Here is a 115,343-nt window from a genome sequence, read left to right as displayed (position 1 = left end):
CCGCCAGGCCACTCTCGCACCTCGATCGCGTAAAGCACATCCCCAAGCTTTACCCCAGACCCCAGATCGTCATCTATGTTTGTCATCGTCCACTCAGCAGCAGAAAAGTGCTCGGTCGGCATCCATGCAACGCCGACGCGGATCGGCATTTGTGCGGGCCAATGCTCAGCATGCCGGCCCACGATGGTGATATTATCAGTGGACTGTTATTTTTCATACGAAACCCGGCTCACTAACACGCCAACGCGTTGATTTTTCTAGCGAATCCCCTGGAGTGGGCCGCCCTCCCTGATTCGCCATCAAAATCCGAAGCCCCTGGTAATCAACCGATTACCAGGGGCTTTCTCTTTGCTACTCAGCCAGCCGCTTGGCGCAGCATTTCCCGCGCACAAGGCACCACCACATCTGCCGGCATCGCCCGAAGCATCCATTGCCTCCGTCACAGTTTTCGAGTCGCCCGAAACAAGCGAGCAGCCTGCGTTCGCCACGAACCCGAAACCTCCGCCAAGCCGAAATCCCGGTCCCCGAACCGAACCCTCGGCTTGCGATGCCAGCCCCATCTTCGACCTCGACCGCAGACTGCCGCAATCGATTCAACGGCCTACAACGATACAGCCGCATCACGCACGATCGAAGTCGAAAGAACTCGCGAGCCGCCAACCAATCTCGCCCAACGAGGACACGTCGTCGGCGCGCCCATCCACGCGTCAGTTGACCTGCAGCAGCCCGCCGCGCCCGAGCCCGCCTTTCACATCCTGCGCCTTGTAATTACGCACCGCGACGACCAGCTTGTTCCACGCATCGATGAACGCAACCACGGTCGCCTTGCCTTCGGGCGTCGTCGAAAAACCGCCCAAGCCGCCACCGACGTTTCCGCCGAAGCCGGCAAGCATCGCGCCATAATTGGTGGCCGTCGAGCTCCCCTCCGCCGCAGCGATCTGCACCGCCGAGCGCACGTCGAACAGCGTCAGCGTCACGACCGACGCCTTCGTCTTCACGCTGCCCGCCAACATCGCCACCGCGCTGTTGCCGATCAGGCCGCCGATCATGCTGCCGACGCCGCCGATCGGCGAATCGTTGATCACGATCTGCGGCTCCATGTAGTAGTCGGCCGCCACGCGCTGCCCCTTGTGCTGCTTCGAACCGGCGCGGTATTCACCCGAATTGCGCTGCATGTCGGTGATCCGCATCAGGCGCGCATCGCTCTTCTGATTGCCGATCGACGTAATGACGAAACAGTTCGACTGCTGCACCGCGAGGCGCAGCAAAGGATCGATACTCGTCACCTTGGTCGCGCTGCCGAATGGACCCCACCAGTCCGCATTGCGGCCGTCGTCCACCGCGATCGTACCGAGCGGCGCGCTGCAGCGCTGCAGTGCCGGGTCTGCGCCGGCGCTCACCGCACCACCCGCTGCGCCGGCGCTCACCGCACCACCCGCCGCGCCGGTCACGCCCGCGTTCTGTCCGCCGGGCGAAACGATACCGCCGCACGCGGCAAGGGAAGCGGCCAGACCCGCAACGCTCGCGGCCTTGAGAATGAGTGGGTTGGAAAAGTTGGTCTTCATGTCGTTATCGATATAGTTGGTCTATGTTCGGCTTATGCGTCGCTGCGAATCCCGATAAGCCCCCCGGCAAGACGTGCGATGAGTTGGTCTCCTGCGATCGCCCCGTTGCGCCGGCACCCGGTCAATACCAGTACCAGTCCGACTGACGCCAGACCCCGAGGTACGGATAGCCCGAATACCAGTAGCCGTAATAGACGTCACGCCGTTGCGCGCGCCACTTGTAGTCGTCTTCGTCTGCTTGCTTCGCCGCACGCGCCTGCTCGAGCAGCTTTTGCGATTCCTTGTCGCCGCGGCTCGCGGCAATCGACAGCCACCTGTCGGCCTCACGCGGGTCCGAGCCCATCTCTTCGAGGCCGAACAGATAAAAGACGCCGAGCGCCTTCTGCGCCTGCAGATTGCCGTGCTCCGCGGCCTTGCGCATCCATGCGAGCGCCTGATAGCTGTCCTGCCGGACGCCGTCGCCGCGGAAATAGCGCAGGCCCAGGTCGTAGGCCGCCTTCGGCTCCGTCTTCGCGCGCTCCTTCAGCGCCGCGAGCCGCGGGTCTTCCTGGTCCGCACCATCGCTCTTCAATTCATAGGAAACCTGATTTTTCGGTCGATCGGAACAGCCGTGGTCGTCGCATATCCGTACCATGTCGCTCGTGGACGGATTCTGTGCACACGCGGTCAGCAACAGCAGCGACGATGCGAGCAAACTGCAATGCATTTGGTGTGACCCCGAGTTTTATTTGGACTACAAATTAGAATCGGTCGAACCCGCACCAAGCCATAAGCCCGACGCGGCGGGAGCAACACCACCGTCGTCGGACGCCGCTGCCTACGGCCTCTCTCAGGTTCCTCTTGTCGAATCGTTCGGCCCGATGCATTCCTTTTTTTTTCTCTCGCGTCGAAGACCTGCATCGCCGGACCTCATCCGCCGCCAAACATGACGCACCAAACAATAGTGACGCGAAATGTCATATTAATGCAGAAAATTGGCATGTCAAGCCAATTGCGACGAAACAAGTTTGCGTGTCGCGTCATATTTGTTATTCTTCCACCCAAAAATCCAACTGAGGAGCGCATCGAGATGACCCACCCCGATCCGGCCAACGCCGACTTGATCACCGCGACCAAAGTTCGAGATCTCCTCACTCGGACAGGCATTCCGCCACGTAGTCACAACACGACGATCGCCAACATCCTCGGCCTGAGTTTTTCCGTCGTCACGCGCAAGATGAAAGGACAAATTCCGTGGAATTTGTCGCAGCTTCAGGACATCGCCTCCTACTTCGGCGTGCCGCCCGCGATCCTGCTCGATGACAAAGGCGCCCAATCGAGCACGATCGTCGAAATGCACGACGCGACGCTCGTCATCGAGACGAGACGCTTCCGCTGCCGCGCGGCGATTTCGACGAAGGCCAGCAGCCAGGTCGAGTCGGATTTCGTCGCGCTCCAGTGGCAGGACAATTGGATCGTGTATGAGAAGAAACAGGCGCCCGCCGGCCGTACCTATCCGGTCGAGGTCATCGAGCTTCGGTCGAGCGAAAGCAGCGCGTACGAAGTGCGGATCGCGGTTGTCGACGACTCGCCCGACGTCGCCGAAACGATATGCGAGTACTTCGCGGAAAAAGGCATCACCGCGATCGCGTATTACGACAGCGCATCCTTGCGCAAAGCGCTGGAAGTCGAAGACTTCGACGGATACATTCTGGACTGGATGCTCGGCGCGGAAACCGCCGCCGGCCTCGTGCGCGGCATCCGCGCGAGCGACAATCCCGATGCGCCGATCTTCCTCTTGACCGGGAAGATCTCGACCGGCGAGGCAAGCGAAGACGAAATCGCGGACATCGTTTCGAACTTCAACGCCCGCTGCGAAGAGAAGCCGGTCAGGCTGCCGATCTTGTTTGCCGAAGTGGCGCGCGCGCTGAAGATTGCGTACCCGCTCAATGCGCATGCGAGTTGAACCATCACTTTGCAAGGATAAGAAATGCGAGTTTCCATGGACTGGATGAAAAGCCTGGTGCTGTCGCTGCTGCTTGGCGTCGCGATTTCGTCTCACGCGGCCCCCTTCAAGTTCACCGTCGACGGGAACATCGAGCGCACCAACCAGACAGCACGGCACGCGTACGTCTTTTCCGAGCAGGATCTGATGGCCTTGCCGCAGCATTCGATCACCACGTCGACCAGCTGGACGCCGAAGGCCACGTTCACCGGCCCGCGCCTGAGCGACATACTCAGGGCAGTCGGCGCGACCGGCGCGCAAATCGAATTCCATTGCATCGACGAATACACGTTCACGATCCCGGCTTCCGATGCCGACAAATACGGCGTCATCCTCGCGCGCACGATGAACGGCAAGGTGCTGGACAACAACAATTACGGGCCGCTGTGGATCATGTACCCGCGCGACCAATTTCCGGACGAGCTGAAGACCCCGATCAGCGAAGCGAAGTTTGCATGGCAGATCATCGGACTCACGGTGAAATGAGCCAGGTCAGATGGAGAAATGAAAAAATCATCGTCGTCCTGGGGTCCTTGTGGATCCTGGGCTTCGCCGCGTGGGCATTCCTGTTGTTCGATCTGCTCGGGACGTCGGTCAAGGAAGGCATTCTGGAAGGCCCGCGCGAAGGCGTATTCTGGACTGCTGCGCAATACCGAAACTCGTTCAGCCGATTCGATCGGCAACTGATTCTCTATGCGACCCGTCAGGATCGCGACTTCGACACCCTGCTGCTTCAGCTCGACAGCCTCGAAGCGTCGTTCGGCTTCCTGCAGCGGCCGTCCGAGGTCTCCGCATACTGGTTGAGCATCCCCAAGGCGCACGACGACATCGGGGACCTCGCCCATTTCATGAAGAGCTTGCATCGCGACGTCCCGGCGCTGCGCGACCGTCCGGACGACGCGAAGCGCACGTTGCGCGACGTCGCCGAATACTGGCCCAAGGTGAACGCGCTCGCGAATTACTTTCGCGCGATCGAAATGGAGCAACGCGATTTCACGTTCCATCAGTTGAAGGAGAAGCGGCGGGCCATCGTCATGTTGGGCGGCGTGCTGGGCGTCATCCTCGGGGCGCTGTTCCTGCTGCTGTTCTACACGATACGCACGCGCGGCAGTCTGCTTGAACGGCAGCAGGCGGCACTCGACGCGGAAAGAAAGGCATCGGATCGCGCATTCGAGATGATTGCGGCAAAAAACGCTTTCCTCGGCATGGTCAGCCACGAATTGCGCACGCCTTTGCAGGCGATCTGCGGGTCCATCGAGGTCCTGCTCGCACGGCCGCAATCCGAAGCCAATACGAAGACGATCAAGCGCTTGCAGAACTCGGCCGCGTCGCTCGAAGCGCAAGTGAAGGAACTCACAGACTACATCAAGCTTCGGTCCACGAATCGATCCGTTCAATCCGAGACCGTGGAGATCGCTCCGCTGCTGGCGGAAGCCCTCGATCCGCTGCGCGGCAGGATCGGCGACAAGCATCTGAAAGCGTCGCTTCGCGTCGAGCCGGTCGGCCTGGTCGTCAAATCGGACCGCAAGCTGATCCAGCAGATCGTGTCGAATCTGATCGAAAACTCAATCAAATACACGCACAGCGGCACGATCGCGATTTCCGCGGAGCTGACAGGCACGCCGGCCAATCGGGCGATGCGCATCGCCGTTCGCGACACCGGTGTCGGCATCGCAAAGAATCTTCTATCGAAGATCTTCGAGCCTTTCTTTCGTGCGAACGACCCGGGCATCCGACATGTCGACGGCATCGGCATGGGGCTCGCCGTCGTGCAGGAGCTCGTCACCGCACTGCGCGGAAAAATCGACGTTCGGAGCGTCGTCGGCGAAGGAAGCGAGTTTGTCGTCACGCTCCCGGCCGAGCTGCCCGGCCGCGCCGACGCACTCGGCGACGCGACGGAGCCGTCATCGCAGACGCCGCACCACGATTTGCATGCGCTCGTCGTCGACGACAACGAGAACGCGCGCGAAACGTTGGGCTCGATGCTGACAGCCCTGGGCATTCAGGTGGATCTGTGCGACACCGGCGAGAACGGCGTGACGCGCTTCCGAGAACGGCAGCACGACATCGTCGTGCTGGATCTGGAATTGCCCGATTTGAGCGGCTTCGAAGTGGCCGAGCGGATTCGCTCGGCCACTTCGCCCGACGCCGGCAGGAAGACGGCGATACTCGGCGTGAGCGCGTACGAATCGGCCATTCTCAAAGGGGATCGGACGATCTTCGACGAATTCATCCCCAAGCCGATTCATCTGAACACGCTCAGCAGCGTCGTCGGCCGGCTCCTCAAATGATCGCGGCGTTTCACGCGCACGCGACCGTTGCACGGCGGCCGTTGCGTCGGCATGCACTCGATGCATTCGATGCATGCGAACGCGCTCGACGCAACCGCTACGCCGCGACCTGCCCGCGGCTCGCCTTCCGCTCGCGCGCCGCCACGCCGACGCGCCAGTCTTCGCCGCCTTCGAGCGCGGGCGTCGAGTCGAACAACTCCGCGATCCAGTCGGCGAACACGCGAACCTTCGCGGACAGATGCCGGTTGTCCGGATAGACGATCGAAATCGGCTTGGGCTTCGGATTGAAGCCCGGCAGCACTTCCAGCAGCGATCCGTCGAGCAGGTGCGGCAGCACCATGAACAGCGTCGGCTGGATCATGCCGAAGCCTTCGACGCCGCAGGTCACGTAGGCATCCGAATCGTTGACGGTCACGACGCCGTTCAGCCTGACCTCGACCGGCTTGCCGTCGATCACGAACACCCACGGCACCGGCCGCGAACCATGGCTCGCGCGAAAATTCACAGCGTGGTGCGCAGCCAGTTCCGCGATCTCCTGCGGCTCGCCGAAGCGCTTCAGGTAGTCGGGCGACGCACAGGTGACGCGCTTGAGCATCCCGATCCGGCGCGCGACCATCGACGAATCTTCGAGCGGCCCGATGCGAATCATGCAGTCGATCCCCTCTTCGACCGGATCCACCGGACGATCGGACAGCCCCAGATCGAGCACGATGTCCGGGTAGCGCTGATGGAAGACCCGCAGCGCGGGAATCACGAGCCGCCGTCCGAGCGAGCTCGGCATGTGCACGCGCAGCGCGCCGCTCGGCTTGCGGTTGCCGACCTGAAAGCTCGCGTCCGTCTCCGCGATCTCGGTGATGATCTTGATGCAGTGTTCGTAGTACGCGGCGCCTTCCGGCGTCAGCGACAGCCGACGCGTCGTCCGATGCATCAGGCGCACGCCGAGCAGCGCCTCGAGATTCTGGATGATCGTCGTCACCGACGCACGCGGCATCCCGAGCGTGTCGGCAGCCCGCGTGAAGCTGTTCGCATCGACCACGCGGGTGAAGACTTCCATTGCCTGGATGCGGTCCATGCTATCCCCCTTCGAATCGTCAACAGGGCAGAATAGAGCACGCGACAGCGCCGATTCAAGCCGCTTCGCGACTATTCGCATTCGCCGAATAGTCGGGCATTTCGCGCGGCAAGGTTCGCATCCGGATGCGGTCGATTCGGCGGCGGCCTCGACCGGCAACGTCGACGATCGAGGTCGATCCAGGTCGATCGTTCGGGCGCCGAACTAAGGCGCAAAGCGCAACGTATGCTCGGTCGGCCCCGGCAGGAACGGCATCGGCTCGCCCTTCACCCACGCCTCATGGCCCGCCAGAAAGAACGGGCTGAGCGGATGCCCGCTCTGCCCGCCCGGCATGTTGAAGAGGCCGTCCTCCTCGTGCCCCGGCGACACGACGATCCGCTCCGACTGCCCGAACTTCGGTCCGGCGACGCGCGGCATGTTCGCGTCGCCCGGCACCTGGTCGGCGGGCGCGGACAGCCAGCGTCCCACGAGCGGCACGCTGCGCGCGAACGGATGCGCGATCCGCAGCGTGTTGCGCTCGCCCCAGGTCGCGTCGGCGAGCGGCGCGCCCTTTCCGGTCAGTGCGGCAATCGTCTGATCGATCGCCGTCAGTTGCACGTCGCGCCAGCTCGACGTGTCGGGCGGCAGCCACGCGGCCGGCTGCTCGTCGAGCAGCCGCGCGATCACGACCGGCCAGCGCGGATTCGCCAATGCGTAGTCGGCGTCGGGCTGCTGATGCTTCAGCCGCGCGTCGAGACCGCCGAAAATCACGTCGTAGAGCCGATGCAAATAGCCGCGCGCGAGCGTGTATCCGGCCGAATCGACGCTCGCCCGTCCCGTCCAGCCGTTCACGAGCAGCCGCCGGAATTCCGCGCGCGCCGGATGGCCGGCGAGCGCCGCATCGTCGAGCACGCGCAGCGCCCGGTCGCGCCACAGCGTCATGAAGCGCGCGCGATCGTCGAGATCGAGCTGGTACGCGGACCGCTCGTCGGTGCGGCCGAGCGCCGTCAGGCCGTCGCGCAGCTGGCTCGCGCGCGCGCCGAGATCCGCGCCGCCGTCGCCGATCAACCGGTACGCATCGCTCGCCAATTGCCGGTTGTTCGCCGTCCACAACTGACCGCCGGCAGGATCGACGATGCGCGGATACGCGTCGGGCGGCAGCGCCGCCTGCCACGACGAAGCGCCGTTGTCCGGCCGGCTCCTGCGGTCGGGCAACGCGCCCGCGATCGTCCAGCCGATGCGTCCCGTGCTGTCGCCGATCACGATGTTCTGCGCGGGAAGGCCCGCCGCGTTGGCGATCCGGATCGCGTCCTCGATGCTGGCCGCATTGGTCATCCGCCCGAATGCCGCATTCGCCGCGCCACTCGCCTGCGCGATCCAGTGCACCGCGTACAACTTGCCGCCAATGTCGCGCACGGGGCCGGCCGTCGTCTCGAGCACGGTCAGATCGACGGGCGCGCCGCCGTGGACACGAATCGTCTCGGTGCTTTCGCGCGCGGTCTGCCATCCGTCGCCGAGCCTGAAGCGGCGCGGATCGCGCGCGTCGCGCTCGAGCGGCACGAGATCGAGGCAGTCCGCGTAGCCGTTCGTGAAGCCCCATGCGATGCGCCCGTTGCTGCCGACGACGACGGCCGACAAGCCGGGCAGCGTCACGCCGACGACGCGCGTCGCGGGCCCCACGCCGCCCGACAACGTGAACGCCGCGCGATACCAGATGTTCGGCAAGCCGAGCGAAAGATGCATGTCGTCGCCGACGATCGCGGCGCCGCGCACGCTGCGGCTGCCCGCGAGCACCCAGTTGTTGCTGCCGACCGACGCTCGTTCGTCGAGCGACACGCTGTCGATCGGCGCGGTGGGTCTCGCTTCGCGCAGCCACGCGGGCGCGGCCGCGCTGACCCGCGCGACCGGCGCGGCGACACCCGGCGCATCGAGCGGCGCGTCGAATCGGCTCGACGACGGCAGCAGAAACGCGAGTTGCTCGGTCGTCGAGTGCGCTTGCAGCCAGTGCCGCGCGAACTCGCGCGACGCGAGCCGGCCTTGCAGATCGAAGTACATCGCCCAGATCACGAGCATCGAATCTTCGAGTCGCCACGGCTGCGGCTGCATGCGCAGCAGCGCGTATTCGAACGGGCGCGCGCGCAGCGCCGCCAGGCCGTCGTTGACGCCTTGCGTGTAGCGCTGCAGCAAGCGCAGGTCGTCGGGCGGCAAATGCGCGACGACGGCCGCAGCGAGCGCGCGGAATCGGAACAGGCGATGATCGCGATCGACGTTGAGCGCGATCGGCCCGAACAGCTCCGACAGCTCTCCGGCGCCGCTCCTGCGCAGCATGTCCATCTGGAAGAAGCGGTCCTGCGCATGCAGATAGCCGATTCCGTAAGCGGCGTCGAACCGGTCGCGCGCGGAAATCGTCGGCACGCCGAACGCATCGCGCTCGGCCGTCATCGGCGCGCCGAGCGTCGGGGCGCGGACGTCGCCGTCGAGCTGCGGGAGACTCGAACGCAGATACGCCGCCGCGCCCGCGATCGCGAGCAGCAAGCAGAGCAGGATCAGGCCCGACAGGATCTTCAGGTGGCGACGCATGCGGTTCCGGGTCGAAGCCATGGTTGCGCGAGTCCGTGAGTTGCGCCGGCGCGGCGCTTGCCCGATTCCGGGCGGAGGGCGGCCGCGCTTGCGGGTTGGGCGGTGAATCGGCGCCGCCTTCGCCTTCGGTGCTTTTTTCACGCGCCGAAGGCGGCCTGGCGCCGCGCGTCGACATCGATCGTCGCATCCGCGCCGACAGCTTGATCGCGCGTCATGTCATCCGCGCGACCTGCCTCGAATCTTCGGCAGCAGCGCGCGTTCCGTCAAGGCGTCGCGTGCGCCGAAGAAGCGGTGGCTTTTGCGCCCGCGCGCTCGCCGATACGCTCGATCCGTTCTTGCGCCTCCGGCATTCGCCAATACGGCGAATCGCGCTGCAACCGTTTGCACGTGCCGACGCAAACCAAACGATAATCGCCGCCCGTCGTCAGGTGTTTCAATTCGATGACCGGATCGAGCGGCGCCAAATCGAACGAGACAACGAATGGTTGCGATAATTTACCGTTGCACCGAAAATCGCCGAACATGAACACGGGCCGGACAGCATCATCTCGACGATTGTCATGCCGACTGCTTCCGACATTGAAAATACCTTTCATGTCATGCAGTCGCATGATCGCCTCGAATGTTCATCGTTGGCCCAGTCAATCCTGGTTTAATGATGCTGCTGCAAGCATCAATCGTCCGTTAGCATTCGATCATTGCGCTGACGTCGATTCGAACGAAAAAGCGGCAATAATGTGGCCACTCGATGCCTATCCGGAAAATGACGGCAGCGACTTCTCGTTCGCTGCTTCGAGATTCGCCATGGCGCGCGTGCGTCGCATTCGGACCTGCCGCGCGGCCGATGACCCCGAAGGCAACGCCGCCATCCGGCACTTAATGAATGACGCAAAATCATGCCGACCTCGCCTGAATTCCGGGAACCCCGCCGCCATCCGCCGGAAGCGGCACTCCGTCGGCCCCGGCGCGCCCGCGCAGCACGCGTGACAGCGCCCCGCATGCGATCACGCGAATCGGCTCGAACCCGGATCGGCTCTTTCCAATGAACGACCTCCTCCCCTACTACGAACGCGAAATCGCGCTGCTGCGCAACGCGGTGCGCGAATTCGCGATGCGCCATCCGAAGATCGCGACGCGCTTCGGCATCGCCGACGGCCACACCGACGACATGCACGTCGAGCGCATGCTCCAGTCGTTCGCGCTGCTCGGCGCGCAGATCGGCGAGACGCTCGACGACGACTACCCGGCATTCACCGAAGCGCTGCTCGAGACCGCGTGCCCCGACTATCTGCGTCCGTTTCCCGCGTGTGCGATCGCGCAATTCGACGCGGCATCGATGTTCAGCCAGCTGACGGAAGGCGTGACGATCCAGCGCGGCACCACGCTCGAAAGCCGGGTCGGCGCAAACCGGTTCCGCACCGCGTACGACGTCGCGCTCACGCCCGTGACGATCGTCGACGCACGCTATCGCCCGGCGTCGGCCGCGCCGTCCGCCGCGCGGATGCCGCCGTCGTCGGCCGGCATCGTGTCGATCACGTTCGATTCACTGACCGCCCGGCCTGTGCTCGCAGCGCCGCGCGCGCGCAGCCTGCGCGTGCATCTGCACGGCGACGCGCCGCTCGTCGCCGCGCTCCTCGACACACTCGCGATGCGCGTGCCGACCGCGTTCGTCGAACTCGATGGCGACGGGCGCTGGAAACCGCTGTCGAAGGTGCCGCTCGCGCCGGTGGGATTCGCCGACGAAGGCGCGCTGCTCGATCCCGCGCACAGTGCGTCGCCGTTCCGGCTATTGATGGAATATTTCGCATTCCCGGCCAAATTCGATTTCGTCGACCTCGACGTCGCGCGTATCGCGCGCGCCGCCGGCACGGGCAGGCGCATCTCGTTGCACCTGCCCGTCGTCGACCTCGCATTGGATTCGTCGCACGCGCGCGTGCTCGACACGCTTTGCGCTTCGAACCTGCGTCTCTTCTGCACGCCGATCGTCAATCTGTTCTGTCAGGACGCGATGCCGATCTCGCTGCGAGACGCTGCAAGCGCGTATCCCGTCACGCCGCAGGCGCTGAAGTCGAACGGCATCGAAGTGCGATCGATCGACGCGGTGCGCATCGCGCGCGAAGGCGAGCACGGCGAGAACCTCGACGTGACGCCGTATCGCTCGCTGCTGCACGGGCGGCATGGTCGCAACGAGCAGGTCTACTGGATCGCCGAGCGCGATCCGTATGCGGACGGCGCGCAATCGACCGCGCCCGCGGCGCTCAAGCTCGTCGACGCGGACGGCGCGCCCGTCAAGCCTCGCGCCGATCAGTTGAACGTCGAGCTGACCTGCACGAACGGCGACTATCCGCAGACGCTGCCGATCGGCGATCCCGACGGCGACTTGCTCAACGAGAAGGACAATCTGCCGGGCCGGATCACGATCCTGCGCCGGCCGACGCAGCCCCGCCGGTTCCCGCGCGACCACGGCGCGCTCTGGCGTTTGATCGCGGCAATGACGCCGCACGCGTTGCTGCTGCAGCCGTCGGGACTCGGCGCGCTGAAGTCGCTGCTCGTTCAGTACGCGGCGCGCGCGTCGAGCGCGATTGCGCAGATCGACGGCATCGTGAATCTCGATCACAAGGCCGCCGTGCGCTGGATGGCCGTGAAGCCGATGCCGACGTTCGTGCGCGGCATCGAGGTCACGCTGACGTTGAACGAAGCGGCGTTCGTCATGAGCAGCCTGAAGGTGTTCATCGACGTGATGGACAGCTTCCTCGCGCTGCACGCGCCGCCCAACGGCTTCATCCAGCTCGTCGTGCATTCGCGGGACACGGGCCGCGAACTGTATCGATGCGCGCCGCGCGGCGGGATCGTGCAGCTTGTGTAGCTTCGCTCGCCCATCCGAACAGCGAGCGAAGCTACCCGATTTTGCCAAGGCGCACCGCCGAATGCCGCCGCTCGCCGCGCGCGTTCAGTGCGCGGATGCGATGGGCGGTGCGTTGCGCGATCGCCTGAATCGTCAGCGAAGGTCAGCGTAGGTGTAAGTCGCGCGCCTCAATCCGTACGACCAGTTCGCGTCGCACCATTTCCGGGCATCGCCGCCACGCGCCGCAAGCCGCGCGAAAGCGGAAACGTTTCCATACGCACTGTGGTTTTTCGGTGTCAACCCATGGGGTGGCTTGCACGAATCGGTACTAAACTAAGCAAAATGGGCTCGGCAAGTGCCGGTGCCCGCCGGGAGACGCCGCCATGAATCGGCCGCTGATTCGGATTCCCCTTCGCCCGACCGGAACCCTGTCGTTCTGGAAAGCGCTCAAGTGGTCGCTGATCGTGATCGTCGCGGTCGTGCTCGCGATCGTCGCGCGCCTCATCCAGATCGAGATCGAAACCTCCCGGCTGCAAGCGCGCTTCTTGTCTGAACTGACGCGCGATGTCGGCTACAGCGTCGACGAAGGCGCGAGCGACCGCATCCGCTTCCCTGAAAACGGTCCGTACGACCTGCGTCTCGGCTATGCGCTGCTGCCGTCGTTCCAGCAGCGGCTGCTGTCGCACGGCTTCGTCGTCGCGTCGCAGGCGCGCGCGTCCGACCGGATGCTGTCGCTCGCCGACGACGGTCTCTTCCTGCCGTACGACGAAAAAGACCAGGCCGGCCTGTCGATCGTCGACTCGACGGGCTCGCCGCTGTTCGGCATCGCCTATCCGCACCGCGTCTACGGCGACTTCGAGACGATCCCGCCGCTCGTCGTGCAATCGCTCCTCTTCATCGAGGATCGTTATTTGCTCGATCCGAACCAGCCGAACCGCAATCCGGCGCTCGACTGGGGCCGCTTCAGCCGCGCACTCGCCGACCAGGGGCTGCGCTTCGTGAACCACCATCAGGCAACGCCCGGCGGCAGCACGCTCGCGACGCAACTCGAGAAATTCCGCCACTCGCCCGACGGCCGCACCGCGACGCCGCCGGAGAAGCTCCGGCAGATCGCGTCGGCATCGGTGCGCGCGTATCTGAACGGACCGCAGACGATGGCCGCGCGCCACGCGATCGTCGTCCATTACCTGAACTCGGTGCCGCTCGCCGCGCGCCCGCGCGTCGGCGAAATCACGGGCATCGGCGACGGCCTTACCGCGTGGTACGGCCGCGACTTCGATGAAGCGAACCGGCTGCTCGCCGCGCCGACGACGCCCGACAATGTCGACGCACAAGGGACTGCGTTCCGGCAGGTGCTGTCGCTGATGATCGCGCAGCGCGCGCCGTCGTACTTCCTGAATCGCGGCTACCCGACGCTGCAGCGGCTCACCGACAGCTACCTGCGCCTGCTCGCGACAGGCGGCGTGATCACGCCCGCGCTGCGCGACGCCGCGCTCGCCGCGCACATCGAGCGCAGCGCGGCGCCCGCCGCGACCGAGGCGCAGTCGTTCGTCACGCGCAAGGCAGTAACGTCCGCGCGTTCGCACCTGCTCGGCGCGCTCGGCATCGACAACGTCTACCAGCTCGACCGCCTCGACCTGCGCGCGACCGACACGCTGAACAACAAGGTGCAGCAGGCGGTCGCCGCGGGCCTCGCGCGCGCGGCGACGCGCGACGGCGCGCGCGAGGCCGGCCTCTACGGCTTCGAGATGCTGCGCCCGGGCGACGATCCGTCGAAGATCCTGTACAGCTTCACGCTCTATGAGCGCCGCAACGGCGCGAACCTGCTGCGCGTACAGACCGACAGCGTCGACCAGCCGTTCGACATCAACCAGGGCGCGCGCCTGAACCTCGGCTCGACCGCCAAGCTGCGCACGATCGTCACGTATCTGCAGATCATCTCCGAGCTGCACACGCGCTACGCGGACATGAGCACGGCCGAGCTCGCGAAGGTGAAGCCCGATCCGACCGATGCGCTCACGCGCTGGGCGCTCGACTATCTCGCGCACACGCAGGACCGTTCGCTGCCGGCGATGCTCGCGGCGGCCGTCGAGCGCAAGTATTCGGCGAGTCCGGGCGAGACGTTCTACACGGGCGGCGGCGCGCAGAGCTTCACGAATTTCGAGAAATCCGACAACGGCAGGATCTTGACCGTGCACGTCGCGTTCCAGAACTCGGTGAACCTCGTGTTCGTGCGGCTGATGCGCGACATCGTCCATTACGAGATGATCCGCACGAGCGGGCCGTCCGCATCGTGGCTCGACGATCCCGCGCAGCGCCAGCACTATCTGCTGCGCTTCGTCGACGCGGAGAGCCGCGTGTACGTGAAGCGCTTCTACACGAAATACGCGGGCAAGTCCGGCGACGATGCGCTCGCCGCGATGCTCGACAATGTGCGCAAGTCGCCGCCGCGCGTCGCGACGGTGTTGCGCAGCGTCGCGCCCGAGCAGCCGCGCGCGTGGTTCGACGCGAAGATGCGCACCGCACTGCACGGCACGCCGGCCGCGGCGAAGCTGTCGGACGACACGCTCGAGACGCTCTATGCGAAGTATGCGATCGACCGATTCAACCTCAACGATCGCGGCTATATCGCCGGCGTGCATCCGCTCGCGCTGTGGACCCTCGCGTATCTGCGCCGGCATCCGGGCGCGCCGCTCGACGACGTGCAGAAGGCGAGCCGCGACGCACGGATGACGTCGTACTCGTGGCTCTTCAAGACGCGCTATCACGCGACGCAGGATCGCCGCATCAAGCGCATGGTCGAGCTGCGCGCGTACGACGCGATCGGCGAATCGTGGCGCGCGCTCGGCTATCCGTTCGATCATCTGACGCCGTCGTACGCGGCGGCGATCGGCGCGTCGGGCGATCAGCCGGCCGCGCTCGCGAAGCTCGTCGGCCTGATCGCGAACAACGGCGCGAAGGTGCCGAACGAGCGGATCTCGTCGCTCGAGTTCGCGCACGGCACGCCGTACGAGACACGCTTCATTCGCGCGGCCGCGCAGCCGCAACCGCTGCTGTCGCCTGAGATCGCGAACCAGGTGCATGCGCTGCTCGGCGACGTCGTGCAGAAAGGCACGGGCCGCCGTCTCGCCCAGGGATTGACGTTCCCCGACGGCCTGACGCTGCCCGTATACGGCAAGACCGGCACGGGCGACCAGCGCTTCAACGTGTACGCGCGCGGCGCGCGCTTGATCGAATCGCGCAAGGTCAATCGCAGTGCGACGTTCGCGTTCTCGCTCGACGATCGATTCTTCGGCGTACTGACCGCCTACGTCCACGAGCCGTACGCGGCGCGTTACGATTTCACGAGCGCGATGGCGGTGCAGTTGCTCAAATCGCTCGCGCCGGCGCTGCAGCCTCTGACGACCGCGCCCGCCGCGCCGAGCGCGAACGAAGCGCCCCCGAAGGCCGCCGCCGCGGGTTGATCGGACATCGTGCGGCCGGCCGCCTTCAGTTGGGGCCGGCACCGGCCGTCGAAGCATCCTCTCCGCCCGGCCGCTCCCACTCGCGCGCGCGGCCGAGCAGCGCCCGCACTTCGTCGTCGCTCGTCTGATCGAAGTCCCGATAGAACTGGCCGATGCCCATCAGCCAGTCCGGCCGCATCACGCAGACGATCGCGTCCGCCGCCACCTTCACCTTCTCCGCGCTGCTCGGCGATGCGACCGGCACCGCCGCGACGAGCTTCGCCGGCTTGCGCTCACGCACCGCTTCGATTGCGGCGAGCATCGTCGAGCCCGTCGCGATCCCGTCGTCGACGACGATCACGGTCCGGCCTTCGATGTCGGGCGGCGCGCGATCGCCGCGATACGCGGCCTCGCGCCGCGCAAGTTCGTCGCGCTCGCGCTCGATCGTGTCGGCGAGTTCGCGTTCGGACACGCACATCGCGCGCAGCACCGATTGCTCGAGCAGCACGACGCCGCCCGTCGCGATCGCGCCCATCGCCAGCTCCGGATTGCCGGGCGCGCCGAGCTTCCTGACGATCAGCACGTCGAGCTTCACGCGCAGCGCCTTCGCGACTTCGTACGCGACCGGCACGCCGCCGCGCGGCAGCGCGAGCACGATGACGTCGCTGCGGTTCGCATAATCGGCGAGATGCGCGGCGAGCTGCCTGCCTGCATCGACGCGATCGCGAAAATAATCGTTCATCACGCCTCCTTCGCCGCGTCGCGATGGACGTCCTCGCGATGCCGCGGCTCGTTCGATTGCATGCGCTTGCATGCAAGAATGTGCGTCGACGCGCGACGCACGGAACGTCGCACTATGCGTGCGCATCGCCCGCCGTCTGCGCGTCGATCCGTTGCGCGAGCGCGGTGAGCGCGTCGGTCACGGCGACCGGATAATCGGCCGCGTGCGCGAGATCGCGCAGCGCCGCGGGCAGCGCGTCGAGCTGGCCACGCGCGTGCGCGCGAACGTCGGCCAGGCTCGGCAACGATGCAACGCGCTCGCCGTCGATCACGAACGGCTCGAGCAACGCAACGCCCGGATGCGCTTCGTCGTGCAGCGCGAGACTGTCGCCATCGAAAGCGCCGTCGTCGCGACAGCGGCGGTACACCTGCTTGCGTCCCGGCCACGTCGCCTTGCCCTCCGAGCGCTTGCGGCGCGCCACGCCCGCGTACTCGGTCAGCTTGTACGCGCAATCCGCATACGGCGCGTCCGCCGACGTGTTCATCCGCGTCCCGATGCCGAAGCCGTCGATCGGCGCGCCCTGTCCGATCAGCGCTTCCAGCTTGTATTCGTCGAGATTGCCGCTCGCGAAAATCGTCACCTGCCGCAGCCCTGCACGATCGAGGATCGCGCGCACTCGCATCGCGTGCTGCGCGAGATCGCCGCTGTCGAGCCGCACGCCTTTCACCTCGACGCCGTCGCGCGCGAGCTTCTTCGCGACGTCGATCACCTTGTACGCGGCCGCTTCGGTGTCGTATGTGTCGATCAGCAGCATCGCGTTGCGCGGGAACGAACGGGCGAAATGCTCGAACGCGAGCGATTCGCTGTCGTGCGCCTGCACGTACGAATGCGCCATCGTGCCGTACACGGGAATGCCGTAGCGCAGGCCGGCGAGCAGCGTCGCGGTGCCGGTGAAGCCCGCGATGTAGCTCGCGCGGGCCGACAGCAGCGCCGCTTCCGCGCCGTGCGCGCGACGCAGCCCGAAATCGACGAGCGTCTTGCCCGGCGCCGCGAGCACCGCGCGCGCGGCCTTGCTCGCGACGATCGACTCGTAATGCAGCAGGTTCATCACGCGGCTCTCGATCAGTTGCGCTTCGCGCAGCGGCGCGGTGATCTGCAGGATCGGCTCGTCGATGAAGAACACCGTGCCTTCGCGCATCGCGTGGACCGAACCGGTGAAGCGCAGCGATTCGAGCGACGCGAGAAACCTGTCATTGAAAAGCCCCGTGCTCGCGAGCCCCTCGATTTCGTCGGCGTCGAGCTTCAGGCACGCGAGATAGTCGAGCACCTGTTCGAGGCCCGCCGCCATCAGGAAGTTGCGATGCTCGGGCAGCGTGCGAACGAAGAACTCGAATGTCGCCGTATCGCTCATCCCGCAATCGAAATAAGACTGCAGCATCGTGAATTCGTACAGGTCGGTCAGCAACACGCCGTCGCGAACGAGGTTCGTCATCTTCGGCTCCGCTTGTGCGCCTCCCGATCGCCGCCGAGATGCGCGACGAACCAGTCGGCCGCGAGGCGTGCGACTTCGTCGAGCGTGCCCGGCTCCTCGAACAGATGCGTCGCGCCCGGCACGATGACGAGCTTCGACTCGCCGATGAGCCAGCCGGCCGCGAGGCGGTTCAGCCGGATCACTTCCTCGTCGCGCTCGCCGACGATGAGGAGCGTCGGCACACGCACGCGCGGCAGTGCGTCGCCCGCGAGATCGGGGCGGCCGCCGCGCGAGACGACCGCTCGCACGGCGCGAGCGCGCGAGTTGGCCGCGATCAGCGCCGCCGCCGCGCCCGTGCTCGCGCCGAACAGGCCGACGGGCAGCTCGCCGACGTGCGGCCACTCGTGCAGCCAGTCGAGCGCGCTGACGAGCCGGCGCGCGAGGAACGCGATCGCGAACCGGTACTCGGCCGTCACCGCGTCGCGCCGCTGCTCTTCCACCGTCAGCAGATCGAACAGCAGCGTCGCGAGGCCCGCGCGCTGCAACACCGCCGCAACTTCCTGGTTGCGCGGACTCAACCGGCTGCTGCCGCTGCCGTGCGCGAACACGACGATTCCCGGCGCATGCTCGGGCGTCGCGAGGATGCCGTTCAATTCGACTTTTCCGATAGGTATCCGTACTTCTTGCGTCTGCATTGCATTCTCCATGCCTGCGTCGCCGTCACGACGCCGGCACCGGCTTCTCGCGCGGATGCCGCACATCGGGCGGCGCGAGCGGTTCGAGCGGGCTCGTCTCGTCGAGATGGAACAGCGCGTCGAACTGCCCGGTGATCGACGACATGAAGTAATGACTGTCGCGCTCCGTCTCCGGCAGCTAGATCACGCCGATCGCGCATGTGCGAATCGCGCGGATTCCACGTGTTCGCGCGCGGCCCGAACATCGCGCGGTAGCGGGTCTCCGCGTTGACGACGACTTGCGCGTTGCGCTGCGCGAAAAACCGCGCATCGAGCGCGTCGATGCCGTCTTGCGCGAGACAAGTCGCTTCGCTCGAGCGACGCTGAAGCAATTGCGTGACCGCATCGGCGGTCGCGGCGGGTCGTGCCCCCGTTGCAATCGCATAGCCGTATGCGCTCGGCTCGCGCGCGTGATCGAGCGCCGCGTAGCGCCGCCGCGCGAGTTCGGCCTGGTCGGGATCGACGTCGTCGAGAGAGCGGATCACCGCGCCCGCCGACCGGTACAGGCCATACAGATCGAGCGCGTAGACACCGACCCGCGATTCGCGCGGCAGCGTCGCATTGTGATCGCGCAACCAGCCGACGAATTCGCGCATCGGACGATTGCGCCACATCCATGCGGGAAAACGCGTAAAGTCCGCGCGCGCCGCGTCGGCTTCGCCGATCGCGGCGTCGCCCTGCACGTAGCGAATCACGCGCCACGCATCGGGCCAGTCGCCCTCGGTCGCAATGGTGTCGAAACCGCATTCGTCGACGAGACGCGCGGTGATCTGCGCACGCATCCGATAGCGCTCGGTCGTGCCGTGCGTCGCCTCGCCGAGCAGCATCACGTCGGCATCGGTCGTCATGTCGATCGATTCGTAGAAATCGGCCGAATTGCCGAGCAACGGGCGAGCGACGTCCCGCACGGCAAGAAAGGGCGTCTTCGCAGGATGCATGAATCGTCTCCGGACGACCGCCGTCCGAGCGTGCGCGCCGCTCGCGACGCGCCGTCGCGCGACGCCGCGCAAGGCGGCTGGTCCGATCATTCTCGACCGCGGTTTCGCCGGAACATTGCGTTGAGTCAACGATCGCGGCCGCGGTCGCGCCGTCACTCACGCAACGGCGCATCTCTTTCAATTTACGCGCTTCGCGCGGAAGTTGCAGTGCGAATAACCCCATTCGCACGCATGCGTTCGCTGTCGCGGCGCATCGGCCGCGTCGCCTGGATTTCACTGTGCGCGGCGGGCATCGTCTATGCGGGCATCGGGCTCTTCCGGTTCGCGGCGCCCGTGCTGGCGTGGGCCGATGTCGCCGCCGTCGCGCGCAACGGCGCGCTGACGCTCGCGCGCGTGCTCGTGCTGATCGGCGTCGCGTCGGCCGTCTGGGTGCCGGTCGGCGTGCTGATCGGCCTGCGGCCGCGCGCGACCGCGTTCGTGCAGCCGATCGCGCAGTTCCTCGCCGCGTTTCCCGCGAACCTGCTGTTCCCGCTCGCCGTGTTCGTGATCGCGCACTTCAAGCTCACGCCCGCGATCTGGCTCAGTCCGCTGATGATCCTCGGCACGCAGTGGTACATCCTCTTCAACGTGATCGCCGGCGCGACCGCGTTCCCCGACGATCTGAAGGAAGCGGCGGCGAGCCTGCGCGTACGCACGCCGACGTGGTGGCGCGAGGTCGTGCTGCCCGGCATCCTGCCGTACTACGTGACGGGCGCGATCACCGCGTCGGGCGGCGCATGGAACGCGAGCATCGTGTCGGAGCTCGTCGGTTGGGGACACACGACGCTCGACGCATCCGGACTCGACGCATCCGGACTCGGCGCGTACGTCGCGCGGACGACCGCGGCGGGCGACTATCCGCGAATCGCGCTCGGCGTCGCCGCGATGTCGCTGCTCGTGATCGCGATGAATCGTCTGATGTGGCGGCCGCTCTATGCGTTTGCGGAACGCCGCTGCCGTCTCGACTAGGTGCCGCCATGTCCACGCCGACACGCCCCGCCCCCGCTTCGCCGCCCGCCTCCGCCGACGATGCGCACACGCCCGTGGTCGCGCTGCGCGGCGTCAGCATGTCGTTCGCCAAGCCGTCGGGCGAACCGCTGCCCGTGCTCGCCTTCATCGACCTGACGGTCCATGAAGGCGAGATCCTCGGCCTGCTCGGCCGCTCGGGCTCCGGCAAGTCGACGCTGCTGCGCATCGCGGCCGGGCTCGTCAAGCCGAGCGCCGGGCGCGTCGAATATCGCAGCGAGCCGCTCGACGGCCCCGCCGCCGGCATTGGCGTCGTGTTCCAGACCTTCGCGCTCTATCCGTGGCTCACCGTCGCCGAAAACGTCGAGCTCGGGCTCGACGCAATCCGCGTGCCGCCGGACGAAGCTCGCAAGCGCGTGAAGTCGGCGATCGAGCTGATCGGCCTCGATGGCTTCGAATCCGCGTATCCGCGCGAGCTGTCGGGCGGCATGCGGCAGCGCGTCGGCTTCGCGCGCGCTCGCCGGCGATCCGGCGCTGCTGTTGATGGACGAGCCGTTCTCCGCGCTCGACGTGCTGACCGCCGACACGCTGCGCACCGATTTTCTCGACCTGTGGCACGCGCGCCAACTGTCGATCGACGCGGTGCTGATGGTCACGCACAACATCGAAGAAGCGGTGCTGATGTGCGACCGGATTCTCGTGCTCGGCGCGCATCCGGGCCGCATCCTCGCCGAGGTGCCGATTCCGCTCGGCTATCCGCGCAATCGGCTCGATCCGAAGCTGCAGCGCATCGTCGACGATATCTATGCGGCGCTCACGACACGCATCGCCGATGCGGTCGCCGCGCGAAACGGCAAACCGGGCGTTCCCGCGCAACGACTGCCGAACGTGTCGAGTCATCGGCTCGACGGCTTCGTCGATGCGTTCGTCCTGCATGCGCGCGACGGCTGCGCGGAATTGCCGCGGCTCGCATCGGCGCTCGCGATGCCGGTGAACGACTTGCTGCCGCTCGCGGTCGCGCTGCACGTGCTCGAGTTCGCCGAGCTGCACGACGGCGCGCTGCGGCTGACGGCCGCGGGCCACGCCTATGCGCAGGGCAGCGCGAGCGAACGCAAGCAGCTTTTTCGTGAGCATCTCGAACATTTCGTTCCGCTTGCGGCGCACATTCGCCAGGTGCTGGACGAGCGCGCCGGCCACCAGGCGCCCCGCGAGCGCTTCGAGCTCGAGCTGCTCGACCGGCTGAATCCGTTCGATGCGGCGAATACGCTGCGTGTCGCGATCGACTGGGGACGCTTCGCCGGTCTCTATGACTACTACGACGATGCACGCGTGTTCCGCCGGGGCGAAGACGACGCACACGCGTAGCGTCTTCCCGAATTGATCTGCACTCCGAGCGTTTCCGCTTCGGTTGAATTCGATCGAGAGGCAGAGCGATGTTGCCCGTACAGTGATCGCAGTACCTCGTCATGCGCGTTGCGCGGACCGAGCCCATGTTCCCGCGCCGTTGTACGCACGGCCCGCACGATGCCGATGCGAGCGGGTTGATCGCGCGCGTACGGTCCGCGGACGCATCGAAGCACTCTTGCGCGGCGCGAAGCATGCGCGGCGGCGTCACGCGACGCGTGCGGCATCGCTGGACGGCGGCGATACGATCGAGCACTGAAGGGCGCCGCCTACAGCCGGCAAGGGCTGGCGTGCGTGCGCGACGCGATCGGGCGGATGCGCATCGATGCATCGCTCAGGCGAGTGCTCGAAACATGCATTGAAAGCCGTCAGTCAGGATTGCCGATCGCTCGAGCGCGCATGCGGGGTCGGCAGCCGCTGGAGAAAAGACTAGCGAAACGCAGCGCACGACAGCGCCAGCACGTGCGGCGCACCGCGTGCAAGCGGTTTGCGCGCTACGTACGCATCAAGCCCGCTTGCCGCACGCGCTCGCGCCCGCCGCGTCGAGATACGCGAGCAACGCCCTCGCCTGTTCGACGACGTCGCTCGCGATCGGCCTGAACGGAAAATGCTCGGCCTGCGGCAAGCGAGCGAAATGCGCGCGGCTGCTGCGCGTATAGGCGGGATCGTAGTGGACATCGACGAGTTCTTCGAACAGCTCGCCGCGCCGCCCTTCGTCGAGCATCTGGTGCCACTTCCGAATTCGCGCGTGGCCGTGCATCGGCACGAGCTTCTCGAGCTGGATCTTGAAGAACGCGGCCTGATCGAACAAATGCCCGTAGTCCTGCAACAGCAGCTCGACGCGCTCGTCGCGTTCGGTCTCGACGTTCACGCAATCCGCCGCATGCATGCCCGCCAGCAGCGCGAGCGGCAGCGTGATCGCGCCGATGCGCCGGCTCTCCGCTTCGATGAACACGGATTGCTCGCGGTCGAAGCCGCGCAGCGCGCCGACGAGCGCCGTATCGAACGCTTTCTGCGACGGCTGCTCGCCGCTCGGCAGCGCGCCCAGCAGCGAGCCGCGATGCGCGGCGAGCGCTTCGAGATCGAGCGTCTGCGCGCCCGCCTGCGCGAGCGCATGCAGCAGGCGCGTCTTGCCGCTTCCCGTATTGCCCGTCAGGACGACGTAACGAAATTCGGGCGGCAACTGGCCGAGCGCGTCGACGACCGAGCGGCGATACGACTTGTAGCCGCCGTCGAGCTGCCGCGCGCGCCAGCCGATCATGTTGAACCAGACGGTCATCGACCCGGAGCGCTTGCCGCCGCGCCAGCAGTAGACGAGCGGCCGCCAGTTGCGCGGACGGTTGGCGAACGTCGTGTCGAGATGCGCGGCGATGTTGCGCGCGACCATCGCCGCGCCGACGCGCGTCGCCTCGAACGGCGACACCTGCTTGTACATCGTGCCGACGATCACCCGCTCTTCGTTGCTGAGGACAGGCGCGTTCAGCGCGCCCGGAATGTGATCCTCCGCGTATTCGAGCGGCGTGCGGACGTCGACGATCTCGTCGAAATCGTCGATCTGGTCGAGGGAAACGGGCTGGAGGTTCAACGTATCGGGCGCGGCGGGGCCGCATCATCGCTGGCGGTGGGACGCCGATTATCTCACGCGCGGCGGCCGCCTCACCGGGCGGCGGGCCTGTCGCCCGCCGGCTCGGGCGCACCCAGACGTCCGGCGAGAAAATCGATCAGCGCGCGAGCGCGCGCCGATTGATTCTGCCGGCTCGGGTAATAGACGAACAGATCGGCCGACGGCAACGCGTATTCGGGCAGCACGAGCCTCAGGCGCCCGCTGCCCAGATACTTCGCGAGATTCCATTCGGACCGGATCAGGATGCCATGGCCGTCGAGCGCCCAGCCGAGCACGATGTCGCCGTCGTTGCTCGACAGCGCGCCGCGCACCTTCACGACCTCGACCTCGCCGTCGCGCACGAAGCGCCACACGCCGTGCGCGTTGTCGTTCTGCCGGTGGACCATGCAGCGATGCGCGGCGAGATCGGCGAGGCTCGCGGGCGACGAGCACGAAGAACGTCAGGTCGTCGATCTGATGAGCTTTCACCAACAGTCAATAAACAAGTGAAGATCGACAGCACGAGGACGAGGCTCGCACCGCATCGCGCCCGCAGCGCCGCGCGGCGAACGAAAGCCTCGCCGGGAGACAACCATGTGGATTCCGAAGTTCGGCAACGCGCTGTCGAAGCCGCTTTCGACGCTCCATATGCAAGTCTTGATCGGCATCGCCGCCGGCGTGCCCGTTGGGCATTCGCCCCCAACGTTGGCGAGCAGTTCAAGCCGCTCGGCGATCTGTTCGTCCGCCTGATCCGGATGCTGTTCACGTCGAAGGGCTCGGCGGGCGTCGCGGTCGCGGGCTTCGTCGCGCTCGCGTCACTGCACAAGATTCCCGTATCCGGGCTCGTGCTGCTGCTCGGCATCGACCGCGTCCTGAACGAAGCGCGCGCCGTCACGAACCAGATCGGCAACGGCGTCGCGACGATCGCGGTTGCCCGCTGGGAACGCGCGCTCGACGCCGAACGCGCGGCCGCACGTCATACGTGTCGCTTCGCGTCGCCGCGACACAGCGGCCACGCGATTCCGCCGCCCGCCGCCTTTCGTTCCTCCCGGCCTCGAAAATCAATTTGCTTGACGCAATTTCATCGCCGCTTATTATTCAATTAGTTTTTATTATTCAACAACACATTTTTTATAAACAATAACAAGTCTCGAATATAAGCACGCAGTAAAAAGAGGGAAACGCATTTCAACAAAAAAGAATGCTTCATTCCTTCGTTGCCGATTCAATAATATTTCGAGAGCAAACATGAAAAAGACCATCGGAGGCAATTCTCCCAGCCGCCGCCGCCGCGCGTTTCTCGGTGAGATCGCGCGCCTCGCCGGTGCAGGCGTCGTCGCCGGATGGACGCCCATCTATCAGATTCCCGCGCATGCGCAACCTTCCGGCTCCACGCCGCCGCATTTTCCGGCGAGCATTCCGCTCTACAAGCAGGCGTTCCAGAACTGGAGCGGCGAGATCGTCGTGGCGGACCTGTGGACCGCCGCGCCCGCGACGCCCGCCGAAGTCGTCACAATCGTCAACTGGGCGGCGGCGAACGGCTATCGCGTGAGGCCGCGCGGTTACATGCACAACTGGTCGCCGCTCACGGTGGCCGCCCAGGATGCGAACGTCCGCGCGATTCTCGTCGACACGACGAAGCATCTGACGTCGGTGTCGATCGACGTGTCGACGAAACCCGCGCGCGTCATCGCACAAGCGGGCGTGTCGATGGAAACGCTGCTCGCGACGCTCGAGCAGCAAGGGCTCGGGATGACCGCCGTTCCCGCGCCCGGCGACATCACGCTCGGCGGCGCGCTCGCGATCGGCGCGCACGGCACCGCGCTGCCGGCCTCGGGCGAGACGCGGCCGGCGGGACACACGTACGGTTCGCTCAGCAACTCGGTCGTGTCGCTGACCGCGGCCGTCCTTGACGCTTCGTCGGGCCGCTACGCGCTGCGCACGTTCGCGCGAACCGATCCCGACATCGGCCCGTTCCTCACGCACCTCGGCCGGGCGTTCATCGTCGAGGCAACACTGCAGGTCGGCGCGAATCAACGGCTGCAATGCGAGAGCTTCGTCGACATCGCTTCGGCGGAGCTGTTCGCGCCGGCCGGCTCGCCGGGCCGGACCGTCGAGTCGTTCCTGCAGCGCTCGGGCCGGATCGAGGCGATCTGGTTTCCGTTCACCGACAAGCCCTGGCTGAAGGTATGGACCGTTCAGCCGAATCTGCCGTCCGGCGCGCTCGTCGTCGATCAGCCCTATAACTATCCGTTTTCCGATTCGATATCGAAAGACTTGTCCGATCTGGTGACCCGCATTTTATTGAACGGCGAAATCCAATTGGCGCCGCTATTCGGAAATGCGCAATACGCGATCACCTATCTCGGCTTGACGAATATCTTCAAGCCGCTGAAGAATCTCTGGGGCTGGTCTCGCTCGGTGCTGCAATATATCCGGCCGACGACGCTGCGCGTGACCGCGAACGGCTATGCGGTGCTGGCGAACCGCGCGAACGTGCAGCGTGCGATCAACGAGTTCGTCGAGTTCTATCAGCAGCGGGTCGCTGCCTACCGCCAGGCCGACAGCTATCCGATGAACGGCCCCATCGAGATCCGCGTGACGGGCGTCGATTCGCCGGACGATATCGGCCCGGGCGCGACGGCGCCGTCGCTGTCCGCGATCCGGCCACGGCCCGACCATCCTGACTGGAACGCCGCGATCTGGTTCGACATCCTGACGTTGCCGGGCACGCCCGACGCGAACCGCTTCTATCGCGAAATCGAGCGCTGGATGCTGTCGAACTACAGCGGCAACTATGCGACCGTGCGGCCGGAATGGTCGAAGGGCTGGGGCTACACCGACGCCGCCGCGTGGAGCGACGACACGATGATCGGAACGACGATTCCGGATCTGTTCCGGCAGGGGCTGTCGCCCGCCGACAACTGGGATGCGGCGCTGCGCACGCTCGACCGCTACGATCCGCAGCGCGTGTTTTCGTCGCCGCTGCTCGACCGGCTGGCGCGCTAGCAGGCGCGGCCCACGTGCCGGCCGATTCCTTTATCACTAAATAAAATAAAAACCGGAATTTTTATTATTTTTGATGCTGTCAGCGATCTGTCATATTTCCGTCACACAAGAACAACGCGAGGAAACATGGCAACCACTACCGTCATCGCCACCATCGGGCCGGCCTCGGCCGCGCCGGACACCCTGCGGGCGCTTCATCGCGCCGGCATGGGCGTCGCGCGGCTAAACGGCTCGCATGGCGATCTCGGCTGGCATCGCACGACGATCGCGCTCCTGCGCGACACGCTGCCCGACCTGCCGATCCTGCTCGACATCCCGGGCCGCAAGATCCGCACGACGCAGCTGCGGATCGAGCCGTCGTTCGCCGCGGGCGACGTCGTCACCCTGACGACCGACCCGTCGCACGACGGCTCGGAGAAAGTGCCCGTCAACTACGCACGCTTCCACGAGAAGCTGCGCGCCGGCGTGCGCATCTATGCGGACGACGGCACGCTGTCGTTCGTCGTCGACGCGGTGCGCGGCCAGGACGTGCGCGTGATCGCCGAAACGGCCGGCACGCTGAAGAGCCGCAAGGGCATCAACGTGCCCGAGATCGACCTCGGCCACGATCTCGTTACGCCGCGCGACCGGGAGATGATCGCGTTCGCGAAGGAGACGGGCGTCGATTTCGTCGGCATCAGCTTCGTCGAATCGGCGGCGCACATCGGCGCGATCCGCGCGCTGATCGGCGGCGCGACGCCGCTGATCGTCGCAAAGGTCGAGAACCGCGGCGGCCTCGAGCACCTCGACGAGATCACGGCCGCCGCCGACGCACTGATGATCGATCGCGGCGACCTGTCGGTCGAGACGGGCCTCGATCATGTGTCGCTCCATCAGCGGACGATCGTCGCGAGCGCACGCCGGCACGCGAAGCCCGTGATCGTCGCCACCGAGCTGCTGCACAGCATGATCGACAACCCACTGCCGACGAAGGCCGAGATCGGCGACATCACGCATTCGGTGATCGACGGCGCGTCGGCCGTGATGCTGTCGGGCGAGACGGCGGTCGGCAAGTTTCCGGTCGAGGCGGTCGCGCGGCTGCACGGCATCGCCGCGCTCGCGGACGCGCATCGCGCGACGCTCGCGGCGTCGGCACGGCCCGTCGCCGACGCGGATTACGACGATCTGCGCGCGGCGACCCAGGCGCTCGCGCGCACGCTGCCCGTGTCGAAGGTCGTCGTGCTGTCGCGCACGGGCCATGCGGCGCGACTCGTGTCGATGGCGCAGATCCGGCAACCGATCGTCGCGGTCGGCAGCGACCGCGCGCGCGTACGCGCATGGAACCTGCTGCCCGGCACGACGGGCGTGCATCTGCCGCAGCTCGACGTGGGATCCCCGGACGCGGTGCCCGCGGCGCTCGAAGCGCTCTGGCTCGACGGCCGCGTCGACGAACACGACGTCGTGCTGACGGTGCTCGCCGCGAGCGACGCAAACGACGCCTCGCTGAACGCGCTGCAGACGGTGCGCATCGGCGCGCTCGCGAAAGAACGCGGCTGGCCGGCCGACCGCACGCTCGAGGCGGCCTGACATGCACGATCTCACGCTGCTCGCGGCGCTCGTGACCGCGCTCGCCCTGATTCAATCGATCTTCGGGATGGGCATTCTCGTGTTCGGCACGCCGACGCTGCTGCTGTTCGGCGTCGAGTTCGCCTCGGTGCTCGGCCTGCTGCTGCCTGCATCGATGACGCTCTCCGCGATCCAGGTGTGGTCGAGCCGCGGCCTGCCATTGCCCGCGCGCGAGCGCGGCAACATGGCGGTCTGCGCGCTCGTCGTCGTCGCGTCGCTCGCGACGCTCGTGCTGACGAAGCTCAATGCACGCGTCGATCTGTTCGTCGGCGTCGCGATGCTGGCCGCCGCCGTCGTGCGCGTCGCGCCCGCGTTGCGCGAACGCCTGCGCGCGCGCATCGCGCGGCACGATCGACGCTACGTCGTCCTGATGGGCGCCGTGCACGGCTTCACGAACATGGGCGGCGCGCTGCTCGCCGTCTATGCGGCAAGCGGCCGGCGCGACAAGGACGAGATCCGCGCGGCCGTCGCCCGCTACTACCTGCTGTTCGGCTCGATCCAGCTCGGCACGCTCGCGCTGCTGCGTCCGTCGGCGCTCGGTTGGACGGGCGCCGCCGTCGCGCCGATCGCCGCGCTCGTCTATCTCGCGCTCGGCAACGCGATGTTCCGACGCGCAGGCGCGTCGCTGTACGAGCACGCGATGACGGGATTCATCGGCGCATACGGCGCCGTCGTGCTCGCGAAGACCGCGCTATGACGGAGCACTCGATGGCGAACGTCATGGCGGCGCTCGTGCCGATCTTCGCGCTGATCCTGATGGGCTTCGTGATGCGTCGCCGGCGGCTGCTCGCCGATGCGTTCTGGCTGCCGTGCGAGACGCTCAATTACTACTACCTGTTTCCCGCGCTGATGTTCAGCCAGGTCGCGAAGGCGAACCTGTCGCAATTCGCGATCCGCCCGATCGCGACGGCGATCCTCGGCGCGGTCGGCTGCGGCGCGCTCGTGTTGTACGCATGGCGCGCATGGAGCCGGCAGCCGGGCGCCGTGTTCTCGTCGGTGATCCAGGGCGCGCTGCGGCCGAACACGTACGTCGGCGTCGCGGCGGCGGCCGCGATGTACGGCAGCGTCGGCCTCACGCTGACGTCGATCAGCATCGCGATCGCGATCCCGCTGCTGAACGTCGCGTCGATCGTGATCCTGATGCACTACGGCAGCGGCGGCACGCCAACCTTCAGGCAGGTCGGCAACGCGCTCGTCAAGAATCCCGTGATCGTCGCGGTGCTGCTCGGCGCCCTCTTCAACCTGAGCGGCCTCGCGCTACCGGGCACGCTCGCGAGCCTCCTGTCGATCCTCGGCTCGGCATCGCTGCCGCTCGGCCTGCTCGCGGTCGGCGCGGGACTCGACATGAAAGCCGCGAAAGCGGCGAGCGGCCCCGTGCTGCAATCGTCGTTCATCAAGCTGCTGCTCGTGCCGCTGCTGACGCTCTGGATCGGCGTGAGCCTCGGCATCAAGGGACCGGCGCTCACGATCATCGTGCTGTTCAACTCGCTGCCGTGCACACCGTCCGCGTACATCATGGCGAAGCTGCTCGGCGGCGACCATCGCCTCGCGGCCGGCATCATCACCGTGCAGACCGCGCTCGCCGCGATCACGATGCCGCTCGTGCTGCTGCTGTCGCGCGGCTGACGGGCGCGCTCCGCGCGTTCCGTCGCCCCGCCTCCAATAGTCTGGAATCCGATCGTTCATTGCGCCGTCCCGTGACGAATCGATGAACGATGGGCAACCTTTGACGCGCGTCATGGATTCCACCGACTCAACTCTCCCGCGATCGTCCGTAAACCCGTCTATGTCGCAGGACTGCGTATCGGCCGCGAATGCGACATTCGCCTTTCATGACCTTGCGGAGAGCCTTCCATGCGCGCCAATCTTCCGGTGACTCAACGGGAATACGACTTCCCCTGCGACGCGACGCTGATGTCGACCACCGATCCACAAAGCTACGTCACGTACGCAAACGCGGCGTTCATCGAAGTAAGCGGATTCGAACCGAGCGAGATCATCGGCGAGCCTCACAATTTCGTTCGGCATCCCGACATGCCGGCCGAGGCGTTCGCCGACATGTGGACGACGCTGAAGGCAGGCCGGTCGTGGACCGCGCTCATCAAGAACCGCCGCAAGAACGGCGACCACTACTGGGTGCGCGCGAACGCGACGCCCGTGATCCGGAGCGGGCAGCTGGTCGGCTATATGTCGGTGCGCACGAAGCCGTCGCGCGACGAGATCGCGCAGGCGGAATTGCTCTATCGCGATCTTCGCGAGGGCCGTGCGCGCGGCAGGAAATTCCATCAGGGCCTGGTCGTGCGCACCGGACTGCTCGGATGGGCGTCGCTGCTGCAGACGATGAGCGTGCGCTGGCGCGTCCGCGCCGCGCTGCTCGCCCTTCTCGCATGTTCGGCATGGGGCGCGTTCCTGTTCGGCCTGCGCGGGCTGATGCTCGACGGCTTCGCCGGTGCGCAAGCCGTGCTCCTGCTGCTCGCGGAGCTCTGGCTCGCCGCGCAGATCACCGCGCCGCTGCAACGCGTGCTGAAGCAATCGCTCGCGGTCGCGGCGGGTCAGGCGGGCGAGAACATGCATCTGAACCGCGTCGACGAGATCGGCATGATCCTGCGCGCGGTCAACCAGGCGGGGCTCAATCTGCGCTCGCTCGTCGACGACGTGAGCGAGCAGCTTTCCGGCCTGCAAAGCGCGAGCGGCAACATCATCGCGGGCAACGACGATCTGAGCCGGCGCAGCGAGCAGGCGGCCGCGAGCCTCGAGGAAACCGCCGCGTCGATGGAACAGATGACGGCGACCGTGCGCAACAACGCGGAAACCGCGATGCAGGCGAGCCAGCTCGCCGGCTCGACGAGCGACGCCGCCACAAAAGGCGACGCGGTAGTCGGCAAGGTCGTCGAGACGATGGGCGAGATCAGCGCGTCGAGCCGCAAGATCAGCGAAATCATCGGCGTGATCGACGGCATCGCGTTCCAGACCAACATCCTCGCGTTGAACGCGGCCGTCGAGGCGGCGCGCGCGGGCGAGCAAGGCCGGGGCTTCGCGGTCGTCGCAGGCGAAGTGCGCACGCTCGCGCAGCGCAGCGCGAACGCGGCAAAGGAAATCGCCGGCCTGATTCACGACAGCGTCCAGAAAACCACGGCGGGCAGCGCGCTCGTCAATCAGGCCGGCGAAGCGATGAACGACATCCGCTCGCAAGTCGCGCGCGTCGCGGACTTGATCAGCGAGATCAGCTCGGCGACGCGCGAGCAGTCGGACGGAATCGGCCAGGTCAACGTCGCGGTCACGCAGTTCGATCAGATGACGCAACAAAACGCCACGCTGGTGCAGGAATCGGCCACAACCGCCGACGATCTGAAGAACCGGTCGCAACGGCTCGTCGATGCGGTCGCCGTGTTCCGGTCGAATGCGAGCGCGACGACGCGGCCGCGCGATGCGCGCCCGGCCCGCGCGGCAAACGCGTCGGCGGCGGTTCGCGCGCCCGCCACGCCGGGCCGGCGCGCAACGCGTGCGATGGCGGCTCCATCGTTCGCGAACGCGAGCGCGAGCGCCTTGCCGGGGCCGGCCCCGGCATCCGTCGCGACGCTCGCCGAGACGGATTGGCAGACGTTCTGAACGGAACGGCGCGGGAGAATCCGCACGCGCGCGATACGAAACAGGCGGCGCTCGCGCGCCGCCTGTCCGTTTGCCGCGCGATGCGCCGCATACGCAGCGTGCATCGAGGGGATGCGTCCCTACGCGCTTTCGCTATCGCAAGCGTGACGACGTTGCGCGAACGATCGCCGTCACTGCGATGCGTCGCCCGGCAGGTGCTTGCGGCCCGCGAGCTCCCGAGCCTGCTGATAATGCTCCTGGATCACCGGCAGGCCCTTGCGCGCAGCATTCTTCAGCTGCTCGTTGCGGCCCGACGCGATCTCGGCCTGAAACACCGACAGCGACTTGCGATTGCCGTCGAGCGCGACCTGCTCGATGTACGCCTTGTCGAACGCGTCGCCGCGCAGATTCTTGATGCTGTCGAGCACCGCGGGATCGGGATCGTTGTGCGGCACGTCGACGCCGCGCGGGCTCGCGGCGCGCAGCGTCTGCGACAGCTTTTCGTTGTCGCTCGCGACGCGCGCCGCGAATGCCTTCACGGCGCGGTCGCTCGAGCGCGACGTCGCGATGCGTGCGGCATCGCGCTGCGTCGATACGGCTTTCGTCGCGTCGGTGACGAAGGCTTGATCGGCTTCATGCAGTCTCGTACCGGTTTCAGCGGCTGCCTCGGGGCGCGGCTGCGTCGGCGGCGCCGTGGGCGCGGTTTGTGCGGATGCGGCGGTCGCGAAGACGAACAGACCGGCGGCACATGCACCGACGAGCGATAAAGTAGAGCGGCGAGTCATACGTTCTCCTTAAAGTGAAATTCATCAACGGATCGACGAACCGGGCTGCGGTGCTGCGGGCCGGGGGCGGAGAAGCGTTCGATGCCTTCGCCGCGAGCACACCGGCCGTGGACTCGGATGCGGCGCAACCCGTCCAATGCATTCTAGGAGGCACGTCGCGATCGAGGTGAAACGATGGTGTCGCTTGTGTAACGGGAGGTAAGACAATAGGCCGCGCGAGCGTGTGCAACGTGCGCGCAAGCATCGTGTGCGTGCTCTTTGCGTTCGTCGCCGCCCCGATGCGCGCGCGCCCATCGGGCAAAATTTTCTCGCGATGGAAAGCGGCGGCGCCGATACGCGCATCTTTTACGCGGCGCTGTAAGCCCGATCGAATTCAATCATTGCTATTGGCACGCCGACGCTTCGGTTCGCTCGTCGCGCGAGCGGCGGCGCACGCGAACCGCGCTTTCCGCATTCGCATCGACATCGCGCGATCGTCGATACACGCATCGGAAACATTCGCGACGATTCTTTCGATGCACGCGCACCGAACGCGCATGTCGCCGCGGCACCGCATGCGCTATCTAGGTAGATACGCTAACGCCCCGCTTTTTCGCTCAAGAACGAATGGCCGAGCGCCGATATCGCAAGGAATCCAATATGAAAAAATGAAGCGGAGGCTTCGTGAACACCGGGTCCGAGGAATCGACAACGTCCGCCGCGCCGGATGCGTCGCACGCATCCGGCGGCACGTCCTGCAACGCGCCGGCCGCGCCCGCGATCCTGATCGTCGACGACGAGCCGAGCATCCTGTCGGCGCTCAAGCGTCTGCTGCGCACGGCGCGCTATCAGGTCGTCACGGCCGAGAGCGGCGCGGCCGCGCTCGACGTGCTCGCAGCCGGCGAAATCGATCTCATCATCTCCGACATGCGGATGCCGGGCATGACGGGCGCCGAATTTCTCGCACGCGCGCAGACGCTCCATCCGGATGCGATGCGCATCCTGCTGACGGGCTACTCGGAAATCGACGCGGTCGTGAGCGCGATCAACGAAGGCGGCGTGTACCGTTATCTGAACAAGCCGTGGGACGACCACGACCTGCTGCTCACGGTCAAGCAGGCGCTCGAGCAGCGGTGGCTGCGCCAGGAAACCGCGCGCCTCTTCGCGCTCACGCAGAAGCAGAACGAGGAGCTCGTCGCACTCAGCACCGCGCTCGAAGCGCAGGTGCACGCGCGCACCGAGGAAATCCGGCAGACCGTGCTGTTCCTCGAAGACGCGCAGCGCGACCTGAAGCGCAATTTCATGACGATGATTCAGGTCGGCGCGAACATGATCGAGCTGCGCTGCGGCGTGATGGGCGGCGAATCGCGGCGTATCGGCGAGCTCGCGAAGCAGCTCGCGCTCGCGCTCGACATGAGCGCGCTGCAGGCGCAGGATCTCCATTTCGCCGGCCTGTTGCACGGGATCGGCAAGCTGTCGCTGCCGGACGAGCTGCTGCGCAAATCGATCGACCGGATGAACGCGGAAGAAAGCCGGCAGTTCCATCAGCATCCGCTGCGCGCGCAGATGGTGCTCACGCCCGTCGCGCAGCTCAATCAGGTCGCGCACATCATTCGCCACCAGTACGAGCGCTTCAACGGCCGCGGCACGCCGGACGGCCTCGCGGGCGACGACATTCCGCTCGGCGCGCGCATCCTCGCGGTCGCGCGCGACTACGAAGGGCTGCAGCGCGGCGGCGTCGTCAACCAACGCATGCAGTCCGAACAGGCGATTGCGCTCATCAAGTCGCAGGCCGGCATGCGCTACGACCCGCAGGTCGTCGATCGTTTCGTTGCGCTCGCGAAAGATCCGGCGACGCTCGGCTGCAACACGCCGTATGCGCAGATCACAGGCGGTCAGCTGCTGGAAGGCATGCGGCTCGCCGACGATCTGCGCACGAGCCGCGGCGTGCTGCTGATGACGAAGGGCAGCGTCGTGTCCGCGCATCAGGTCGCGCTCGTGCGGCGCTACGAGGCGCAGGAAGCCACGCCGTTCACGATCCTGATCCAGACGCCGCCGCCGAAGATCGCAGCCCCGGCGGCCTCCGGGCGCGGGCGCTGACGCGCGTCGCCCTCACCGTCGCGCACACCACGACGAGCCGACGCCCATGCACGGCACCTTCGACTTCCCGCTCGTCCTGCTGTCGCTCGCGATCGCGACGCTCGCGTCATACACGGCGCTCGATCTGAGCGCGCTCATCTCGCTCCTCGACAAGCCGCGGATGCGGCTCGCATGGCTCGCCGGCGGCGCGGCCGCGATGGGCACGGGCATCTGGGCGATGCACTTCGTCGGCATGCTCGCGTTCTCGCTGCCGATTCCGCTCGGCTACGAATTCCGACTCACGTTCCTGTCGCTCGCGATCGCAATGGTCGTCTCGTACTTCGCGCTGAACGCGGTGACGCGCGGCGCGCTCACGCGCGAGCGCCTCGCGGTGGGCGGCGTGCTGATGGGACTCGGCATCGCCGCGATGCACTATACCGGCATGAACGCGCTGCAGATGCGTCCGGCGATCGAATACGACCGAACGCTCTTCGTCGCGTCGATCGCGATCGCGATCGGCGCATCGACGACCGCGCTCTGGATCGCGCACCGCCTGTGCAACGAAAACCAGCCGTACGTGATCGCGAAGCGGATCGCCGCGGCGGGCGTGATGGGCATCGCGATCACCGGCATGCATTACACCGGGATGGCGGCCGCGCATTTTCACGCGAATGCGGTCTGCATGGCGAGGAACGGCATCAGCGGTGCGTGGCTCGGTGCGACGATCGCGCTCTTCACGGTCACGATCCTGAGCGCGACGCTCGTCGTGTCGCGCTTCGACGCGCGCACCGCGTTCCTGCGCGGGATGACCGACGCGCTCGAAGAGCTCGTCAGGAAGCGCACGAGCGAGCTCGAAGGCGCGCTGCGGCAATACGAAGTCACGACGCACGTGCTGCAGCGCACGCGCAGGAAGATGGAGCAGGAGATCGACGAACGCAAGGTCGCGCAGGCGCGCCTCGAACACGAGAAGGACGAACAGCGCCGGCTGATTCACCAGCTCGAGGAAACGCACGTGCAGTTGTTGCAGTCGGAAAAGCTCGCGTCGATCGGCCAGCTCGCCGCGGGCGTCGCGCACGAGATCAACAATCCGATCGGCTTCGTCAACGCGAATCTCAATACGCTGAAGGGCTGGGTCCGGGGCCTGCTCGACGTGATCGCGATGCAGGAAGCGCTGACGAGCACGCTCGCCGCCGACGCGCGCGCGCCGCTCGCCGAAGTGTCGCGCGACGTCGACCTCGATTACGTGCGCGGCGACATCATGGCGCTCATCGACGAATCGATCGACGGCGCGATGCGCGTGCGGCGCATCGTCTGCGACCTGCGCGACTTCTCGCGGCCGAGCGGAGACGAATGGACGTTCGCCGATCTGCACGCGGGGCTCGAGCGCACGCTGAACGTCGTCCACAACGAGCTCAAGTACAAGGCGGAGGTCGTACGCGAATACGGCGGCCTGCCGCTCGTGGAATGCAACGCCGCGCAACTGAACCAGGTGTTCATGAACCTGCTCGTCAACGCCGCGCAGTCGATCGAGGCGCGCGGCACGATCACGATTCGCACGACGCACGATGCCGACTCCGTGTCGATCTCGATCGCCGACACGGGCGTCGGCATTCCCGACGGCGTGCTCGGCAGGATCTTCGATCCGTTCTTCACGACGAAGCCGGTCGGCCGGGGCACGGGGCTCGGGCTGTCGATCTCGCACGGCATCGTCGAGCACCACGGCGGGCGCATCGACGTCGAGAGCCGCGTCGGCCGCGGCACGACGTTTACGATCACGCTGCCGGTCCGGCGCAAGGCCGACTCGATCGAGCGCGCCGGCGCGCTCGATCACGACGCCGGCGCCGGATGCAAGACGGCGCGCGCCGCCGCGCCCGCCGCCGCCCCGCCCGCTTCGCCGCTTACGCGCGGCGCGCCTTGCTGAGCACGATCGTCTCGAACAGCGCGTACTCGGCGGTCGGCGTCTGATCGGCGCCCGGCGCGTGATAGTAGTTCACGGTGATCGACGTATGGCCGCCGTGCCCGCCCGGATCGTAGTCGAACACCGCGATCCCGTAGCCCGTGCCCGTATCGCGCCGCGCGGACCAGATCGCATCCTCGAGCGCATCCGCGCCGTGCCGCACGAACGTGTTCGGCGCCGTGCCCGGCACCGGCCGGTTCGGCTTCGTGAACACGCGCGCCTGCGGCAGGCCCGTCGCCGGATTTTCGCCGTACACGTCGAGCGGCGCGCTCGTGCCGCCGCCGCCGAGAATCATGTGGATCGTGCCGTGCGACGTGTCGAACGTGCCGTCGGTCGGCTCCGACGTGACGACGGGACGCGGCTGCATCGTATCGACCACCTCGCCCGTCGCCGAGTCGACGCCCGTGCGATGGTTGCAGCCGCGCACCGGGAAGCTCCGCTCGTAGTCGTGGTCGTGGCCGCACAGCACGAGGTCGACGCCGTAGCGGTCGAAGAGCGGCAGCCACGCTTCGCGGATGCCCTTGTCCGAGCCGTTACCCGTCTTCGACGAACTGAGCGCGTCCTGGTGCATCTGCACGACGATCCAGTCGATGTCGCGATCGTGCGACGCGCGGCGCAGCGTCTGTTCGAGCCAGCGCGTCTGCTCGCCGCGGCTGTAGCCGCGCACGTAGAGCGACGTGCCGGGCGGAATCGGCTCGTTGCCGGTGCTCGCCGCCGGCACGAGCGGATTCGGGCCCGCGACGAACGCGGCCGCGTCCTGATAGACGACGTCGTCCGCGTCGAGCGACACGAACAGCACCGCGCCGACCCGGAAGCTGTACCACCGGCCCGGGAAGCGCGTGCCGTTCTCCGGCAGCGTGTAGCGCGCGAGATACGAGTCGAGCCCTTGCGGGCCGTTGTGGAATTCGATCTCGTGATTGCCGGGGCACGGCATCCACGGCCGATTCGCGGCGGACGTCTGGTTGTTGTTGCCGAAGTCGCGCCACACGTCGGGCTGGTGCGCGGGATTCAGGTTCGCGTAGCAGAGATCGCCGTTCAGCAGATGAAAGAGCGGCTGGAAGCGCTCGACCGCCTGCACCGCGAAGCGGCTCTGCGGCGACGACAGCACCCAGCCCGTATTCGGCGTCGCGAGGTCGCCGTAGCTCGTCCAGCGAAACGGCGCGCGGCCGCGCGGCGCCGTGTCGAAGCGGGCGGCGAACGGCTTCGCCGCGTTGCTGTCGTTGTCGGCCGTGACTTCGTAGCGATAGACGGAGCCCGGCTTGAGTCCGCGCAGCCGCGCGTGATATGTGAACACGACTTCGCCGTTCAGGCCGTCGGTGTACGTGCGCTGCACGCCGTGCGCGGTCCGCCACGCTTCGCTCGGGCCCGCGAAGCGCACGCGCGGGTTCGCCGCGGCCGCGAGCGTCGCCCACGACACGACGACCTCGTTCGCGTCCGCATCGCCCCACGTCAGATGAATCTGCTCGGGCGTGCCGTCCGGCACGGCGGCCGCTGCCCGCGCGGCGGCGAGGCCGCTCGCGGCGGTCGCGAGTCCGGACACGCCGGCGAACTTGAGAAAGCCGCGGCGAGAGACGGCGCAAGGCTGCTCGGTCGGCGGCACGTCGGGGGCTGGCTTGTTCGACATGATTTCGTTCGATCGTGGGAAAGTCGTGGGAAGGGAATGAACGCGACCGGCATTCGCCGCGCGCAGCGGCGCGGCAGCCGGCATCGATGCCCAGCCGCGCACGCCGGCGCCGACACCTTATGCCGGGATGCGTGACGCGCCGATGTCAGCGCGTTGCGCCGGGCGGACACCGGCTTCGCTGGGCGGGCGGGGGGAGGCGCGCGGCCCGAGCGTCAGCGCGTCGGTTTCGGCCACGCTTCGCTTCGGCCGCAGCCCGTCGCGGGCCCGCAGCGCTACGCCGCCGCGGTGCAACCGCCGTGACGACCGCGACCTCGATCGCAACCGCCGCCTCAGTCACGCGCCGACGCGACAGCCCGCGCATCGCAATACAGCGCGTCCGGACACGATGAACCCGGTCGGCGCGCCGCAGTCCAATCGCGGTTTCATCGACGAGGATTCCCATGTTCCGCAAGACCCGTCCCTCGCTCGCCCTCGCGGCCATCGCGCTCGCCGTTGCGGCCGGCCTCGCCGGCTGCGAGACGAACGCCGCGGCGGACGCGCCGGCCACGCGGCCGGCTGCGCCGCAAGCCGCGACGAAGACCGTCTATGTCGCCGCGCAGACGGCGCGCTGCGTCGGCGTCGCGCCGATGGACTGCCTGCAGGTGCGCACGAGCCCGAACGCGCCATGGCAGCTCCGGTACAGCGGCATCGAGGGATTCGACTACCGCCCAGGCTACGAATACCAGCTCGAGATCGCCGAGTACAAGGTGCCGAATCCGCCCGCCGACGGTTCGTCGATTCGCTGGGTATTGAAGCGCATCGTCCGGCAGCAGTCGCGCTGAGCCGGACGGGGCCGGGACACGGGCGCGAAGCGCGCGCCGTGCAGACCTCGCGCGCTTCGCGATCCCGGCGATCCCGAATCAGGCACGCGCGCTCAGCGCGCGCGTCCGTCGAAATGCCGGACCGGCACCGCGTCGAGATCGATACCGTCCAGGCAGCGGATGTTGACGGCCGCCATCGCGTTGCCCTTCGTATCCGTGCCCTCCGCGAACGGATGGATCCCGCAGGTCGGACAGAACCGATGCCGGATCGTGTGCTTGTTGAACAGATAGGTCGCGATGTCGGCGTCGGGCGTTTTCAAGCGGAACGCGTCGCGCCGCACGAACCACAGCAGCGAGCCCTTGCGCATGCACATCGAACAGTTGCACGCACAGGCGCCCTCGATCTCCCCTTCCACCTCGAACTTGACTCTGCCGCAATGGCAGCTGCCGGTGTAGAGCATCGTCGCCTCCTTCAATCGTGTCCGGCTCGGCGACGCGGCGACGCCGCGTTCGCACGCCCGGCCGGTGGCGTACGGTAACGCTCGTCCAGGCGGACCGCAACCGCCGGGCAGCGGCCTTCGAACGTCGAGCGAGCGAAGCAAGAAATCGCTTTCGACCCGACTCGCCCGCCGACCCGTGCCGTACGCGCGGCTCGATCCAGCCATGCGTCCGCCGCCGCGTACGGCGGGAACCCCGCCGCGGCGCTCACTATGTGCGCAACGGCGCGATCGATACTACTTTCGCGCTGCGCCGCTGTACGATTCATGCATGATTCACGCAGACGACAGGAGACACTCGCAATGAAAATCACCCGCCTCGAAACCTTCGTCGTTCCGCCTCGATGGCTGTTCCTGAAGATCGAGACCGACGCGGGCATCGTCGGCTGGGGCGAGCCGATCGTCGAGGGCCGCGCGCACACGGTCGAAGCGGCCGTGCACGAACTCGCCGACTACCTCGTCGGCCAGGACCCGCTTCGCATCGAAGACCACTGGCAAGTGATGTACCGCGCGGGCTTCTATCGCGGCGGGCCGATCACGATGAGCGCGATCGCGGGCATCGACCAGGCGCTCTGGGACATCAAGGGCAAGCACCACGGCGCGCCTGTCCACGCGCTCCTCGGCGGCCCGGTGCGCGACCGGATCAAGGTCTATTCGTGGATCGGCGGCGACCGTCCGAGCGACGTCGCGAACAACGCGCGCGCGGTCGTCGAGCGCGGCTTCCAGGCGGTGAAGATGAACGGCTCGGAGGAGTTGCAGATCATCGATACGTTCGACAAGGTCGAAAAGGTGATAGCGAACGTCGCGGCGGTGCGCGAAGCGGTCGGGCCGCACGTCGGGATCGGCGTCGACTTCCACGGCCGCGTGCACAAGCCGATGGCGAAGGTGCTCGCGAAGGAGCTCGATCCGTACAGGCTGATGTTCATCGAAGAGCCGGTGCTGTCCGAGAACGCCGAGGCGCTGCGCGACATCGCGAACCAGACGAGCACGCCGATCGCGCTCGGCGAGCGGCTCTACTCGCGCTGGGACTTCAAGCGCGTGCTCGAAGGCGGCTACGTCGACATCGTGCAGCCGGACGCGTCGCACGCGGGCGGGATCACCGAATGCCGGAAGATCGCGACGCTCGCGGAGAGCTACGACGTGGCGCTCGCGCTGCACTGCCCGCTCGGGCCGATCGCGCTCGCCGCGTGCCTGCAGCTCGACGCGGTCAGCTACAACGCGGTCATCCAGGAGCAGAGCCTCGGGATCCACTACAACCAGGGCAGCGACCTGCTCGACTATCTGCGCAATCCGGAGGTGTTCCGCTACGCGGACGGCTTCGTCTCGATCCCGCAGGGGCCGGGGCTCGGCATCGACGTCGACGAGGAGAAGGTGCGCGAGATGGCGAAGATCGGGCACCGCTGGCGCAATCCGGTGTGGCGGCACGCGGACGGCAGCGTCGCCGAGTGGTGAGTCGTGCGGTCGGCAGGCCGCGCGCCCGCCGACCGATATCGGGAACGCGCCGGCGCGGCATGCGAAACGAGCAACCGGCCCGGAAGAAAACTGTAGAAAAGCGCGTGCGATTCGCAACGCGCGCCGCCTGCAGGCGGCGCGCCCGGAGCACCGCGCGTCGGCGCGCGCGAGCACGCGCCGACAATCCCCGGCTGAGCGGCTGTCGCGCAGCCGGCGCGCCGCCGTTCGTCGCTACGCTCGGTCGGCCTCGGCATGACGGCATCACGGCATGACGGCATCACGGCGTCACGCCCGCCGCGCGCCCTGCCGCCCCGAACGATCAGCGGTCTCCCGCGCGACGGCCCGCCCGATCCATACCCGGGCCCACCCGCCGCCGCGCACACCCTCGCGCGTCAGCCCGCCGCGATCGGCGCGGTAAACGAAAGCACCGCCGCCGCGACGAACACGCCGATCATCGCGAGCGCTTCGAGATGCAGCACGTTGCGGAACGTATGCGCGTCCTCGGTCGACGCGGTGCGGCGCAGCCGCGGCAGCGCCGAGAAGCGGTTGAGCGCCGCGAGCACCAGCGCGAGCGTGACGAGCGCGAGCTTCAGCAACAATATGCGTCCCCACGTGCTGCCGTCGAGCGCCGCGAAATTGCCGCCCGTGCCGCGGATCGTGTTGAGCACGCCCGTGACGACCACGAACGCGAGCGCGGCGATCGACGCGCTCGACAGCCGGTGCGCGATGCGGATCATCGCGCCGCGCGCGATCGACGAGCCGAGCGCCGGCAGCACGGCCATCCCGCCCGCGATCACGAGCCCGCCCCACGCGGCCGTCGCGGCGACGTGCACCGTCTGCACGCCGACCGCGGCCGAGAACGCGCCCCAATCGGCCGCATGGCCGAGCGACGCCTTGCCCGCCGCGACGACGAGCGTCGCGAGCGCGAGAAGCGCGCCCGCGACCGGGCCGCTCGGCCGTGCGAGCGCAACCGCGAGCAGCAGCAGCGCGCCGCCGCACGCGACGCTCCACGCATGCCCGACGTGCGTCTGCACGAGCACGGCCGGCATCGCGCCGAATGCGCCGCGCAGGCCCGCGCCGCTCATCGACGCGGCCGCATAGACGAGCCAGCCGACGTCGGCGAGGACGAGCACGGCCGCCGCGACGGCAAGCGAGCGCAGCGATTGCCGCCAGGCGGGATGCGACGGCGCGATGACGCTCTTCGCGCCGTCGTTCGCGAGCCACGCGCCGATCAGCGCGGAGCCGACGGCGACCGCGAACGCGACATCGCCGAGCGCGGCGAGCGCCGCCTGGCCGAACCAGAGGCTATCGATCTTCATCGCGCACCGCCTGCGCCGCGCGCGCCGGGGAAACGAAAGGACCGACTGTTGTTTTCAGGCAAACAGGAAAAAGAGGACTTCATCGACTCGCATGGAAGTAAGGAAATCGGGGCGGCGCGGCGGACCGCCCTGACGCCGCGCCCCCCGAAGTGTACGGGCTTCGCCGTCGGCTGCGCAGCTTGTCCGACGTTTGAACTGTCATCCGCGCGTCAAATTGTCGCAACCCGACCACGGCTTGGAACCGTGCCCTCCGCGTCAAATAGCCGCCATTACCCATCGATGATAGAATGCCGCGTCGCAGCAGCCCGGCTGTCTGCCCTCGTTAGTTCTTGCCGTCACGCCGAGCCGATCGGAGCCCGGTCAGGTCCCCGACGAATAACAATGGAGTCCCGTGTGTCTTCTCGACGCCTTTTCCGTCCGCTGCTCGCCGTTGTGTTAATGGGCGCAGCGAGCCTTCTGAGCACTGCGCACGCGCAGACCAAGCCCACCGAGCCGGCCGCCGCGAAGGCGCCCCTGAAGGCGCCCGACACGATGGCCGAGCGCGTGCGCGGTTGCACGGCCTGTCACGGCACGCACGGGCAGGGCACCGACAACGACTATTTTCCGCGTCTGGCAGGCAAGCCGGCCGAATACCTGTACAACCAGCTCGTGAACTTCCGCGACGGTCGCCGCAAGTACCCGCCGATGAACTATCTGCTCACGTACCTGAACGACGACTACCTGCACGAGATCGCGCAGCACTTCTCGGAGCAGCGTCCGCCGTACCCGGCGCCGACGAAGCCGACCGTGCCCGCCGCCGTCGTCGAGCGCGGCAAGCAGCTCGCGCTGCACGGCGATCCGGCGCGCAAGCTGCCCGCGTGCGTCGCGTGCCACGGCACCACGCTGACCGGCATGCAGCCCGCGATCCCGGGTCTCGTCGGCCTGCATAGCGATTACCTGAGCGCGCAGATCGGCGCGTGGCGTTCGGGCACGCGTCATGCGAAGTCGCCCGACTGCATGCACGAAGTCGCGAGCAAACTGTCCGACGAAGACGTGACCGCCGTGACCGCGTGGCTCGCCGCGCAGCCGGCGCCCGCCAACCCCGTGCCGGCCCCGGCCCGCTCGATGAAGACTCCGCTCGCCTGCGGCAGCGAACCGCAATAAGGCAAGGGAGACAGACTAAATGAAACGCAAGTCCCTGTTTGCACTCTCGGCTGTCGCGATCGTCGCGGCAGCGGCCCTCGTGCCCGTTCTGTGGCCGGGCAACGATACGCTGCACGGCAACGCCGCCGTCGCCGCGACGCCCGCCGACCAGGCCGCGCTCATCAAGAAGGGCGAATACCTCTCGCGCGTCGGCGACTGTATCGCGTGCCACACGGTGCGCGGCGGCAAGTCGTTCGCGGGCGGCCTGCCGATGGCGACGCCGTTCGGCACGATGTACACGCCGAACATCACGCCGGACGATCAATACGGGATCGGCAAGTGGACGTCGGACGATTTCTACCGCGCGATGCACACCGGCCGCTCGAAGGACGGCAGCCTGCTCTACCCAGGCTTCCCGTTCACGAGCTACACGAAGGTCACGCGCGCGGATTCGGACGCGATCTACGCGTACCTGCGCTCGGTCGCGCCGGTCAACACGGCGAGCCGTCCGCACGAGCTGCGCTTCCCGTTCAACAACCGCAACCTGCTGATCGGCTGGCGCACGCTGTTCTTCAAGGAAGGCGAGTACAAGCCGGATCCGACGAAGTCGGTCGAATGGAACCGCGGCGCGTATCTCGTCGAAGGCCTCGGCCACTGCAGCATGTGCCACACGTCGATCAACATGATGGGCGGTCCGGTGAGTTCGGCGGCCTTCGCGGGCGGCCTGATTCCGCTGCAGAACTGGTACGCGCCGTCGCTCACGAACGACAAGGAACTCGGCCTCGGCGAGTGGCACGTCCAGGAATTGTCCGATCTGCTGCAAGCGGGCGTCTCGAAGAAGGGCGCGGTGTTCGGCCCGATGGCGGACGTCGTCCACAACAGTCTGCAGTACATGACCGATGAGGACACCCGCGCGATGTCGACTTACCTGAAGTCGATCCCGCAGAAGGCCGAAGCGCCGAAGAACATGCAGTACGAGCCGTCGCAGCAGTTCGGCAGCGCGCTGCTCGAGCAGGGCAAGAAGATCTACGCGGACAACTGCGCGACCTGCCACGGCGCGCACGGCGAAGGCAAGCCGACCGCGTACCCGCCGCTCGCGCAGAACCGCTCGATCATGATGGAATCGGCCGTAAACCCGATCCGCATGGTGCTGAACGGCGGCTATCCGCCGAGCACGTCCAAGAATCCGCGTCCGTATGGGATGCCGCCGTTCGCACAGTCGCTGTCGAACCAGGAAGTCGCGGCAGTCGTTACGTACATCCGGATGTCGTGGGGCAACAACGGATCGCCCGTCTCGCCGCAACAGGTGAGCGACCTGCGTTCCGCGCCGCTCGATTAATCGGCACTTGACGCGAACGGGGCGCGGCTGCGGGAAACCGCGGCCGCGCCCTTTTGCTTTTTCGGTGACGTCCATTTCCAGCGCGGGCCGCGCGAGGACGCCGCCTTACCAATAAATCAAGAGTATCTATGTCTTTCGCATCTCTCGGCCTCGCCGAACCACTCGTGCGGGCCGTCAACGAGCTGGGCTACACGCAGCCCACGCCGATCCAGGCCCAAGCCATCCCCGCCGTGCTGGGCGGCGGCGATCTTCTCGCCGGCGCGCAGACGGGCACCGGCAAGACGGCCGGCTTCACGCTGCCGATCCTGCAACGCCTGCACACGTTCTATGCGGAAAACCGCGGCGCGCGGCGCGCGGTGCGCGCCCTGATTCTTACGCCGACGCGCGAGCTCGCCGCGCAGGTCGAGGAAAGCGTGCGCGCGTACAGCAAGTACGTGAAGCTGCGCTCGACCGTGATGTTCGGCGGCGTCAGCATCAATCCGCAGATCGATGCGCTGAAGCGCGGCGTCGACATCGTCGTCGCGACGCCGGGGCGCCTGCTCGATCACATGCAGCAAAAGACGATCGACGTGTCGAGCCTCGATATCCTCGTGCTCGACGAAGCCGACCGGATGCTCGACATGGGCTTCATCCACGACATCAAGCGCGTGCTCGCGAAGCTGCCGAAGAAACGCCAGAACCTCCTGTTCTCGGCGACCTTCTCCGACGAGATCAAGTCGCTCGCGGACAGCCTGCTCGACTCGCCCGCGCTGATCGAAGTCGCACGCCGCAACACGACGGCCGAGACGGTCGCGCAGAAGATCCACCCGGTCGACCGCGACCGCAAGCGCGAGCTGCTCACGCATCTGATCCGCGAGCACAACTGGTTCCAGGTGCTCGTGTTCACGCGCACGAAGCACGGCGCGAACCGGCTCGCCGAGCAGTTGACGAAGGACGGCATCAGCGCGATGGCGATCCACGGCAACAAGAGCCAGTCGGCGCGCACGCGCGCCCTCGCCGAGTTCAAGAGCAGCACGCTGCAGGTGCTCGTCGCGACCGACATCGCCGCGCGCGGGATCGACATCGATCAATTGCCGCACGTCGTCAACTTCGATCTGCCGAACGTGCCCGAAGACTACGTGCACCGAATCGGCCGCACCGGCCGCGCGGGCGCGAACGGCGAGGCGGTGTCGCTCGTGTGCGTCGACGAGAAGCAATTGCTGCGCGACATCGAGCGGCTCATCAAGCGCGAGATCTCGCAGGAAGTGATTTCGGGCTTCGAGCCGGACCCGAACGCGAAGCCGGAGCCGATCCAACGGCGCGGGCAGCGCGGCGGGAATGGCGGCGGAAACGGCGGCGGCGCGAGCAGCGGCGGCCGCAGCGAAGGCGGCAATCGCGCGCCGCGGGCCGCGAATCAAGGGCAAGCGCCGGGCCAGCCCGCCGCGCGTCGCGACGGCGGCGCAAAGACGAAGGCTGCGCCATCGAAGGCCGTCCAGCCCAAAACCGCGAAGCCGCAGCAGGCGCGCGGCGGCGGACGACCGACGGGCAGCGGCAATGCGAACGGCGGCGGCGCGCATGCGAACCGCAATCGTTCGTCACGCAGCGGTCAGCGCGGCCGCTGAGCGTCACACGCCGCTGCGCCGCTCATCAAAGCGGCCCGGCGGCGCGCTGCGCCCCCTTCTCTCTGCGCGAGCGCGCCCTCGCGCGTCCTTCAGCACTTGAGCTGCGCGATCTGCCGTGCCCAGCGCGCGAGCACGGCGCGCGCATCGGCGTCGGCGAGCTCGAACGCAATGCCCGCCGTCAGACGCGCATAGCCGACTCGCTGCGCTTCGCCGCCAACGAGCGTGGCGATGAAGCGCACGAGCCCGTCGCCGGTCGAATCGGATGAATCGATGCGCAAGCGCGCCTGATGGAACGCGTCGTCGGCGACGAACGTGAGCGTCGCGTCGGGATGCGCGGCGAGCGCGCGCGCCGTGCGCGACTGCGGCCATAGCCAGAAGCGCAGCGACTGCGCATCGGGCGCGTAGAGTTCGCCCGCGCTCAGCAGCGTCGTGCGCGGCTGCGGCGGATCGACGTCGCGCTCGACGACGACGAGCGCGGCGGTAAAGCCCGCCTTGCGCGCGAGATCGTCGCCGTCGAACAGCGCGAGCGCGGCGCTCGGCCACACGTCATACGTCGTGCGTTCGAGGGTGCGTCGGTCCGGATCGGTCACGGTGTTCTCCTGCTGCGCGTCGTGTCGAACGAAACCCGCAGCATACCGCGCGACGCGGCGCCGACGCTTACCGGAAGAACACGTGCTGCGTGAGCTTCGTCAGCGGATAGTGGACGCCCGGCTGGATCTTCGCGGGCAAGTCGAGCGGCTTGAGCAGCATCTTCACGCACATGTCCGCGGACAGATTGCGCCGCACGAGCGCGTTCACGCGCGCGGTGCGCTCGCGGCAATACGCGGAATCGCCCGCCCGGTCCGGATAGCGGATCGCGAACACGTGTCGCAGCGCGATCTCGGAGTCCTCGTTCTTGATCTCGAGCACGCGCCGCGTCAGCGCGCCGAGCACCGCGAGCCGGCTGTTGCCCTCGACCTCGTTGTACTTCTTGAAATAGCGGAAGAAGTGCTTGTAATGGCGGACTTCGTCGGTGCGGATGTTGTCGGTGATCTCCTTGAGCACGGGCTCGTCCGAGCATTCGTTGATCGCGCGATAAAGCGTCGCCGTGCCCGTCTCGACGACGCAGCGCGCGACCATCTCAAGCGCCCGCGTCTTCTCGAACGCTTCGAGCGAGCAGGTCTTCGAATACTCGTCGAAGAAATTCGCGAATGCGAGATCCCAGTCGAATTCGGGCCACACGTGCGCGATATACGCCTTCAGCGCGCGGCCATGCTGCAACTCCTCGTGTTCCCATTCGGTGTTGAGCCACGCCGACACTTCGCGATCGTCGTCGAAGAATTGGCTCAGGTTGCTCGTGTAAAGATCGGAGCCGCTCTCGATGAACGACGCTGCGCACAGCAGCAGCAACAGATCTTCGTTCGCTGCGGCGCGTTGACGGTCGATTCGCGTCAGGTCGATGTCTTCGATGCGCCAGGGCATCTCGTGAGAGGTATCAGCCAGCATGTTTCGCGCTCCCAAACGCCGCTTCGCGTCCGAACGGGCCGCGCCGCGCGCGGCTCGCGATCCCGCCGGTTGCGGCGCGTTGAAATCGGTTATTCGACACGTCCGGCCATCTTAGCCGGACTTTTTTGATCGTGCTTCGAAGCACTGACCTTAACCGGCAATCGCAGTTCCACAGCGATTATCACGCAATATTAGACCCGTAATTCGAAAGGCGTGCGATATCGAAAGCGAAAGCTTTTTTGAAATGCCTTTCGATATCGTTTCGCCTGTAACGAACGCCGCGTGCAAGACGCATGCGCGGCGCGCGCATCCCGTGCGCGTCAGAAGCCCGCCGCGAGACCGTCGCGCCGGCTGTCGCTCGCCGCGACGTAGCCGCGGTCGGGTTCGTTGCGGTCGAGCCGCCAGATGAACTGGCCGGACCCGAAATCCATGTAAGGATCGTCGATCGCCTGGATCGTATGGCCGCGCGCGGCGAGCGAAGCGACGACGGACGCATCGAGCGGCGCCTCGACATCGAGCGTGAACGACCGGCTCACCCTCCAGCGCGGCGCGTCGCATGCGGCCTGCGGCTGCTGGCCGTAGCCGAGCATCCGCACGATCGTCTGCAGATGGCCCTGCGGCTGCATGTCGCCGCCCATCACGCCAAAGCTCATCACGGCTTGTTGCCGCCCGTCCGCCTGCTGCGTGACGAACGCCGGGATGATCGTATGGAACGGCCGCTTGCCGCCCGCGACGACGTTCGGCGACGCCGGGTCCATCGAGAACCCGCAGCCGCGGTTCTGCAGCGCGATCCCCGTACCCGGCACGACGAGCCCCGAGCCGAAGCCCATGTAGTTGGACTGGATGAAACTCACCATCATCCCGCGCTCGTCGGCCGCCGACAGATAGATCGTGCCGCCCGCGCGCGGCATCCCGAACGTGAAGTGCGTCGCGCGCTCGACGTCGATCAGCTTCGCGCGCGCGTCGAGATACGCGTCGTCGAGCATCTGAGCGGGCGTGACTGCCATCGCGCGCGGATCGGCGACGTAGCGGTGGACGTCGGCGAACGCGAGCTTCATCGCCTCGATCTGCACGTGCTGCGAATCCGCCGAATCGAGCGGCAGGTCCGCGAGATCGAAGCGCTCCATGATGCCGAGTGCGATCAGCGCGGCGATCCCCTGCCCGTTCGGCGGGATCTCGTGCACCGTGTAGCCGCGGTAGTCCTTGCCGATCGGCTCGACCCACTCGGGCCGGTACGCGCGCAGATCGTCCGCGCTCAGCGCGCCGCCGCCTTCGCGGAAGAACGCGGCGATCGTCTCGGCGATGCTGCCTTCGTAGAACGCGCGCGCGCCTTCGGCCGCCAGCGTGCGCAGCGTCTTCGCATGGCCCGGCAGCCGCAACAGCTCGCTCACCTCGGGCGCGCGGCCGTGCGGCATGAAGGTTTCCGCGAAGCCCGGCTGGTCCTTCAGCTCGGGCACGGCGGCCGCCCATTTGTGTGCGACGATCGCAGCGACCGCATGCCCGCGCTCCGCGAGCTCGATCGCCGGCTTGAGGAGGTCGGCGAACGGCAGCGAGCCGAATTTCGCATGCAGCGCTTCCCAGCCGGCGATCACGCCGGGCACCGTCACCGTGTCCCAGCCGCGCGTCGGCTGCCGCGCGAGGCCGTTGCCCGCTTCGCCATGCCGGCGGCGGAAGTAGTCGACGCTCCACGCGGCGGGCGCGACGCCCGATGCATTCAGGCCGTGCAGCTTCGCGCCGTCCCAGACGAGCGCGAATGCGTCGCCGCCGAGGCCGCACGACACCGGCTCGACGACGGTGATCGCGGCCGCCGCGGCAATCGCCGCATCGACCGCGTTGCCGCCCTTCCACAGCATCCTGAGCCCCGCCTGCGCGGCGAGCGGATGCGACGTCGACACGACATTGCGCGCGAATACCGGCACGCGCGTCGTCGGATACGGGTTGCGCCACGAGAAGGTCGCACCGGGCATGTTCGAGTGAAGATTCATCGCAGGTCAACTGTAAACAGATTCGAAACAGACATTCCAACGCGAATGGGCCGCCCCGGCAAATTCATTTGTCACATGAATTGATGCACCGGCAACATGAATCGAGTCTAAACCGAGTACGGCGTCCGTGCGCGGGCGTGGACGCCGCGCGCCGGACGAATCGGCCCGAACAGCCCTTACAATGCGGATTGCCGTCCCCAGTTCCCCGCCCCATCGAGCCGAATCGAAACCCGCGAACATGACACGAGACCCCCGCCTCACCCTGAACGCACGTCAGCAGGAATTGCTCGAATGGGTGCAGCGCGACGGCTTTGTCACAGTCGACGATCTCGCCGCCCATTTCGACGTGACGCCGCAGACGATCCGCCGCGACGTCAACTGGCTCGCCGACCTGAACCTGCTGCGCCGCTACCACGGCGGCGCGAGCCTGCCGACGAGCTCGGAGAACGTGTCGTACACCGCGCGCCAGCGGATGTTCCACGACGAGAAGCGCAAGATCGCGGCGCTCGCCGCGTCGCACATCCCGGATCAGGCTTCGCTCTTCATCAACCTCGGCACGACGACCGAGGAAGTCGCGCGCGCGCTGAACCGGCATCGCGGCCTGCACGTGATCACGAACAACCTGAACGTCGCGAGCATGATGAGCGGCTATCCGGAGTGCGAGGTACTGATCACGGGCGGCATCGTGCGACCGTGGGACAAGGGCATCGTCGGCGAGCTCGCGATCGACTTCATCCGTCAGTTCAAGGTCGATTACGCGATCATCGGCACGTCGTCGATCGAAAGCGACGGCACGCTGCGCGACTTCGACACGCGCGAGGTGCGCGTCGCCGAGGCGATCATCCAGCACGCGCGCACCGTCTATCTCGTCACCGACCATTCGAAGTTCGGCCGACCGGCGCTCGTGCGGCAGGGGCATCTGAGCCAGATCCACGCGCTCTTCACCGACAAGCCGCTGCCCGACGAGATGGCCGAGACGATCGCGCAGGCAGGCACGCAGGTCTACGTCGCCGACTGACCGGACGGCCGCCCGAGCGACGAGCCGCGCTGCTGCACCGCACCCAAGACTTCAAGTGAAATCAAGGAATTGCCGCACCGGCAAAACCGCCCGACGAATTTCTTGATGTCAATCAGAAAATTATCAGGGTGCGATTTGTAGATGCCGGCTCGCTTGACTACACTGCAAATCCCCGGCGCGGTTGCGCGCGCTTTGCGCAACCGGGGCGGCGCCAATAACGCCAGGGCCGGGACAGCGGCTTTTCCCCCCACGCCTTCCCTTGCTGGGTCACTCGACCGGACACTTGCACCCGGGACAGTACGGTTGTCATGGAGAGAACGATGCTAAGTCCGCATGAATTCGCCACGCTGTTGCTTGTGAAGGATGCTCCCGACCAAGCCGACATGGACCGCGACGAACTCGACGCGTTGCTCGAGCGACAGCTCGTGAAGCTGGAGGCGCTCGGCTCCGGCAAGAAATACTGCGTCACCGAAATCGGCGACGCGGCATTGCGATCGATCAAGCTCCGATATTCGTGATGTACCGGCCGGAGGGGCGCAGCCAGTGCCAGGCCGCGCCCCTCCGGCCCCGTCCCTTTCCCGCCTCTCAACCGCCGCGCAGCGACGGATCGGCGGCTGCCCGCCAGCTGATCGCCTGCGCGCGCGCGTCGTTGAGATAGCTCGCCCAGCGGCCCCGCCCGGCCGGGTCGGCGCTCGTCCCCAGCGCGGCGTGGCGCTGCGCAAGTTCGTTTTCGAACGCACAAAAACGCGCATCCGTCAGCTTGCCGTGGCGCTTCGCGACCCACGCATCGAACATCGCCGAATAGACGGACTGCGCGTCGCCGCCGTAATCGCGCACCTCGCCACAGGTCCGCTGCAGCTCGGCAAACGATGGTCCGCCCCAGCCGCCGAATTCGGACGGCACGCCCGCACAGCCGGCCAGCAGCGCGAACGCGCCGGCCGCGATCATCGTACGCATGTGTATCACCTCGCTCGTTGGTCCTCCGCCAGTATCGTCCGGGATCGTGCGCTGCGCCACCCGCCCCCAAAAGCGAACTTTACTTTTTCGATTATGTTCGTTAAATTTCGAATGCGAACATTTTTGGTTCGCTCATTTTCTGTTATATGGACGATAGGATCAGCGGGTGACTCAACAGAATCGTTACGATCTGCTCGTCGTCGGCGGCGGGATCAATGGCGCGGGCATCGCGCGCGACGCGGCCGGCCGCGGCCTGTCGGTGCTCCTGTGCGAACAGGACGACCTCGCGTCGCACACCTCCTCCTCGAGCACGAAGCTGATTCACGGCGGTCTGCGCTACCTCGAGTACAAGGAGTTCGGGCTCGTGCGCAAGGCGCTGCAGGAACGCGAGACGCTCTTGCGCGCGGCGCCGCACATCATTTGGCCGCTGCGCTTCGTGATGCCGCACATGCCGAACCTGCGCCCCGTGTGGCTCATCCGCATCGGCCTCTTCCTGTACGACCATCTCGCGAAGCGCGAACTGCTGCCGGGCTCGCGCGGCATCGACATGCGCCGCCACCCGGCGGGCGCGCCGCTCATCGATTCGATCAAGCGCGGCTTCGTCTATTCGGACGGCTGGGTCGACGACGCGCGGCTCGTCGTGCTGAACGCGCTCGACGCGCAGGAACGCGGCGCGCGCATCCTCACCCGCACGAAGCTCGTGTCGGCCGAGCGCCGCGACGGCGAATGGCGCGCGCAGCTTCGGCGCGCCGACGGCTCGACGCTCGACGTGCGCGCCCGCGCGATCGCGAACGCGGCGGGCCCGTGGGTCGGCGAAGTGCTGCACGGCGCGCTCGGCCGCGGCGCGCAGCACAGCGTGCGCCTCGTAAAGGGCAGCCACATCGTCACGCGGCGCCTGTTCGATCACGACCACGCGTACATCTTCCAGAATCCGGACAAGCGGATCATCTTCGCGATTCCGTACGAGCGCGACTTCACGCTGATCGGCACGACCGACGTCGAATATCACGACGATCCGTCGCGCGTCGCCATTGACCGCGACGAAACGCGCTATCTGTGCGAGTCGATCAATCACTATTTCAAGCGTAAGATCTCGCCCGCCGACGTGTGCTGGACCTATTCCGGCGTGCGCCCGCTCCTCGAAGACGAGAACGCGGACAACCCGTCCGCCGTCACGCGCGACTATCGCCTCGAGATGGACGACGGCGCGACCGCGCCGCTCCTGTCGGTGTTCGGCGGCAAGATCACGACGTTCCGCAAGCTCGCCGAAGAGGCGACCGACATGCTGGGCAGCACCCTCGGCACGTCGCGCGGCGCATGGACGGCGGGCGTGCCGCTACCGGGCGGCGACATCGCCGACGCGCGCTTCGCGCCGTTCGCCGAAGCCTTCGCGAAACGCCATCCGTGGCTGCCCGCCGCGCTCGCGCGCCGCTATGCGCGCGCGTACGGCACGCGCGCCGAGCGCGTGATCGGCCGCGCGAAGTCGCTCGCCGAGCTCGGCGCCGAACTCGCGCCCGGCCTTCATGAAGCGGAATTGCGTTATCTGCGCGACGCCGAATGGGCGACCTGCGCGGACGACGTGCTGTGGCGGCGTTCGAAGCTCGGCCTGCATGTCGCGCCGGGCACGCTCGACACCGTGACGGCCGCGCTCGACGCCTGGTTCGGCGCCGCGCGCGAAACGGCGAGCGCCGCGCGTTGATCGACGCGCATCGACGCCGGCAGCAACGAACGACGACAGGAAACACCGGGAACGCGCCGCGCCCGCGGCGCCAATCACAACTACGTACGCTACGTACGGATGGAGATGAGACAAATGCAGGATCAGTACATCCTCGCGCTCGACCAGGGCACGACCAGCTCCCGCGCCATGCTGTTCGATCGACAAGGCAATATCGTGTCGATCGCGCAAAAGGAATTCGAGCAGATTTATCCGCAGCCGGGCTGGGTCGAGCACGACCCTCAGGAGATCTGGTCGACGCAAGCGGGCGTCGCGGCGGAAGCCGTCACGCGCGTGGGCCTGAACGGCACGGCGATCGCCGCGATCGGCATCACGAACCAGCGCGAGACGACGATCGTCTGGGATCGCGAAACGGGCCACCCGATCTACAACGCGATCGTCTGGCAGGATCGCCGCACCGCCGATTTCTGCGACCAGCTGAAAGCGCAGGGCCTGAGCGAAAAAGTCCGCGCGAAGACCGGCCTGCCAATCGACTCGTACTTCTCGGCCACCAAGATCCGCTGGATTCTCGACAACGTCGAGGGCGCGCGCGAGAAGGCGCGCCAGGGCAAGCTCGCGTTCGGCACGGTCGACAGCTGGCTCGTCTGGAACTTCACGAAGCACGAACTGCACGTGACCGACGTGACGAACGCGTCGCGCACGATGCTCTTCAACATCCATACGCTCGACTGGGACGACGAGCTCCTTGACGCGCTCGAAATCCCGCGCAGCATGCTGCCGGAAGTGCGCGCGTCATCCGAGATCTACGGGCCGACGAAAACCACGGTGTTCGCGTCGAAGATCCCGCTTGCCGGCATCGCGGGCGACCAGCAGGCCGCCCTCTTCGGCCAGATGTGCACGACGTCCGGCATGGTGAAGAACACCTACGGCACCGGCTGCTTCCTGATGATGAACACCGGCGAGAAGCCGATCGAATCGCAGAACAACCTCGTCACGACGATTGCGTGGCAGGTCGACGGCAAGGTCAACTACGCGCTCGAAGGCAGCATCTTCATCGCGGGCGCGGTCGTGCAATGGCTGCGCGACGGGCTCGGGATCATCAAGAGCGCATCGGAGATCGAAACGCTCGCAGGCGGCGTGCCGCACACGGACGGCGTCTATCTCGTGCCCGCGTTCGCCGGCCTGGGCGCGCCGCACTGGAACGCGCGCGCCCGCGGGTCGCTCTTCGGCGTCACGCGCGGCACGACGTCCGCGCACCTCGCGCGCGCGGCGCTCGACTCGATCGCGTATCAATCGCTCGACGTGCTGAAGGCGATGGAAGCCGACTCGGGCATCCGGATCGGCGAGCTGCGCGTCGACGGCGGCGCGAGCGCGAACAACCTGCTGATGCAGTTCCAGGCCGATCTGCTCGGCGTGGACACAGTGCGTCCGCGCGTCACCGAGACGACCGCGCTCGGCGCCGCGTATCTCGCGGGCCTCGCGATCGGCTATTGGGAGAACGTCGACGAGTTGCACAGCCAATGGCAGCTCGAGCGCCGCTTCGCGCCGTCGATGCAGAGCGAGCAGGTCACCGCGTGCCTCGCCGGCTGGCAGCGCGCGGTGCGCGCGGCGAAGTCGTGGGCGGACGACACGCACTGAGCCGGTTCGTTCGGCATCCGCAGCAAACTCCAATCAATACATACATTCACAACAATCAGGCGGGCCGCGCGACGCAAGCCGCGAGCCCGCCATACCGGTAGAGAGACGACATCATGTCACCATATATCGCGGAGTTCATCGGCACGGCTCTCCTCGTGCTGCTCGGCAACGGCGCTGTTGCGAACGTGCTGCTCGCGAAAACCAAGGGTAAGGGCGCCGACCTCATCGTCATCGTGATGGGCTGGGCGATGGCGGTATTCGTCGCGGTCTACGTGACCGCGTCGTTCTCCGGCGCGCACCTGAATCCGATCGTCACGATCAGCCTCGCGCTCGCGGGCAAGTTCGCGTGGGCGAAGGTGGGCGGCTACATCGCGTCGCAGATGCTGGGCGGCATGGCGGGCGCGTTCCTCGTGTGGCTCGCGTATCGCCAGCACTTCGCCAAGGAAGCCGATCCCGATCTGAAGCTCGCCGCGTTCTGCACGGCGCCCGCGATCCGCAGCGTCACGCACAACGTGCTGACGGAAGCGATCTGCACGTTCGTGCTGATCCTCGGCGTGCTGTACCTCGCGTCGCCGCAAGTCGGCCTCGGCGCGCTCGACGCGCTGCCCGTCGGCCTTCTCGTGCTCGGCATCGGCATCTCGCTCGGCGGCCCGACGGGCTACGCGATGAGCCCCGCACGCGACCTGTCGCCGCGCATCATGCACGCGCTCCTGCCGATTCCGGGCAAGCGCGACAGCGACTGGCGCTATGCATGGGTGCCGGTGCTCGGGCCGCTCGTCGGCGGCGTGCTCGCGGCAAACCTGTATCTGTATCTGCATACGACGCACTGACCGCGACGCGGCGACGCGCCGAGTTCGCATCCAGGCCGCGCGTCGACTGCGGTCGCAAGCCCCCTCGCGCCTCGCCGAGCGAGGGGGTTTTTCGTTTTGCGCCTCACCTCCTGTCGCTCGCGAGCGACACGCCCGTGTAGCCGCGGACATCCTCGCGGCTTCGCCATCACGCCGCCACCCTTGTGCACCCGCGTCGGCGCGAGCGAACGAGCGCCGCCCGCCAGCGCGCCGCGCCGCATCGTGCGCCGGCGCCGACAAAGCGCGCCCGCCGGCGGCAAAGCACGTATCATGGCGCTTCGTCGCCTCATCCCATTTTTCGTTGTTTCTATGCTCGACCACCTCATTTGCGACTGCGACGGCGTGCTCGTCGACAGCGAAGTGATCGCCGATCGCGTGCTGTTCGACACGCTGTCGGCGGCGTTCCCCACGATCGATTTCACGGCCGACGCGAAAGCCGCGTTCGGCCAGCAAACGTCGCGCTTTCTCGCCGGCCTCGAAACGCGTCACGGCATCGCGATGCCGGCGGATTTCCTCGAGACGATCGACCACAACATCGAGATCGGCCTCGCGCAATGGCTCGCGCCGATCGCGGGCGTGCGCGACGCGCTGACGAAGATCGCGCTGCCCGCGGCCGTCGTGTCGAACAGCCGGCTCGAGCGCGTGCGCAGCTCGCTCAAGCGCGCGGCGCTCACCGACGTGTTCGGCGAGCGCGTGTTCAGCGCCGAGCAGGTTGCGCGGCCAAAGCCCTATCCGGACGTGTACCTGCACGCGGCAAAGACGCTCGGCGTCGAGCCGGCGCGCTGCATCGTCGTCGAGGACAGCGTGTCAGGGCTGAACGCGGCGCGCGCGGCCGGCATGAAGACGATCGCGTTCGTCGGCGCGAGCCACATCCCCGGCGGCTATGAAGACGCGCTGCGCAACATGGGCATCACGCGGATCATGCGCTTGATGGACGCGCTGCCCGCGCTCGTCGAGGCGGGCAGGCGCGGCGAATTCGGCGACGTGCAGTCGTAGCCGCGCGATATCGCTTCGCATCCGGCGCGGCTTGCGCGCCGGATGCGACCCTCCCGACAGAATCGGACGGAATCGATCAGGCGGCGTCCTCGCAGCACGCGTCGCGTTCGCGCTCGCGCTCGCGCGCCGCCGCGAGCCGTTCGCGGAACGCGACGAGCTCGGCGATCGTCAGCATCGGCAGCCCGTGCTGCGCGGCGAAGCGCTCGACGTCCGCGCCGCGCGTCATCGTGCCGTCCGGATTCATCAGTTCGCACAGCACGCCGGCCGGCTTCAGCCCGGCGAGGATCGCGAGATCGACGGTGCCTTCGGTATGGCCGCGCCGCGCGAGCACGCCGCCCGGCGCCGCGCGCAGCGGGAACACATGGCCGGGGCGCACGATGTCGTGCGGCCTCGCGTCGTCGGCGATCGCCGCGCGAATCGTCGTCACGCGATCGGCGGCCGACACGCCCGTCGACACGCCGACGCGCGCCTCGATCGACACCGTGAACGCGGTGCCGTTCTTGCTCTCGTTCAATTGGGCCATCGGCGGCAGCTCGAGCGCGCGCACCCTCTCGTCCGTCAGGCACAGGCACACGATGCCGCTGCACTCGCGGATCAAGAGCGCCATCGTCTCGTCGGTGAGCCGCTCGGCGGCGACGATCAGATCGGCTTCGTTCTCGCGGTCGTGGTCGTCCTGCAGCACGACCGCGCGCCCTTCGCGCAGCGCGGCGAGCGCAGCGGCGATGCGCGGCGGCACCGGTTCGGCAGCGAGCAACGGGAGATCGGAGAAAGCGTCGGCGGGCGCCGACTTCGAAGGCAACGGAAACGACATGATATGAAACGCTCCTCGCGGAAAGAATTGGGCGAAAAACGTTTCAGGGCTTAGCAAACAGACAGCGCGACACCGCTTCCGCGCCGCGCGGACGACACCGCGCGCGCAGCGGACAAGACCTGCGCACATGACCATCTGCACATCTTCTTTCATCCGGACTATGACCGTCGGCTCTGGCATCGGACCAGATCTGCTGACCCCGCGCATCGCGCGGGCGCTCGCGGGCTTGCCGGCAACATGCCGACCTACCGCCGGTGGGGATTTCCGCCCCGCCCTGAAGACGCACTGATTGCCGGACGAACCGGCGGGTGAAGCATACAACACCTGCGGGCCCGCCGCAGCGAGAACCCGCCAAGACCCTACCGACGAAGCCGTCTAAACCGCGCGACGCGCAAAGGCGCGCCGCAGCCGGCGTCACGCCGGCACGTGCCAGCGCGGCGGCACTTCGGCGTTCACCGTCACGCGGAACGCGCGCGCCTCGGTGTCGCCGGGATTGCGCAGCGTGTACGGCTGGTCGGCGTCGAACACGATCGCGTCGCCCGTGGCGAGCAGTTGCCGGCGATCGTGGATGCTGACTTCGAGCGTGCCTTCGCTGACGACAAGATTCACGCTCGTGCCGGGCGCGCGCGGCGAGCCGGGCTCGGTGTGCAGCGGCGCGATCCGCAGCTCGTGGAATTCGGCGACGGCCGGCTCGCCTTCCGGATAGAGCGCGCGCGCGGAGAAGCGCCCGTTCGAACTGACGACGCGCACGGCGCGCTCGGCGCACAGATGCTCGAAGCCGTTGACCGCATGCCGACGCAGGAACGCGGCGACCGACACCTTCAGCGCGGCCGCGACCTTGCAGAGCACCTTGATCGACGGCACGCTGCGCGCCGATTCGATTTGCGCGAGCATCGCGCGCGACACGCCGGAAAGCCGCGCGAGCGCGTCGAGCGACAACTGACGTTCCGCGCGCAAGCGCGCGAGGTTCACGCCGACGAGCCGCTCGAGCCCATCGAACGACTCGTGCGACGCGTCGGCGTCGGCCGCGGAAGCGGCATCCAGTGAAGACACATCGCGCACGAGCGCCAACGGAGAATGCATGACGTTGCCTCCAGGGCTGCAGCGAGCCCAGCGGTTTCAGATGAGGCAAGACTAACATCCGCTCGGGGCCCGTCAAACAAAGTTATCTTCACACTGTTATCAGGATCGCAGAGGACAGCGTTTTGCGATGCGTCATTGCGCCGTTGCAGCCGCACCCGATGAGACGCGCGTATCAAGCCGCGCGGCGAGCATCGTGACCGCGAGCGCCGCGAGCGTGACGACGGCCGCGAGCCACGGCAGCGCGTCGAGCGGCATCCCGTGCGACAGCGCGACGCCGCCGAGCCACGCGCCGCCCGCGTTACCGAGATTGAACGCGCCGATATTGAGCGTCGACGCGAGATTCGGCGCATGCGCGGCCTTCTCGACGACGCGCGCCTGCAGCGGCGGCACCGTCGCAAACGCGGCGATCCCCCAGACAAACACCGTGACGGCGGCCGCGACGGGCAGATGGCTCGTCTTCGCGAACACCGCCATCACGACGATCAGCGCGACGAGGATCGCGATCAGCGACGGCATCAGCGCGCGGTCCGCGAGCTTGCCGCCGATCGCGTTGCCGACCGTGAGTCCGGCGCCGAACAGCACGAGGACGAGCGACACGGAATGCGGCGAGAAGCCCGTCACGTCCTCGAGGATCGGCGCGATGTAGGTGAATACGACGAACACGCCGCCGAAGCCGAGCACCGTCATCGCGAGCGCGAGCCAAACCTGCGGCTCGTTCAGCACGTGCAGCTCGCGGCCGAGCGCGGCGCCCGCCGCGTCGCGCTGCTTCGGCACGAGCGCCGCGATGCCGGCGAACGACGCGACGCCGAGCGCCGCGACGATCCAGAACGTCGCGCGCCAGCCGAACATCTGGCCGACGAACGTGCCGAACGGCACGCCGAGCACGTTCGCGAGCGTGAGCCCGGTGAACATCAGCGCGATCGCGCTCGCGCGTTTGTCGACGGGGACGAGCGACGCGGCGACGACCGCGCCGATGCCGAAGAACGAGCCGTGCGCGAACGACGTGACGACGCGCGCGATCATCAGCATCCCGTAGCCTTGCGCGACCGCGCACAGCACGTTGCCGGCGATGAAGATCGACATCAGCAGTTGCAGCGCCGCCTTGCGCGGCATCTTGCTCGTGAGCACGGCGAGGAGCGGCGCGCCCGCCGCGACGCCGAGCGCATAGCCGCTCACGAGGAGGCCCGCGCACGGCAGCGTGACCGCGAGGTCGCGCGCGACCTCGGGCAACAGGCCCATGATGACGAATTCGGTGGTGCCGATGGCGAACGCGCTGATCGCGAGCGCGAGTAACGGTAGGGGCATGAGACGCTCCGGGTGTGGGACGCGGCGCGGCTCATGCCGCACCGCATCAAAAGACCTGATGAGCGCGCATTGTCCCGAATCACGAGATTTTTGATAATTGGCGTAGCATTTGAACCATTTTCAAAAATTTTGTGAAAATCGCATGGATCGATTGGGCGATATCCGCCTGTTCGTCGAGGCGGCGGAGCTCGGCAGCCTGTCGGCCGCCGGGCGCAAGCTGAACCTGACGCCCGCCGCCGCGAGCGCGCGGCTCGCGAAGCTGGAGGCGAAGGTGTCGACGCGCCTCTTCGAGCGCTCGACGCGGCGGCTGCGGCTCACCGACGAGGGCCGCCTGTACCTGAACTGCTGCCGGCAGGCGCTGCAGGCGCTCGACGATGCCGACGCGATGCTGCACGAAGGCCGCAACGTCGTGAGCGGCAAGGTGCGGCTGTCGTCGACGTCGGATTTCGGGCGCAACCAGTTGCTCGACTGGCTCGACGAATTCAATGTGCGCTACCCGGACGTGACGTTCGCGGTGACGGCGTCGGATTCGTCGTCGAACCTGTGGCAGGACGAGATCGATCTCGCGATCCGCTTCGCCGCGCCGCCCGACGGCGCGCTGATCGCGCGGCGGCTCGCGGCGAACCGACGCGTGCTGTGCGCATCGCCCGCGTTCGTCGGCAAGCACGGCACGCCGAAGGACCCGCTCGATCTGGCCCGCTTTCCGTGCAACGTGATTACGGTCGCATCCGGGCCGATCAACGTCTGGCGCTTCACGCGTGGCGACGACACGCAAACCTACACGGTGCCGCTCGCGAATGCGCACGAAACGAACGACGGCGGCCTGACGCGCGAATGGACGATCCGCGGCTACGGAATCGCGCTGAAATCGATCTGGGACATCGCCGCCGACGTCCGCGCGGGCCGGCTGAAAGTGCTGCTGCCCGAGTGGCGGCATCACGACGCGCCGCTGCACGCGATCTATCACGGCAAGCGCTACATGGCGCCGCGCGTGCGGGTGCTGCTCGATTTCCTCGTCGAGCGCTTCGCGAAGGAGGAGGTGGCGCTCGAGGATCTGCTGAACGCGTGCCGGTGACGCGGGGGCGTTCGGCTTCGCGCCTCTTCGATCATGGATTCGCTTTCCTGCTTCCGTGCTTCCGTGCTTCCAGCACGAGAACCGCGCGCCGCCGTGAACATCCCCTCGGTCGCGCAAACACGCCGCCGACCGGTCGCCGCCCTCGGCGCGACCCAGCGAGCGCCGTCCTCGCCGCGCGACGCGCCGCCGCCCGCCCCGCGGAGCCCGAAAAGCTATAATAAAAAGCTTTCCCGGCGGCATCTTTCCGTACGCGGCCCGCGCTTTCGCACGGCTGGCGGCGCGCCGATCCGTCCCCCGATCCACTTTGAACGACGCCCCCAGGTCAACCACTGCGAACGGCGAATCCTCATGACCAAGAAAGTTTACGTAAAGACCTTCGGCTGCCAGATGAACGAGTACGACTCCGACAAGATGGTCGACGTGCTCAATGCGTCCGAAGGCCTCGAAAAGACCGACTCCCCCGAAGACGCGGACATCATCCTGTTCAACACCTGCTCGGTGCGCGAGAAAGCGCAGGAGAAGGTGTTCTCCGATCTCGGCCGCGTGCGCGAGCTGAAGGAGGCGAAGCCGGATCTGCTGATCGGCGTCGGCGGCTGCGTCGCGAGCCAGGAAGGCGCGTCGATCGTCGCGCGCGCGCCGTACGTCGACCTCGTGTTCGGCCCGCAGACGCTGCACCGCCTGCCGCAGATGATCGACGCGCGCCGCGCGAGCGGGCGCGCGCAGGTCGACATCACGTTCCCCGAAATCGAGAAGTTCGATCACCTGCCGCCCGCGCGCGTCGAAGGCCCAAGCGCGTTCGTGTCGATCATGGAAGGCTGCAGCAAGTACTGCAGCTATTGCGTCGTGCCGTACACGCGCGGCGACGAAGTCTCGCGTCCGCTCGACGACGTGCTGACCGAAATCGCCGGCCTCGCCGACCAGGGCGTGCGCGAAGTGACGCTGCTCGGCCAGAACGTGAACGCATACCGCGGCGCGCTGACGGCCGGCTCGCCCCCCAAGGGGGCTTCCTTCGGGGCGCACGACATCGCCGATTTCGCGACGCTGATCGAATACGTCGCCGACATTCCCGGCATCGAGCGGATTCGCTATACGACGTCGCATCCGAAGGAATTCACGCAGCGCCTGCTCGATGCCTACGCGAAAGTGCCGAAGCTCGTCGACCACCTGCACCTGCCCGTCCAGCACGGCTCCGACCGCATCCTGATGGCGATGAAGCGCGGCTACACGGTGCTCGAGTACAAGTCGGTGATCCGCAAGCTGCGCGCGATCCGCCCGAACCTGTCGCTGTCGACGGACATCATCGTCGGCTTCCCCGGCGAGACCGAGGCCGACTTCGACAAGACGATGGCGCTCGTCCGCGAGATGAGCTACGACACGAGCTTCTCGTTCATCTACAGCCCGCGTCCCGGCACGCCGGCCGCGAACCTCGCCGACGACACGCCGCGCGAGCTCAAGCTCAAACGCCTGCAACATCTGCAGGCGACGATCGAGGAGAACGTCGTACGCATCAGCCAGTCGATGGTCGGCCGGGTCGAGCGCATTCTGGTCGAAGGGCCGTCGCGCAAGGACCCGAACGAACTCGCGGGCCGCACCGAGAACAATCGGGTCGTGAACTTCCCGGCACCGCTCGCGTCGCACCCGCGCCTGATCGGCCAGATGATCGACGTGAAGATCAATCACGCGTATCCGCACTCGCTGCGCGGCGAGCTCGTGCTCGCGCGCGACGACGCGAGCGCCGCCACGCACTGAACGCCCAACAGGAACCCGACGCCACTTTGAAGACCGCTCAAGCACTGGAATTCACCGCGCCGCGCGACGACAACGCACGCCTCGCGAACCTCTGCGGCCCGCTCGACGAAAATCTGCGGCAGATCGAACAGGCGCTCGACGTGACGCTGTCACGGCGCGGCCACCGGATCGCGATCCGCGGCCGCGCCGCGAAAACCGCGCTCGCTGCGCTCGAAGATTTCTACAACCGCGCACGCGATCCGCTGTCGGTCGACGACATCCAGCTCGCGCTCGTCGAGGCGCGCCACCCGGGCAACCCGCGCCGCAACGGCAATGGCGAAGGCGAGCCCGAAGTCGACGTGCGCTTTCGCGGCGATCCGGATCATCCGTTCGACGAGCCCGTCGTGCGCATCGACGAAGAACCGTACGTCGACGAGACAGCGCCGAAGCTCTACACGCGCCGCGCGGACCTGCGCGGCCGCACGCCCGCGCAGCGCGAATACCTGAAGCAGATCCTGTCGCACGACGTCACGCTCGGCGTCGGGCCGGCGGGCACCGGCAAGACCTATCTCGCGGTGGCGTGCGCGGTCGACGCGCTCGAGCGCGACCAGGTCAAGCGCATCGTGTTGACGCGTCCGGCCGTCGAGGCGGGCGAACGGCTCGGCTTTTTGCCGGGCGACCTCGCGCAGAAGGTCGATCCGTACCTGCGGCCGCTCTACGACGCGCTCTACGATCTGCTCGGCTTCGACAAGACCGCGAAGATGTTCGAGCGGCAGATGATCGAGATCGCGCCGCTCGCGTACATGCGCGGCCGCACGCTGAACCACGCATTCATCATCCTCGACGAGGCGCAGAACACGACGCCCGAGCAGATGAAGATGTTCCTCACGCGGATCGGCTTCGGCTCGAAGGCGGTCGTCACGGGCGACACGAGCCAGGTCGACCTGCCGCGCGGGCACAAGAGCGGGCTCGTCGAAGCGCAGCAGGTGCTCTCCGGCGTGCGCGGCATCGCGCTCACGCGCTTCACGAGCGCGGACGTCGTCCGGCATCCGCTCGTCGCGCGAATCGTCGAGGCCTACGACGAGTTCCACGCGCAGCACCAGGACGAGTAAGCGGGGGCGAACGGGCTCGGTGGAATCGGTTCGATCGGCGGCCGCTTGCGCGATCGCCCGCGTCGGGTGACGAGCGGCACACGCAGTCTGTCCAGGCAGCGTTCGCTTTGCGTCGCTCGCTCGTTCGCTCGTTCGCTCGTTCGCTCGTTCGCTCGTTCGCTCGTTCGCTCGTTCGCTCGTTCGCTCGTTCGCTCGTTCGCTCGTTCGCTCGGCAGCATAGACCGCAGCGGCGCTCGGCCGCGCGCATGTCGATCGAAATCCCAACCTCGCGACACCTGCCGGCCGATCCGGCGACGATCGAGCGCCGTTCGCGTACCGGCTGGTGCGGCACCCGTGCGACGATCGCCCGATTCCGCGCGCACCTTGCATCGGCGAAACGCCGACCGAACAGCCGACCGTTTTCAGGCCCTCACCCGTCGCCGAACGCCGGCCGCACGCCGCCCTTCGAGTCGCCCGACCGCCGCGCGCCGGCGCATTCCCCACTTCCGGCGATCCTGCCTAACGGCGCTCCGGACGCCCGTCCGTTTGGTGTATCCTCAACCGCGTTCAAACCGACGCAAGCGTCATGAAATCGTCCCGTTCCTCAAAATCCGTACGCGCCGACGCGGCGCAACCCGCGTTCCCTCGCCTGTCGCTGCTCGACGCGAATGGCAAAGTCAAGACAGTCGATGCGCAGGCGCTGCGCGTCGACTTCGCCGACGGCCGCAGCCTGATGTTCGACCTGTCCGGCAGTTCGGGCGACGCGGCGGTCGCGATCGTCGCGCAGCACACGGATCCGTCGCTGCGCGCGACGATCGCGCTGCGCCCCGAGCACTACGACAGCGTGACCGTCGAGGTCAACGCCGACGAGAACCCGGACTTCGCGCACGACGAAGCCGACGGCGAAGCACAGGCGCGCGAGCCCGAACTCGACCTCGCGGTCCAGTACGGCGACGAGGTCGGCGACGCGCAGCGCAAGTCGCTGCCGAAGCGCAAGGTGATCGCCGAATGGCTCGAGCCCGCGATCTTTTCCGATGCGCAGTTCACCGTGCGCTTCGTCGGCGCGGACGAAGGGCGCGCGCTCAACGACAGCTATCGGCACAAGGACTACGCGACCAACGTGCTGACCTTCGCGTACGGCGAGGAGCCGGACGGCGTCACGGTCGCGGACCTCGTGCTGTGCTGCCCGATCGTCGAAAAGGAAGCGCGCGAGCAGGGCAAGACGCTCGTCGCGCATTACGCGCACCTGCTCGTGCACGGCGCGCTGCATGCGCAGGGCTACGACCACGAGCGCGGCGAGGAAGACGCGGCCGAGATGGAAGCGCTCGAAATCGACATCCTCGCGAAGCTCGGCTTTCCGAATCCGTACCGCTGATTCGCGCCGCCCCGCCCGCCGTGAGCCGCCTCGCACCCGCTCCCACCCGCCGCCCCTACCCTCCATCGCTCGGCGAAGCGCGCTACCTGAGCGACGACGAACTCGCGGCGTCGCTCGGCGCGACGCTCGCCGGCTGGGATCGCACGAGCGATCTGTGGCTGTTCGGCTATGGCTCGCTGATCTGGAACCCAGGCATGCCGGCCGTCGAGGCGTTGCGCGGAAAGGTTCACGGCTACCACCGCGGGCTCTACTTGTGGTCGCGCGTGAACCGCGGCACGCCCGAGCAGCCGGGGCTCGTGCTCGCGCTCGACCGCGGCGGCTCGTGCACGGGGCTCGCGTTCCGGCTCGCCGGCCGCACCGCGATGCCGCACCTCGAAGCGCTGTGGCGGCGCGAGATGGCGATGGGCTCGTACCGTCCCGCGTGGCTGCCGTGCGCGCTCGCGGGCGGCGAGCGGGTCAGCGCGCTCGCGTTCGTGATGCGGCGGGACGTCCCGACCTACACCGGCAAGCTGACCGACGACGTCGTGAAGGCCGTGTTCGACTGTGCGAGCGGCCGCTACGGCACGACGCTCGACTACGTGAGCCGCACCGTCGATGCGCTGCGCGATAGCGGAATGCCCGACCGGGCGCTCGAGGCGCTGCTCGCGCGCTGCCGGTAGTTCTCTGCCGGTAGTTCGCTGCCGGTAAATCGCTGCCGGCATCTCGCCGGATCGGCGCGCGAAACGGGCCGGCATCGCGCGCCGTTACGAATCGGGCTCCCGGCCGTATGCCCCGGCGATGCCGGTCGCACGCGCGGTCTCCCCGCCACGTCTCGCCGCAAAACATCTCCCCGCAACGTTCCGGCGACCGGCTCCACGAACCCGCATCGCCCGCCTGCCTCGCGAAATTCACGTCCCGCCCGGCTTCCCGCGCGATCGGCCATGCAATTCGTCTCGCCGCGCCGCGTCCCTTCGGGCCGACCTGGCAGCCTGCCTCGCCGCACGGCTTCCTGCCGCGGCGGGCCACGCCCCTTCCTGCCGTGCAGCACTGTTGCCCACCCTGCGCCCGTCCCGTCGACCATGGGCATCGCCGCGCCGACGCACATCCCGTCGCGCCGGCGACGCGCTCCGCGGCACGCCGCGGCATCTCGTCCCATCCGCCGCTTTTTTTCCGCCGCTGCCCGCGCGCCTGTTTCTGCGCTACGATGAGGGCACGCCCAAGGCCGCGCCGTCTGGCCGGAATCGCGCGAAAAGCCGCTTCGGCTCGCGCGGACGCCCGTCGACACGGCCGCGCCATGACCTTGGTGTATCCTTCCCAATTCCGTGACAGCGCGCCTCCGATTCGCGGGGCGCACCACCATGAACGATTCGTATCCCAGTCGAAAATCCTCCGACAAACCGCATGAAAAACGCTCGCTGCTCGAGCGTCTGACCGACTTCATCTCGCCCGAGCCCGATTCGCGGGCCGAGCTCCTCGAAATCCTCCAGGACGCGCACGAACGCAACCTGATCGACGCCGATTCGCTGTCGATGATCGAAGGCGTGTTCCAGGTGTCCGACCTGTGCGCGCGCGACATCATGGTGCCCCGCGCCCAGATGGACGCGCTCAACATCGCCGACAAGCCCGAGGATTTCATCCCGTTCGTGCTCGAGAAGGCGCACTCGCGCTACCCGGTGTACGAAGACAATCGCGACAACGTGATCGGCGTCCTGCTGGCCAAGGACCTGCTGCGCTTCTACGCGGAAGATGAATTCGACGTGCGCGGGATGCTGCGCCCCGCCGTCTTCATCCCCGAATCGAAACGGCTGAACGTGCTGCTGCACGACTTCCGCGTGAACCGCAACCACCTCGCGATCGTCGTCGACGAATACGGCGGCGTCGCGGGCCTCATCACGATCGAGGACGTGCTCGAGCAGATCGTCGGCGACATCGAGGACGAATACGATTTCGACGAGGAAGCCGGCAACATCATCGCCGCGCCGGACGGCCGCTACCGCGTGCGCGCGCTGACCGAGATCGAGCAGTTCAACGAAACGTTCGGCACCGATTTCTCCGACGAGGAAGTCGACACGATCGGCGGCCTCATCACGCACCATTTCGGCCGCGTCCCGCATCGCGGCGAGAAGGTGCGTCTGGGCGACCTGCTGTTCGAGATCCAGCGCGGCGACGCTCGCCAGATCCACGTGCTGCTCGTGCGCCGCGCGCCGCTCGCGGGCCGGCGCAGCAGCTCGGCCGGCGAAGACTGACGCGCCGCCCGCCCGTTTCCCCAACCCGCTCTCCCGACGCAACGCATGGCCGAACCGATCTCGACCCGCTCGCAACCGAGCGTCTCCTCTTCGGCGCGCGGCCGCGCGCTGCCCGTCTGGCACTATCCGGCCGCGCTCCTCGCGGGCGCGGCCAACACGCTGACGTTCGCGCCGACGCCGCACGGCGGCTGGCTGCAGCTCGTCGTATTCGCGTGGCTCTTCGCGCAGCTCACGCGCACGACGAGCTGGAAGCACGCGGCGGCCACGGGCGGCGCGTTCGGCTTCGGCAACTTCATCACCGGCATCTGGTGGCTTTACATCAGCATGCACGTGTACGGCGAGATGGCCGCGCCGCTCGCGGGCGGCGCGCTCGTGCTGTTCTGCCTGTACCTGTCGATCTATCCGGCGTTCTCGGCGGGCCTCTGGTCGTTCTGCGCAGGACACGCGCAAAACGGCCGCGCGGCCGACCCGCGCCCGTTCTCGCCGACCTGGCACGGCGCATTCGCATTCGCGAGCGCGTGGGCCGTCGGCGAATACCTGCGCGGCACCGTGCTCACCGGCTTCCCGTGGCTCGCGAGCGGCTATGCGCAGGTCGACGGGCCGCTTGCCGGGTATGCGTCGATCGTCGGCGTCTACGGGATCGGCTGGGTGCTCGCGCTCGTCGCGGCGCTCGTCGTGCAGGCGATCGCCCGTGCGCGCGGCGACGGCAACCGCGGCGAAAACAGCGATGCCGACGCAAAAGCGGCCGCCGCGCCGCGGTCGTCCCGCGCGCCGCACGTCGCGGCGCCGGCGCTCGCGGCCGTCGCGTTCATCGCGATCGGCCCGCTGCTCGCGCTCGTGCCGTGGACCGTGCCCGCGAACGCGCCGCTCACCGTGCGCCTGCTGCAAGGCAACGTGAAGCAGGACATCAAGTTCGAGGAAGCGGGCATCAAGGCCGCGATCGAGATGTATCAGAAGATGATCACCGACAAGCCCGCTGATCTGATCGTCACGCCGGAGACGGCGATCGCGGTGCTGATCCAGGAGTTGCCCGAGCCGTTCGCACGCGCGGTGCGCAATTTCAGCGACACGACCGACACGGCGGTGCTGTTCGGCGCGGTCGGCGGCACGGTGACGGCCGACGGCCGGATCGTCGACTACACGAACAGCCTGTACGGCGTGACGCCGCATTCGCGCGACATCTACCGCTACGACAAGCATCATCTGGTGCCGTTCGGCGAGTTCATCCCGTGGGGCTTTCGCTGGTTCGTCGACCTGATGAAGATGCCGCTCGGCGATTTCGCGCGCGGCGCGCCGGTCCAGCAGCCGTTCATCGTGCGCAACCAGCCGGTGATGGCGGACATCTGCTACGAAGACATTTTCGGCGAACAGATCGCGGCGACGATCCGCGACAATCCGGTGTCGCCCGGCGTGCTCGTCAACGTGACGAACCTCGCGTGGTTCGGCGACACGATCGCGCTCGACCAGCACCTGCAGATCGCGCGGATGCGCTCGCTCGAGACGGGCCGGCCGATGCTGCGCGCGACGAACACCGGGATGACGGCCGCGATCGACGCGCAGGGGCGCGTGCTCGGCCAGCTGAAGCCGTACACGATCGGCTCGCTGGACGTGCGGATCGAAGGCACCGCCGGCCGCACGCCGTACGTGACGAGCGGCAATGCGACGGTGCTCGCGCTGTCGCTGCTGCTGCTCGCATTCGGCTTCGCGTTCGGGCCGGGGCTTCGCCGGCGCGGCTGACGCCGTCGGCGCGGGCGCGCGGCCATCGTCGGCCCGCCCGCGCAGATGGCCGGCCGGCTTTCCCGCCTCAGCGCGCGCGCTGCGCCCATTCGCGCAGATCGCGCGCCGCCTCCTCCATCACCGGCTCCCAGCGCGCGAACGCGCGCTGACGATACAGCGTCGCGCTCGGATACCACGGACTGTCGCGCCGCTCGAGCTGCCACACCCAGTGCGGATTGACGTCGAGCAGCACCCACGTCGGCCGCCCGAGCGCGCCGCTCAGATGCGCAACCGATGTGCAGACGCTCACGACCAGATCGAGCGCGCCGACGTAGGCCGCCGTATCGTCGAACGTGCGCAGCTCGGCGGTCTCGTCGACGATCGGAAAGCCCGCCGCGCGCGCCGCCTCGACATCCGCCGACGCGCCCGGCTGCAGCGAATGAAACGTCACGCCGCCGACCCCGCCGAACGCGGCGGCATACCGGTCGAGGCCGACGCGCCGGAACGGATTGCGCTGATGCGTGAGGCTGCCCGTCCACGCGAGCCCCACGCGCAGCGGCGCTGCGCCCACCGGCGCCGACGCGGCGAAGCGCTCGCGCCACCCGCCGAGCGCCGCGTCGTCCGCGCGCAGATACGGCACGGTGTCGCCGAGCAGCGCGTCGCCGAGCCCGAGCATCCACGGCACGCTCATCAGCGGAATCTCATAGTCGAACGGCTGCAGCTCGGCGACGCCGCCGCCCGCACGATAACCGTCGACGTGCGCGCCCAGGCTGCGCACGAGCAGATCGCCCATCTGCGGAAACGAATTCCACTCGAGCCGCCCGCCTTCGCGATGCACGCGCTCGGCGAGCGCCGGCACGAAGCGGGCGAACTGCAGCAAGTCGCCCATTCCCTGCTCGCCCCACACGAGCAGCGTCTTGCCCGCGAGCGGCTCGCCGCGCCAGCGCGGGCCGGGCAGCGCGGGCAGCTTGCCGCGCAGCTCGGGCGCGCCGCTCCAGCGCACCTCGTGCGCCGGCCAGCCGGCCGCATAGTCGCCGCGCGCGAGATGAATCAGCGCGAGGTTGAAGCGATGCGACGCATTATCGGGATCGCGCTCGCTGGCGCGCGCCGCGACGCGTGCGGCGTCGTCCCAGCGCTGCGCCTCCTTGTACGCCATCGCCGCGTTGTTGAGCGCGAGCGGGCTGTCGGGCGCGAGCGCGAGCGCCTTCGCCGACGCGTCGAGCGCGCCCGGCAGGTCGCAGCCGCGCAGCCGCGCGATGACGAGATTGATCCATGCATCGGGCGCCGACGGCGCGTCGGCCGCCGCCCCTTCGAGCAGCGCAAGCTCCTCCGCCGCATCGCCGCCCGTCATTCGGACGGCAACCGCGAGGTTGTTCTTCAGCGACGGCCACGCGGGCGCGACAGCCAATACCCGCCGGTAGGGCGAAATCGCATCCGCATGCCGCCCCGCATACTGCAGCGCGTAGCCGTGATTGAACGCGGCGGCGGGCGACGTCGGCGCGAGTGCGTCGTAGAGGCCCGCAAGTTCGACTGCGTCGTCCGTGCGCCCTGCGCCGAGGAGCGCCATCGTCAGTTGCGGGATGGCGCAGTCGTCCACGGGATGCAGCAGGCGGGCGGCCTCGAGCCAGATCGCGCGGGCGTCGCCGCCGGCGTCGAGCGACCGGCGCAGCATCGCGATGAGCGGCGGCACGAGCGGAACATTCGGACTGGATGCGGCTGAAGACATGATCGATCGTCACGGTGACAGCGTGGCGCACCTCGCGGCGCCGGAAGCGCTCCATCTTACCGGCTCGACATCGCCCGGCATCTCGAAAATGCGACGAGGGCTTCGCCGCGTCGCCCGGCCGGCATGCGCGCCCGAGCGAATGCCCGACACACGATCCGTCGCGGAGGCCTGCCGCCGTGCGCCGTGCGCCGTGCGCACCGCCCCGCGCTACCGCACGTTTTCCCGCGATTTTCGCGCCCGCGAACGCGTATGGAGGGCTGCCCCACCCCGTTCCGGCCGCACCTGCCCGCCGATCCGGTAAAATTGCACGTTTTAGCACAGACCCAAGCCGCGCGCCGCGCGAGCGGCCGGCGCGAACCTCGCTCGCGCCAGCCGCCCGAAGCAGAGCGCCCAGCGCCACGAAGGCCTCTCATGCTTACGTTTCAGCAAATCATCCTGACGCTCCAGTCCTATTGGGACAGGCAGGGTTGCGCCCTGCTCCAGCCGATCGACATGGAAGTCGGCGCCGGCACGTCGCACGTGCACACGTTCCTGCGCGCGATCGGCCCCGAGCCGTGGCGCGCCGCGTACGTGCAGCCGTCGCGCCGCCCAAAGGACGGCCGCTACGGCGAGAACCCGAACCGCCTGCAGCACTATTACCAGTACCAGGTCGTGCTGAAGCCGGCGCCGGAGAACATCCTCGACCTGTACCTCGGCTCGCTGGAAGCGCTCGGCTTCGATCTGAAGCAGAACGACGTGCGCTTCGTCGAGGACGATTGGGAGAACCCGACGCTCGGCGCGTGGGGCCTCGGCTGGGAAGTCTGGCTGAACGGCATGGAAGTCACGCAGTTCACGTACTTCCAGCAAGTGGGCGGCCTCGACTGCAAGCCGGTGCTCGGCGAAATCACGTACGGCCTCGAGCGCCTCGCGATGTACCTGCAGAAGGTCGAGAACGTCTACGACCTGATCTGGACCGAGTGGGAAGAGCAAGGCCCGAACGGCCCCGAGCTTCGCCGCCTGACCTACGGCGACGTCTATCACCAGAACGAAGTCGAGCAATCGACTTACAACTTCGAGCAGGCGAACGTCGACCTGCTCTTCACGTTCTTCAACAGCTACGAAGCCGAAGCGAAGCGGATGATCGAAGCGCAGCTCGCGCTGCCCGCGTACGAACTCGTGCTGAAGGCGGGCCACACGTTCAACCTGCTCGACGCGCGCGGCGCGATCTCCGTGACCGAGCGCGCAGCGTACATCGGCCGCATCCGCGCGCTGTCGCGGCTCGTCGCGCAGGCGTACTACGATTCGCGCGAAAAGCTCGGCTTCCCGATGATCGGCAACCCGGTGCCGGGCGTGCCGGGCTTGACCACCGACGCGCAGGAGGCCGCGCAGCCCGCATGGGCGCCGCCGCTGAAGGCCGAACGCAAGATCGATCAGGACTGACGAGATTCTTCACACCATGACGCAAAACCATCCCGCTCCGCTGCTCGTCGAACTGCTGACCGAAGAGCTGCCGCCGAAGGCGCTCGCGCGCCTGGGCGACGCGTTCGCCGAAGGCATCGCGCAACGTCTCGCCGCGCGCGACCTGATCGAGGGCGAGCTCGCCTTCGAACGCTACGCGACGCCGCGACGCTTGGCCGTCGTCGTGCAGAACGTGCGCGCCGTCGCGCCGGAAAAGCAGGTCCGCGAAAAAGTGCTGCCGGTGTCGGTGGCGCTCGACGCGGCAGGCAAGCCGGCCGCGCCGCTCGCGAAGAAGCTCGCGGCGCTCGGCCACCCGAACCTGTCGATCGCCGATCTCGAGCGCGCGCACGACGGCAAGGCCGAAGCATTCTTCGTCAACTACGCGGCGCCCGGCGCGTCGCTCGCCGACGGCCTGCAGGCCGCGCTTGACGAAACGCTCGCGAAGCTGCCGATTCCGAAGGTGATGACCTATCAGCGCCCGGACGGCACCGACGTCCAGTTCGTGCGCCCCGTGCACCGCCTGACCGTGCTGCACGACGAACGCATCGTGCCCGTCTGCGCATTCGGCATCGACGCGGGCGACACGACGCTCGGCCACCGCTTCCTGTCGGACGGCCTCGTCGCGATCCAGCACGCAAGCGCGTACGCGGACACGCTGCGCGAGAAGGGCCGCGTGATCGCGCACTTCGCGGGCCGCAAGGACGCGATCCGCACGCAGCTCGATGCGCATGCGCAAGGCGACGAGGTCGTGATGCCGGAAGCGCTGCTCGACGAAGTGACGTCGCTCGTCGAATGGCCCGTCGTCTATCCGTGCCGCTTCGAGGACGAATTCCTGCAGGTCCCGCAGGAGTGCCTGATCCTCACGATGCAGACGAACCAGAAGTACTTCGCGCTCACCGACGCGGCGGGCAAGCTGCGCTCGCGCTTTTTGATCGTGTCGAACATCGAGACGAAGACGCCGAGCGAGATCATCGAAGGCAACGAGCGCGTCGTGCGCCCGCGCCTCGCCGACGCGAAGTTCTTCTTCGAGCAGGACAAGAAGAAGCCGCTCGCCGACCGCGTGCCGCTCCTCGCGAACGTCGTCTATCACAACAAGCTCGGCTCGCAGCTCGCGCGCATCGAGCGCCTCGAGACGCTCGCGGGCGAGATCGCGCCCGCGATCGGCGCCGACGCGACGATCGCGATCCGCGCGGCCCGTCTCGCGAAGGCCGACCTGCTGACCGACATGGTCGGCGAGTTTCCCGAGCTGCAGGGTACGATGGGCACGTACTACGCGCGCCACGACGGCGAGCCGGAAGACGTCGCGATCGCGTGCACCGAGCACTACCAGCCGCGCTTTTCCGGCGACGCGCTGCCGACGACGCCCGTCAGCACGGCGGTCGCGCTCGCCGACAAGCTCGAGACGATCGTCGGCATCTGGGGCATCGGCCTCGCGCCGACGGGCGAGAAGGACCCGTTCGCGCTGCGCCGCCACGCGCTCGGCGTGCTGCGCCTGTTGCTCGAGAAGCAGCTTCCGCTCGATCTCGTCTGGCTGCTGCGCACCGCGTACGAACGCTTCGCGGCGGTGCCGGGCGTGGCCGAATCGACCGACGCGATCTACGCGTTCTTCATCGACCGCCTGCGCGGCCTGCTGCGCGAGCGCGGCTATTCGGCGGGCGAAGTCGACGCGGTGCTGAGCCTGAACCCGACGCGCCTCGACGACATCGTTGCGCGCCTCGACGCGGTGCGCGAGTTCGCGCGCCTCGACGAAAGCGAAGCGCTCGCGGCCGCGAACAAGCGGATCTCGAACATCCTGAAGAAGTCGGAGAGCGGCGCGAACGGCGCGGTGCAGCCGACCCTCTTCGTCGAACCGGCCGAGAAGGCGCTGCACGCGCAACTCGCCGAAGTGACGCCGCGCGTGCAGTCGCAGCTCGAGGCGCGCGCGTACACGGGCGCCCTGTCCGCGCTCGCCGCGCTGCGCGCGCCCGTCGACACGTTCTTCAACGACGTGATGGTCAACGCCGAGGACCCCGCGCTGCGCGCGAACCGGCTCGCGCTGCTGTCCGCGCTGCATCAGCAGATGAACTGCGTCGCCGACATCTCGAAGCTCGCCGCATAAGCCAGAGGAACCACGCGATGCCGACCAGTCTCAGCAAGAAGCTCGTCATCCTCGACCGGGACGGCGTCATCAACATCGATTCGGACGCGTTCGTCAAGTCTCCCGACGAATGGGTCGCGCTGCCCGGCAGCCTCGAGGCGATCGCGCGGCTCAATCACGCGGGCTACCGCGTCGTCGTCGCGACGAACCAGTCGGGCATCGGCCGCGGCCTCTTCGACATGGCGACGCTGAACGCGATGCATCTGAAGATGCATCGCGCGGCGGCCGCGGTCGGCGGGCGGATCGACGCGGTGTTCTTCTGCCCGCACACGGCCGACGACCACTGCGACTGCCGCAAGCCGCAGCCGGGCATGATGAAGCTGATCGCCGAGCGTTTCGAGATCGATCCGGAGGACACGCCCGTCGTCGGCGATTCGCTGCGAGACCTGCTGGCGGGTGCGGCGCTCGGCTTTCGGCCGCACCTCGTGCTGACGGGCAAGGGCAAGAAGACGCTCGCCGCGGGCGGGCTGCCGGACGGCACGCGCGTGCACGACGACCTGCGCACGTTCGCGCTCGATTTCCTTTCCGAAGAACACGAGTGATGCCGACCCGCGCGCATCCTCCCTCACCGTAACGTCACGCCGATGCGCTTCGTCCGCTCCCTGCTGCTTTTCGTCTATTTCATCGTCTACACGGCGCTGTACGCGACCGCGTGCTTCATCGCATTCCCGTTCCTGCGCCCGAACGCGCGCTACTGGATGGCGGCCGGCTGGTGCAAGTCGACGCTCTTCGTCGCACGCTGGCTGAACGGCATCCGGTATCGCATCGAAGGGTTCGAGAATCTGCCCGACGGCCCCGCGGTGCTGCTGCCGAAGCATCAGTCCGCGTGGGAGACGGTCGCGCTGCCCGCGCTGATGCCGAAGCCGCTTTGCTACGTGTTCAAGCGCGAGCTGCTGTACGTGCCGTTCTTCGGCTGGGCGCTCGGGATGCTGCACATGGTCCACATCAACCGCAAGGACGGCAAGAACGCGTTCGACTCGGTGATCCGCCAGGGCCGCGCGCGGATGGCGGACGGCGCGTGGGTCATCATGTTTCCGGAAGGCACGCGCACGCCGGTCGGCAGCCAGGGCAAGTACAAGACGGGCGGCGCGCGCTTCGCGATCGGCGCGGGCGCGCCCGTCGTGCCGATCGCGCACAACGCGGGACGCGTGTGGCCGCGCAATTCGTTTATGAAATATCCCGGCACCGTCACGGTGTCGATCGGCAAGCCGATCGACACGCATGGCCTCACCCCCGATCAATTGAACGAACGCGTCGAAAACTGGATCGAAGCGGAAATGCGCCGCATCGACCCGGACGCCTACCGGCACGAGCGCGACGGCGCACGCGGCGCCGACCGTGCGTCCGACGCCGCGCGTACCTGAAGTCAAGCGAGTTTCACCCATTGCGCACCGCCAAACGAAGCGAACTGATGCCGAAGCGTCCCAGGCCACGGCCGGCCGTCGTGGCGCTCGATCACCGCCAGCTCGACCTGCCGCTCTTCGACGGGCCGGCCGCCTCGCCGTCCCCCGCTTCCCCGCCAGCCGCTCCGCCCGCTTCGCCCGCTTCGCCCGCTTCGCCCACTTCGCCCGCTCCGCCGCCTGAGGCCGACCGCTCCCGGCGCCGCACGCTCGCGCTCGACGGCCGCGTGCTCGAATACAAACTGAAGCGCTCGGCGCGCCGCACGATCGGCTTCGCGATCGACGGCAGCGGCCTCACGATCACCGCGCCGCGCTGGGTGACGCTCGCCGACATCGAAGCGGCGATCGCCGAGAAGCGCCGCTGGATCTTCAACAAGCTCGCCGAATGGCAGACGCGCACCGAGCAGCGCGCGCTGCCGCAGATCGACTGGAAGGAAGGCGCGCAGATTCCGTATCTCGGCAAGCCCGTCAGCATCGCGCTCGCGTCGGCGAAGGGCGCGCTCTGCTTCGACCCGGCCGCCGCGACGCTCGAGCTCGGCCTGCCCGCGCACGCGAGCGAGCAGCAGATCAAGGATCGCGTGCAGGGCTGGCTGCAGCACGAAGCCAAGCGGATCTTCGGCGAGCGGCTCGCGGTATATGCGCAGAGGCTCGGCGTCACGTATGCGGCGTACGCGCTGTCGTCGGCCGCGACGCGCTGGGGCAGTTGCTCGAGTGACGGCAAGATCCGCCTGAACTGGCGGCTCGTCCACTTTCCGATGTCGATTGTCGACTATGTCGTCGCGCACGAGTTGTCGCATCTGCGCGAGATGAACCATAGCCCAGCGTTCTGGCAGACGGTCGAATCGATCTTCCCGGAATTCCGCGAAGCGCGGCATACGCTGAAGCACCATCCGCCGGAACTGCTGCCGGCGCTCTGAGCGCCGCGCGTCGACAGTGCTGCGACTGCCCGCTCGCTGGCGATTCGGCTTGTCAACCTCAAGTCAGAAACGCTTGCAGCGGCCGAGCGCCGCCGCGGCCGATACGGGCCGGCTTCATCGTCACGACTGCCGGCCGACTGACGCCGGTCCGGATCGATTCAGCCGGTTCGGTCTTCTTTTCCTTGCACTGCGGTCGTCCCGCATCGCACATCCGATGCATCCGCGCGACGACAAGCAGCGAATGACCCGCAGCGGCGCTCGAATCCACGCGGCACCCGCCCGCTGACGCAACCGCGCCGCTGCGTGGCGCAGCCGAAGCAAAGCAAGATCACGGGAAAGAACAACGACGCGGTACGCATGCTCGATCGCATCGCGCACCGCGGGCCGGCGCGGAACGCCGCAGCGCCCCGCGCGGTGAAACTGCGCTCAGTGAATCTTGCGCTGAATGAACTCGATCTTGTAGCCGTCCGGATCTTCGACGAACGCGATCACCGTCGAGCCGTGCTTCATCGGCCCGGCTTCGCGCGTGACCTTGCCGCCTTGCGCCTTGATCTGCTCGCACGCCTTGTACGCGTCGTCGACCTCGAGCGCAAGATGGCCGAAGCCCGTGCCGAGCTCGTACGACTTCGTGTCCCAGTTGTGGGTGAGCTCGATGACCGTGTGGTCCCGCTCGTCGCCGTAGCCGACGAACGCGAGCGTGAATTTCCCGTCCGGATAGTCTTCGCGGCGCAGCAATTTCATGCCGAGCAGCTCGGTGTAGAACTTGATCGAGCGGTCGAGATCGCCGACTCGCAGCATCGTGTGAAGCAAACGCATGATGGGTACTCCGTGGGGACTTGCTTGAACGTGCGAATGTACCAGACCCGCGCGATTCTCGCCGACGCGCGCCTCGTCCATCCGGACAGCAGGGGCGATGCGCGGCGCGCGGCGCGATCGGTTAAGATCGCCGCGGCGGGCACGCGATGCGTGCGCGCAACGCTGCCTGCCGCGCTACGCGACGACGTCCGCCCGGTCGGCGTCCCGTAACGAATCGAAGATCCGAACAACCCTCTCCGAGCGCCGATCCCATCGGCCTGCGAACCGTGCGAACCCATTTCTTCGAACCGAGCCGGCCCGCCGAGCGCCCGGCCGACGTCCCGTTCGCGGCTCACGCCGCCGTTTTCAGGAGTGCCCGATGAGCACCGTCGCCTATGCGCCGGCGCGTCCGTCGCTCGATGCGCGCGCGATCGGCGTGATGGTTCTGCTGTGCGCGATCTGGGGCTTCCAGCAAGTCGCGATCAAGAGCGCGACGCACGCGATCCCGCCGATGTTCCAGGCCGGGCTGCGCTCGGCGATCGCGGCCGTCGGCGTGTGGGCATGGGCGAGCGCGCGCGGCACGCCGCTCTTTCGCGCGGACGGCACGTTCGGCGCGGGCGTCGCCGCGGGCACGCTGTTCGCGGGCGAGTTCGTCTGCCTTTTCTTCGGCCTCACGCTGACGAGCGCCGCGCGCATGGCGATCTTTCTCTACACCGCGCCGTGCTTCACCGCGCTCGGGCTGCACCTTTTCGCGCCCGGCGAGAAGATGCGCCGCATGCAATGGACGGGCGTCGCGATCGCGTTCGCGGGCATCGCCGTCGCATTCGCCGACGGCTTCGCACGGCCGGCCGCGGACCGCGCATCGGCGCTCGCCGGACTCGCGGGCGACGCGCTCGGCGTGCTCGGCGGCGTGATGTGGGCGGCGACCACGGTCGTCGTGCGCGCGACGTCGCTCGCTCGCGCGACCGCGAGCAAGACGCTGTTCTACCAGTTGACGGTGTCGTCCGCCGTGCTGCTCGGGCTCGCCTTCATGACCGGACAGACGACGCTCGCGAACGTGACGCCGCTCGCCGTCGCGAGCCTCGCGTATCAGGGCGTGATCGTCGCGTTCGCGAGCTATCTCGCGTGGTATTGGCTGTTGACGCGCTACAGCGCGGCGCGGCTTTCCGTGTTCACGTTCCTCGCGCCGCTCTTCGGCGTGAGCTTCGGCGTGCTGCTGCTCGGCGATTCGGTCAATGCGCGCTTCGGCGCGGCGGCCGTGCTCGTGCTGGCGGGCATCGGGCTCGTCAACGCGCCGCCGCGCGGCGACGGCAATTAGTGCAGCGGGGTGGTCGAGAGAAACGGAAGCCGGCGCAAGACGCTGCGCCGATGGGCTGATTTGCCGGCGTGCCGACGTGCTGACGCGCGGATCTGCAAGCGCGCCGATGCGTCGACGTGCACGTGCCGGCGTGCCGATACGCCAACGTGCCAACGTGCCGATGTGCCGATGTGCCGATGTGCCGATGTGCCGATGTGCCGGCACGGATACGCCGATGCGTGCGGCGTGAGGATTGCAGGCTTCAGCCCTGAAGAAGCGTTGTCGATGGCACCGCGAATGCGTCGCGCAGCAATGCCGTCGCCGAGCCGTGGCCCGCCACGCGGAAAAACCGTCGCGTATCAACGATCGACCGCGCATAGATCGAGAAAGCCCCTCGTCCGAGGCCGGCGCGCGGATGCGTGCTTACGGCGTCGCGCTTCGCAATCGAAAAGAAGCGACGCCAGAAGCATTCCGCGCAACAACGAAGCCGCCCCAAGCGCCCGCTATCGCCGGCACCGACCGGACAATCGCGCGACGCGCCCTGCCCCGTCAGCCACCGATCAGCCGCCCGAGCGCCGCGCGCCGACCGCCTGCGCGACGCGCACGTACTCGTCGACATCGACATCTTCCGCGCGGCGCGCGAGATCGAAGCCGAGTGCATCGAAATCGACGAGATCGCGATAGTCGCCGAGGGTGTTGCGCAGCATCTTGCGGCGCTGCGAGAACGCGGCCGTCACGACTTCGCCGAGCGCCGCCGGATCGACGGTCTGCAACTCGTGCGGCGCATGCGGGATCATCCGCACGATCGCCGAATCGACCTTCGGCGGCGGCTGAAACGACTCGGGCGGCACGTCGATCAGCTTGTCCATCGTGTAGCGGTACTGGAGCATCACCGACAGCCGGCTGAACGCCTTCGTGCCCGGCTCCGCGACCATCCGCTCGACGACTTCGTTCTGCAGCATGAAATGCTGGTCGATCACGACGTGCGCGAACGACATCAGATGGAACAGCAGCGGGCTCGAAATGTTGTACGGCAGATTGCCGATGATCCGCAGCGACGGCTTGTCGCCCGGCAGCGCGAGCGAGCCGAAGTCGAACGCGAGCGCGTCGCCCGCGTGCAGCTCGAGCAGGTCGCCGAAGCGCTGCTTCAGGCGGCCGATCAGGTCGCGGTCGAGCTCGACCGCGTGCAGCGGCGAGGCGGGCGTCGCGAGCCGCGCGATCACGGGCCCCGTCAGCGCGCCGAGGCCCGGCCCGATCTCGACCATCCGCTCGCCGCGCTCGGGCCGGATCGCCGCGACGATCGCGTCGATCACGCCGTGATCGACGAGAAAGTTCTGCCCGAAGCGCTTGCGCGCGAAATGCCCTTGGTGCTGTCTGCTGTTCGACATCGAAAAATAGAAAAACGGATGACGCGAAAATTCAGCCCGCGCGCCGATGGCGCGCCATCGTCACGGCGGTGTCGATCGCGGCGACGAGGCTGCCCGGATCGGCGCGGCCCGTACCGGCGAGATCGAGCGCGGTGCCGTGATCAACCGACGTGCGAATGATCGGCAGGCCGAGCGTGACGTTGATGCCCTCGCCGAACGTCGCGTACTTGAGGACCGGCAGCCCCTGGTCGTGGAACATCGCGAGCACGCAATCCGCGTGCTCGAGGTAGCGCGGCTGGAACAGCGTGTCGGCCGGATAAGGCCCGCGCGCGTCGATGCCCGCAGCCCGCGCGCGCTCGAGCGCCGGCTCGATCACATCGATTTCCTCGCGGCCGAGATAACCGTTCTCGCCCGCGTGCGGATTGAGGCCCGTCACGAGGATGCGCGGCGCGGCGAGACCGAAGCTGCGGCGCAGGTCGCGCTCGACGATCGCGAGCGTATCGGCGAGGCCGTCGATAGTCAGCGCGGCCGACACGTCCTTGAGCGGCAGGTGCGTCGTCGCGAGCGCGACGCGCAGCGGCCGCTCGCCCGTGCCAGCGAGCATCATTACGACGTGCGGCGTGTGCGTGCGCTCGGCGAGATATTCGGTATGGCCGGTGAACGGCACGCCGGCATCGTTGATCGTGCTCTTTTGCAGCGGCGCGGTGACGATCGCGTCGAATGCGCCGGCGACCGCGCCGTCGATCGCCGCGTCGAGCAGATCGAGCACGTAACGCCCGTTCGCGGGATTCAGCTTGCCTGCTTCGGCGGGCGCGGCGAGCGCGCGATGCGCGACCGCGACATGCGCGTCTGCGACATGCGCGTTTGCGACGTGCGCGTCCGTGCCGTTCGCCGTCACGCTCGCCCAGTCGACGCCGACCGCGGCTGCGCGCTCGGCGATCAGGCCCGCGTCGCCGAGCACCGTGAAGCGCGCGTCGGGCCAGCGTGCCGCCGCGTCGGCGAGCGCGCGGGCCGTCAGCTCGGGGCCGACGCCGGCCGGCTCGCCGGTCGTGATCGCGATGCGCAGCGGCTGCGGGCTGGCGGACATGTCGGCTACGCGCTTATTGGACGACGGGCAGCTTGATCTGCACGTACGACGAGTCGCGCAGCTCGCGCAGCCAGTCCGAGTATGCCTGCTCGGCCTTGCGCTGGCCGATCGCCTGGCGCGCGATGTCCATCTGCTGCTGCACCGAGCCTTCCGCGTCGCGGCGGCCGAGCACCTGGATCAGGTGGTAGCCGTACTCGGTGCGCACCGGGTTGCTGACCTGGCCGTCCTGCAGGCCGTTCATCGCACGCTCGAATTCCGGCACCGTCTCACCCGGGCTGATCCAGCCGAGATCGCCGCCTTGCGACGCCGAGCCGTCCTGCGAATAAGTGCGCGCGAACTTCTCGAAATCGCCGCCCGCCTCGACCTGCCGGCGAATGTCGATCAGTTGCTGGCGCGCCTGCGATTCCGACTTGCCTTCGCCGACGCGCAGCAGGATGTGGCGCACGTGCGTCTGCACGATCTTCGGCGACGCGGCCGACACGCTCTGGCTCGCGCGGCGGTCGACGAGACGCACGATCTCGAAGCCGTCCGGCACGCGGACGAGCGTCGGGTTGACCTGGCCGGGACGCAGCTTCGACACCGCGTCGACGACGTCGGACGGCAGCGACGACGGCGACTTGAAGCCGAGATCGCCGCCCTTCTTCGCATCGTCGGCTTCCGAATTGTTCTTCGCGAGCCGCTCGAAATCGGCGCCCGACGCGAGCGCCTGCTGCAGCAGGCCTTCCGCCTTCTTCTGCGCGACCTCGATGTCGGCTTGCGGCGCGCTGGTCGGCGCCTTCACGAAGATGTGCTCGAGCCGCAGATCCTGCTGCGAGCCGGCGTTCGGGCCGCGCTGGCTCGCGATGTAGCTCGCGACCTCGGCGTCCGACACGGTGATCTTGCCGTCGACTTCCTTCTCGCGCAGCTTCGAGAGCATCAGCTCGGTGCGCGCGTCGCGCACGAACACGTCCCACGGCACGCCCTGCGCCTCGATGCGCGCCTTGTACTGGTCGAGCGGCATCCCGTTCGCCTGCGCGAGGCGCCCGAGCGTCGCCTGCACGGTGGCGTTGTCGACGACGATGCCGTCGTCCTTCGCCCGCTGGATCTGGATGCGCTCGAGCACCATCTGGCTCAGCACCTGTGCGCGCAGCTGGTCGATCGGCGGCACGGGCGCCTTCTGCTGCTGCAGACGGCGCGCGATCAGGCCGACGCGCTGATCGAGCTCGCGCCCCGTGATCACGTCGTTGTTGACGACGGCGACCACCTCGTCGGCGAGCGACGCGCCCTGCGCGCGCAGCGCCTGCGCGGACGCCGCCGGCGCGACCGTGATGAGCGACGCGACCAGACCGGATGCGACAGCCGCGAAGCGAAGGGTTTTCTTCATTGCCACAGGTACTCCATTGAAAGCGGGCTGCGCAAACGCCGCTCGCCGCGAACGCCTCCTCGGCGGTTAATCGTAATTGCTGAAACGCGACAGCGGCGCCGGCGCGGGCGGCAGCGGCGTATAGCCCTGCACGCCGGCGCGGAACGCGGACACGAGGCCGTTGTCGACGCTCGTCAGACCCTTGAGCACGAGTTGCGCGAGCACGCGGGTCGACGAGTTCTGCTGCCCCGACGTGTTCACGCCGTTCGCGTAGCGCTGGACGCCGACGCCGAACGCCCAGCAGTCGGCATCGTACTGGAAGCCGACGAGACCGTCGACAACCCGGCTGCTCGCGAGATCGTAGTTGAAGCGGCCGAGCGCATAGAGCCGCCGCGTGAGCGGCCATTGCGCGGACACGAGAACCTGGTTGATCGGCTCGTTGCTGAGCGTCGGGTTCTGCCGCGTGTAGCGATAGCCGACGTTGATCACGCGCCGCTCGCCCGGGCTGTAGCCGAAGCCGACGCTCGACTTGACGAGCTGGTTGTTGTCGACGTTGTACTGGAACGCGGTTTCCGACGCGAAGCCCGCGCCGAGCTTGACCGACGCGCCGAGGATCAGGTCCGAGTGCCGCGCCGTCGCGGGCGCCTCGGTCGGCTGCAGCGTCACGCGCTGGTCGGTGAAGTAGTACTGCTGCGCGATGACGAAGCGCGCGCGCTCGTCGCCCGTCGTCGGATTGATGAAGCGGGTCGTGAGCGCGGCCGTCAGGCGGTTCGCGTCGGCGATCCGGTCGTTGCCGACGAACGTGTTCGGCGTGAAGATCTCCGCGAGCCCGAAGTCGGACACGGCCGTGTCGAAGAGCGGCGCGTCCGACTGGTTCCGGTACGGCGTGTACACGTAGTACAGGCGCGGCTCGAGCGTCTGGATGAAGTCCTGGCCGAACAGGCGCACCGAGCGGTCGAAGATGAGCCCCGTATCGAAGCTGAGCGTCGGGATCGAATAGGTGAAGCGCTTCGGCTGGCCGGGCACGCCGCCCGTCGTCGTCGTCAGGTCGTACGACGCGAAGTGCATCTGCGCCTTCGGTACGACGAAATAGCCGGGACCGTACAGCCCGTACGACACGTACGGGTTGAACATCACGCGATCGCCTTCCGGCTGGTCGGCGGTCGTGATCCGGAAGCGCGAATAATCGGCTTCCGCGCCGAAGTCGAAACCGCCGACGTTGTACTTCGCGTACTTCACGTTCAACTGCGGCTCGCGGCCGTACGGCGCGACCGACGGCGCGAGCGTCTGCCAGTGCTGGTAGCGCCCGAGCACGGACCACGGCCCGTTGTTGTACGTCAGGCCGGCTTCCTGCTGATAGACGGTCTGGATCCCGTTCAGGAACTGGTTCGTCGACCCCAGGTCCTCCGGATACGTGTTGTCCGAGACCTTGTTGTAATAGATGTAGCCGCCGAAGCCGTTGCCGAAGTTCTGCTGGTGCTGCCAGTAAATCGCGTAACGGTTGCGCTTCGCGACACGGTCGTCCGGCAGGTATTCGCCCGTCAGCGTGCCCGAGTAGTTCGTCGACAGATAGCGGAACGTCGCCTGCGTGAAGATCCCGCGCTTCGAGATGATGTGCGGCGTGACCGTCAGATCGCGGTTCGGCGCGATGTTGAAGTAGTACGGCAGCGCGAACTCGAAGCCGCTCGACGAATCGAGCGAGAACGTCGGCGGCAGGAAGCCGCTGCGCCGCTCGCCCGACAGCGGGAACGTGAGCCACGGGCTGCCGAAGAGCGGCACGCCCTGGAAGAACAGCACGCCGTTGCGCGCGACGCCTTCGTCGGCGCCCGTATCGAAATCGAACTCGCTGCCCTGGATGTACCACGCCGGGTTCGTCGTGCACTGGCAGCCCGTGTAGGTGCCGTTCGTGAACACCGAGCGCTCGCTGTCGAGCAGTTGCACCCGCTCGGCGCTGCCCGAGCCGCCCGTCGCCGTGAAATGGTACTTCGGCGTCGCCATGAAACCCTGGTTCGCCTCGACCTTCAGATGCGCCTCGGGGCCCGAGAACGTCGTGCCGCCGTTCGACACCGTGACCTTGCCGTACGCGTCGGCCATGTCGGTGTCCTGGTCGTAGTGGATCGCATCCGCCTTGACGATCGCGTTGCCGCGCCGGATCTCGGCCGAGCCCTTCGCGGCGAGATCCTGGTCGGCCGTGCCGTTCGTGCGGTCGCCGAGGACGAACGTCGCGGGCTTGCCGCGCTGCTTTTGCAGATGCTCGTCGAGCTGCGGCGCGAGGCGCAGGTCCCACGGCGAGCCGAACGCCTGCGGCTCGGCCGCGGCGCCCGACAACTGGGCCTGCGACACCGCCGGCACGAGGCCCGGTACGGCCAAAAGCGCGACCGCGAGCCGTTTTTTGCGCGGCGTGGCATCGCAAGCTGGGACGAGCGGGAATAACGTTTTAGGCGGCATCTATCGTTCGGCGAATCGACCCTGTCAAACCCGGCCTCCGCACGTCGCAGCCCTCGCAATCGAACCGTGACTGCGGCTTCGCGCATACCGGGGGAAAACGGGCAAACGAGCGGCGTGGCGGGCTGCGCGCCCGCGCCGGCGGGGATTGACACGGGACGCGTCAAAAAAGTCGTGGGGTATTATATGGCAAGACGTTCCCCCTCCCCGACTTTCAATGACGCAGCCCTTAGCCGATCCCCGCCTCGCCCTCCTCACCGACTGGCTCGCCACGTTCGCCGACCGCTACGCGCTCGACCCGGCGTCGCTCGTCCCGGCGTCCACCGACGCGGGCTTCCGGCGCTATTTCCGCATCGCGAGCGCGACCGCGCCGGGCGGGACCGCGATCGCCGTCGACGCGCCGCCGCCCGAGAAATGCCGCGAGTTCGTGCAGATCTCGCAATTGCTCGACGCGGCCGGTCTGCACGTGCCGAAGGTGCTCGAACACGACTTCGACGCGGGCTTCATGCTCGTCACCGATCTCGGCACGCGCTCGTACATCTCCGCGCTCGATCCCGCCGCGCCGGACGCCGCGCGGCCGCTGATGCGCGACGCGCTCGACGCGCTGATCCGCTGGCAGCTCGCGTCGCGCGAAGACGTGCTGCCGCCGTTCGACGAGGCGTTCCTGCGCCGCGAGATGGAGCTGATGCCCGAGTGGTACGTCGGCCGGCATCTCGGCAAGACGCTCACGGATAACGCGCGCGGCGTGCTCGACCGCACGTTCGCGCTGCTGATCGCGAGCGCGCGCGCGCAGCCGCAGGGCTACATGCTGCGCGACTTCATGCCCCGCAACCTGATGATCGCTCGGCCGAACCCGGGCGTGCTCGACTTCCAGGACGCCGTCTACGGGCCGCTCACGTACGACGTCGTGTCGCTCTTGCGCGACGCGTTCATCAGTTGGGACGAGGCGTTCGAGCTCGACTGCTTCGCGTACTACTGGGAGAAGGCGAAGAAAGCCGGGTTGCCCGTCGAGCCCGACTTCGGCGAGTTCTACCGGCAGCTCGAATGGATGGGCCTGCAGCGCCACATCAAGGTGCTCGGCCTGTTCGCGCGGATCAACTACCGCGATCACAAGCCGCACTATCTCGCCGATCTGCCGCGCTTTTTCGGCTACGCGCGCAAGGTCGCGCTGCGCTACCGGCCGCTCACGCCGTTCGCAAGGCTCCTCGACGATCTCGAAGACAAGACGGCCGAAGTCGGCTACACGTTCTGAACGATGACGCACACACTCGACACGGCGATGATCTTCGCCGCCGGGCGCGGCGAACGGATGCGCCCGCTCACCGACACGACGCCGAAGCCGCTCCTCGCGGCGGGCGGCAAGCCGCTGATCGTCTGGCAGATCGAGCGGCTCGCCGCGGCGGGCATTCGCACGATCGTCGTCAACCACGCATGGCTCGGCGAGCGGATCGAGGCCGCTCTTGGCGACGGCTCGCGCTGGGGCGTGCGGCTCGTCTATTCGGCCGAGCGCGAGGCGCTCGAAACGGCGGGCGGAATCGCGCAGGCGCTGCCGCTCATCGAGGACGGCGGCGAGCCGAAAGTGTTCGTCTGCGTCGCGGGTGACGTCTACGCAAACTTCGACTACGTGACGCTGCGCGCGCGCGCCGCCGCGCTGGCTGCGGCGCCCGAGCCCGGCATGCACCTCGTGATGGTGCCGAACCCGCCGTTCCATCCGGCGGGCGACTTCGCGCTCGACGGCGACGGCCTGCTGTCGCTCGACGGCGCGCCGCGCGTGACGTTCGGCAGCATCGCGCTCTACGACACGCGGATGTTCCGCGCTCTGCCCGCCGGCACGCGCCGCCCGCTCACGCCCTATTTTCGCGAAACGATCGCCGCGCGGCGCGCGACGGGCGAGCTGTATTCGGGTGTGTGGGAGAACGTCGGCACGCCGGCGCAACTGAGCGAGCTCGACGCCACGCTGAGGGCAGCGCGCTGAAGCCGGCCGGCTGACACCCGCTCGCCCGGGCTCATCGAGCGGCTTCGGCGTGATCCGCCGAGCGTCCGGCCGCCCTCCAATCAGCAATGGCGCAACGACGCGGCCGCGATCGGCCGCGACGCCCGAGTTCCGCGCCAGCACGGCGCGCGCGGCGCGCCCCGCCCCGTCAAACCTCTTCCGCCGCCGCGCCGTCGGCCGCCGCGCGCTGCTGCTGCAGCGCCCACATCTGCGCGTAGAGGCCGTCCGCGTGCAGCAGCTCGGCGTGCGTGCCGCGCTCGACGATGCGCCCGTGGTTCATCACGATGATCTGGTCCGCATGCACGACGGTCGACAGCCGGTGCGCGATCACGAGCGTCGTCCGGTGCCGCGCGATCTGCTCGAGCTCGTACTGGATCGCGCGCTCGGAACGCGAATCGAGCGCCGACGTCGCTTCGTCGAACACGAGGATCGGCGGATTCTTCAGGATCGTCCGCGCGATCGCGACGCGCTGCTTCTCGCCGCCCGACAGCTTGAGCCCGCGCTCGCCGACGGGCGTGTCATAGCCCTTCGGCAGACTTTCGATGAACGTGTGGATGTGCGCGGCGCGCGCGGCCGCGATCACCTCGTCGCGCGTCGCCGACGGCCGGCCGTACGCGATGTTGTAGTAGATCGTGTCGTTGAAGAGCACCGTGTCCTGCGGCACGATCCCGATCGACGCGCGCAGCGAATCCTGCTTCACGTCGCGGATGTCCTGGCCGTCGATCGTGATCGCGCCGCCCGTCGCGCGACCGAGATCGTAGAAGCGGAACAAGAGGCGCGACAGTGTCGACTTGCCCGAGCCGCTGTGGCCGACGACCGCGGTCGTCGAGCCCGCTTCGATCGTGAAATCGACGTCGTGCAGGATCTGCCGCTCCGGCTCGTAGCTGAAATTCACCCGCTCGAAGCGCACCTGCGCGCCGTTCACCTTCAGCGCGGGCGCGCCGGGCGCGTCGTCGACTTCGCGCGCGGCCGACAGCAGCCCGAACATCCGGTCCATGTCGGTCAGGCTCTGCTTCAGCTCGCGGTAGACGACGCCCAGGAAGTTGAGCGGAATGTACAGCTGCAGCATGAAGGTGTTGATGAGGACGAGGTCGCCGAGCGTGAGCTTGCCCGCGAGCACGCCCTGCGTCGCACGCCACAGGATGAACACGAGCCCCGCGCCGATGATCGCCTGCTGGCCGAAGTTGAGAAACGACAGCGAGTTCTGCGAACGGATCGCCGCCTTGCGGTAGCGCTTCAGGTTCTCGTCGTAGCGCTGCGTTTCCCACTCCTCGTTGCCGAAGTACTTGACCGTTTCGTAGTTGATCAGCGAATCGATCGCACGCGAGTTCGCCCGTGAATCGAGCTCGTTCATCGTGCGGCGGAAATGCGTGCGCCACTCGGTCACCTTCACGGTGAACACGATGTACGCGACGAGCGCCGCGAACGTCACGTACGCGTAATACGCTTCGTACTTGACGGCGAAGAAGCCGAGCACGAGCCCCACTTCGACGAGCGTCGGCAGGATGCTGTACAGCGAGTACGAGATCAACTGCTGGATGCCGCGCGTGCCGCGCTCGATGTCGCGCGACATGCCGCCCGTCTGCCGTTCGAGGTGAAAGCGCAGCGACAGGCCGTGCAGATGCCGGAACACCTGCAGCGCGAGCCGCCGCACCGCGCTCTCCGTCACCTTCGAGAACAGGATTTCGCGCAATTCGGTGAAGAGCGACGTCGACAGCCGCACGAACGCGTACGCGACCACGAGGAGCCCCACGCCGCCCGCGAGCACGATGCTCGCCGACTGCTCGGCGCGGCCGAGCGCGGTCAGATGCTGGACGGCGGCGAGACTGTCGACGATCCGCTTCATCACGACCGGCACGCCGAGGTTCGCGACCTTCGCGCCGATCAGGCACGTGAGCGCGAACACGACGCGCCACTTGTAGGCGGTCAGGTACGGCAGCAGCGAGCGGATCGTCTGCCAGTCGTTGCGCGGCCCGGTCGCGATGGGCGCGGGCTCGGAAGAAGCGGGATAGCGGCGCATGGGGAGTTCGTGGGTTCGCTTCGTCGGTGAAAGTATGCACTTCAGGCTGCTTGGCCGCTGCCGGTGCGACGCAGGTGCGGCGCGGCGCGCGCGAATCGCGCGTCGGCGGCCATCTGCATCCGCGGTCCCGTCCGCCGCATGGCGAACGGTTTCGAGCCGGCCTGTCGTCGCCACGCGCATCGCGTAGCCAGCCGGCGGCGCGAGTTGCGCGACGAAATACCCGACGGACCGCCGGCGCGCTCCGGTCGATGCGGCACGGCATACGTTGCGCTGCCCGCCCGGCTCGGCCCATCCGGCTTGAGCCATGCTGCTCCGCCCAAGCGGCTCGGCCTACGCAGCCCGGCCTACGCGGCCCGGCCCAAATCCACACTTTCTCGTACAATTTCAGAACTTTATATTCTCGCAGAAGCCGGTTCGCGCCGCTGCGCGCCGCCTCGCCCGCGGCGGCGCGCGAAATCGCGCAAGCCGGCCGCTTTTCTTACAAGATGGAAGCTTCAACCATGACCGATTCGTCCCTGCAACTCCCGCAAAAACCGCCCGCGCTGCGCGTCGTGCCGCAACCGTCCGACGCGAACGTCCACGGCGACGTATTCGGCGGCTGGATCATGGCGCAGGTCGACATTGCGGGCTCGATCCCGGCGTGCCGCCGCGCGAACGGCCGGGTCGCGACGGTCGCGGTCAATTCTTTCCTGTTCAAGCAGCCGGTGTTCGTCGGCGATCTGCTGAGCTTCTACGCGAGCATCGTCAAGACGGGCAATACGTCAGTGACGGTCGACGTCGAGGTCTACGCGCAGCGGATGAGCCTGATGAGCGAAATCGTCAAGGTGACCGAGGCGACCCTCACCTACGTCGCGACCGACGCCGACCGCCGCCCGCGCGCGCTGCCGCCGCTCGAATGAGCGCGGCCGCGCGCGAACGGCCGCGGCAACGAGCGCCGCGCCGCGCCGCCCGCTCAATGCGCGGAGAGGCCGAACTCGCGCATCGCGGGAATGAAGTCGTGGTTGAGCTTCGGCTTGCGCGACAGCTTCGCGAGCACGTAGCGCTGAAACGGCGTGAGCGTCGCCCACTGCGCGGCCGACGGCGCCTGCAGCCCGGCCAGCCCGCTCTGCGCGACGAGCGCATCCGGCACCGCATCGGCGCTGCGCCAGGCCGGATGCTCGTCCGGCTGGAACCAGCTCGGCTCGACGTTCGCGTGCGTACGCAGCATCTCGAACAGCGCATGATCGAAGTTCGGCTCGATCACGACGTCTTCGTCGGCCGGAAAGCGCGCGAGCAGCTTGCGATCCTCGATCGGCAGCATCTGCCATTGCTCGAGCGAGATCCGCAGCCCGAAGCGGTCGAGGTTGAAACGGACGATCATCGGAATGTAGGTCAGATCCTCCGACGATACGACTTCGAAATTGAACAGCAACGGCGCGTCGCTCAGTCCCATGTTTGCACCCACCATGACGTTTGCCGGCACATTTGGCCTGTGTGGAGTATTTTAGAACCTTCGCAGGCGACGGGCGTGCCGCCGGACGCCGCGCCCCGCTCGTCCGCCCCGTCCAATCGAAGGAGTAGTCCCCCGTGAGTCTGTCCGAAACCGTCGAACCCAGCGGCATCGTCGAGCTCGCGGTGCGCAGGCGGCGCGGCGACGCGGTCGAAGCAACCGTCGACCACGTCGGCCAGGAATGGCCCGTCGCGCTCGTGTTCAACGGCATCTCGCACGCGGTGATGATGTGCACGCCGCGCGATCTGGAAGCGTTCGCGGTCGGCTTCGCGGTGTCGGAAGGCATCGTCGAGCGCGGCAGCGACGTGAAGGACATCGAAGTCGTGCTGCACGGCGACGCGCCGCTGCCGCACGCCGAAGTGCAGCTCACGGTCGTCCAGCAGGCGTTCGCCGCGCTGAAGGAGAAACGCCGCGCGCTCGCGGGGCGCACCGGCTGCGGCGTGTGCGGCATCGAGAGCATCGATCTGCTCGATCTCGTGCCGGAACGCGTGCCGGATACCGGCTTTCTCGCACGCATCGCACCGGATGCGATTGCACGCGCGGCGCGCGATCTCCCCGCCCATCAGGTGCTCACGCGGCAGACGGGCGGGCTGCACGCGGCCGCGTGGTGCGACGCGTCGGGCGCGATCGTCCACGCGTTCGAGGACATCGGCCGCCATAACGCGCTCGACAAGCTGATCGGCACGCTCACGCTCGAACGCGCCGACATGACGAACGGCTTCGTATTCCTGTCGAGCCGCGCGAGCTACGAGCTCGTGCGCAAGTCCGCGCGCGTCGGCATTCCGATGGTCGCGACGATCTCGGCGCCGTCGTCGCTCGCGATCGAAATCGCGCGGCAAGCCGGGCTGCGGCTCGCGAGCTTCTGCCGCGAAGCGGGCTACGTCGACTACGGCCCCGCTTAGCGCGCCGCCGCATCGATGGGCGTGCGGCGGACGGCGGCACACCGCCGCAAGCCGCCGCGTTTGCGATTGCGTTCGCGTTCAGTCGAACTGCCGGAAGTCCGGCTTGCGCTTCTCGAAGAACGCAGTGATCGCCTCGCGCACTTCGGGCGAGCGCAGCATCTGGCCGAACTGGTCGCCTTCCTCCGACATCCGCGCGGCGACGTCCGCGCCGCCCCCCTTCTTGAGGAGCGCTTTCGTCGCGCGCAGCGACGATGCCGGCAGCGCGACGAGCTTCGCCGCCTGCTCCGCGGCGAACGCGTCGAGGTCCGCGGCGGGCAGCACGCGGTTCACGAGGCCGATCCGGTGCGCTTCGAGCGCGTCGAACGGCTCGCCGAGCAGGAGCTTCTCGGCCGCGACCTGATGGCCGGCAAGACGCGGCAGCAGCAGGCTCGACGCCGCCTCGGGACACAGTCCGAGCTGCACGAACGGCAGCGAGAGCTGCGCGGTGTCGGCCGCGTAGACGAGATCGCAGTGCAGCAGCATCGTCACGCCGATGCCGACCGCGACGCCGGAAACCGCCGCGACGATCGGCTTCTGCGCGTTCGCGATCTGGCGCAGGAACTGGAACACGGGCGCATTCTCGTCCTTCGGCGGCGCCTTCATGAAGTCGTCGAGATCGTTGCCCGCGCTGAAGTTGCCGTCGCTGCCGCGAATCACGATCGTGCGCACCGACTTGTCGTCCTGCGCCGCCGCGAGCGCATCGGCCATCACCTGGTACATCGCCGCGGTGATCGCGTTCTTTTTCGCGGGGCGCGCGAGCGTGATCGTCAGCACGCCGCCTGCGTTTTCGATCTGGATATCCATCTGAGCCGTCTCCATGGCTGTTTTCATTCGATAAACAAAAAAACGGTGCGCGAGCTGGTCGCCCGCGCACCGTCGTCATGCGTCGCGCGCTCCGATCAGAGCCGCTCGATGATGCCTGCCGCACCCATGCCGGTCCCGACGCACATCGTCACCATCCCGTACTTCAGGTTGCGACGACGCAGGCCGTGCACGACGGTCGCCGCGCGAATCGCGCCCGTCGCGCCGAGCGGGTGGCCGAGCGCGATCGCGCCGCCGATCGGGTTGACCTTCGACGGATCGAGGCCGAGATCGCGCATCACCGCCAGCGATTGCGCGGCGAATGCTTCGTTCAGCTCGATCCAGTCGAGATCGTCCTGCTTCAGGCCCGCCGCCTTCAGCGCGGCCGGAATCGCTTCCTTCGGGCCGATGCCCATGATCTCCGGCGGCACGCCGCGCACGGCGAAGCTGACGAAGCGCGCGAGCGGCGTCAGGTTGAACTGCTTGAGCACCTTCTCCGACACGACGAGGAGCGCGCCCGAGCCGTCCGACGTCTGCGAGCTGTTGCCCGCCGTCACCGAGCCCTTGTTCGCGAACACCGCGCGCAGCTTCGCAAGGCCTTCGATCGACGTGTCCGCACGCGGGCCTTCGTCGATCGCGATCTCGCGCGTCTTCGTCTCGATCTCGCCCGTCGCGAGATTCGGGAAGCGCTCGATGATCGTGTACGGCGCGATCTCGTCCTTGAACTCGCCCGCCTGCTGCGCGGCGAGCGCCTTCCTGTGCGACTCGACCGAGAACGCGTCCTGGTCTTCGCGGCTCACCTTCCACTGCTCGGCGACGCGCTCGGCGGTCAGGCCCATCCCGTAGGCAATGCCGACGTCTTCGTTGCGATCGAAGATGTGCGGCGACATCGACGGCTTGTTGCCCATCATCGGCACCATGCTCATCGATTCGACGCCGGCCGCGAGAAGCGCGTCCGATTCGCCGACGCGAATGCGGTCCGCCGCCATCGCGAGCGCGGTGATGCCCGACGCGCAGAAACGGTTCACCGTCACGCCGCCGACCGTGTTCGGCAGGCCGGCGAGCAGCGCGCCCATCCGCGCGACATTCAGGCCCTGCTCGGCCTCGGGGATCGCGCAGCCGACGATCGCGTCTTCGATCAGCTTCGTGTCGAATTCCGGCACCTGCGCGATCGCCGACTTGATCGCGTGGACGAGCAGCTCGTCCGGGCGCGTGTTCTTGAATGCACCGCGGGGCGCCTTGCCGATCGGCGTGCGGCTTGCGGCGACGATGTATGCGTCTTGCAACTGTTTGCTCATTTCTGGCTCCTGTCGACCGGCGTTGGCGCTTCAGCGCTGACTCCGGTCCCATGCTTTGCGGTCAACCGGAGCTGGCGCTTCAGCGCTGACTCTGGTTCCATGCCCTTGGGCGGTAGACCAGAGTTGGCGCTTCAGCGCTGACTCCGATCCCATGCAAAGTTGTCCGCTCGGCTCGATCAGTTGCGAACCGGCTTGCCGGTCTGCAACATGCCCATGATCCGTTCCTGCGTCTTCTGCGTGCCGAGCAGCTCGACGAACGCGCGACGTTCCAGCGTGAGCAGCCATTCCTCGTCGACCGTGCTGCCGGCTTCGACGTCGCCGCCGCAGACCGCCTCGGCGATCCGGCCCGCGATCAGGAAATCGTGGTCGCTGATGAAGCGGCCGTCGCGCATGTTGACGAGCTGCGCCTTGATGGTGGCGATCGCCGAGCGGCCGGCCACCGGGATTTCCTTCGCCTTCAGCGGCGCGCGGTAGCCCGCCACCGCGAGGCCGCGCGCTTCCTTCTTCGCGATGTCGAGCAGTTCGAACACGTTGAACACGATCGTGTCCGACGGCTTCACGTAGCCCATCGCACGCGCTTCGTGCGCGGACATCGACACCTTCGCCATCGCCGCGTTCTCGAACGACTTGGTCAGGAACTTGAGCAGCTCACTCGTCAGGCCCGCCGCCGTCGCCGCTTCCGCCGCGCGCAGCGCCGCTTCCTTCAGGCCGCCGCCCGCCGGCACGAGGCCGACGCCGACTTCGACGAGACCGATGTAGCTCTCGACGTGCACGACGCGCTTCGCGCTATGCAGCATCAGCTCGCAGCCGCCGCCGAGCGCCAAGCCCGACACCGCCGCGACGACCGGCACGTTCGCGTACTTGACGCGCAGCATGCCTTCCTGGAACTTCTTCACGAACGGCTCGATGCCCTTCGCGCCGCCCATCATGAACGCGGGCATCGCCTCTTCGAGGTTCGCGCCGGCGGAGAACGGGCCGCCCGGGTTGCCGAGCTTGAGCGACGTCGGCTGCCAGATCACGACGCCCTTGTAGTCCTTCTCCGCGAGCTCGATCGCCTGCACGAGGCCGTCGATCACGCCCGGGCCGATCGTGTTCATCTTCGACTTGAACGACACGATCACGACGTCGTCCTCGCCCGCACGGTCGTCGACCCATGCGCGCACCGAGTCCGTCTCGAACAGCGTCTTGCCGAACGTCTTCGGGTCTTGGCCCGCTTCGCCGAGGAGCGGCGCGCGGAACACCTGCTTGCCGTAGACGGCGAGCGTCGAGCGCGGCGCGAAGCGCTTCGTCGCGGGCGACCACGAGCCTTCGGCCGTGTGCACGCCGCCCTGCTCGGCGACGACGCCTTCGAGCACCCACGCGGGCAGCGGCACGTTCGCGAGCGCCTTGCCGGCCGCGATGTCTTCCTGCACCCACTCGGCGACCTGCTTCCAGCCCGCGGCCTGCCAGCCTTCGAACGGACCTTCGTTCCAGCCGAAGCCCCAGCGGATCGCGAGATCGACGTCGCGCGCGTTGTCGGCGATCGACTCGAGGTGGAGCGCGATGTAGTGGAACACGTCACGGAAGATCGACCACAGGAACTGCGCGTGCGGATGCTCCGTCTCGCGCAGGAGCTTCAGGCGCTCCGCGGGCGGACGCTTCAGGATGCGGCCGACAGTCTCGTCCGCCTTCGCGCCGGAATCGACGTAGGCGCCCGTCTTCGCGTCGAGCACCTTGATCGCCTTGCCTTCCTTCTTGTAGAAGCCGCCGCCCGTCTTCTGGCCGAGCGCGCCCTGCTCGACGAGCTTCGCGAGCACGGCGGGCGTCTTGTAGACCGGGAAGAACGGATCGTCGGCGAGGTTGTCCTGCATTGTCTTGATCACGTGCGCCATCGTGTCGAGGCCGACCACGTCCGCCGTGCGGAACGTCGCCGACTTCGCGCGGCCGAGGCGGCTGCCCGTCAGGTCGTCGACCTCGTCGAAGCGCAGGCCGAACTTTTCGGCTTCGGTGATCACGGCGAGGATCGAGAAGACGCCGACGCGATTCGCGATGAAGTTCGGCGTGTCCTTCGCGCGCACGACGCCCTTGCCGACGACGCTCGTCAGGAACGTCTCGAGCTGGTCGAGGATCTCGCCGCGCGTGTGCGTGGTCGGGATCAGCTCGACCAAGTGCATGTAGCGCGGCGGGTTGAAGAAGTGCACGCCGCAGAAGCGCGCCTTCAGCTCGTCGGCGAAGCCGTCGGACAGCGCCGTGATCGACAGGCCCGACGTGTTGGTCGCGAAGATCGCGTGCGAAGCGATGTGCGGCGCGACCTTCTTGTACAGGTCGTGCTTCCAGTCCATCCGCTCGGCGATCGCTTCGATCACGAGGTCGCATTCGGCGAGCTTCGCGATGTCGTCCTCGTAGTTCGCGGGTTCGAGGTACTTCGCGTCGTCCTTCACGCCGAACGGCGCGGGCGACAGCTTCTTCAGGTTCTCGATCGCCCTCAGCGCGATGCCGTTCTTCGGACCTTCCTTGGCGGGCAGATCGAACAGCAGCACCGGCACGCGCGCGTTGACGAGATGCGCGGCGATCTGCGCGCCCATCACGCCGGCGCCCAGCACGGCGACCTTGCGAATGTTGAAATTGCTCACGGGACTCCTCCGGATTGAGCCGCGCGTCGCCGTTCGTAAGGACGCGGGCGCGGCGTGTGAGTGCTAAGAATCGGTCGTTCGGGCGGCGCGTGTCGCGCCGCCCGGCGGTCACGTTAGAACAGCGCTTCGTCGACTTCCATCATCGTCTTCCCGCCGGCGCGCGCGAGACGGATCGACGACGCCGTTTCGGGCAGCAGGCGCGCGAAGTAGAAGCGCGCGGTCGCGAGCTTCGACTTGTAGAACGGATCGCCCGACGCTTCCTTGTCGAGCGCGATGCGCGCCATCTGCGCCCAGAAGTACGAGAACACCAGGTGACCGACGGTGCGCAGATACGGCACGGCCGCGGCGCCCACTTCGTCCGGGTTCTGCATCGCCTTCATGCCGATTTCCATCGTCAGCTTCTGCACCTTTTCGCCGATGTCGGCGAGCGGCGTGACGAATTCGGACATTTCGGGCTTCACGCCTTCCGCTTCGACGAACTCGGTGACGATCTTGCCGAACTTCTTCAGCTTCGCGCCCATGTCGCCCAGCACCTTGCGGCCGAGCAGGTCGAGCGCCTGAACCGAGTTGGTTCCTTCATAGATCATGTTGATCCGCGCGTCGCGCACGTACTGCTCCATGCCCCACTCGGAGATGAAGCCGTGGCCGCCGTAGATCTGCATCGCGTGGTTCGTGCACTCGAACGCGTTGTCGGTCAGGAACGCCTTGATGATCGGCGTGAGGAGCGCGACGAGATCCTCCGCTTCCTTGCGCACCGCTTCGTCGGCGTGCGACAGCGCCTTGTCGATCTGCAGCGCCGACCAGTACGTGAACGCGCGCGCGCCTTCCGCGTACGCCTTCTGCGTGAGCAGCATGCGGCGCACGTCCGGGTGGACGATGATCGGGTCGGCCGGCTTGTCCGGCGCCTTCGGGCCCGTCAGCGAGCGCATTTGCAGGCGCTCCTTCGCGTATGTGAGCGAGTTCTGGTACGCGACTTCGGTAAGGCCGAGACCTTGCATGCCGACGCCGAGACGCGCGGCGTTCATCATCACGAACATCGCGTTCAAGCCCTTGTTCGGCTCGCCGATCATCCAGCCTTTCGCGTTGTCGAGGTTCATCACGCAGGTCGCGTTGCCGTGGATGCCCATCTTGTGCTCGATCGAGCCGCACTTGACGCCGTTGCGCTCGCCCGGCTCGCCCGATGCATCGGGGATGAACTTCGGCACGATGAAGAGGGAGATGCCCTTCGTGCCCTTCGGCGCGTCCGGCAGGCGCGCGAGCACGAGGTGGACGATGTTCTTCGAGAAATCGTGTTCGCCGCTCGAGATGAAGATCTTGGTGCCGCTGATCGAGTGCGAGCCGTCGCCGTTCGGCTCGGCCTTCGTGCGCAGGATGCCGAGATCGGTGCCGCAGTGCGGCTCGGTCAGGCACATCGTGCCCGTCCATTCGCCCGCGACGAGCTTCGGCAGGTAGACCTTCTGCAGTTCTGGCGCGCCGTGCGCGTGCAGGCATTCGTATGCGCCGTGCGACAGGCCCGGATACATCGTCCACGCCTGGTTCGCCGAGTTCAGCATTTCATAGAGCGCATTGTTGACGAATGCGGGCAGCCCCTGGCCGCCGTAGTCCGGATCGCAGCCGAGCGCCGGCCAGCCGGCCTCGACGTATTGCTGATACGCTTCCTTGAAGCCCGTCGGCGTCGTCACGACGCCGTCGCCGACATACGTGCAGCCTTCACGGTCGCCGACCTGGTTGAGCGGGAAGAGCACCTCCGAGCAGAACTTGCCCGCTTCCTCGAGCACCTGGTTGATCGTGTCGGCGTCGAGATCAGCGTGCTTGGGCATCTGCTTGACCTCGGCTTCGACGTTCAGAAGCTCGTGCAACACGAATTGCATGTCGCGCAACGGCGCGGCGTACTGTCCCATGACTCTCTCCAAGATAAGGCAATCGGCTCGAGCTCCCGGCGGCGGTCGTGCCGCCGCTAACGGCTCTCGCTCTGGTACGAAACAATCGTCTTTTCAAGCGCGGCCCACGTGAGGCGCACGGCGTCCGGCTGGTGCAGGAAACGCGCGTCGTGATGCAGACCGAGCGTGAAGCTGTACAACTCGAAAAGCATCAGGTTCGGGTCCGTATCCGGACGCAGATGCCCCTCTTCCTTCGCCTGCGAAATGGCGCGCAGCAGCGCGGCACGCCACGCCTTCACGCTCGCGATCAACTGCTCGCGCACCGCGCTGTCCGGGCGGTCGTCGTATTCGACGGCGCCGCTGATGTAGATGCACCCCGTCGTCACTTCCTGGATGCGCTTCTCGATCCAGCGCGCGAGCATCGCCCGCAAGCGCGGCAGACCGCGCGGCTCGCGCAGGCTCGGAAAGAACACCTCGTTCTCGAAACGATGGTGGTACTCTCGCACGACCTCGACCTGCAAATCGTCGCGCGATCCGAAGTGCGCGAACACGCCGCTCTTGCTCATCTGCATGCGCTCGGCCAATAGGCCGATCGTCAGACCCTCGAGCCCGTCACGGCTGGCAAGGTCCAATGCTGCTTCGAGTATCGCGGCACGCGTCTGTTCGCCTTTTCGCATAGCTTTTAATAACCGTTCCAGGTGATCGAATAAAATCGAACGGCCGTACTATTATTGAGTGCGGCCGTCGGCGAAACAAGGAAATTATTAGAAATCGGTTTCTAACCGTCCCCGCTATTTTGCAGGGTCGCGCGCCCTTGGAGGAGGCCCTGTGCAGGCCGTGGCGCGCGGCGTGTGTAAGCGAATGCTTAGTCGTATCCGCCGACTGTCAGGAGCTTCATCGCCCCCCGGTACGCGGTGTACGCGAACCAGTTCAGGAACCGCTCGACGGCCGGTCGCGCCGCGTAGAGCGCGGCGTCGATCTCGCGGCCGTCCGCGAACGCGGCGGCGATCGCGTCGCGCAGCGCGGCGGTCTCGCCGCGATGCCGCACGAGCACGACGTTCGCCTCATTGTTCAGCATCAGGCTCAGCGCGTCCAGATTCGACGAGCCGACGGTCGCCCAATGATCGTCGATCACCGCGACCTTGCCGTGCAGCATCGTCTTGTCGTACTCGGCGACGCGCACCCCGGAGCGCAGCAGCGCATGATATAGGAACGGCACCGCCATATCGAGCGACGCGAACTCGTTGCGGCCGATCAGGATTCGCACGTCGACGCCACGGCGCGCCGCGCCCGCGAGCGCGCGGCGCAGCTTGCGCCCCGGCATGAAGTAAGGGTTGGCGAGCAGGATCGACTGGCGCGCGCGGCCGATCGCGGCGAGATACGCCTTCTCGATCGCACGGCGGTTCACGACGTTGTCGCGCGCGACGAACGCGACGCTCGGCTCGGTCACGACGCGCAGCGCGCCCGCCTTCACCCACCGGTGGCTGCGCATCCAGCGGCGAAAACGGGCGGCGAACGCGGGGCCGTCGACGCCGTGCGGCACGAACTCCGCGTAGCGCTTGTGGCCGGCGGCGATCCGGTGCCACTGCACCTCGAACGCGGCGCGCACGTCGGCGACGGCGGGCCCGTTCAGCTCGACCGCGAAATCCCAGCGCGGATACGGCAGGCGCTCGCCGCTCTGCTCGAAATCGTCGACGATGTTGATGCCGCCGCAGAACGCGTACGCGTCGTCGACGACCGCGAGCTTGCGGTGCGTGCGCGAAAAGCCGAAGCGACCGAACAAATAAGGGTTGTAGATCCGGTGCTCGACGCCCGCGTCCGGCCACGCGTCGAAGAGCGGCAGACGCTCGGTGCCGATCCCGTCGGTGATGACCCGCACGTGGACGCCGCGCGCGGCCGCGCGGATCAGCGCATCGGAGACCGCGCGTCCCACCGCGTCGTCGCAGAAGATGTAGGTTTCGAGCGCGACGCGCTCGCGGGCGGCGTCGATCCGCGCGATCAGCGCCGGGAAGAACGCCGCGCCGCCGTCGCAAAGCCGCACCGTGTTGCCGGACGTGAACGCGAGCCGCGACGCGGAGCCGCGCTCCTGCAGGAACATCTGCCGCAGTTGCGCGAGACGGTGCCGGGTCGTGCCGCTCATGCGGCGCGCGATGCGACGCGTTCGGGCAGTTGCAGGATCGCCTCGGCGTTCGACGGCGAGTAGCAGCGCGCGGCCGCTTCCCGGTAAGGCAGCCACAAATAGGCGGTGTGCTCGCGCGGCGACAGCGTCACGTCGACGCGCCCCGGCACTTCGAGGCCGAACCAGTGCTCGATGTTGCGCGTGACGCCGGGCGCATAGCGGTGCAGGTACTGCGGGTAGATCGTGTATTCGATCGCGTGACGCCAATCGCCGAGCGCGCTCGGCGGAATGCCGGCGCTGCCGACGACGATGCCCGTCTCTTCGGCGACTTCGCGCGCGGCGACCTGCTCGATCGGCTCGTCGAGCGCGTCCTTCGATCCCGTCACGGATTGCCAGAAGTCGGGCTGATCGGCACGCTTGATGACGAGCACGTCGAGCGCGGGCGTATGGATTACGACGAGGACGGATTCGGGGATTTTCGGCGGTTTCGTCATCGGGATATCATCGGCGCCTGTCCGCTCGACGCGGCGGACAGCGCGGCACCGTCAAAAAACCATGGGGCTGACTGTACCGCAAAAAACGAAAAGGGCGCATCGCGCGCCCCTTTCTGCGGTTGCTCCCGACTCCGGCCGGTTGCGGGCCGGAGCCATCGGCCGCGCCGATTGCCGGCCGATCCGCGACGCTCGAGGATCGGCCGCAGCCGGCGCGCGGGCGACCGTTACGCCTTCGGCTGCTCCGGCTGGCGCAAGCGGATGTGCAACTCGCGCAACTGGCGCTCGTCGACGGGGCTCGGCGCCTGCGTCAGCAGGCACTGCGCACGCTGCGTCTTCGGGAACGCGATCACGTCGCGGATCGAATCGGCGCCCGCCATCATCGTGACGATGCGATCGAGGCCAAACGCGATTCCGCCGTGCGGCGGCGCGCCGTATTGCAGCGCGTCGAGCAGGAAGCCGAACTTCGCCTGCGCCTCCTCCGGGCCGATCTTCAGCGCACGGAACACCTGGCTCTGCACGTCCTCGCGGTGGATACGCACCGAGCCGCCGCCGATTTCCCAGCCGTTCAGCACCATGTCGTATGCCTTCGCGAGGCAGCGGCCCGGATCGGTCTCGAGGTACTCGAGATGCTCGTCCTTCGGGCTCGTGAACGGGTGATGCGCGGCGACGTAGCGCGCGTCTTCGTCGTCGTATTCGAACATCGGGAAATCGACGACCCACAGCGGCTTCCAGCCCGACTCGACGAGGCCGTTCGCCTTGCCGAATTCCGAGTGGCCGATTTTCAGGCGCAGCGCGCCCAGGCTGTCGTTGACGACCTTCGCGCGGTCGGCCGCGAAGAAGATGATGTCGCCGTCTTCCGCACCCGTCCGCTCGAGGATCGCCGCGATCGACGCGTCGTGCAGGTTCTTCACGATCGGGCTTTGCAGGCCGTCGCGGCCCTTCGCCCTCTCGTTGACCTTGATCCACGCAAGGCCCTTCGCGCCGTAGATGCGCACGAACTCGGTGTAGCCGTCGATGTCGCCGCGCGTGAGCTCGGCGCCCTTCGGCACACGCAGCGCCGCGACACGGCCGTCCTTCGTGTTGGCCGGCGTGCTGAACACCTTGAAGTCGACGTCCTTCATCGCGTCGGTGAGCTCGGTGAACTCGAGCTTCACGCGCAGGTCCGGCTTGTCCGAGCCGAAGCGCGCCATCGCTTCCGAATACGGCATCACCGGGAATTTCGCGGCGAGCTCGACTTCGATCGTCGTCTTGAAGATGTGACGGATCATGTCCTCGAACAGATCGCGGATTTCCTGCTCGCCGAGGAACGACGTCTCGCAGTCGATCTGCGTGAATTCCGGCTGACGGTCGGCGCGCAGGTCTTCGTCGCGGAAGCACTTCGTGATCTGGTAGTAGCGGTCGAAGTTCGCGACCATCAGCAGTTGCTTGAACAACTGCGGCGATTGCGGCAGCGCGAAGAACTGGCCCGCGTTCACGCGCGACGGCACGAGGTAGTCGCGCGCGCCTTCCGGCGTGCTCTTCGTGAGCATCGGCGTTTCGATGTCGATGAAGCCCTGTTCGTCGAGGTACTTGCGCGCCTCGATCGCGACGCGGTAGCGCAGCCGCAGGTTGTGCTGCATCTGCGGGCGGCGCAGGTCGAGCACGCGGTGCGTCAGGCGCGTCGTCTCCGACAGGTTGTCGTCGTCGAGCTGGAACGGCGGCGTGACAGACGCGTTCAGCACGTCGAGCTCATGGCACAGCACTTCGATCTTGCCGCTCGTCAGGCCGGCGTTGATCGTGCCTTCCGGACGGCTGCGCACGAGACCCTTCACCTGGATGCAGAACTCGTTGCGCACGCCTTCGGCGGCCGCGAACATTTCGGCGCGATCCGGATCGCACACCACCTGCACGAGACCCTCGCGATCACGCAGGTCGATGAAGATCACGCCGCCGTGATCGCGGCGACGATGGACCCAGCCGCACAGCGACACCGTCTGGCCCAGCAGGTGTTCGGTCACGAGACCGCAGTATTCAGTTCGAATCGACATGATGTTTGCTTTCTTTCGTAGTGGTCAACGGGAAGAGCCGCACTCTCTCCCGGGCATTACAGCGGCGGCTCGACGGGACGGCGCGCGGGCGCGGCGACGGGCGCCTGGGGCGCGACGACGCCCATCGAGACGATGTACTTGAGCGCGGCGTCGACCGACATGTCGAGCTCGACGACCTCGCTTTTCGGCACCATCAGGAAGAAGCCGGACGTCGGATTCGGCGTCGTCGGCACGTAGACGCTCACGTGCTCTTCCTTCAGGTGATTGACCACGTCGCCGCCCGGCGTGCCGGTCAGGAACGCGATCGTATAGGAGCCGCGGCGCGGATACTCGATCAGGAGCGCCTTGCGGAACGCATTGCCGCTGCTCGACAAGAGCGTGTCCGACACCTGCTTCACGCTCGTGTAGATCGGCCCGACGACCGGAATGTGCCGCACGACCGCGTTCCACCAGGTGACGAGCTTCTGGCCGATGAAGTTCTGCGTCGCGAGCCCGACGACGAAGATGAACGCGAGCGTCAGCACCGCGCCGATCCCCGGCAGGCGGAAGCCGAGCAGCCGCTCCGGCTGCCACGATTCGGGCAAGAGGAGCAGCGTCTGATCCATCGTGCCGATGATGAGCCCGAGGACCCACAGCGTGATCGCGAGCGGGACGAGAACCAGGAGTCCCGTCAGAAACACCGATTTGAGGGTCGTCTTTTTCATCATCTGCCGTCGAAAAATCGCGCCGGTGCGTCAAGCGCGGGACGCGCCGCCGACACGGGCGGCGCAGCGATCAAGTGCTGCTCGGGGGTGCGGCGGCGGGCGCGGGTGCCGCCGGCGTGCTCGCCGAGCTGTCCGCCGCGGCGGGCCCGCTCGCCTTCTCGCCGCCCGCCTGGTCGCCGTTCGCGGCCGGCGTGCTCGCGGGCGCGCTCGCGCCGCCCGAGCCGCTGCGGAAGTCGGTCACATACCAGCCCGAGCCCTTCAACTGGAATCCGGCCGCCGTGACCTGCTTGCGAAAAGCATCCTTCCCGCATTCCGGGCACTGCGACAGCGGCGCGTCGCTCATCTTCTGAAGCACATCCTTCGCGTAACCGCACGCTTCGCATCGATAGGCGTAGATCGGCATGGTATTTTCCCGCAGAAACAATAACCGGTATAAAAAGCTTGCAAAGCTTTGAATTATAGCCGAAAGGCGGACGCCACCCCCGGTCTCCGCAGGCGGGCCGCTACGAGCGGCGCCACGCGAGCCAGCGCTCGCGCCCGGCGAACACCGGCAGCGAATCGGCAACGGGCGCGTCCTCGACGAGCTCGAAATGCGGCGAAAGAAGCGCATCGAGGTCCGCGCGCGCGATGCCGAACGGCGGGCCCTTCGGCGTCGCCCCCATGTAGAAGAAACCGGCGAGGAAGCCGCCCGGCGGCAGCAGTTCCGCCATTCGCCGCGCGTAGTCGGCGCGGCGGCCCGGCGGGATCGCGCACAGGAACGCGCGCTCGTAGATCCACTGCGGGACGAACGGCGGCGCATACGTGAAGAAGTCGGCCTGCTCGACAAGCGAGGCGTCTTCGCCCAATTCGCGGCGCGCGGCCGCGACCGCCTGCGCGGAAAAATCGATCGCGCGCACCGGCCAGCCAGCGCGTGCAAGCCAATGCGCTTCGTATGCGCTGCCGCAGCCGGGAATCAGCACCGGACACGGCGCGCGCCGCGCGGCGAACGCGGCGAACGCATCGGGCACGCGCGCGCTGTCCCATGGGATGTGACCCTGCTCGAAGCGCTCGTCCCAAAACGATGCGTCGCCCGGATCGTGCGACGCGAAATTCGCGGCAGGCGGTGCGGCCGGCGTGCCCCCGGCCGCCGCAGCCGTCGGGCTCGCGTCGCCGCCCGCCTGCGCGGCGGCATCAGGTTTCTGCGTTTCGCTCGTCATACCGTTGCCCGTCCTTCCCGCGCCGCCCGTGGACGGCGCTTGCCTGAATCCCGCGCCGGCACCGCGCGCTCAGCCGCCGTACGCGATGACGATCAGTACCCGCGCGATCACCGCGCCCGCGCCGACCGCGAGCCCGAACACGAGGAGCGCCTGCAGCAGCCGGTTGGTCCGCCTCTGCTCGATCAGGATCTGCCGGACGAGATCGTCGCTGATCGCGCGCGGCGCTTCGTGATGTGCGGTGAGCGCCTGATGAACGAGGCGCGGGAGCTGCGGCAGCGTCTTGCTCCATTGCGGCGCTTCGACCTTCAAGCGCTCGTACCAGCCGCGCAGCCCGATCTGCTCGGTCATCCAGCGCTCGAGGTACGGCTTCGCGGTCTTCCACAGGTCGAGCTCCGGATCGAGCGAGCGGCCGAGCCCCTCGACGTTCAGCATCGTTTTCTGCAGGAGCACGAGCTGCGGCTGGATTTCGACGTTGAAGCGGCGCGACGTCGAGAAGAGCCGCATCAGCACCTGGCCGAGCGAAATGTCCTTCAGCGCGCGGTCGAAGTACGGCTCGCAGACCGCGCGAATCGCGCTTTCGAGCTCCTCGACGCGCGTATCCGGCGGCACCCAGCCCGATTCGAGGTGCAGCGTCGCGACGCGGTGGTAGTCGCGCTTGAAGAACGCGAGGAAGTTCTGCGCGAGGTAGTTCTTGTCGAAATCGGACAGTGCGCCGACGATCCCGAAGTCGAGCGCGATGTAGCGCCCGAAGTGCTTCGGATTGAGGCTCACCTGGATGTTGCCCGGGTGCATGTCCGCGTGGAAGAAGCCGTCGCGGAACACCTGTGTGAAGAAGATCTCGACGCCCTCGCGCGCGAGCTTCGGAATGTCGACGCCCGCCGCGCGCAGCGTGGCGATCTGGCTGATCGGCACCCCCTCCATCCGCTCCATCACGAGCACGCTCGGCGTCGAGTAATCCCAGAACATTTCCGGCACGAGCAGCAGATCGAGCCCCGCGAAGTTGCGGCGCAGTTGGCTGCCGTTCGCCGCCTCGCGCATCAGGTCGAGCTCGTCGTGCAGGTATTTGTCGAATTCGGCGACCACCTCGCGCGGCTTCAACCGCCGGCCGTCCGCCCACAGGCGCTCGGCCCAGGTCGCGATGTCGCGCATCAGCGCGAGGTCGGAATCGATGACGGGCAGCATGTTCGGCCGCAGCACCTTGACCGCGACCGCCTTGCCCGCGTGCTCGCCCTGTTTGAGCTTCGCGAAGTGCACCTGCGCGATCGACGCGCTCGCGACCGGCTCGCGCTCGAACTCGTCGAACAGTTGATCGATGCGCGCGCCGAGCGCTTTCTCGACGAGCGCGATCGCGACGGCCGAATCGAACGGCGGCACCTGGTCCTGCAGCTTCGCGAGCTCGTTCGCGAAATCGACGGGCAGCAGATCGCGCCGCGTCGACAGCACCTGGCCGAACTTCACGAAGATCGGCCCCAGGCTTTCGAGCGCGCGGCGCAGCCGCACCGCGGGCGGATCGGCGAAGCGGCGGCCGATCGTCGTGATGCGCAGCAGGAACTTCACGCGAGGGTTTTCGATGCGCGACAGCATCACCTCGTCGAGGCCGAAGCGGATGACGGTGAAGACGATTTTGATGAAACGGAAAATGCGCATGCCTCGCGGCCCTCACTGCGCGCGTCGCGAGCTGCCGCCCGCGCGCGCGTCGATTTTTTGTTCCAGTCGTTCGATCCGCTTCTCGACGCGCGCGAGCGCGTCGCGGGCCCGGGCGAGCTCCGCGTCGAAATCGGCGAGCACGCTCTTGCGCACGACCTGCGGGTTTTCGTCGAGCCAGTATTCGGCGATCGAATCGAGCACGTTGCGGCCGGTGCGGCGCGCGTGCTCGCCCGTCGAACGCACGAAGGTCGCGATCCGGTGCGCGGCCGCGTCGCCGACGATCTTCGCGAGATCCTCCTCCGGCTCCCAGCGCAGGTGCTCGGCGAGCTTCGCGATCTGCGTCGCGAACTCCGCGTCGCCGTCGATCTTCACGTGCTTCATCACGGCCGCCTGTCCGCCCTGCAGGAACGCGGCCGCCGCGTCGAACGGGCCGCCCTTGTCGCCGCCCGACAGCGCGATCGACACGTCGAACTGACGCGCGTCGTGCGCGTCGACGGCGGCCAGGTAGCCGTCCGGCTGCACGAGCAACACGAGCGTCACGGGCGAAATTTCGAGCCGGGCGGTCTTGCCGGCATAGGGAATCAGACGGTCGCGCGCCCAGGATTCGCGGGCGAGCAGGTGATTGACGGCGGCGGCAAAAGGCTTGGCGGCAAGGGTCATCTGGCTGGCAATGAAAAGCCCGCGTAGGCAGGGCGCCTGCGCGGGCTTCTATTGTAACGTCGGTTCGGCCGCGGCCTCGCGAGGCGCGACGGGCGGCACGACTTCCGTCAGTGCGTGTTCACCTGCTGGATGCCCGCGAGGAGCCACCCCTGGCTGCCCGACTTCGACAGGTTCCACACCTCGTCGAACGGCTCGGCCGACGCGCCCTGCGCTTCGCGGATGAGGCCGTGGAAGCGCACGCTCGCGAAGTGATCGCCGCCGCGATCGTCGACAGCGAGCAGTTCGGCGTCGAGCTGCACGACATCCGTCTGGTTCGCGCCCGCGCCGCGACCGTCGAGGTCGATCTTCACTTCGGCGAACATCTCGGGCGTCGTGAACTCGCGGATGTCGGCGAGGTTGCCCTCGTCCCACGCGGCCTGCAGCCGCACGAAATAGACCTTTGCGTTGCGCAGGAACGCTTCGGTGTCGAAGCCGGCCGGCACCGCGGGCGCCGTGGCGGCCGCAGCCGTCGTCGCGGCGGCCGCGCCGCCGAACACGCGCTGCGCTTCGCCCGCGTACGTGCTGCCCGAGCCCGGGAATGCGTCATTCGACGCCGCCTGACGCGAGACGCTCGCGTCCTGACCGAAGCCGCCGCGGTTCTGCGACGGCTGGCCGCCTGCGTAGGCAGGCTGCTGCGCGCCGCGCCGGTTCATGAACTTGCGGACGAGCCAGATGCCGGCCATCGCGAGGAGCGCGATCACGATGACGTTGGCCATCATGCCGGCGAACGCGCCGCCAAGCCCCAGGTGCGACAGCAGCGCCGCAATGCCGAGGCCGGCGGCGAGACCGGCGATCGGGCCGAGCCAGCGCGAGCGGTTCGGCTGCGCGGCGGGCGTCGGCTGCTGGCGCGGCGCCTGGGCGGGCGCCGCCTGCTGCATCGGCTGCTGCGCCTGACGCTGCTGCAGCGTCTGCGACTGGCGGCCGACGCTGCGGCCGCCGCCCATGCGCTTCGCTTCGGCATCGAGCGACGCAAACGTGCCGGCGGCCAGAAGGCCGACCATCAGGAACGTGCCGATTCGCCGCGCCAACGACTTCGGCCCTCTGCTGCGGTTAAACGACGAACGCGATTCGGACATCCCGGCCTCCAAGCTGAAAGGAAATTGTATGGATGGAACCCCTTAATACTTGGTTCCCACGTGCAAAGCTACCACGCCACCTGACAAATTGTAATATTTGACGGTGTCCAACCCGGCTTGTTCCATCATCGTCTTCAGTGTGTCCTGATCCGGGTGCATCCGGATAGATTCAGCAAGATACCGGTAACTGTCGGCATCTTTCGCGAATTTGTCACCAAGCCACGGTAATACTTTGAAAGAATAAAGATCGTAGGCTTTTTTCAGCGGCTCCCAGACTTTCGAGAATTCGAGCACCATCACACGGCCGCCCGGCTTCGAGACGCGGCGCATCTCGGCAAGCGCGGCATCCTTGTGCGTCATGTTGCGCAAGCCGAACGCGACGGTGACGACGTCGAAGTAGTTGTCCGGAAACGGCAGCTTCTCCGCGTCGCAGAGCAGCGACGGCGTGACGACGCCCTTGTCGAGCAGGCGATCGCGGCCGACGCGCAGCATCGATTCGTTGATGTCGGTATGCCAGACCTCGCCAGTCGGCCCGGCGGCCTTCGCGAACGCCTTCGTCAGATCGCCCGTGCCGGCTGCGATGTCGAGCACCCTGAAGCCCGGCCGCACGTTCGCCTGCGCGATCGTGAACGCCTTCCACGCGCGGTGCATGCCCGCCGACATCAGGTCGTTCATCAGATCGTAGTTGCTCGCGACCGAGTGAAACACCCCCGCGACCTTCTTCGCTTTTTCGTTTTCCTCGACGGTCTCAAAGCCGAAGTGGGTTTTGCTCATCGCGTTGATCCTCTATCAATGGCAACCGGCGCCGTCGTTCAGTGGTGGTGGCCTCGCGGTAGCGAGTCCGCCGGCATTGGCGCGTCGCGCTCGACGCCCGCCGCCTTCAATTTGTCGAAATATTCGCGCCAGAGCGCGTCCTGCCGCGTCGCGAGTTCGTACAGCAGATCCCACGAGTAGATGCCCGTCGAATGGCCGTCCGAGAACGTCGGCTTGAGCGCGTAGTTGCCGACCGGCTCGAGCGCCGTGATCGTCACGTCGCGCTTGCCGGTTTGCAGCGTCTCCTGGCCCGGGCCGTGACCGCGCACCTCGGCGGACGGCGAACAGACGCGCATCAGCTCGAACGGCACCCGGTAGCTTTCGCCGTTCGGGTACTGCAGTTCGAGCACGCGCGACACCGCGTGCACGACGACGCCGGACGGCACGGGCGCCATCGAGGTCTGGCCGTTCATGCCCGGCCTCCGCTCACCGCCTGCTCGATTTCCTCGTGCACCGCGTTGTGCAGGAGCGTCGCCTGCGCGGCGCGCAGCCGCAGCAGCGCGTCGGACACCGACCGCTGGCGCGGCGCCCAGATAGGCTGCGGGAAATGCGCGTCGTTCGAGAAGCGCGGAATCACGTGCCAGTGGACGTGCGGCACCTGGTTGCCGAGGCTCGCGAGATTCATCTTCGTCGGCTGCATCACGCGCCGCACCGCCTTCTCGACCGCGTAGACGATCCGCATCAAATGCGCACGCTCGGCCTCGGCTAGATCGGAAAATTCGGCGACGTGCGCGTGCCAGATCACCCGGCAGAATCCCGGATAATCGGTTTCGGTCGTCGCGAGGACAACGCGCACCATGTCGTCCTTCCAGAGCAGCTCGCCGCCGTCTTCGCGGCAGAATACGCAATCCATCGTCAATTCCTTCACTGGTGGAACGTTCGTCACCTTACACCAGCACGCGCTCGATCCCGCCGTTGTTCGCGCGCGCGACGTAGTCGGCCATCCAGTTTTCGCCGAGCATGTGGCGCGCGATCTCGACGACGATGTAATCGGCTTCGATGTCCGCGTCCTCGTTATAGCGCGACAGGCCCTGCAGGCACGCCGGGCAGCTCGTCAGGATCTTCACGTCCGACGCGCCGGCGGCCGGCCCGTTCGCGCCGTTGCCCGACACCACCGGAATGTTACGCAATTTGGCGGCGCCCTTCTTGATCTCTTCCTCCTTTCGGAAGCGGACCTGGGTCGACACGTCCGGACGCGCGACGGCAAGCGTGCCCGATTCGCCGCAGCAGCGGTCGTTCTTCTCGATCTTGTAGCCGTCGTTCTGCGCGCCCATCAGGTCGTTGACGAGCTTGACGGGGTCCATCGTCTTGATCGGCGTGTGGCACGGGTCGTGATACATGTAGCGCGTGCCGGCCACGCCGTCGAGCTTCATGCCCTTCTCGAGCAGGAACTCGTGGATATCGATGATCCGGCAGCCCGGGAAGATCTTCTCGAATTCGTAGCCGGCGAGCTGGTCGTAGCAGGTGCCGCACGACACGACCACCGTCTTGATGTCGAGGTAGTTCAGCGTGTTCGCGACCCGGTGGAACAGCACGCGGTTGTCGGTGACGATCTGCTCGGCGCGGTCGTACTGGCCCGAGCCGCGCTGCGGATAGCCGCAGCACAGGTAGCCCGGCGGCAGCACCGTCTGCACGCCCGCTTCCCACAGCATCGCCTGCGTCGCGAGGCCGACCTGCGAGAACAGGCGCTCGGAGCCGCAGCCGGGGAAGTAGAACACCGCTTCCGAATCGACGGTCGTCGTGTTCGGATTGCGGATGATCGGCACGATCTTGCTGTCCTCGATGTCGAGCAGCGCGCGCGCCGTCTTCTTCGGCAGGTTGCCCGGCATCTTCTTGTTGACGAAGTGGATCACCTGCTCGACGACGGGCCGCTTGCCGGTCGTCGACGGCGGGTGCGCGGTCTGCTTCTGCGCGACCTTCTTCAGCACATCGTTCGCGAAGCGCTGCGCCTTGTAGCCCAAGCCCATCATCACCGCGCGCGTCGCGTTGATCGTCTGCGGATTCGTCGCGTTCAGGAAGAACATGCCGGCCGCGCTGCCCGGGTTGAACTTCTTCTTGCCCATCTTGCGCAGCAGGTTGCGCATGTTCATCGTCACGTCGCCGAAGTCGATCTTCACCGGGCACGGCGTCGCGCACTTGTGGCAGACCGTGCAGTGATCGGCGACGTCGTTGAACTCGTCCCAGTGCTTGATCGACACGCCTCGGCGCGTCTGCTCCTCGTACAGGAACGCTTCGACGAGCAGCGACGTCGCGAGGATCTTGTTGCGCGGGCTATACAGCAGGTTCGCGCGCGGCACGTGCGTCGCGCACACCGGCTTGCACTTGCCGCAGCGCAGGCAGTCCTTCACCGATTCGGCGATCGCGCCGATGTCGGACTGCTGCATGATGAGCGACTCGTAGCCCATGAGGCCGAAGCTCGGCGTGTACGCGTTGCGCAGGTCCGCGCCTTCGAGCAGCTTGCCCTTGTTGAAGCGGCCCTGCGGATCGACGCGCTGCTTGTACGCGCGGAATTCGGCGATCTCGTCGTCGGTCAGGAACTCGAGCTTCGTGATGCCGATGCCGTGCTCGCCGGAGATCACGCCATCGAGCGCGCGCGCGAGCTTCATGATGCGCGCGACGGCCGCGTGCGCGTCCTGCAGCATCGCGTAGTTGTCGGAGTTGACCGGGATGTTCGTGTGGACGTTGCCGTCGCCCGCGTGCATGTGCAGCGCGACGAACACGCGGCCGCGCAGCACCCGCTTGTGGATCGCCTGCGCCTCGTCGAGGATCTGCTTGAATTCGCCGCCGTTGAAGATCGCGCGCAGTTCCGCGCGGATCTCCTGCTTCCACGAGATGCGCACCGTGCGGTCCTGCGCGATGTGGAACACGGTGGCCTCCGGCTGCGCGTCGACGCGGTCCGCGAACTTCTCCGCGAGCGCCTCGTAGCCGAGCGCGACGAGATAGTGCTGCGCCTCGCGCAGCGACAGGTCGAGCTTGTCGCGCAGGAATTCCCAGCGCGCGCGAACGTGCTTGAGCAGATCGAGCGCCTGCTGCACGCGGTCTTCGAGCAGCTCGGCGCTCGGGATCTCGTTTGCGTCGTCGCTCTTGCCGAGCGGCAGGTTGCCCGCGGTGAAGAACGCCTCGAGCGCGTCGACGAGCTGCAGCTTGTTCTTGATCGACAGCTCGATGTTGATCCGCTCGATGCCGTCCGTGTATTCGCCCATCCGGTTGAGCGGGATGACGACGTCTTCGTTGATCTTGAACGCATTCGTGTGCTTCGCGATCGCCGCGGTGCGGCTGCGGTCGAGCCAGAAGCGCTTTCTCGCTTCCGCGCTCACCGCGACGAAGCCTTCGCCGCTCTTGCCGTTCGCCATCCGGACGACTTCGGACGTCGCGGCCGCGACCGCGTCCGCATCGTCGCCGACGATGTCGCCGATCAGCACCATCTTCGGGAACGCGTTGCGCTTGCTCTTCGTCGCGTAGCCGACCGCGCGCAGGTAGCGCTCGTCGAGGTGCTCGAGGCCGGCGAGAATCGCGCCGCCCTGCTTCGACGTCTCGAACAGATAGTCCTTGATCTCGACGATGCTCGGAATCGCCTCGCGCGCCTGGCCGAAGAATTCGAGGCAGACGGTGCGCGTATGCGCGGGCATCTTGTGCAGCACCCAGCGCGCGGACGTGATGAGCCCGTCGCAGCCTTCCTTCTGCACGCCCGGCAGCCCCGCGAGGAACTTGTCGGTCACGTCCTTGCCGAGGCCTTCCTTGCGGAAGCGCCGGCCTTCGATGTCGAGCGTCTCGGCGCGCAAGAGTTTCTCGCCCGGCGCGCGCGCGCCGTCGAACCACTTGAGCTCGAAGCGCGCGACCGGGATGTCGTGGATCTTGCCGAGGTTGTGCTCGACGCGCGTGACTTCGAGCCAGTTGCCTTCCGGATCGACCATCCGCCACCACGCGAGATTGTCGAGCGCGGTGCCCCACAGCACCGCCTTCTTGCCGCCCGCGTTCATCGCGACGTTGCCGCCGATGCACGATGCGTCGAGCGACGTCGGATCGACCGCGAACACGTAGCCGGCCGCCTCGGCCGCCTCGGTCACGCGGCGCGTGACGACGCCCGCGCCGGAGAAGATCGTCGGCACCTTGTGCGCGACGCCGGGCAGCTCGGTCAGCTCGACCGCGCCCAGCTGCTCGAGCTTCTCGGTGTTGATGACGGCCGAGAACGGCGTGAGCGGCACCGCGCCGCCCGTGTAGCCCGTGCCGCCGCCGCGCGGGATCACGGTCAGGCCGAGCTCGAAGCAAGCCTTCACGAGGCCCGCGATTTCCGCTTCGTTGTCGGGCGTCAGCACGACGAACGGATATTCGACGCGCCAGTCGGTCGCATCCGTCACGTGCGACACGCGCGCGAGGCCGTCGAAGCGGATGTTGTCCTTCTGCGTGCAGCGGCCGAGCACCTTCGTCGCGCGGCGGCGCAACTGCGCCATCTTCTCGAATTCCTGCGCGAACTCGTCGACCGCGCGATGCGCGGCCGCCGCGAGCATCTCGACGCGCGCGGAGCGCTCGCGGCCCGCCACGTCGCCGTGCTCAGACAGATCGGCGCGGCGGCGCTTCTCGATCTCGGACAGCCGATGGTTCAGCGCCTCGATCAGGAGCGCGCGGCGCTTCGGATTGTCGAGCAGATCGTCCTGCAGATACGGATTACGGCGCACCACCCAGATGTCGCCCAGCACTTCGTACAACATCCGCGCCGATCGGCCGGTGCGGCGCTCGGCGCGCAGTTCGTCGAGCGCGGCCCAGGCTTCGTCGCCGAGCAGCCGGATCACGATCTCGCGATCGGAGAACGAGGTGTAGTTGTAGGGAATTTCGCGCAGGCGCGGAGCGGGGTCGGCGGCGACGGCGGCTGCCGCGCCGTGCGGATCGAAAACTTGCGGTGCGTTCATGTTCGGACGATTCGGAGGCCGGCGCGCGACGAAGGAGCGCGAAACCGGCAGGCGCGTGGTGCGCGATTTTGGGGAAATCTTCTGTTACCAGGCACGTGACTGCTTTGCACGGGACCGGAGCGAGCGCTGAAGCGCGACTCCGGATCGACACGACCTGGCGGCGCTCGGTACCGTCAACACGATCGCGCGCGGCGCGCGTGCCGTTCCGCCGCCGGACATGCTGCGCGCGGCGCCGGCTTCAAAGCGACGATCCGAGACTGCCTTTGCATCTTCCGATCCTTGATTCAAAACGAAATTCTAACCTAGGTTGGACGAACGCGTTAATCGTCGGCACGGCAGTCGAATGGGCCGTCGGATCGGCTGCGGCGCCCGACTGGCGGGCGTTTGCGGCCGGCTGCGCCGCGCGGCGCGCTCGTCTTTCAGTACCCCGACGGCGATCGAATCGACTTCGATTCGCCGTCCGGACGGTCGGTAACCATTCGGTTAAGGCCGAAACGGCGAGGGTTGGCGCTATCATTGCCTTTTTCCGCCGCATCCACGCTTTTCGCGCCCTCTCATGGCTTCCCACGATTATCTGAAGAAAATCCTGACCGCCCGGGTATACGACGTCGCGCTCGAAACCGAGCTCGAACGTGCGCGCAACCTGTCCGCGCGGCTGCACAACCACGTCTATCTGAAGCGCGAGGACAACCAGCCGGTGTTCTCGTTCAAGCTGCGCGGCGCGTACAACAAGATGGCGCACATCCCGGCCGACGCGCTCGCGCGCGGCGTGATCACCGCGTCGGCGGGCAATCACGCGCAGGGCGTCGCGTTCTCGGCGGCACGGATGAACGTGAAGGCGGTGATCGTCGTGCCGGTGACGACGCCGCAGGTGAAGGTCGATGCGGTGCGCACGCACGGCGGCCCGACCGTCGAGGTGATCCAGGCGGGCGAATCGTACAGCGACGCCTATGCGCACGCGGTGAAGGTGCAGGCCGAGCGCGGCCTCACGTTCGTCCATCCGTTCGACGACCCGTACGTGATCGCGGGCCAGGGCACGGTCGCGATGGAGATCCTGCGCCAGCATCAGGGGCCGATCCACGCGATCTTCGTGCCGATCGGCGGCGGCGGGCTCGCGGCGGGCGTCGCCGCATACGTGAAGGCGGTGCGCCCCGAGATCAGGGTGATCGGCGTGCAGACCGACGATTCGTGCGCGATGAAGCGCTCGCTCGCGGCAGGCGAGCGCGTCGCGCTGCCCGAGGTCGGCCTCTTCTCCGACGGCACCGCCGTGAA

General features: G+C 67.4%; 88 protein-coding genes, 6 pseudogenes and 1 riboswitch. Of the genes and pseudogenes, 46 read left to right on the top strand and 48 right to left on the bottom strand.

Annotated features, from left to right (window positions below):
- Positions 1 to 707: 707 nt before the first annotated feature.
- Positions 708 to 1,565 (bottom strand): hypothetical protein, encoded by an 858-nt coding sequence (locus WS62_RS03535; protein ID WP_066567777.1) that lies wholly within the window; start codon positions 1,563 to 1,565, stop codon positions 708 to 710.
- Positions 1,566 to 1,686: 121 nt separating this feature from the next.
- Positions 1,687 to 2,271 (bottom strand): tetratricopeptide repeat protein, encoded by a 585-nt coding sequence (locus WS62_RS03530; RefSeq protein WP_066567776.1) that lies wholly within the window; start codon positions 2,269 to 2,271, stop codon positions 1,687 to 1,689.
- 363 nt (positions 2,272 to 2,634) lie between these two features.
- Here WS62_RS03530 and WS62_RS03525 point away from each other — a divergent pair, with 363 nt between their 5' ends.
- The 3 genes from WS62_RS03525 to atsR are packed head-to-tail and all read left to right on the top strand — an operon-like array spanning position 2,635 to position 5,840.
- The gene (locus tag WS62_RS03525; protein WP_066567775.1) at positions 2,635 to 3,510 is read left to right on the top strand and encodes a helix-turn-helix domain-containing protein; all 876 of its coding nucleotides are present in this window, start codon (positions 2,635 to 2,637) and stop codon (positions 3,508 to 3,510) included.
- A gap of 24 nt (positions 3,511 to 3,534) precedes the next feature.
- Positions 3,535 to 4,035, top strand: coding sequence for a molybdopterin-dependent oxidoreductase (locus WS62_RS03520; RefSeq protein ID WP_066567773.1), 501 nt, complete (start codon positions 3,535 to 3,537; stop codon positions 4,033 to 4,035).
- Entirely contained in the window at positions 4,032 to 5,840 is a 1,809-nt protein-coding gene (gene atsR, locus WS62_RS03515) for a hybrid sensor histidine kinase/response regulator AtsR (protein ID WP_066567770.1), read from the top strand. The genes WS62_RS03520 and atsR overlap by 4 nt, the downstream gene beginning before the upstream one ends.
- A 97-nt stretch (positions 5,841 to 5,937) precedes the next feature.
- On the opposite strand, the gene WS62_RS03510 is transcribed toward atsR, so the two are convergent.
- From WS62_RS03510 to WS62_RS37805, 3 genes are all read right to left on the bottom strand, one after another.
- Positions 5,938 to 6,912 carry a LysR family transcriptional regulator gene (locus WS62_RS03510; protein WP_066567768.1) on the bottom strand — a complete coding sequence of 325 codons (975 nt, stop codon included), beginning with the start codon at positions 6,910 to 6,912 and terminating at the stop codon, positions 5,938 to 5,940.
- Between the two features lie 204 nt (positions 6,913 to 7,116).
- Positions 7,117 to 9,492, bottom strand: coding sequence for a penicillin acylase family protein (locus tag WS62_RS03505; protein ID WP_066567766.1), 2,376 nt, complete (start codon positions 9,490 to 9,492; stop codon positions 7,117 to 7,119).
- Positions 9,493 to 9,734: 242 nt separating this feature from the next.
- Positions 9,735 to 10,082, bottom strand: coding sequence for a hypothetical protein (locus tag WS62_RS37805; RefSeq protein WP_231748175.1), 348 nt, complete (start codon positions 10,080 to 10,082; stop codon positions 9,735 to 9,737).
- Between WS62_RS37805 and WS62_RS35855 the strand changes: the two genes are divergently transcribed.
- From WS62_RS35855 to WS62_RS03490, 3 genes are all read left to right on the top strand, one after another.
- Entirely contained in the window at positions 10,081 to 10,458 is a 378-nt protein-coding gene (locus WS62_RS35855) for a hypothetical protein (RefSeq protein ID WP_156440846.1), read from the top strand. The genes WS62_RS37805 and WS62_RS35855 overlap by 2 nt on opposite strands.
- A 55-nt stretch (positions 10,459 to 10,513) precedes the next feature.
- Positions 10,514 to 12,337, top strand: a complete 1,824-nt coding sequence (gene tssF / locus WS62_RS03495) for a type VI secretion system baseplate subunit TssF (RefSeq protein WP_066567764.1) — start codon at positions 10,514 to 10,516, stop codon at positions 12,335 to 12,337.
- Between the two features lie 362 nt (positions 12,338 to 12,699).
- The gene (locus WS62_RS03490) at positions 12,700 to 15,780 is read left to right on the top strand and encodes a transglycosylase domain-containing protein (protein ID WP_066567760.1); all 3,081 of its coding nucleotides are present in this window, start codon (positions 12,700 to 12,702) and stop codon (positions 15,778 to 15,780) included.
- 25 nt (positions 15,781 to 15,805) lie between these two features.
- Here WS62_RS03490 and WS62_RS03485 read toward each other — a convergent pair whose 3' ends face one another.
- The 4 genes from WS62_RS03485 to WS62_RS03470 all read right to left on the bottom strand — a co-directional run bounded on the left by WS62_RS03485 (position 15,806) and on the right by WS62_RS03470 (position 19,623).
- Positions 15,806 to 16,501 (bottom strand): phosphoribosyltransferase, encoded by a 696-nt coding sequence (locus WS62_RS03485; protein ID WP_066567758.1) that lies wholly within the window; start codon positions 16,499 to 16,501, stop codon positions 15,806 to 15,808.
- A gap of 112 nt (positions 16,502 to 16,613) precedes the next feature.
- Entirely contained in the window at positions 16,614 to 17,972 is a 1,359-nt protein-coding gene (locus WS62_RS03480; protein WP_066567756.1) for a nicotinate phosphoribosyltransferase, read from the bottom strand.
- Positions 17,969 to 18,646, bottom strand: a complete 678-nt coding sequence (locus tag WS62_RS03475; protein WP_066494968.1) for a dienelactone hydrolase family protein — start codon at positions 18,644 to 18,646, stop codon at positions 17,969 to 17,971. The genes WS62_RS03480 and WS62_RS03475 overlap by 4 nt, the downstream gene beginning before the upstream one ends.
- Positions 18,601 to 19,623 (bottom strand): erythromycin esterase family protein, encoded by a 1,023-nt coding sequence (locus WS62_RS03470; RefSeq protein ID WP_066567805.1) that lies wholly within the window; start codon positions 19,621 to 19,623, stop codon positions 18,601 to 18,603. The genes WS62_RS03475 and WS62_RS03470 overlap by 46 nt, the downstream gene beginning before the upstream one ends.
- A 249-nt stretch (positions 19,624 to 19,872) precedes the next feature.
- Here WS62_RS03470 and WS62_RS03465 point away from each other — a divergent pair.
- Positions 19,873 to 20,631, top strand: a pseudogene (locus WS62_RS03465) (ABC transporter permease subunit); the annotation flags it as partial.
- Positions 20,632 to 20,729: 98 nt separating this feature from the next.
- A pseudogene (locus tag WS62_RS03460) lies at positions 20,730 to 21,993 on the top strand (ABC transporter ATP-binding protein).
- Between the two features lie 544 nt (positions 21,994 to 22,537).
- Here WS62_RS03460 and mnmH read toward each other — a convergent pair.
- Both mnmH and WS62_RS03450 read right to left on the bottom strand, forming a co-directional pair.
- The gene (mnmH, locus tag WS62_RS03455) at positions 22,538 to 23,617 is read right to left on the bottom strand and encodes a tRNA 2-selenouridine(34) synthase MnmH (protein ID WP_066567754.1); all 1,080 of its coding nucleotides are present in this window, start codon (positions 23,615 to 23,617) and stop codon (positions 22,538 to 22,540) included.
- Between the two features lie 48 nt (positions 23,618 to 23,665).
- Positions 23,666 to 24,081: pseudogene (locus tag WS62_RS03450) on the bottom strand (LysR substrate-binding domain-containing protein); the annotation flags it as partial.
- Positions 24,082 to 24,390: 309 nt separating this feature from the next.
- Here WS62_RS03450 and WS62_RS37800 point away from each other — a divergent pair.
- The 6 genes and pseudogenes from WS62_RS37800 to WS62_RS03420 all read left to right on the top strand — a co-directional run.
- A pseudogene (locus tag WS62_RS37800) lies at positions 24,391 to 24,741 on the top strand (cation:dicarboxylate symporter family transporter); the annotation flags it as partial.
- A 142-nt stretch (positions 24,742 to 24,883) separates the two neighbouring features.
- On the top strand, positions 24,884 to 26,644 hold the full coding sequence (locus WS62_RS03440; RefSeq protein WP_066567750.1) for a cholesterol oxidase substrate-binding domain-containing protein: 1,761 nt from the start codon (positions 24,884 to 24,886) through the stop codon (positions 26,642 to 26,644).
- A gap of 126 nt (positions 26,645 to 26,770) precedes the next feature.
- Positions 26,771 to 28,210, top strand: a complete 1,440-nt coding sequence (pyk, locus tag WS62_RS03435; RefSeq protein WP_066567747.1) for a pyruvate kinase — start codon at positions 26,771 to 26,773, stop codon at positions 28,208 to 28,210.
- 1 nt (position 28,211) lies between these two features.
- Positions 28,212 to 28,946: a TSUP family transporter gene (locus WS62_RS03430; protein ID WP_066567745.1), complete on the top strand. Its 735-nt coding sequence runs from the start codon at positions 28,212 to 28,214 to the stop codon at positions 28,944 to 28,946.
- Between the two features lie 11 nt (positions 28,947 to 28,957).
- Positions 28,958 to 29,875 carry an AEC family transporter gene (locus WS62_RS03425; protein ID WP_066567802.1) on the top strand — a complete coding sequence of 306 codons (918 nt, stop codon included), beginning with the start codon at positions 28,958 to 28,960 and terminating at the stop codon, positions 29,873 to 29,875.
- Between the two features lie 228 nt (positions 29,876 to 30,103).
- On the top strand, positions 30,104 to 31,858 hold the full coding sequence (locus tag WS62_RS03420) for a methyl-accepting chemotaxis protein (protein WP_066567743.1): 1,755 nt from the start codon (positions 30,104 to 30,106) through the stop codon (positions 31,856 to 31,858).
- Between the two features lie 170 nt (positions 31,859 to 32,028).
- On the opposite strand, the gene WS62_RS03415 is transcribed toward WS62_RS03420, so the two are convergent.
- Positions 32,029 to 32,622, bottom strand: a complete 594-nt coding sequence (locus WS62_RS03415; protein ID WP_066567741.1) for a DUF4142 domain-containing protein — start codon at positions 32,620 to 32,622, stop codon at positions 32,029 to 32,031.
- A gap of 663 nt (positions 32,623 to 33,285) precedes the next feature.
- Between WS62_RS03415 and WS62_RS03410 the strand changes: the two genes are divergently transcribed.
- On the top strand, positions 33,286 to 34,701 hold the full coding sequence (locus WS62_RS03410) for an HD domain-containing phosphohydrolase (RefSeq protein WP_066567736.1): 1,416 nt from the start codon (positions 33,286 to 33,288) through the stop codon (positions 34,699 to 34,701).
- 46 nt (positions 34,702 to 34,747) lie between these two features.
- Positions 34,748 to 36,601: a histidine kinase gene (locus tag WS62_RS03405; protein ID WP_066567733.1), complete on the top strand. Its 1,854-nt coding sequence runs from the start codon at positions 34,748 to 34,750 to the stop codon at positions 36,599 to 36,601.
- Here WS62_RS03405 and WS62_RS03400 read toward each other — a convergent pair.
- Entirely contained in the window at positions 36,579 to 38,261 is a 1,683-nt protein-coding gene (locus tag WS62_RS03400) for a purple acid phosphatase family protein (RefSeq protein ID WP_066567729.1), read from the bottom strand. The genes WS62_RS03405 and WS62_RS03400 overlap by 23 nt on opposite strands.
- A 440-nt stretch (positions 38,262 to 38,701) precedes the next feature.
- On the opposite strand from WS62_RS03400, the pseudogene WS62_RS03395 reads away from it, so the two are divergent.
- Positions 38,702 to 39,079: pseudogene (locus WS62_RS03395) on the top strand (DUF4377 domain-containing protein); the annotation flags it as partial.
- A 95-nt stretch (positions 39,080 to 39,174) separates the two neighbouring features.
- Here WS62_RS03395 and WS62_RS03390 read toward each other — a convergent pair.
- Positions 39,175 to 39,522, bottom strand: coding sequence for a GFA family protein (locus WS62_RS03390; RefSeq protein WP_066567799.1), 348 nt, complete (start codon positions 39,520 to 39,522; stop codon positions 39,175 to 39,177).
- A 339-nt stretch (positions 39,523 to 39,861) separates the two neighbouring features.
- On the opposite strand from WS62_RS03390, the gene dgoD reads away from it, so the two are divergent.
- The gene (gene dgoD, locus WS62_RS03385; protein WP_066567722.1) at positions 39,862 to 41,010 is read left to right on the top strand and encodes a galactonate dehydratase; all 1,149 of its coding nucleotides are present in this window, start codon (positions 39,862 to 39,864) and stop codon (positions 41,008 to 41,010) included.
- 392 nt (positions 41,011 to 41,402) lie between these two features.
- Here dgoD and WS62_RS03380 read toward each other — a convergent pair whose 3' ends face one another.
- A complete protein-coding gene (locus tag WS62_RS03380; protein ID WP_066567719.1) occupies positions 41,403 to 42,329 on the bottom strand; it encodes a CopD family protein in 927 nt (308 codons plus the stop codon).
- A gap of 381 nt (positions 42,330 to 42,710) precedes the next feature.
- Here WS62_RS03380 and WS62_RS03375 point away from each other — a divergent pair, with 381 nt between their 5' ends.
- The 3 genes from WS62_RS03375 (at position 42,711) to WS62_RS03365 (ending at position 46,391) form a co-directional block, all read left to right on the top strand.
- Positions 42,711 to 43,472 carry a c-type cytochrome gene (locus WS62_RS03375; RefSeq protein ID WP_066567711.1) on the top strand — a complete coding sequence of 254 codons (762 nt, stop codon included), beginning with the start codon at positions 42,711 to 42,713 and terminating at the stop codon, positions 43,470 to 43,472.
- Positions 43,473 to 43,491: 19 nt separating this feature from the next.
- Complete coding sequence (locus WS62_RS03370; RefSeq protein WP_066567709.1) at positions 43,492 to 44,790, top strand: c-type cytochrome; 1,299 nt, start codon at positions 43,492 to 43,494, stop codon at positions 44,788 to 44,790.
- Between the two features lie 128 nt (positions 44,791 to 44,918).
- Positions 44,919 to 46,391, top strand: a complete 1,473-nt coding sequence (locus WS62_RS03365; protein WP_066567706.1) for a DEAD/DEAH box helicase — start codon at positions 44,919 to 44,921, stop codon at positions 46,389 to 46,391.
- 89 nt (positions 46,392 to 46,480) lie between these two features.
- Here WS62_RS03365 and WS62_RS03360 read toward each other — a convergent pair whose 3' ends face one another.
- From WS62_RS03360 to WS62_RS03350, 3 genes are all read right to left on the bottom strand, one after another.
- Complete coding sequence (locus WS62_RS03360) at positions 46,481 to 46,981, bottom strand: hypothetical protein (RefSeq protein WP_066567698.1); 501 nt, start codon at positions 46,979 to 46,981, stop codon at positions 46,481 to 46,483.
- Between the two features lie 67 nt (positions 46,982 to 47,048).
- On the bottom strand, positions 47,049 to 47,876 hold the full coding sequence (locus tag WS62_RS03355) for a ferritin-like domain-containing protein (RefSeq protein WP_066567697.1): 828 nt from the start codon (positions 47,874 to 47,876) through the stop codon (positions 47,049 to 47,051).
- Between the two features lie 320 nt (positions 47,877 to 48,196).
- The gene (locus WS62_RS03350) at positions 48,197 to 49,861 is read right to left on the bottom strand and encodes a gamma-glutamyltransferase family protein (protein WP_082720658.1); all 1,665 of its coding nucleotides are present in this window, start codon (positions 49,859 to 49,861) and stop codon (positions 48,197 to 48,199) included.
- Between the two features lie 238 nt (positions 49,862 to 50,099).
- On the opposite strand from WS62_RS03350, the gene WS62_RS03345 reads away from it, so the two are divergent.
- Together WS62_RS03345 and WS62_RS03340 are read left to right on the top strand one after the other, a co-directional pair.
- Positions 50,100 to 50,879, top strand: coding sequence for a DeoR/GlpR family DNA-binding transcription regulator (locus tag WS62_RS03345; protein WP_066567695.1), 780 nt, complete (start codon positions 50,100 to 50,102; stop codon positions 50,877 to 50,879).
- Positions 50,880 to 51,199: 320 nt separating this feature from the next.
- Entirely contained in the window at positions 51,200 to 51,397 is a 198-nt protein-coding gene (locus tag WS62_RS03340; RefSeq protein WP_010101796.1) for a phage tail assembly chaperone, read from the top strand.
- Positions 51,398 to 51,464: 67 nt separating this feature from the next.
- Here the strand turns inward: WS62_RS03340 and WS62_RS03335 are convergent, their stop codons facing one another.
- Positions 51,465 to 51,836 carry a hypothetical protein gene (locus tag WS62_RS03335; protein WP_066567692.1) on the bottom strand — a complete coding sequence of 124 codons (372 nt, stop codon included), beginning with the start codon at positions 51,834 to 51,836 and terminating at the stop codon, positions 51,465 to 51,467.
- 166 nt (positions 51,837 to 52,002) lie between these two features.
- On the opposite strand from WS62_RS03335, the gene glpD reads away from it, so the two are divergent.
- From glpD to WS62_RS03315, 4 genes are all read left to right on the top strand, one after another.
- Positions 52,003 to 53,535 (top strand): glycerol-3-phosphate dehydrogenase, encoded by a 1,533-nt coding sequence (gene glpD / locus WS62_RS03330; protein ID WP_066567689.1) that lies wholly within the window; start codon positions 52,003 to 52,005, stop codon positions 53,533 to 53,535.
- Between the two features lie 114 nt (positions 53,536 to 53,649).
- Positions 53,650 to 55,152 carry a glycerol kinase GlpK gene (glpK, locus tag WS62_RS03325; protein WP_066496067.1) on the top strand — a complete coding sequence of 501 codons (1,503 nt, stop codon included), beginning with the start codon at positions 53,650 to 53,652 and terminating at the stop codon, positions 55,150 to 55,152.
- Positions 55,153 to 55,265: 113 nt separating this feature from the next.
- A complete protein-coding gene (locus WS62_RS03320) occupies positions 55,266 to 55,982 on the top strand; it encodes an MIP/aquaporin family protein (protein ID WP_066495033.1) in 717 nt (238 codons plus the stop codon).
- Between the two features lie 327 nt (positions 55,983 to 56,309).
- Positions 56,310 to 56,996, top strand: coding sequence for an HAD family hydrolase (locus tag WS62_RS03315; protein ID WP_066567682.1), 687 nt, complete (start codon positions 56,310 to 56,312; stop codon positions 56,994 to 56,996).
- Between the two features lie 76 nt (positions 56,997 to 57,072).
- On the opposite strand, the gene ribB is transcribed toward WS62_RS03315, so the two are convergent.
- The 3 genes from ribB to WS62_RS03300 all read right to left on the bottom strand — a co-directional run bounded on the left by ribB (position 57,073) and on the right by WS62_RS03300 (position 60,195).
- Positions 57,073 to 57,807 carry a 3,4-dihydroxy-2-butanone-4-phosphate synthase gene (gene ribB / locus WS62_RS03310; protein ID WP_066567681.1) on the bottom strand — a complete coding sequence of 245 codons (735 nt, stop codon included), beginning with the start codon at positions 57,805 to 57,807 and terminating at the stop codon, positions 57,073 to 57,075.
- Positions 57,808 to 57,944: 137 nt separating this feature from the next.
- Positions 57,945 to 58,093: riboswitch (FMN riboswitch) on the bottom strand.
- Between the two features lie 128 nt (positions 58,094 to 58,221).
- Positions 58,222 to 58,890 carry a helix-turn-helix domain-containing protein gene (locus WS62_RS03305; RefSeq protein WP_066567680.1) on the bottom strand — a complete coding sequence of 223 codons (669 nt, stop codon included), beginning with the start codon at positions 58,888 to 58,890 and terminating at the stop codon, positions 58,222 to 58,224.
- Positions 58,891 to 59,022: 132 nt separating this feature from the next.
- Positions 59,023 to 60,195 (bottom strand): MFS transporter, encoded by a 1,173-nt coding sequence (locus tag WS62_RS03300; RefSeq protein ID WP_066567679.1) that lies wholly within the window; start codon positions 60,193 to 60,195, stop codon positions 59,023 to 59,025.
- A 142-nt stretch (positions 60,196 to 60,337) separates the two neighbouring features.
- On the opposite strand from WS62_RS03300, the gene WS62_RS03295 reads away from it, so the two are divergent.
- The 7 genes from WS62_RS03295 (at position 60,338) to lnt (ending at position 69,426) form a co-directional block, all read left to right on the top strand.
- Positions 60,338 to 61,270, top strand: coding sequence for a LysR family transcriptional regulator (locus WS62_RS03295; RefSeq protein ID WP_066567678.1), 933 nt, complete (start codon positions 60,338 to 60,340; stop codon positions 61,268 to 61,270).
- A gap of 348 nt (positions 61,271 to 61,618) precedes the next feature.
- Positions 61,619 to 63,019 (top strand): tRNA (N6-isopentenyl adenosine(37)-C2)-methylthiotransferase MiaB, encoded by a 1,401-nt coding sequence (miaB, locus tag WS62_RS03290; RefSeq protein WP_066567677.1) that lies wholly within the window; start codon positions 61,619 to 61,621, stop codon positions 63,017 to 63,019.
- 26 nt (positions 63,020 to 63,045) lie between these two features.
- Positions 63,046 to 64,110, top strand: coding sequence for a PhoH family protein (locus tag WS62_RS03285; RefSeq protein WP_066567676.1), 1,065 nt, complete (start codon positions 63,046 to 63,048; stop codon positions 64,108 to 64,110).
- Positions 64,111 to 64,675: 565 nt separating this feature from the next.
- The gene (gene ybeY / locus WS62_RS03280; RefSeq protein WP_066567674.1) at positions 64,676 to 65,464 is read left to right on the top strand and encodes an rRNA maturation RNase YbeY; all 789 of its coding nucleotides are present in this window, start codon (positions 64,676 to 64,678) and stop codon (positions 65,462 to 65,464) included.
- 20 nt (positions 65,465 to 65,484) lie between these two features.
- Complete coding sequence (locus tag WS62_RS03275) at positions 65,485 to 66,123, top strand: gamma-glutamylcyclotransferase (RefSeq protein WP_066567672.1); 639 nt, start codon at positions 65,485 to 65,487, stop codon at positions 66,121 to 66,123.
- A gap of 678 nt (positions 66,124 to 66,801) precedes the next feature.
- Complete coding sequence (locus WS62_RS03270; RefSeq protein WP_066567668.1) at positions 66,802 to 67,689, top strand: HlyC/CorC family transporter; 888 nt, start codon at positions 66,802 to 66,804, stop codon at positions 67,687 to 67,689.
- A gap of 45 nt (positions 67,690 to 67,734) precedes the next feature.
- Positions 67,735 to 69,426, top strand: a complete 1,692-nt coding sequence (gene lnt / locus WS62_RS03265) for an apolipoprotein N-acyltransferase (RefSeq protein WP_066567652.1) — start codon at positions 67,735 to 67,737, stop codon at positions 69,424 to 69,426.
- Positions 69,427 to 69,493: 67 nt separating this feature from the next.
- Here the strand turns inward: lnt and WS62_RS03260 are convergent, their stop codons facing one another.
- Positions 69,494 to 71,131: a tetratricopeptide repeat protein gene (locus WS62_RS03260; RefSeq protein ID WP_066567650.1), complete on the bottom strand. Its 1,638-nt coding sequence runs from the start codon at positions 71,129 to 71,131 to the stop codon at positions 69,494 to 69,496.
- Positions 71,132 to 71,542: 411 nt separating this feature from the next.
- Between WS62_RS03260 and glyQ the strand changes: the two genes are divergently transcribed.
- From glyQ to WS62_RS03235, 5 genes are read left to right on the top strand one after another with little or no spacing between them, the layout of a single operon-like run.
- A complete protein-coding gene (glyQ, locus tag WS62_RS03255) occupies positions 71,543 to 72,550 on the top strand; it encodes a glycine--tRNA ligase subunit alpha (protein WP_082720656.1) in 1,008 nt (335 codons plus the stop codon).
- A 16-nt stretch (positions 72,551 to 72,566) separates the two neighbouring features.
- The gene (gene glyS, locus WS62_RS03250) at positions 72,567 to 74,666 is read left to right on the top strand and encodes a glycine--tRNA ligase subunit beta (RefSeq protein WP_066567648.1); all 2,100 of its coding nucleotides are present in this window, start codon (positions 72,567 to 72,569) and stop codon (positions 74,664 to 74,666) included.
- Between the two features lie 17 nt (positions 74,667 to 74,683).
- Complete coding sequence (gene gmhB, locus WS62_RS03245) at positions 74,684 to 75,247, top strand: D-glycero-beta-D-manno-heptose 1,7-bisphosphate 7-phosphatase (RefSeq protein WP_066567645.1); 564 nt, start codon at positions 74,684 to 74,686, stop codon at positions 75,245 to 75,247.
- A gap of 42 nt (positions 75,248 to 75,289) precedes the next feature.
- Positions 75,290 to 76,069, top strand: coding sequence for a lysophospholipid acyltransferase family protein (locus tag WS62_RS03240; RefSeq protein ID WP_066567642.1), 780 nt, complete (start codon positions 75,290 to 75,292; stop codon positions 76,067 to 76,069).
- Positions 76,070 to 76,116: 47 nt separating this feature from the next.
- The gene (locus tag WS62_RS03235) at positions 76,117 to 77,022 is read left to right on the top strand and encodes a M48 family metallopeptidase (RefSeq protein WP_066567639.1); all 906 of its coding nucleotides are present in this window, start codon (positions 76,117 to 76,119) and stop codon (positions 77,020 to 77,022) included.
- Between the two features lie 426 nt (positions 77,023 to 77,448).
- Here the strand turns inward: WS62_RS03235 and gloA are convergent, their stop codons facing one another.
- Positions 77,449 to 77,838 (bottom strand): lactoylglutathione lyase, encoded by a 390-nt coding sequence (gloA, locus tag WS62_RS03230; protein WP_066495077.1) that lies wholly within the window; start codon positions 77,836 to 77,838, stop codon positions 77,449 to 77,451.
- 358 nt (positions 77,839 to 78,196) lie between these two features.
- Here gloA and WS62_RS03225 point away from each other — a divergent pair, with 358 nt between their 5' ends.
- Complete coding sequence (locus tag WS62_RS03225; protein ID WP_066567637.1) at positions 78,197 to 79,135, top strand: DMT family transporter; 939 nt, start codon at positions 78,197 to 78,199, stop codon at positions 79,133 to 79,135.
- A 539-nt stretch (positions 79,136 to 79,674) separates the two neighbouring features.
- On the opposite strand, the gene rsmA is transcribed toward WS62_RS03225, so the two are convergent.
- The 4 genes from rsmA to WS62_RS03200 all read right to left on the bottom strand — a co-directional run bounded on the left by rsmA (position 79,675) and on the right by WS62_RS03200 (position 85,358).
- Positions 79,675 to 80,502 carry a 16S rRNA (adenine(1518)-N(6)/adenine(1519)-N(6))-dimethyltransferase RsmA gene (gene rsmA / locus WS62_RS03215; RefSeq protein WP_066567633.1) on the bottom strand — a complete coding sequence of 276 codons (828 nt, stop codon included), beginning with the start codon at positions 80,500 to 80,502 and terminating at the stop codon, positions 79,675 to 79,677.
- A gap of 31 nt (positions 80,503 to 80,533) precedes the next feature.
- Complete coding sequence (pdxA, locus tag WS62_RS03210; RefSeq protein WP_066567632.1) at positions 80,534 to 81,568, bottom strand: 4-hydroxythreonine-4-phosphate dehydrogenase PdxA; 1,035 nt, start codon at positions 81,566 to 81,568, stop codon at positions 80,534 to 80,536.
- A gap of 13 nt (positions 81,569 to 81,581) precedes the next feature.
- Positions 81,582 to 82,931: a peptidylprolyl isomerase gene (locus WS62_RS03205; RefSeq protein ID WP_066567625.1), complete on the bottom strand. Its 1,350-nt coding sequence runs from the start codon at positions 82,929 to 82,931 to the stop codon at positions 81,582 to 81,584.
- A 66-nt stretch (positions 82,932 to 82,997) separates the two neighbouring features.
- Positions 82,998 to 85,358, bottom strand: coding sequence for an LPS-assembly protein LptD (locus WS62_RS03200; RefSeq protein WP_066567618.1), 2,361 nt, complete (start codon positions 85,356 to 85,358; stop codon positions 82,998 to 83,000).
- A 214-nt stretch (positions 85,359 to 85,572) separates the two neighbouring features.
- Between WS62_RS03200 and WS62_RS03195 the strand changes: the two genes are divergently transcribed.
- Both WS62_RS03195 and murU read left to right on the top strand, forming a co-directional pair.
- Positions 85,573 to 86,607: an aminoglycoside phosphotransferase family protein gene (locus tag WS62_RS03195; RefSeq protein ID WP_066567604.1), complete on the top strand. Its 1,035-nt coding sequence runs from the start codon at positions 85,573 to 85,575 to the stop codon at positions 86,605 to 86,607.
- Positions 86,608 to 86,610: 3 nt separating this feature from the next.
- Positions 86,611 to 87,330, top strand: coding sequence for an N-acetylmuramate alpha-1-phosphate uridylyltransferase MurU (murU, locus tag WS62_RS03190; RefSeq protein WP_066567602.1), 720 nt, complete (start codon positions 86,611 to 86,613; stop codon positions 87,328 to 87,330).
- 166 nt (positions 87,331 to 87,496) lie between these two features.
- On the opposite strand, the gene WS62_RS03185 is transcribed toward murU, so the two are convergent.
- On the bottom strand, positions 87,497 to 89,368 hold the full coding sequence (locus WS62_RS03185) for an ABCB family ABC transporter ATP-binding protein/permease (RefSeq protein ID WP_066567599.1): 1,872 nt from the start codon (positions 89,366 to 89,368) through the stop codon (positions 87,497 to 87,499).
- 485 nt (positions 89,369 to 89,853) lie between these two features.
- Here WS62_RS03185 and WS62_RS03180 point away from each other — a divergent pair, with 485 nt between their 5' ends.
- On the top strand, positions 89,854 to 90,267 hold the full coding sequence (locus WS62_RS03180) for an acyl-CoA thioesterase (RefSeq protein ID WP_156440845.1): 414 nt from the start codon (positions 89,854 to 89,856) through the stop codon (positions 90,265 to 90,267).
- Between the two features lie 53 nt (positions 90,268 to 90,320).
- Here WS62_RS03180 and WS62_RS03175 read toward each other — a convergent pair whose 3' ends face one another.
- Positions 90,321 to 90,800 carry a nitrate reductase associated protein gene (locus WS62_RS03175; protein WP_059469111.1) on the bottom strand — a complete coding sequence of 160 codons (480 nt, stop codon included), beginning with the start codon at positions 90,798 to 90,800 and terminating at the stop codon, positions 90,321 to 90,323.
- Positions 90,801 to 90,934: 134 nt separating this feature from the next.
- On the opposite strand from WS62_RS03175, the gene fdhD reads away from it, so the two are divergent.
- Positions 90,935 to 91,759, top strand: a complete 825-nt coding sequence (fdhD, locus tag WS62_RS03170; RefSeq protein WP_066495108.1) for a formate dehydrogenase accessory sulfurtransferase FdhD — start codon at positions 90,935 to 90,937, stop codon at positions 91,757 to 91,759.
- Between the two features lie 78 nt (positions 91,760 to 91,837).
- Here fdhD and WS62_RS03165 read toward each other — a convergent pair whose 3' ends face one another.
- The 18 genes from WS62_RS03165 to WS62_RS03080 form a co-directional block, all read right to left on the bottom strand.
- The gene (locus WS62_RS03165; protein WP_066567595.1) at positions 91,838 to 92,602 is read right to left on the bottom strand and encodes an enoyl-CoA hydratase; all 765 of its coding nucleotides are present in this window, start codon (positions 92,600 to 92,602) and stop codon (positions 91,838 to 91,840) included.
- A gap of 95 nt (positions 92,603 to 92,697) precedes the next feature.
- A complete protein-coding gene (locus WS62_RS03160; RefSeq protein ID WP_059469114.1) occupies positions 92,698 to 93,897 on the bottom strand; it encodes an acetyl-CoA C-acyltransferase in 1,200 nt (399 codons plus the stop codon).
- A gap of 176 nt (positions 93,898 to 94,073) precedes the next feature.
- On the bottom strand, positions 94,074 to 96,509 hold the full coding sequence (locus tag WS62_RS03155; RefSeq protein WP_066567593.1) for a 3-hydroxyacyl-CoA dehydrogenase/enoyl-CoA hydratase family protein: 2,436 nt from the start codon (positions 96,507 to 96,509) through the stop codon (positions 94,074 to 94,076).
- Between the two features lie 113 nt (positions 96,510 to 96,622).
- The gene (locus tag WS62_RS03150; protein ID WP_066567592.1) at positions 96,623 to 98,410 is read right to left on the bottom strand and encodes an acyl-CoA dehydrogenase C-terminal domain-containing protein; all 1,788 of its coding nucleotides are present in this window, start codon (positions 98,408 to 98,410) and stop codon (positions 96,623 to 96,625) included.
- A 56-nt stretch (positions 98,411 to 98,466) separates the two neighbouring features.
- Positions 98,467 to 99,066: a TetR/AcrR family transcriptional regulator gene (locus tag WS62_RS03145; protein ID WP_004189774.1), complete on the bottom strand. Its 600-nt coding sequence runs from the start codon at positions 99,064 to 99,066 to the stop codon at positions 98,467 to 98,469.
- 188 nt (positions 99,067 to 99,254) lie between these two features.
- Positions 99,255 to 100,529, bottom strand: a complete 1,275-nt coding sequence (gene clsB / locus WS62_RS03140) for a cardiolipin synthase ClsB (protein WP_066567591.1) — start codon at positions 100,527 to 100,529, stop codon at positions 99,255 to 99,257.
- Positions 100,526 to 101,002, bottom strand: coding sequence for a dihydroneopterin triphosphate diphosphatase (nudB, locus tag WS62_RS03135; RefSeq protein WP_066567589.1), 477 nt, complete (start codon positions 101,000 to 101,002; stop codon positions 100,526 to 100,528). The genes clsB and nudB overlap by 4 nt, the downstream gene beginning before the upstream one ends.
- Positions 101,003 to 101,226: 224 nt before the next feature.
- A complete protein-coding gene (aspS, locus tag WS62_RS03130; RefSeq protein WP_066567584.1) occupies positions 101,227 to 103,029 on the bottom strand; it encodes an aspartate--tRNA ligase in 1,803 nt (600 codons plus the stop codon).
- 56 nt (positions 103,030 to 103,085) lie between these two features.
- Positions 103,086 to 103,736, bottom strand: coding sequence for a DUF502 domain-containing protein (locus tag WS62_RS03125; RefSeq protein ID WP_066495131.1), 651 nt, complete (start codon positions 103,734 to 103,736; stop codon positions 103,086 to 103,088).
- A gap of 67 nt (positions 103,737 to 103,803) precedes the next feature.
- Positions 103,804 to 104,136, bottom strand: coding sequence for an FmdB family zinc ribbon protein (locus WS62_RS03120; protein WP_066567581.1), 333 nt, complete (start codon positions 104,134 to 104,136; stop codon positions 103,804 to 103,806).
- Between the two features lie 100 nt (positions 104,137 to 104,236).
- Positions 104,237 to 104,929 (bottom strand): methyltransferase domain-containing protein, encoded by a 693-nt coding sequence (locus tag WS62_RS03115; RefSeq protein WP_066567578.1) that lies wholly within the window; start codon positions 104,927 to 104,929, stop codon positions 104,237 to 104,239.
- Positions 104,930 to 104,998: 69 nt separating this feature from the next.
- Complete coding sequence (gene ubiB / locus WS62_RS03110; protein ID WP_066567575.1) at positions 104,999 to 106,576, bottom strand: ubiquinone biosynthesis regulatory protein kinase UbiB; 1,578 nt, start codon at positions 106,574 to 106,576, stop codon at positions 104,999 to 105,001.
- A 12-nt stretch (positions 106,577 to 106,588) separates the two neighbouring features.
- Complete coding sequence (locus tag WS62_RS03105; protein ID WP_059469123.1) at positions 106,589 to 107,236, bottom strand: ubiquinone biosynthesis accessory factor UbiJ; 648 nt, start codon at positions 107,234 to 107,236, stop codon at positions 106,589 to 106,591.
- A gap of 107 nt (positions 107,237 to 107,343) precedes the next feature.
- On the bottom strand, positions 107,344 to 108,351 hold the full coding sequence (locus WS62_RS03100; RefSeq protein WP_066567568.1) for a Tim44 domain-containing protein: 1,008 nt from the start codon (positions 108,349 to 108,351) through the stop codon (positions 107,344 to 107,346).
- 42 nt (positions 108,352 to 108,393) lie between these two features.
- Positions 108,394 to 109,125: a bifunctional demethylmenaquinone methyltransferase/2-methoxy-6-polyprenyl-1,4-benzoquinol methylase UbiE gene (ubiE, locus tag WS62_RS03095; RefSeq protein ID WP_066567566.1), complete on the bottom strand. Its 732-nt coding sequence runs from the start codon at positions 109,123 to 109,125 to the stop codon at positions 108,394 to 108,396.
- Between the two features lie 38 nt (positions 109,126 to 109,163).
- A complete protein-coding gene (locus tag WS62_RS03090; RefSeq protein WP_066567564.1) occupies positions 109,164 to 109,577 on the bottom strand; it encodes a gamma-butyrobetaine hydroxylase-like domain-containing protein in 414 nt (137 codons plus the stop codon).
- Positions 109,574 to 110,017: an HIT family protein gene (locus tag WS62_RS03085; RefSeq protein ID WP_066567787.1), complete on the bottom strand. Its 444-nt coding sequence runs from the start codon at positions 110,015 to 110,017 to the stop codon at positions 109,574 to 109,576. Before WS62_RS03085 ends, WS62_RS03090 begins: the two co-directional genes overlap by 4 nt.
- A gap of 34 nt (positions 110,018 to 110,051) precedes the next feature.
- Positions 110,052 to 114,071, bottom strand: coding sequence for a DUF3683 domain-containing protein (locus WS62_RS03080; protein ID WP_066567556.1), 4,020 nt, complete (start codon positions 114,069 to 114,071; stop codon positions 110,052 to 110,054).
- Here WS62_RS03080 and WS62_RS38985 point away from each other — a divergent pair.
- A pseudogene (locus tag WS62_RS38985) lies at positions 114,042 to 114,377 on the top strand (hypothetical protein). The gene WS62_RS03080 and the pseudogene WS62_RS38985 sit on opposite strands and share 30 nt — an antisense overlap.
- 250 nt (positions 114,378 to 114,627) lie before the next feature.
- Positions 114,628 to 115,343: pyridoxal-phosphate dependent enzyme (locus WS62_RS03070; RefSeq protein WP_156440844.1), on the top strand; the 716-nt coding region annotated here is incomplete at its 3' end.

The sequence above is a fragment of the Burkholderia sp. ABCPW 14 genome (assembly GCF_001523835.1).
GTDB classification, from domain to species: Bacteria; Pseudomonadota; Gammaproteobacteria; order Burkholderiales; family Burkholderiaceae; genus Burkholderia; species Burkholderia mayonis.
The sequence above is the reverse complement of the archived record's forward strand: the minus strand, read 5'-3'. Positions and strand labels throughout refer to the sequence as shown.

Coding starts and splice junctions, on each gene's coding strand:
- glyS (WP_066567648.1), top strand. CDS start 72,567: ATGACGCAAAACCATCCCGCTCCGCTGCTCGTCGAACTGCTGACCGAA.
- ubiE (WP_066567566.1), bottom strand. CDS start 109,125: ATGAGCAAAACCCACTTCGGCTTTGAGACCGTCGAGGAAAACGAAAAA.
- WS62_RS03175 (WP_059469111.1), bottom strand. CDS start 90,800: ATGGGACTGAGCGACGCGCCGTTGCTGTTCAATTTCGAAGTCGTATCG.
- WS62_RS03180 (WP_156440845.1), top strand. CDS start 89,854: ATGGAAGCTTCAACCATGACCGATTCGTCCCTGCAACTCCCGCAAAAA.
- tssF (WP_066567764.1), top strand. CDS start 10,514: ATGAACGACCTCCTCCCCTACTACGAACGCGAAATCGCGCTGCTGCGC.
- ribB (WP_066567681.1), bottom strand. CDS start 57,807: ATGTCGTTTCCGTTGCCTTCGAAGTCGGCGCCCGCCGACGCTTTCTCC.
- WS62_RS03300 (WP_066567679.1), bottom strand. CDS start 60,195: ATGCCCCTACCGTTACTCGCGCTCGCGATCAGCGCGTTCGCCATCGGC.
- WS62_RS03370 (WP_066567709.1), top strand. CDS start 43,492: ATGAAACGCAAGTCCCTGTTTGCACTCTCGGCTGTCGCGATCGTCGCG.
- WS62_RS03535 (WP_066567777.1), bottom strand. CDS start 1,565: ATGAAGACCAACTTTTCCAACCCACTCATTCTCAAGGCCGCGAGCGTT.
- pdxA (WP_066567632.1), bottom strand. CDS start 81,568: ATGTCCGCCAGCCCGCAGCCGCTGCGCATCGCGATCACGACCGGCGAG.
- WS62_RS03240 (WP_066567642.1), top strand. CDS start 75,290: ATGCGCTTCGTCCGCTCCCTGCTGCTTTTCGTCTATTTCATCGTCTAC.
- WS62_RS03485 (WP_066567758.1), bottom strand. CDS start 16,501: ATGAACGATTATTTTCGCGATCGCGTCGATGCAGGCAGGCAGCTCGCC.
- WS62_RS03100 (WP_066567568.1), bottom strand. CDS start 108,351: ATGTCCGAATCGCGTTCGTCGTTTAACCGCAGCAGAGGGCCGAAGTCG.
- glpK (WP_066496067.1), top strand. CDS start 53,650: ATGCAGGATCAGTACATCCTCGCGCTCGACCAGGGCACGACCAGCTCC.
- gmhB (WP_066567645.1), top strand. CDS start 74,684: ATGCCGACCAGTCTCAGCAAGAAGCTCGTCATCCTCGACCGGGACGGC.
- WS62_RS03085 (WP_066567787.1), bottom strand. CDS start 110,017: ATGGATTGCGTATTCTGCCGCGAAGACGGCGGCGAGCTGCTCTGGAAG.
- WS62_RS03480 (WP_066567756.1), bottom strand. CDS start 17,972: ATGACGAACCTCGTTCGCGACGGCGTGTTGCTGACCGACCTGTACGAA.
- WS62_RS03365 (WP_066567706.1), top strand. CDS start 44,919: ATGTCTTTCGCATCTCTCGGCCTCGCCGAACCACTCGTGCGGGCCGTC.
- WS62_RS03145 (WP_004189774.1), bottom strand. CDS start 99,066: ATGCGAAAAGGCGAACAGACGCGTGCCGCGATACTCGAAGCAGCATTG.
- WS62_RS03510 (WP_066567768.1), bottom strand. CDS start 6,912: ATGGACCGCATCCAGGCAATGGAAGTCTTCACCCGCGTGGTCGATGCG.
- WS62_RS37805 (WP_231748175.1), bottom strand. CDS start 10,082: ATGCGACTGCATGACATGAAAGGTATTTTCAATGTCGGAAGCAGTCGG.
- WS62_RS03390 (WP_066567799.1), bottom strand. CDS start 39,522: ATGCTCTACACCGGCAGCTGCCATTGCGGCAGAGTCAAGTTCGAGGTG.
- WS62_RS03440 (WP_066567750.1), top strand. CDS start 24,884: ATGAAAAAGACCATCGGAGGCAATTCTCCCAGCCGCCGCCGCCGCGCG.
- WS62_RS03315 (WP_066567682.1), top strand. CDS start 56,310: ATGCTCGACCACCTCATTTGCGACTGCGACGGCGTGCTCGTCGACAGC.
- WS62_RS03355 (WP_066567697.1), bottom strand. CDS start 47,876: ATGCTGGCTGATACCTCTCACGAGATGCCCTGGCGCATCGAAGACATC.
- ybeY (WP_066567674.1), top strand. CDS start 64,676: ATGAAATCGTCCCGTTCCTCAAAATCCGTACGCGCCGACGCGGCGCAA.
- murU (WP_066567602.1), top strand. CDS start 86,611: ATGACGCACACACTCGACACGGCGATGATCTTCGCCGCCGGGCGCGGC.
- glyQ (WP_082720656.1), top strand. CDS start 71,543: ATGCTTACGTTTCAGCAAATCATCCTGACGCTCCAGTCCTATTGGGAC.
- WS62_RS03205 (WP_066567625.1), bottom strand. CDS start 82,931: ATGAAGAAAACCCTTCGCTTCGCGGCTGTCGCATCCGGTCTGGTCGCG.
- WS62_RS03505 (WP_066567766.1), bottom strand. CDS start 9,492: ATGGCTTCGACCCGGAACCGCATGCGTCGCCACCTGAAGATCCTGTCG.
- WS62_RS03340 (WP_010101796.1), top strand. CDS start 51,200: ATGCTAAGTCCGCATGAATTCGCCACGCTGTTGCTTGTGAAGGATGCT.
- WS62_RS03165 (WP_066567595.1), bottom strand. CDS start 92,602: ATGGATATCCAGATCGAAAACGCAGGCGGCGTGCTGACGATCACGCTC.
- WS62_RS03345 (WP_066567695.1), top strand. CDS start 50,100: ATGACACGAGACCCCCGCCTCACCCTGAACGCACGTCAGCAGGAATTG.
- aspS (WP_066567584.1), bottom strand. CDS start 103,029: ATGTCGATTCGAACTGAATACTGCGGTCTCGTGACCGAACACCTGCTG.
- atsR (WP_066567770.1), top strand. CDS start 4,032: ATGAGCCAGGTCAGATGGAGAAATGAAAAAATCATCGTCGTCCTGGGG.
- WS62_RS03525 (WP_066567775.1), top strand. CDS start 2,635: ATGACCCACCCCGATCCGGCCAACGCCGACTTGATCACCGCGACCAAA.
- WS62_RS03470 (WP_066567805.1), bottom strand. CDS start 19,623: ATGCATCCTGCGAAGACGCCCTTTCTTGCCGTGCGGGACGTCGCTCGC.
- WS62_RS03375 (WP_066567711.1), top strand. CDS start 42,711: ATGGAGTCCCGTGTGTCTTCTCGACGCCTTTTCCGTCCGCTGCTCGCC.
- WS62_RS03080 (WP_066567556.1), bottom strand. CDS start 114,071: ATGAACGCACCGCAAGTTTTCGATCCGCACGGCGCGGCAGCCGCCGTC.
- WS62_RS03125 (WP_066495131.1), bottom strand. CDS start 103,736: ATGATGAAAAAGACGACCCTCAAATCGGTGTTTCTGACGGGACTCCTG.
- WS62_RS03475 (WP_066494968.1), bottom strand. CDS start 18,646: ATGCAGACGCAAGAAGTACGGATACCTATCGGAAAAGTCGAATTGAAC.
- WS62_RS03295 (WP_066567678.1), top strand. CDS start 60,338: ATGGATCGATTGGGCGATATCCGCCTGTTCGTCGAGGCGGCGGAGCTC.
- WS62_RS03160 (WP_059469114.1), bottom strand. CDS start 93,897: ATGAGCAAACAGTTGCAAGACGCATACATCGTCGCCGCAAGCCGCACG.
- WS62_RS03225 (WP_066567637.1), top strand. CDS start 78,197: ATGAGCACCGTCGCCTATGCGCCGGCGCGTCCGTCGCTCGATGCGCGC.
- WS62_RS03105 (WP_059469123.1), bottom strand. CDS start 107,236: ATGACCCTTGCCGCCAAGCCTTTTGCCGCCGCCGTCAATCACCTGCTC.
- WS62_RS03115 (WP_066567578.1), bottom strand. CDS start 104,929: ATGACGAGCGAAACGCAGAAACCTGATGCCGCCGCGCAGGCGGGCGGC.
- WS62_RS03405 (WP_066567733.1), top strand. CDS start 34,748: ATGCACGGCACCTTCGACTTCCCGCTCGTCCTGCTGTCGCTCGCGATC.
- rsmA (WP_066567633.1), bottom strand. CDS start 80,502: ATGTCGAACAGCAGACAGCACCAAGGGCATTTCGCGCGCAAGCGCTTC.
- WS62_RS03430 (WP_066567745.1), top strand. CDS start 28,212: ATGCACGATCTCACGCTGCTCGCGGCGCTCGTGACCGCGCTCGCCCTG.
- clsB (WP_066567591.1), bottom strand. CDS start 100,529: ATGAGCGGCACGACCCGGCACCGTCTCGCGCAACTGCGGCAGATGTTC.
- WS62_RS03380 (WP_066567719.1), bottom strand. CDS start 42,329: ATGAAGATCGATAGCCTCTGGTTCGGCCAGGCGGCGCTCGCCGCGCTC.
- WS62_RS03520 (WP_066567773.1), top strand. CDS start 3,535: ATGCGAGTTTCCATGGACTGGATGAAAAGCCTGGTGCTGTCGCTGCTG.
- WS62_RS03530 (WP_066567776.1), bottom strand. CDS start 2,271: ATGCATTGCAGTTTGCTCGCATCGTCGCTGCTGTTGCTGACCGCGTGT.
- WS62_RS03150 (WP_066567592.1), bottom strand. CDS start 98,410: ATGGGACAGTACGCCGCGCCGTTGCGCGACATGCAATTCGTGTTGCAC.
- lnt (WP_066567652.1), top strand. CDS start 67,735: ATGGCCGAACCGATCTCGACCCGCTCGCAACCGAGCGTCTCCTCTTCG.
- WS62_RS03420 (WP_066567743.1), top strand. CDS start 30,104: ATGCGCGCCAATCTTCCGGTGACTCAACGGGAATACGACTTCCCCTGC.
- gloA (WP_066495077.1), bottom strand. CDS start 77,838: ATGCGTTTGCTTCACACGATGCTGCGAGTCGGCGATCTCGACCGCTCG.
- WS62_RS03415 (WP_066567741.1), bottom strand. CDS start 32,622: ATGACTCGCCGCTCTACTTTATCGCTCGTCGGTGCATGTGCCGCCGGT.
- WS62_RS03270 (WP_066567668.1), top strand. CDS start 66,802: ATGAACGATTCGTATCCCAGTCGAAAATCCTCCGACAAACCGCATGAA.
- nudB (WP_066567589.1), bottom strand. CDS start 101,002: ATGACGAAACCGCCGAAAATCCCCGAATCCGTCCTCGTCGTAATCCAT.
- dgoD (WP_066567722.1), top strand. CDS start 39,862: ATGAAAATCACCCGCCTCGAAACCTTCGTCGTTCCGCCTCGATGGCTG.
- miaB (WP_066567677.1), top strand. CDS start 61,619: ATGACCAAGAAAGTTTACGTAAAGACCTTCGGCTGCCAGATGAACGAG.
- WS62_RS03335 (WP_066567692.1), bottom strand. CDS start 51,836: ATGCGTACGATGATCGCGGCCGGCGCGTTCGCGCTGCTGGCCGGCTGT.
- WS62_RS03120 (WP_066567581.1), bottom strand. CDS start 104,136: ATGCCGATCTACGCCTATCGATGCGAAGCGTGCGGTTACGCGAAGGAT.
- WS62_RS03200 (WP_066567618.1), bottom strand. CDS start 85,358: ATGCCGCCTAAAACGTTATTCCCGCTCGTCCCAGCTTGCGATGCCACG.
- WS62_RS03400 (WP_066567729.1), bottom strand. CDS start 38,261: ATGTCGAACAAGCCAGCCCCCGACGTGCCGCCGACCGAGCAGCCTTGC.
- WS62_RS03350 (WP_082720658.1), bottom strand. CDS start 49,861: ATGAATCTTCACTCGAACATGCCCGGTGCGACCTTCTCGTGGCGCAAC.
- WS62_RS03490 (WP_066567760.1), top strand. CDS start 12,700: ATGAATCGGCCGCTGATTCGGATTCCCCTTCGCCCGACCGGAACCCTG.
- pyk (WP_066567747.1), top strand. CDS start 26,771: ATGGCAACCACTACCGTCATCGCCACCATCGGGCCGGCCTCGGCCGCG.
- WS62_RS03195 (WP_066567604.1), top strand. CDS start 85,573: ATGACGCAGCCCTTAGCCGATCCCCGCCTCGCCCTCCTCACCGACTGG.
- ubiB (WP_066567575.1), bottom strand. CDS start 106,576: ATGCGCATTTTCCGTTTCATCAAAATCGTCTTCACCGTCATCCGCTTC.
- WS62_RS03235 (WP_066567639.1), top strand. CDS start 76,117: ATGCCGAAGCGTCCCAGGCCACGGCCGGCCGTCGTGGCGCTCGATCAC.
- WS62_RS03305 (WP_066567680.1), bottom strand. CDS start 58,890: ATGCATTCTCCGTTGGCGCTCGTGCGCGATGTGTCTTCACTGGATGCC.
- WS62_RS03090 (WP_066567564.1), bottom strand. CDS start 109,577: ATGAACGGCCAGACCTCGATGGCGCCCGTGCCGTCCGGCGTCGTCGTG.
- WS62_RS03185 (WP_066567599.1), bottom strand. CDS start 89,368: ATGCGCCGCTATCCCGCTTCTTCCGAGCCCGCGCCCATCGCGACCGGG.
- WS62_RS03320 (WP_066495033.1), top strand. CDS start 55,266: ATGTCACCATATATCGCGGAGTTCATCGGCACGGCTCTCCTCGTGCTG.
- WS62_RS35855 (WP_156440846.1), top strand. CDS start 10,081: ATGATCGCCTCGAATGTTCATCGTTGGCCCAGTCAATCCTGGTTTAAT.
- WS62_RS03260 (WP_066567650.1), bottom strand. CDS start 71,131: ATGTCTTCAGCCGCATCCAGTCCGAATGTTCCGCTCGTGCCGCCGCTC.
- WS62_RS03425 (WP_066567802.1), top strand. CDS start 28,958: ATGGCGAACGTCATGGCGGCGCTCGTGCCGATCTTCGCGCTGATCCTG.